Raw genomic sequence first — 112,853 nt, 5'->3', positions numbered from 1 at the left:
ATCTCCGTGTGGTCGGCGATCTCGTTGACCAGCAGCCAGCCGAATCCGCCTGGTACATCAAGGGGTGTTCGCGGCGTGCGAGGAAACGACGAGGATCTGTCGGACACTTCGACCGCCACCCATCCCGCGAGGGGCACGACGCGGAAGTCGCTGACGCCGCCGGCGTGGCGGGCCGCGTTGGAGACCAGTTCGGAAACGACCAGCAGCACGTCGTTCACCAGGTGCTCCCCCACGCCGCTCGCCGCCAGGACATCGCGGGCGATCGACCGGGCGTCCTCACACCTCAGACCGGCCGTGCTGCGTGGCGTATCAGGCATCGACTCTCCCTTCACGGCTCGCTTCTTCCCCCTCTCGTCCACTGAACCCGCCAGGACCCCCCGCCTCGCCGCCCCCGGGCGTGGCTGTGTCGAGCCGACGCCGCAGTCACGGGCTGGGCAACCGCCGTTCTCCACCGGTGTTGATGATCCCGACCGTGAGGGTCGCGCATACCAGTCCTAGACGCGGGCATCCGCACGATGACCAGCCGAGGTGTTCGTGAGGACAAGGAGTGTCTGTGCTGCCCTTCAACGTGACCGAGAGCGGTGTTCTGATCATCCGGCTGCGGGCCGATCTGGATATCGCCGGCCGGGCCGCAGCCGCCTGGGCGATCGACGGATACCTCGCCGCCCACCGGTCCGCACCCGTCATGCTGGAACTCTCGGACGCGCCACTGAGCACCGCTGCGGTAAGCACGATCGTACGGACCCACCGCCTGTGCCGCTCCGCAGGAGCGCCGCTGGCCGTCCTCGCGGCGACCGCCGAAGCACGCCGGGCGCTGGAGGCACAGGCCGGGGCCGAGCGGCTGACCGTCCGACCCACGCGCATCCTGGCCGCCGCCGCACTCTCGGCTGTCTCGCCCCCGGTCGCCACAGCAGCGTAAGCCGCGCCCCGGACCTGCCGGGGCCCGCGCGACCCGGTTGCCCGCGCGCCCGTGGGTAGGCACGGCTTGCGCACTCCCCCGTTGCACGAGGAGATCCCTTCATGAGCACCACCCCGGTCCTGGAAGTAACCCCTCGCCGATCGGTGCACGCAGCCGGCCGTACAGCCGTTGGTCTCCCGCATTCGGCGCTCGACGCGATGCTGGATGCCGCCTACGAGACGCACCGCCGGTTCCGGCACGGCGCGTTCGCCGAGCCGTGCCCGACCTGCCACGTCTCGGCGGGCGAGCTCTGCCTGGCGCGACGCAGTGTGCACGCCGCCCGCCGGCTGGCACACCGCACCCGGGAAACACAGAGCGGCCGCGGCCTCCCTCCTTTCACCGCACGGTGACCCTCTCGACGGACGGATAGCGGCGGCGTCACGTCACGTGCTGACCGAGCTGCCCGGCCTCACACACGCACGGTCCCCGACCAGATCCTTCCGCGCAGCTGGGGATGTCCCCTCAGGGGCGGAGCGTTTGGCCTTCGCCGTCAACGACGTGGCCACCAACGCTGTTCAGCACGGCGGAGGGCGCGGCGAAGTCTCGGTGTGGCGTACCGGGCACAAGGTCGTCTGCGCGATCAGCGACCCGGGCCCCCGCCCGCTCCCCCGCCGATACCTTGGGACCGTGCACCAGTTGTGCGACCTACAGCGAACGTTTCTGTGGGAATCGGGGACCCACGGACCGGCGTTGTCCCACACATGAGCGACGCAACCCGGTACGGCCATGACGAGCTCGACCCGACCACCATCGCGACTGCCCGCGCACGCCTCGCGGCTGACCGCGACGACACGCTCGACCGGGTGGCCGCGCTGGGGCGCGACTTCGACGGGATCGTCGCGGCGAACGCACTGGTCGCGGTCGACGACGAGCACGACCCCGAAGGGGCCAGCACGGCCTTCGAGCGTGCCCACGTGGCCTCCCTGATGGCGCGGGCGCACGACCATTTAGACGAGCTGGACCGGGCGCTGGAACGGCTCGAACGGGGCGACTACGGGCAGTGCGAGGGGTGCGGTGCGACGATTCCGTCCGAGCGCCTGGAGATCCGGCCGGCCGCGACCACCTGCGTGCTCTGTGCCGGGTCCGGCCCTCGCCGTCCCCCGCACCCCGCCTGACGGATGCCGGCGGCCTCTCGTCGGTCGGTTGCCTGGCCGCCACCTCCTGCTGTCGCCATGTCCGCAGGAGACGGCACTCGGCGGTTCCGGTCGGACACTCGGGTTCCTCAGCGAGCCAGGAGCTCGTCGAGAAGCTTGTCGAGGTCGAGGAACTCCTCCCCGGCAGCGACGACTGCGTAGGTCTCGTCCAGGAAACCCCTCAGCACGGGGGCATCCACAAGGACAACGGCCTTGTCCTGCTCCCCGGCGCTCCGGCCGGTCAGTTCGACGCGGAGTTCCTCGCGGCCGGAATCCTTGTCGGGGCGGAACGCGACGTCGCCCTCCCCCACAGGACGGTGGAGCCCCTCGGCCAGCATCTGCCGGTCGAAGTGCCACCGCGCGAGGACCTCGGCGCCGTCCAAGAACTCCGCCTGCACCACGTACGGGTCGTCGCCGTCATACGAGAAGCGGGCAAGGAAATACACGTGGCCCGTCGTCGCCTCGAGGCGCACAACGATCAGAGCAGACACGCAGGACATCGATGGGCCTCCAGAATGGGCTGACAGGTACGCGCGTTTGCCCCGCTCCGCCCCCACCACACTGGACCGGTTGGGGGAACCGCGGGAGTCTGTGAGAGGGACCTCGGCAAGGTCCGGCAGTCTCGACCTCGGTGCCCGGCGGGGCAGGAATCGATGCTCGGGTTACCGGCGCGACGGGCGGGGACGACACGAACAGCTGTCGTCCCCGCCCGTCGTGCCGGTGCCCGTGTGTGTTACGCGCGGTGCGACCCGTCGTAGTAGCCGCCGACCTGGCGGTGGTAGTCCGTATTGCCGAGGTGCTTGTCCTTGTCGAACTCGGGAGCGTTCTTGATCTGCTCCTTCGTACGGTCCACGTAGATCTTCTCGTCGTTCGCGTCGACCCGGCTGATCGTGCCCGCCGGCAGAAGGACTTCCTTGCCGAAGATCCACGGACCGGTGTCGACCACGATGTAGGACGATCCGACCTCGTCTGAATGCTTGTCGACCTTGCCGATGGAACCGTCGCTCGCCTCGACCTTGTACCCCGTCAGGTCAGATCCGGCCAGACGGCCGGACGTCTCACGGTAACCCCAAACGTTCGTAGTCATACGAAGAACAACTCCTCCGGTCAATTCGAGAGTTGAGGAAATTGATTCCTCACCACTCTCCCTTTTCCGTTCTTCCTGTCCGGCGGAACTCACCCTCCGCCATGACATCCGCCTGCCCAGATTTCCCTTCCACATACCCCCTGCCCCAGTCGGACCGGAACGGTCGCCGATCAGAGGAAGCGGCCCACACTAGGAAACGGGGCAGTGGCCGGACGCCCGGGCCAAGGACGTCGGCCCCCGCCACCGCCAAGTCTGAACTGTGCCCTTCTACGCCTTGCCTACCAGCGGTACCACCGGCCGCTGCCACTCTTCGGGCGGGCGACGAATCCGATCAGTCATCACCTTCGGGTGTCTGCCAGGAGTCCTGACGGGCCCGCGCCTCGGGGCTCTGCTGGGCAGGCTGGGCGGGGGCTCTGCGGCGTGCGCTGCGTCGGCTGCCGTACCAGAAGGCTCCGATCAAAAGGAGAGCTACGACCACGCCCACGATGATCAGAAGAAGTGAGCCGCCGGCTTCAGCCGCGAGCATTTCGGTGGCATTCATACGCAGCCCCTACCCCCGTTCAGCAGTTCTACGACGCGAGTACCTCGGATGGCGGCCAAGGGATCGGCATGCCGGGGCCTCTGAAATCCGGGGACGAGCTCGTACGGCTGGCCGATGAACTGGACCTTCATCCCCTGGCCGTCGAAGACGCGATACACGCGCGCCAGCGCCCCAAGTACGAGCGGTTCGGCGACGTCCTGGCGGTCGCGCTGAAGCCCCTCCGGTACGTCGAGGACGACCGAGCGGTGGAGACCGGCGAGATGATGCTGTTCGTGGGGCCCCGCTTCGTCCTCGGCGTGCGGCACGGGCCCGTCGACCCCTGCATCGAGGCCGCCCGACGGCTCGACGCCGACCCGGACATGCTCCGCCTGAGGCCCCGGGCCCGCGCGGCGCCGCCGGCGGGCGGCCCACTGTGCGGCCTCGGGATCCGCGGCTGCCGCCGCGTGAGGTGCGGCCCGATGTGGGTACGCGCACGATGACCGTGATTCACCTTCGACGAAGGGTCGCATCATGCCGCGAGGATCCAGTCCCAAGCGCGAGCGCCAGTACGAGCACATCAAGGAGTCAGGCGAGAAGCGCGGAATGTCGGAGGGCCGGGCGGAGGAAATGGCCGCGCGTACCGTGAACAAGGAACGCGCCCGTTCGGGTGAGAGCAAGACCGCAAGCCGCAGTTCCACCCAAGGGAAGTCCGCCTCGCAGCGTGGCGGCGAGAACTCCCACCGTGGTGGCAGTTCGTCCGGCCGTACCAAGGAAGAGCTGTACCAGGAGGCGAAGAAGCGCGGTATCGAAGGTCGCTCGACCATGAGCAAGCAACAGCTCAAGAACGCCCTCGGTCACTGACCGGGAGCAGCAGGCCACTCCCCCGACCCCCTTCCCGAGCCCTGGCGTGCGCAGTGGAGCGGCGGTGCCGTTCCCGTACGAGGAGGACATCGCATGGCTGTCCGACACCAACTCATCAGGCGCCCTCCTCGCACCGTGTGGGCCGTGCTCGCCGATCCGGGCCTGTACGGGGAGTGGGTGATCGGCCCTTCCGAGTCGACCCCGCTCGACGACACGTGGCCCGCTCCCGGGTCCCGGCTGCGGTACACGCTCCGGCTGGGGCCGTGGTCGGTCGAAGGCACGACGACCGTCCGCCACCAGGAGTCCGGCAGGGAGCTGGAGCTGGAGGCCTCGTTCAAATCGCTCGGTACCGCGCGGATCTTTCTCCAGCTCAGGCCGTGGGGCGAGGAGACACTCGTCGTCTGCGACGAGCATCCCCTGCGCGGCCTGGGCGGAACCCTGCACAATCCGGTGAGCGAAGCGGCCCTTCAGCTCAGGCATCGCGGCATGCTGGCCCGTCTGGCCAGGCTCGTGGAAGAGCAGCCCGCGGAGGCGTTCCGTGCTTGACGCGGTGGTGATCGGCGCCGGGCCCACCGGACCGGCTGCCGCGAACCTGCTGGCCGACGCCGGATGGGCCGTAGAGGTCCTTGAAGCCCAGGACGAGCCCGGCGGAGCCGTACGCAGCGACCGCGGGGTGCATCCTGACTACGTCTCGGATCCCTTCAGCGCCTTCCACCCGTTCGCCGCCGCCTCCCCGGTCCTGGCCCGTCTCGACCTCGCCGCGGAAGGCCGCGCTGGAGCCACGCCCCATCCGTTCTGGCCCACCCCTTGTTGGACGGACGGTGCGCCGTCCTCCAGCGCCGTGTGCAGGACACGCCGGCTGGGCCGGCCGAGTTCACAGGTCCCGACGGGGATTCCTGGCAGGACATGTACCGGACGCGGAACCGGCTCGGTCCGGACCTCATCCAGGCCCTGTTCCTGAACGGTCTTGAAGGGGACCCTCTCCCTCAGCGCCCGCCGCCCTGCCGCCCCGTAGGACGAAGAAGGTTGCGCTTTCCGTCAGGTCGAGCAGGCGCAGCATTTGATGGCTGGGGGCTGCCAGGGTCAGGAGAATCCCGTGGTCAGCAGCTGCTGAACGCGCCCGCAACAGGACGTTGAGGCCGGAGGAATCGCAGAATGAGGAGTCCGTCAGGTCGACGACGAGGTCGCGGCGGCCTTCGGCGTAAGCGGTCTCGATCCCCGTGAGGAGTGCGGCGGTCAGCTCGGACGCGTGGTCCATGTCCATGTCGCCCCGCAGACGCAGTACGTGCGGGCCCGGCTGTGTGGCGGCGGGCTGCGAGGGGGTGCTGTCGGCCGTCATGATCGGCCTCCTTGGTGCCGTTACCTCGATCCGGTTCGAGGCGGGTTGTGAAGTTCGGGCGCGTGCGACGGGGTGCGGCGCCGACACCTGGCGGGGGGGCAAGACGGCCGCCGGCCTGCGGCGCACCCCTCTTCTTCCCGCACCCCACGCACTCATGCCACCTCACATCCCAGCATCCCCACCGGCCACCACAGGTCGGGACACGCTGCCCGTCGGATCACCGGCGTAGGAGCGTCCTTGCCGTGAGGAGGGCGTGGTCAGTGTGGGTGTGGACGGGCAGTGCGGGCTCGTTCGACTGGATCAGGAAGCGGGTCGCGGGGTGGGGAGCGACGGTGGCCATGGGGATGTTGTTGTCGGTGCAGTGGCGGTGGGTGCGCAGGATGACGGAAACGGCGGCCGGGGTGCCCGCGGCAGGGTCGAGGGTGATGACGAGCGCTGCGGGGTGGTGTTCGCCGATGAGGAGGTCGATGGCCTGGGCAAGGGCCGCTCGCTCTTCGGTGGCGACGGGCTCGCGGACGGTGATGATCAGAATGTTGTCGTCCAGCAGCAGCCGGTTGTGCAGGTCCATGCATTCTCCCTGTCGCGGGGAGCCGGCAGAGGCCGGCTTCGGGAGGGAACCTTTTGGGGGACCGGCTGGTCACGATTCGTGAGGACCGGTGTTGACCGGTGACGGGCAGTTGCCTGGTGCCGGGCTGAGGCAGTACAGGCCGGCCAGCGCGCGTACGACGAGGTCCCGGTCCGTGAGGATGACGGCCGGGCTCTGGATTCCGGTCTGGCGAAACCGGAATCGCAAGTCGTATAATTTCGGACATGGAACCGGTGGAGCCTCGGACCGGCTGGACGTTCGTCACGAACCACGCCCGGATCCTGGCCATGATCCTGCGCGATCCGGAGATCCGGCTGAGGGACATGGCCGAGAACTGTCAGCTCACCGAACGCGCAGCCCAAGCCATCGTCAAGGATCTGGAGAACGCCGGATACCTCACGCGGGTACGCCACGGCCGCCGCAACCACTACGCGGTCACGCCCGGCACGGTCTTCCGCCATCCCGCCGAGGGGCAGCACGAGATCACGGACCTCCTGCACCTGCTGGTGGACATGGAATCTCGAGTCCATGCGTCCGGACGTCCTCCGGCGGGCAGTGGTCGTCAGGAGGCCGACCTGCACGGCTGACCTGCGCACAGCAGCCGGACCGGCCCTCACCGTCTCCCGTCCCTGCCGGCCGTGCCACGCGTGCCGGGCTACGAAGGAGTACGGCCATGACCTCTCATCCCGGCCGTCGGCCTGCCACTGCGGCGGAGCCCAGCGGTGACACCGCGCGCCCTCCCGTCGTCGCCGCGTCCTTCGAGGCCGGGGCGGAGCGGGTGCTGGTCCGCGTCCGCGGTGAGATCGATACGGATGACGCCGACGGCCTGCGCGAGAACCTCACCGGGGCTCTCGCTTCCAGCCGCGACGGTCTCGACGTGGACCTGTCCGCGGTCACCTTCTGCGACAGCTCAGGCCTGCATCTCCTCGTCGACCTGAACCGGCTTGCCGCGGCGGCCGAGAAGACCCTGGTACTCACCGCCCTCAGCCACCCGGTCGCTCGCCTGCTGCGCCTCACCGGAACCCAGCACGTGCTCACCGTCCGCGGCTGGCCGGCGGCGGAACCCGCGCAAGTCGACGACCGCGAGTTCCCGGCCCGCGCCGACGCCGATCGGATCGGTCTGGCCGAGGTGCTGGCGGCCGCAGAGGCCGCCGCGCCGGTGGACTCCCTCGATGCGGTGGCATGCAGTCTGCGCGACCGGTTCGGTGCGCGGTTGGTGTCGTTCCTGTTCGTGGACGTCGTCGGCCGGCGCCTGCTGCGGGTCCACGAAACGGATGACGCGGCGGCGACGCACGAGGAGGGGCGCGCCGAGCAGGTGCCCTTGGTCGGCAGCAGCGTCTACGACGAAGTCCTGCGCTCCCAGGAGCTGGGGCTCGCACCGGATGCCGGCCAAGGGCAGCGGGTGCTCGCCCCCGTCAGCAACCGCGGCGACGCCATTGGTGTCCTGGAGCTGTTCCTCACCCGGGTCACTCCGGACGTGCTCGCGCAGGTGCAAGAAGTGGCGCACGCGCTGGCCTACATCATCGTCACCGACCGCCGGTTCACCGATCTCTACCACTGGGGCAACCGCACGACCCCGGTCAGTCTGTCGGCGGAGATCCAGCGTCAGCTACTGCCCTCCGCCTCGACCTGCGAAGCGCCTCAGTTCACCCTTGCCGGGGCTCTGGTTCCGGCCTCCGACATCGCGGGGGACACCTACGACTTCAGCCTCGACAGCAGAACACTGCACCTGTCGATCACCGACGCCATGGGCCACGACGTCGATGCCGCGCTCATGGCCACCCTCCTGGTCAACGCCTCCCGCGGCGCCCGCCGCGCCGGAGAAGACCTGGCCGAGCAGGCCCACCAAGTCCACCAGGCACTCCTCGACCACGGCCACCACACCTTCGCCACCGGCCAGCTCGTGCGCATCGCACTCGACGGAAGCCGTGCTCAGCTCGTCAACGCCGGCCACCCCTGGCCCTTCCTCCTGCGTGACGGCTCCATCACCGAACTGGACCTGGCCGTGAACCTGCCCTTCGGCTGCGTCGATGGTGCGGATCCGGGGTCGTACGCGGTCCAAGACCTCGATCTGCGTCCCGGGGACCGCCTCCTCCTGCACACCGACGGCATGCAGGAACGCGAAGCCCGCACAGTCGACCTGCCTGCCCTCCTGCGCAAGACCGCCACCGAGCACCCGCGCGACGTCGTACGCACCCTCGTCGGCGCGGTCGCCGATGCCTACGACGGGAGGCCGCCGAAGGACGACGCCACCGCCCTGTGCCTCGACTGGCACGGCCCCCGCGCCACAAGCCGCGACACGAGTGACGGACGAAGCAGAGGGCCGGAGGAACGGTGGAGCGGAGGAACGAAGTCTCAAAGGTGGGGCTGAATCGGGTATTCACTCCCGGAAGGGGCAGGCGTTGTTCAGGCCCACCACGTGGAGGGAGGAATCACCGTGGCACCTCCCGTGCCTGTCCTTGACCAGCCGGTGCCGCGCACTGGTCAGCCCACCACATCAGCACGTCAGGCCACTCGCGGCTTCCTCCACGGCGCCGCCCGCATCAGGGCGCCCGCCCTGCCGGAAAGCCCGGACGTGGTGCTGCTGGTCGTCGCCGAACTCGTCTCCAACGCGATCCGTCACACCGACGGCCCCTGCACCCTCCATCTGGAACTGCACGAGGACCACATCGAGATCCGGGTCACCGACAGCGACCCCCACCCGCCCCGGCCCCGCCCACCACACACCGACGGAACCGGTGGCTGGGGATGGCTACTGATCAACCACCTCACCACCCACACCCATACCGAGCCCACTCCTGACGGCGGTAAGACCATCTGCGCGCACACCCCCTGGTAGCGCACGGGAACACCGGACCGGGCCAAAGGACCGCCTGGCGACGGGCGGGATCCACACGGTGGTTGCGGCGCCCGAGCAAGGGTAGGCGCGAGGTGTCGACCAGCCTGGTCTGGTGGGAGACCCCGCACCTGGTGGCCATGATCCTGGGCCCCCGAAGGCACGGGTGGTCTCGCCCGGCTGTGCGCGGCACCAGTCGCGCGCTTGACGGCCACACCCCCACCCCACCCCTTGGGGAGCGACCGTGATGGGCTCCCCATGTGAACGGCGGGTGCGCCGTGGGCCTCAACGACTTCATCGTCGACCTCACCGAGCAGCCGGAGCGGATCGTCGTGTCCGTAAGCGGTGACATCGACTACGGAACCTGCCCACTGCTGAGCCGCGTCCTGGACACCCTCGCCCTGCCCGGCCGGATACTGGTCCTCGACCTCGCCCGGGTCACCTTCATGGGCACAAGCTTCCTCCACGTCCTGCTCGCCCTGCGTGCACGCGCCATCGACGAGGAATGGACCCTCGAACTCGCCGGCACCCCTGACCAGGGCCAAAGCGTCCTGGAACTCACCGCCACCCGCGGCCTCTTCACCCTGCGCCCCGCCCTCGCACCGGCTCCCGCCGTGAACGACGCCGACCACCAGGCCCCGCCCGACACCGCAAGGGGGGCTGCTCACCTGGCGAGGTCGGCGGGTCCGTGCCGGACCCCGTAAACCCAGGGCCGCGAGGTTTGGGCCGCATCGTGCGGGTACCCGCCACATACGCCGAAAGTTGCACCACGAGCGAACGCTGAGGCACTCCGTGACCCATCCCGACGTACGCATCCCAGGGGGAACCCAGCCACCGGAGCGCCTGAGCGGCACCTCACCGGACGACGGCCCGCTGCCCGAGGACCACACCCAGGCCATCTTGGAGACCACCAAGCACGTGGCCGCGTTGCTGAAGGGTTCCGGACTGCCCTTCGCGCTCGCCGGCAGCGTGGCCGCCTTCGCCCACGGGCTCCCCGCCCGCTTCCAGCACGACACGGACTTCTGCGTCCGTCCCGAGGATGCCGACTCGGCGATCGAAGCCTTGGAGGCCGGCGGCATCGCGATGCGCCGCGCTCCCGAGGACTGGCTGGTCAAGGGGCGATCGGGTGGAGAGGAGATCGACCTGATCTTCGAACTGGCCCGGCGTCCCGTGAGCACCGAGCTGCTGGATCGCGCGAGCGTCAAAGCGGTCGACTCGGTCTGGATGCCGGTGCTCGCTCCGACGGACCTCATGGAAAGCCGACTCGACGCGCTCTGCGAGCACTACTGCGACTTCGGCGACCTGCTCCCCATGGCCCGCATGCTGCGCGAGCAGATCGACTGGGAACGCCTGGATCGGGCCCACCGGGCCGCCCCGCTTCCCGACGCCTTCCTCCACCTGCTCGACCGGCTCCGGGTCATCGACCGTGCGGAAGGACGGGAGGACGGGCCGTGAAGTCCGAAGAGAACATCGAGTACCGGATCGAGCACCTGCGGGACCGGCTGGCGCGCGAGGACATCGCCGAGCTCGGCGTACGGATCGACGCGCGCGGCGCCCGGGCCGTCGTCCGGGGTCGCGTCGCCGACGAGGAGTGCCGCGAGGCCGTACTGCGGATCGCCGGGGAGGAGTTGGGGGACATGGACTGGTACGGAGACCTCACGGTCAGCGGTCACGCCGCGCCGGACCGTCCCGAGGTGCTGTCGTGATCCGCGTGGCGGCGGTCGGGGACATCCATCTCGGCCCGGACAGCGCCGGACTGCTGCGACCCGCCTTCGACACGCTCGGCGCCCGAGCGGACCTGCTTCTTCTGGCCGGCGATCTCACGCGGCACGGCACCGCGCAGGAGGCCCGGGTGGTGGCCGGCGAGGTGGCCTCCTTGCCGGTCCCTGTGGTCGCCGTGCTCGGAAACCACGACTACCAGAGCGACCAGCAGGAGGCCGTCGTCCAGGAACTGACCGACGCCGGGGTACACGTCCTGGAGGGCGATGGCGTGGTCCTCGACCTCGGGGGGACGAAGGTCGGAGTCGCGGGCACCAAGGGCTTCGGCGGCGGTTTCGCCGGCCGGAGCGGCAGCGAGTTCGGCGAACCGCAGATGAAGGCGTTCATGCGCTACAGCCGCACCTGCGCCGAATCCCTCGCGAGGGCGCTGTGCGAACTCGACGAAGCAGGCAGCACGCTGCGGATCGCGCTGACGCACTACGCCCCGGTTCCGGACACCCTTGCCGGGGAGCCACCGGAGATCTACCCCTTCCTCGGCAGCTACCACTTGGCGGAGGCGATCGACTCGGCCGGAGCCGATCTCGCCGTGCACGGGCACGCCCACCTCGGCACGGAGCACGGCATGACGGCGGGCGGTGTCCACGTCCGGAACGTGGCCATGGCCGTCATCGACCGGGCCTACGCCATCTACCACCTCACCCCGAACGGATCGGACGCGCACCGGTACGCGCACGCAGCAGGTCCTCCGCCTCCGGCCCCCTGACGGGCGTATGCAGTCCGCTTCGAGCTGCACCCCGCGGCCGTATACGCACCCCGGCGCGGCACGGTGATCTCGTCCTGGCGGTCAGCGAGGCGATGGCCCATTGGCCTCCCGGCCGGCGTCCGGCAGGTCGACCGGTCCTTGACGGGTCGCCCGTCGGCTTCAGTTCGCCACGGGTTCCTCGCGGACTGCGGCGAGGAGGAACGCGTGTCCCGCCGGGTCGCTGAAGCGGCGCAGCGTCGTACGGTTGTCCCGCCGGGTGCCGTCCTCCTCGGCCGACAAAGGGCGTGCCCCGAGAGCCACGGCCTCCCTCTCGGCTTCGTCGAGGGAGTCCGCCGCCACCAGGATCCGCAGATGGGCCTGCTGGGAGTCCTCCGGCGTCGGCCAGCTCGGCGGCACGTGGTTCGGATCGCGGCGGACCCCGAGGACCACGCCGGAGCCGCCGGTGACGAGGAACAGCTCCCCGTCACCCGCGGCCGGGCCCACCTCGGCTCCGAGCAGTTCGGCGTAGAACCGGGCCAGGGACTCGGGTTCGGCGCTGTCCATGACGAGAACGCCCGTCTTGAGTACGGTCATGACCCGCGCATACCCTGAGTCTTCGCTCGTACGCGTACCGTCGTACCCCGAACAGGACTGCCCTCGGCCGGAGTTCTGCTATCGACCGCGCTCAACCGCCGCGCCTTCCGCCCCTGGAACGACGGCAGCCGGGACCGCCTCCACCTGGGGATTCACGCACGCATGCCGGCCTGGGCGACGGAGACGCGTGGCCGGAGATCCGGGCCACGATCCTGGGCTGCGACATCCTGATCCTGTCCACACCGATCTGGCTCGGCCACCCCTCCAGCGTCGCCCAGAAGGTGATGGAACGCCTCAACGCCGAGTTCTCCGAAGCCGACGACGAAGGCCGCATGCTCACGTACGGCAAAGCCGCCGCCGTCTGCGTCGTCGGCAACGAGGAACCGCCGCCACCACCGCCAGTCGGCCCGGGCCGGCTCATGCCCCGCCCGGCTGCGCTCCGTGTCCGACCGGTACGGCCTCCTCGGGAGCCACGGGGCCGGGCGGGGTGCCGTCGCCGAAGGGGCGGCCACCGAGGGACTCCCGGTCGTGGGGTGCGAGCCAGCCCGACAGGTCCGGGCCCTCGGGCACGATTCCCCTCGGGTTGATGTCCTGGTGGACGAGGTGGTAGTGGCGTTTGATGTGGTCGAAGTCGACTGTGTCGCCGAATCCGGGAGTCTGGAACAGGTCCCGCGCGTAGCCCCACAGGACCGGCATCTCGGACAGCTTCTGCCGATTGCACTTGAAGTGGCCGTGGTACACGGCGTCGAAGCGGACGAGCGTCGTGAACAGCCTGATGTCCGCCTCGGTGATGGTCTCCCCGACCAGGTAGCGGGAGGTCGCGAGCCGTTCCGCAAGGCGGTCCAGGCGCGCGAACAGGTGCGTGTACGCGGAGTCGTACGCCTCCTGGGATCCGGCGAACCCCGCCTGGTAGACACCGTTGTTCACGTCGCGGTAGACCGCCTCGTTCACCGCGTCGATCTCGGACCGCAACGCGTCCGGGTAGAGCGCGGGGGCGCCCGGGCGGTGGTGCGCCGTCCATTCCTGCGACATGTCCGTCGTTATCCGCGGGAAGTCGTTGGTCACCACGTGCCCGGTCGGTACGTCGACGACGGCCGGCACCGTGATGCCCCGGTCGTATTCGGGATCACGGGCGAGGTAGGCGTCCCTCAGCAGGGCGATCCCGAGGACGGGGTCGCGGCCACCGGGGTCCAGGTCGAAGCTCCAGCTGCGTTCATCGTGGGTCGGGCCGGCCACGGCCATCGGCAGCGCGGCCTCCAGCCCGAGGAGCCTGCGCACGATGACCGCTCGGCCGGCCCAGGGGCAGGCCCGGGAGACCACCAGACGGTAGCGTCGGGCCTCGACGGGAAATCCGTCGCGCCCGTCGGCGGTGATCCGGGTCGTGATGTACCGCTTGTCCCGTGTGTAGGCCCTGCCCGGGCTCACATGGCTCGCGGTATTCCCCCGGGCTTCATCTGTGGGGTTCATGGTCCGTGCCCTTCTACGGGCTGGATTCACCAGTAGTGGCGACGGCCACCGACCGCGTGTCCGACCGAGCCCAGAATCCACAGCACCGCCCCGATCACGACCAAGATGATTCCGATGGTCCAGAGGATGGATATTCCGGTCACGAAACCGATGAGAAGGAGGATGAGTCCGATGAGAAGCATGACGTTCTCGCTTTCACCTCGCGATTTCGGCGGTGCCGTTCGCCCCGCCGTGGTGAGTCAGATCGCGTGTACCCGAGAATTCCGTTTTTACCTGCGGCTCAGCCCTCGTCTTCACGCGCGCGGGCGGGTCGGTGCGGACCCACAATGAAGCGGCCCGCGCGGCCCGCGCCGCGTCCACACCCGAGGAGTTCTCCCCGTGCCGATCTTCAGCTACCGCCCCCGAGGGCGCGCCGCAGCTGTTCCTTGTTCATCTTCGAGCGGCCCTCGACGTTGCGCTGCTTGGCCTCCTGGTAGAGCTGGTCATACGTGCGCCCCTTGGCACCGCTGTGCGAGCGGTGACCGCCGCGTTCGCCGGAAGACATGTCCTCCAGCGAGAGTCGGCTCGCCGTCTTCGACTCCCCGTGGCGCGCACGTTCCTTGTTTACGGTCCGGGCGGCGATCTCCTCTGCCCGCTTCTCGCTTTCCCCCCGGTCGAGAACGCTCTCCTTGATGTGCTCGTACTGCCGCTCACGCTTGGGGCTGGATCCACGGGGCATGGCGCTGCTCCCTTCGGTTCGGCGCGCGGCTACCCACGGACGCGCGGTCGAACCGCGACCTCGCTCCTCGGTCGAATGCGCCCCGGGCTGCGATCACGCAGGTGGGCGAAGGCCAAGCAGGTCAAGGGCAGGATCAAGGAAACCGTCGTTCATATCGGACCTCCCCGCGAACCACGGTGACCGCGACAAGGGGTCAGCCCACCCCGCAAGGGGTATATACCGTTCGGGAAGACGACGACGGTCCCCCGCTGCGCCTGTCGGCAGCAGCCCCATCCGTCCGAGGTTCCACATGTCACCCCTGACAAGCGTGTCCCGCGACACCGCCGACCCCCTCCATACCGAGCTCCCCTCGGGTGCCCGTGACGGCCCGGAGCGTCCGGTTGGCGACGTGCCTTCCCCTCTCGACATCCCCGAGCGTCCGATGTGCGTGAGTACCGCGGACGCCCGACCCCTGTCCACCACACTCTTCCGGCGCCTGGCCACCTTGGAAGAGGGCACCGCCGAGTTCTCGTACGTGCGCAATACCCTGGTCGAGCTGAACCTCAGCCTGGTGAAGTACGTGGCCCGTCGCTACCGCACGCGCAGGGAACCGCTGGAGGACATCATCCAGGTCGGCACGATCGGCCTGATCAAGGCCATCAACCGGTACGACGTGGAGCGCGGGGTCGAGTTCGCCACGTTCGCGATCCCCACCATCACCGGTGAGATCAAGCGGTTCTTCCGTGACACCAGCTGGTCGGTGAAGGTCCCCAGGCGCCTGCAGGAGCTCAGGCTCGACATCGCCAAGGCCTACGACGCCCTCGAACAGGGGCTGGGCCGCCGGCCGACCGAGTGCGAACTGGCGCAACGACTCGGAATCACCGACCGCGAACTGACCGAGGGACTCCTGGCCACCAACGGCTACACCGCCGGCTCCCTTGAAGCACCCGTCGGCGAGGACACCCAAGTGACTCCGCTGATGGCCTCGCTCGGCACGGAGGAAACGGCGTACGACCGCATCGAGTGCCTCGAAACGCTCAAGCCCCTGCTGACAACGCTCAGCGACCGCGACCGGAAGATCCTGGCCCTGCGCTTCGGCGAGGAACTCACCCAGTCCGAGATCGGCGACCGGCTGGGCCTCTCCCAGATGCACGTCTCCCGGCTGCTGAACCGGATCACGGAGCGGCTGAGGGCGGGCCTGCTGACCGACGACGGAATCGACGCCCCCGTGTAGGTGCTCTGGATCCTCCGGTCCTTCATGCGCGGCGCCATCGCCGACGGAGGGGCAGGTGCGTGGCAGGGGTTCCCGGTCGGTGGAGGTCAAGCGGTGGACGGCAGAGCCGGCCGCTTCTCTTCCTCGGTACGGAGCCGGCGCCTCTCGCGCTCGGTGAGACCGCCCCAGATCCCGAACGGCTCGGCAACTTTCAGCGCGTGCCGCAGGCAGTCGCGCTGCACCGGGCACAGCGCGCATATCTCTTTCGCTGCCTCGTCCCGCCGTTCGCGGTCCGGAGCCTGCTCTCCCCTGGGGTGGAAGAACAAGCGCGAGCCCAGTTCACGGCAAGCGGCCTCCTCCTGCCACAACCAGTGGTGCTCGGCACGACCGGGCAGACGCGACACGTTTCCCACTTCGGAACCTCCGTCGGATGCGCACCGCGTTCGGATGCGCGATCCCTTCCCGTCTGGCCCGTACGACCGAGCTCAAACGGCGAGCCGGAGGTGCGGTACGGCATACGTGGGTGCACGCCCTGCTCACCGGGGCGTGAGCGAGCCGCGGACACTCGGGTGCCGGGCGCCGGCCGGCGGCGCGCCGGGCACGGACCTGTAGGCTCCGCGCCCGTGGACGACATACGGCAGACAACGATCACCTTCAGCGGAATCCTGACGCGGGAGGAGTTCGACGAGGCCCTCGCAGCAACCGGATGGTTCCGACACCTGCGCGCGCTCGTCCTCGTGGCCGCGGCCCTGATGGCGGCGCTGAGCCTGAAGCCGGGTAGCGGCGAATCGATCAACGCGGGTCTGCTGGCGCTCGCCCTCGTCTATGGTGCGCTCGGTCTGTTCCTTCCCCCGATGCTCGCCGGCCGCATGTTCCGTGCCGACCAGGCCACTGGGGAGAAGCAGGCGGTCATCGACCACGCCGGCTGCGTCGTCTCCCGGGGCTCCGAGGAAATCATGCGGGTGCCGTGGCGCACCATGTACCGCTCCTACGAGACGGAGCGGGTCTACGTGGTGACCGGCCGCCTCGGTTGGAAGGTCGGCCTGTTGATCGTGCCCAAGCGGCTGCTCACCAGGACCGGCGAGACCGAACTGATGGGCCTTCTGCTGGAGTCGACGGTTCGCCGCTCCAAGAGCAAGCGGACACACGGCCGTTAGCCATCGGCACGAAGCACCAGGCCGGGCTCCTCATACGGTCCGGATCGATGGCATTCTGCGCACAGGGGGATCCCTCGCGCGGGAGAATTCGATGCACTTTCGCTGCGAGGTGAGGACCTGATCAGGACGGTGCACAAACGACGCGGGAGGCGTGAGGCGGACCGCCGTAGAAGCATGGGGGCCGAATGACCGCACCGAGTCTAGGAGGCACCATGAACACGTACGGTGTCACGCCGGGGGAAACCCCATCAGGTGAGGGCTGCACCGCCGAGGCGCATCAGGAGCGGCCGGACGGTGGCCTGTGGGAGCACCCCTGGCTGTTCCTGGGGTTGATTGCCTTCGGCGCCGTCTTGGTGGCGGGCTTCTTTGCAGCCCGGATCGCGGGGTTGTGATCGCGTGCGGCATCCGACTCGCCGGGCGTGCTCGCGCGACCGGCTGCCCGGTAGCCCGAGGCGCGCAACCGTTCGACAACCGCTCTCCTCATGGACGGTATCGCCCGACGGCGGGCGTCTCGAAGAACGTACGTGTTCCCACCTCACCACGCTGCCCGGACAGCCGGCGTCACCGGTGGGGGTGTGCACCGAGTGCCGCGAACGCGGGTGGACCTGGGCCCGGCTCCGGTGGTGTGCGACGTGCGGGCACGTCGGTTGCTGCGACAGTTCGCGGGGGCGCCACGCGTACGGCCATCATGCGCAGACGGGCCACCCGGTGGTCCTGTCCATGGATCCCGACGAGGCCTGGGCGTGGTGCTTCGTGGACGAAGTCTTTCTCGTTCATGTGCCGTGTCCCTGAGGGATGGGAATGGGGCTCAGGGTGGTGTGTCGCCGGCGGCGCGGTGTGCCCGGGTGACCTGCTCGACGTCGCCGAGACGGTCCAGGCCCTTCACTGCCCGGGCCATGCGGGGATTGCCCTCCAGACGTGCGCGGTGCCGATTCAGGAAGGACCAGTAGCCGACGGTATAGGGGCAGGCCCGTTCGCCGCTGCGCTCCGTGGGCCGGTACCGGCACCCCTCGCACAGGTCGCTCATTCGGTGGATGTAGGCGCCGCCCGAGGTATAGGGCTTGGTGGTCATCAGCCCGCCGTCCGCGTACTGGGACATGCCCACCACGTTGGGCAGCATCACCCAGTCGTAGCCGTCCACGAAGCACCGGTGGAACCAGTCCGTCACCTCCGCCGGATCCCAGCCCCGCTGCAGGGCATGGCTGCCGAGGACCATCAAGCGGGGGATGTGGTGCGTCCACCCCGTGTCCCGTACCTGCGCCAGCACCGTCGACAGGCAGCGGGCCTCCACGGCGTCCGCATCCAGCTCGGCGAACCATGTCGGAACCGGGGTGGTGTGGCGCAGTTCGTTGCGGTGCCGGTAGTCCTCGCCGAGGTGCCAGTAGAGGTTCCACACGTACTCGCGCCAGCCGCATACCTGCCGGATGAAGCCCTCTGCGCTGTTGAGCGGTACCAGCCCGGCCCGGTAGGCCTCCTCGGCCCGGCTCACGCACTCCCAGGGGTCGAGGAGGCCGAGGTTGAGGGAGGAGGACAGCAGGCTGTGGTTCATCACGGGGTCGGCGGCCAGCATGGCGTCCTCGTGGGCGCCGAAGTCAGGGAGCCGGTGGGTGACGAAGTGGTCGAGCGCGGCCAGTGCCTCGCGGCGGCTCGCGGGAAAGAGGCGGGGGCCGTCGCGCCCCACGAAGGCGATGCCCTCCTCGCGCTCCCAGCGGTCCAGGTCCCGCCGGACCCCTTCGTCGATCTCGTCCTCGCGGGGCCTGTACGGGGGCGGCGCGCCGAGCGTGGTTCGGCCGCGGGGCGGTGGCTCGCGGTTGTCGTGGTCCAGGTTCCACCGTCCGCCCGCCGGCCCGTCTCCTTCCATGAGGATGTCGTGGGTGCGTCGGGTGTGCTGGTAGAGGTTCTCCTGCAGGAGCCGTCGGCCCTTCTGCTGCGCGGCCCAGTCGGCGAACTCCCGTTGTCCGACCAGAAAGCCGCGGGCCGGGTGGACGGTGACCTGCGGAAGCGACGTCACCAGGGCGAGGGCGGCGCGGGACGTGGGGTGGTGGACGGAGACGGGTGCGTCACCGACGGCCTGCCTCAGCCCTTCCCGGTAGGTCTCCGCCTTGACGTACTGGGCCCGCTCACCCAGTTCCGCCGCCCGGTGGCGCATGGCGCTGAGCACCAGATGGGCCTTGGCCCGGTGGAACCGGCGCCGCCGCAGAACGGCGAGGGACTCGATCAGCAGCCACCTGACGTTCCGTGGCGTCCCGCCACCGGCGGTGGCGGTGAAGTGCGGGCCGAGCTGGTCTCCGAAGAGCCAGTGCACTGAACTCATGCCCGCATCCAACCAACCGGAACCGGCCCGACCACGAACGACGCGACCGTCCACACGTTCGTACGCTCACGCTCACCATCCTGGATGCCGCCGCGTCGATCGAGTGGCTCCCGCGAAGCGTTGCCCGGCTACGCGTCCAGGGCCCGGCCGGTGAAGAAGGCGGTCAGGACGGGCGCCAGGGCCTGCGGGTCCACGGCGTGGGTCTGGCCGGGGAGGGTGTGCAGGGTGTAGTTGTCGCCGTGGGAGGCGAGTTCCTTCGCCGCATGGGCCATGTACGCGTCGCCCGCGTCGCCGTGGCCGACCAGGACCGGCACGCTCACCGAGGACCACCGGTCGGTGGGCAGGGGCCGGCCGGACATGGTGCCGGCCATCAGCCGGCCGTCGTAGGGAAGGGTCGGGGCGGCGGCCTCCCACGCGGCCCACACCGGGGTGTTCCGCATTCTGGCGATGTCCTCGTCGGGCAGGGCCAGGCCCGTGGTCAGGAAGTGGGTCAGGGCCTCGGTGGCGCTCCCCCGGGCCAGGGCCGCCTCCAGGCGGTCGACGTAGTCGGCGGGCAGCGGCGGGCGGGTGCCGTCGACGACGAACGGCGGCTCATACAGGGCCAGGGCCGAGACGGAGCTGCCCCGGGCCACGGCCTCCAGGGCCAGGACGGCTCCGGAGGACATCCCGAAGAGCAGCACCGGCCCGCCGACGCTCTCGATCAGCGCGTCGAGGTCGTCGATCTCGCGCTGCACCTCGTAGACCGGGTTGTCGCCGCTGTCGCCGCGGCCCCGCCGGTCGTAGTTGACGACGCTGAACTCGCTTGTCAGGACGGCGGCGAGCGGTGCGTGCCGGGCCCGGGTCATCAAGGTGCCCCCGACGAGGACGAGTACCGGGCCCGTGGTGCCGTGGCGCTCGGCAGCGATCGCCGTGCCGTCGGACGAGATCACCGTGAACATGTCGATTCCCCCAGGATGTGGTTGTGCTGTCCTGCCATCCCGCGCCCACGGAGGTCCAAAGCCTATCCCGCGCGGCCGGACCGCGAGCCCCCCACCCCCGTGGGAGGGCATCGCTCCGTCCGTTCCGTGCGGCGACGAACGCCACGCTAAGGCAGGGCAGTTCAGCTCTTCCAGGGCAGCACGCGCCAGCAAGGGGACCGACCGCGCCACGAGGGGTCCCTGCGCGCCGTGTTGGGGACCGTGGGCGCCTAACCCCCTCGATGACCTGGCACTTCAGGCTGGACTATGCTCTGCCGCTGTGGTCTCGCATGCACATCAGGGGACAACCTCCTCCGCACTCGCCCGTCTGAGCGTCGGCGTCGCGCGGCTGGTCGGCATACGTCCGCACGGATACGCCCACCTGCCGGGCATGGCACCCCAGTACCTCAACGACGACCTGTGCCGCACTCCCTCGGCGACGGCCATCCGGATCGCGGAGCTCACCACGGTCCACGCCCCCTGGACCGACATGTCCGTGCTGCTGGCACGGGAGTCGGGCATCGGCACCCTGGGGGTCTGGGACTACCTGATCACCTCCGCACCCACTCCGCTCGAAGGGATCCGGGACGCCGCGGCCTACTTCGCCACCGTCGCGGACCCTCTGACGGACGGCATGCAGATCACCGAGGACGGCGAGCGCGTCACCATCGGCCACGTCAATCGGGCCGACATGGCCCACGAGGCGGCCTGCGGGATCCGTGGCTACGCGCTCGGCCTGTACCGGCGCCGGCTCGGCGAGGCCGCGGGGCGGTCCCTAGTTCCGCTGCACGTGTCCCTCGCCACCCCGGCGCCGCCACGGCACGGGGGCCTGATCGAGCTCTACGGCACCCGGAAGATCGAGTTCGAGGCCCCGACCAGCTCGATCACCTTCCGTGCCTCCGACCTGAAATCCCCTACACCGCACGCCCAGCCCGGGCTGTCGGCCGTGCTCCGCCGGCACGCCGAGCAGAGCCTCGCGAGCGCGATCCCGCTGCACGACTGGCTGGACCTGTTCCGTACCGCGCTCACGTCCGCGCACGACGCGGGTGCGCCGACCCTCTCCTCGGTGGCGCAGCGCATGACCCTCAGCGCGCGGACCCTCCAGCGCCGCCTCGAGGAGCACGGGACGACGTGGAGCGAGGAGGTCGAGACCGTGCGGCGGGACCACATCACCCGGCTGCTCCACGACACCGACCTGAGCGTCGACTCGATCGCCGCCCGGAGCGGTTACGCCGATGCCCGCGCCCTGCGCCGGGCCGTCAAGCGCTGGTACGGGACCACGCCCGCGGCCCTGCGCCGCGCGGGGCACGGTACCGACGTTCAGGCCGGGGTGTAGCCGCGGGCTCGGACGTGCTCGCGGGTGAGCCGGGTGAACGCGCCTGCGGCGGCGCTCCGGTAGGCGTTCTCGCGTCGCAGGAGCGCGACGGTGCGGGTGGGCAGGGCCGGTTCGAGGGCGACCGGAGCCAGATGGGGGTGGTCCTCCGTGACCGCGTCGGGCAGGACGGTCGCGAGGTCGGTGCGCCGCACGATCTCGGTGAGGGTCTGGACGGAATTGGCCTCCACCGCGATGCGCGGCCGTACCCGGTGGCCGGCCAGGTAGGCGTCGATGTGTCCACGGGTGGCGAAATCACCGCTGAGTAGGGCCAGTTGACGATCCGCCAGACCGGTCACGGAGAGGGGTGGGTGCGGGCCCGCGGCGGGGACGGTGGCGGCGGTGACGAGGCTGAGGGTCTCGGCGTACAGCGGGGTCGCGGTGATACCGGGCAGGTGCGGGCCGTCGAAGGCGATCCCCAGGTCGAGTTCGTCGGCGAGCAGGCCGGCTTCGATGCGGTCCTGGGCCATGTCCTTGACGTCCAGGGTGATGCCGGAATGGCGGGCGTGGAGCTCCGCCGCCAGGGGTCCGACGAGGTAGGCGGTGAAGGTCGGGGTCACGGCCAGCCGGAGGTGGCCCCGGGAGAGGTCGGCGACGTCGTGGACGGCACGTTCGGCGGCGGCGAGGTCGCGCAGGGCCCGGCGGGCGTGGAGGACGTAGATCTCGCCGGCGTCGGTGAGGCGGACGCCGCTGCGGCCGGTGCGGTCCAGGAGCTGGACGCCGATGGTGCTTTCGAGCTGCTTGATCTGCTGGGACAGGGTCGGCTGGGAGATCCGCAGCTCTTCGGCGGCGCGGGTGAAGCTCGCATGTTCGGCGACGGCGAGCAGGTAGCGCAGGTGACGGAGTTCCAGGGCAGCCATGACACCGAGTATAGATCGCATCTATAGCAGAGATGGCCATTGCGTCTTGGACGCTATAGGTGCAGGTCGTGCATGGTGGATCTCGTCGGCCCGACGGGTCGGCAGGCAGCGAAGGGAGTCACCATGCACGACCTCATCGAGGGCGTCGCGCAGTTCCGGCGGGAGGTCTACCCGGCCAAGGCGGAGCTCTTCGCCCGGCTGGCGACGACCCACCGGCCGCGCACCCTGTTCATCAGCTGCTCCGATGCCCGTGTGGTGCCGGAGCTGATCACCCAGAGCGAGCCGGGCGAGCTGTTCGTCATCCGGACCGCGGGCAACCTCGTGCCCGCCCACGCCCCCGGCGCGGACGGCGTGGCGGCCAGCATCGAGTACGCCGTGGCCGTCCTGGGGGTGAGCGACATCGTGGTGTGCGGGCACTCCGCCTGCGGGGCCATGACGGCCCTGGCCGAGCGGCACGACCTCAGCGGCGCCCCGGCGGTCGCCGGCTGGCTGCGCCACGCGGACGCCTCGCTCGCCCGTACCGGCGCCGTGCAGGACGGGCGGAGGGTCGATGCCCTGGTACGGGAGAACGTGCTCGCGCAGGTGGCGAACCTGGCCACCCATCCCTCGGTGGCCCGTGCCCTGGCCGCGGGGTCGGTGACCCTGCGCGGCTGGGTCTACGACATCAGGGCCGGGGGCGTCGAGGAACTCGGCACCTCCCGGGCGGCCTCCCCGGCGGGCTGACCGCCGCCACCCTTCGGGTCCCCGACCCGCGTTCCGCCTCCATACTTCCCCGCCCCACCCCACACCATCCGCCGCTCGCCCCTCCCCCGGTGCGCGGCTCGTCCGGAAGGAAGCCCTCTCATGGTGCACGCCCAGTTCGACAACACCGCCCGTCAGGCCCTGGCCGTCAAGGCCGTGGACGCCAAGATCCGCGAGGACCTGACCTGGCAGCGGATCGCGGACGCCGCCGGTCTGTCGGTCGCCTTCGTCACCGCGGCCGTGCTCGGCCAGCACCCGCTGCCCCGGGCCTCGGCCGAGGCCGTGGCCGGCCTCCTGGGCCTGGACGCCGACGACGCGGTGCTGCTGCAGACCATCCCGACCCGCGGCTCGGTCCCCGGCGGCGTCCCCACCGACCCGACGATCTACCGCTTCTACGAGATGCTCCAGGTCTACGGCACCACGCTGAAGGCCCTGGTCCACGAGCAGCTCGGCGACGGGATCGTCTCCGCGATCAACTTCAAGCTCGACGTGAAGAAGGTCGCCGACCCCGAAGGCGGCGAGCGCGCGGTCATCACCCTGGACGGCAAGTACCTGCCGACGAAGCCCTTCTGATCCGCCCCCGCCCGCTCTCGTCCGCCCCGCCCGCCCGGGATCAGCGGTGGAGCCGTCGGCTCCAGTCCTCGGGGAGCCGGTCCGCCGGACCCGGGGCCGGCTGGTCGGACGGGTGGCCGGACGGCGGGGTCAGCTCGGGGCCGGACTCGTACAGCTCGTTCGTCGCGTAGTCCCAGAACCAGTCCTCACCCGGTTCGTAGCTCTGCACCAGGGGATGGCCGGTCGCCTTCCAGTGGGCGGTGGCGTGCTGGGCCGGCGAGGAGTCGCAGCAGCCGATGTGGCCGCATTGGGCGCAGCGCCGCAGGTGGAACCACCAGCCGCCCACGGCATCGCATTCGACGCAGCCGCTGCCGCTGGGCGGGACGCTCGGGTCGACTCCGTCGATGGCGGTCATGCGGGCTCCTCGGAGGGCTCGGGATCGGATGCGGACTCGGACTCGGATGCGGACTCGGATCCGGACTCGGACTCGGATTCCGGTGCGGTCAGCGGGAGCAGCACCTGGAAGCGGGTGTCGCCCGGGACGGACTCGACCTGGAGGCTTCCGTGGTGCTTGTTGACGACGATCCGCCAGGAGATGTCCAGGCCGAGACCGGTGCCCGCGCCGACGGGTTTGGTGGTGAAGAAGGGGTCGAAGATGCGGCTGCGGATCTCGGACGGGATGCCGGGCCCCGTGTCGCGGAACTCCACGAGCAGCCGTTCGCCCTCGCGTGCCGTGCGGACCGTCAGGGTGCCCTCGCGGCCCGTGCTCCCGATGGCGAAGACGGCGTTGTCGATGAGGTTGGTCCACACCTGGTTGAGTTCCGCGGGGTAGGCCGGTACGTCCGGCACCGAGCGGTCGTACTCCTTGACCACCCGGATCCGGGGACCGATCTTGCCGGAGAGCATCAGCAGGGTGCTGTCGAGGAGTTCGTGGACGTCGACCACCCGGTGCGGGGCGCGGTCGAGCTGCGAGTACTGCTTCGCGGCGTCCACGAGGTGGGAGATGCGGGTGGTCGAGTCGTCGATCTCGTCCATCAACAGCTCGGTCTCCACCGTGTAGTTGAGCCAGCCGAGGGCCGCCGGCAGGAGGTCCTCGGCCACACGCGCCGCCACCTGCTCCAGCCAGTCCGTGTCCAGGCCTGCCTGGACGAAGACCGGTGCGATGCGCCAGCCCTCGGGGAAGCCGTGGTCCTCCAGCCAGTCGGCGATCTCGTCCTCCCGGTCGGAAGCCTCCAACGGGCTCAGCACCGGGGCTTTCCCCACTCGTTCGACGGTGCGTTCCTGGATCTCGATGAGCTCGGCGATCGCCTCTCGCGGGTAGTTCCCCTGGGAGATGTGGGCCAGCTTGTGCCGCATCTTGCCGACGCGTTCGCGCAGGGTGGCGGTGGCCCGGACCGCTGCCGCGGCCGGGTTGTTGAGCTCGTGGGTGAGCCCCGCGGACAAGGAGCCCAGGGCGAGGAGCCGTTCGCGCTGGCCGATCACCTGTTGGGTGCTCCGGGCGCCGAAGAAGAGCCCCTCCAGCAGGTGCGCCGCCATCGGGAACCACTCCCGCATGACGTCCGAGAAGGACTCGGCGGGCAGGACGAAGAACCGTGTCGGCTCGGTCACCCGCATCGAGTTGTTGTACGTCTGCGGGACCCGGTCGCCCAGGTAGGCCTGCATCGCACCCGCGTACACCCCGCGCTGGGAGGTCCGGCCGACCTCCACCTCGTCGCCGCCGACCCGGCGGGACAGCACCACGGTGCCCTCGATCATCACGTAGAAGCAGGTGGCGGGGGCGCCCTCGGCGTACACGGGGCCGGTGTCGAACCGCTCGATGCGGCCCTCGGCGCACAGCCGCCCGAGCTGCTCCGGGGTGAGCTTCTCGAACAGGAAGAGCGAGCCGATCTCCTCCGGGGAGCACGGCATCGCACGCCCGCTCACGATTCCTCCAGGTACCGGTGGACGAGCATCACGGCCATGGCTCCTTCTCCGACGGCGGACGCGACCCGCTTCGCCGACCGGGCGCGCGCGTCGCCCGCCACGAACACGCCGGGCACGCTGGTCTCCAGGTGGTAGGGCGGCCGGTCCAGCTCCCACCCGGCCGGGGGCCGCCCGTCCGGGGTGAGGTCCGGGCCGGCCAGGATGAAGCCGTGGTCGTCGCGCAGCACCGTACCGCCCAGCCAGTCGGTGAGCGGGGCCGCGCCGATGAAGACGAACATCCACTGGGTGTCGACGAGTTCGGTCGCTCCGGTGTCCACGTCGCGCAGCGTGAGCTGCTCCAGGTGGCCTTCGCCGTGCGCCGACTCGACGGTGGTGCGGGTGCGCACCGTGATGTTCGGCATCTCTTCGATCTGCTGGATCAGGTAGTACGACATGGACGCGGCCAGGGACTCCCCGCGCACCAGGAGCGTCACCGATTTGGCACCGCGGGCGAGGAACATGGCCGCCTGTCCGGCGGAGTTGGCGCCGCCGACGATGTACACGTCCTGCTCCAGGCAGGAGGAGGCCTCGGTGAGCGAGGAGCCGTAGTACACGCCGCGGCCGGTGAGGCCGTCGCAGCCCGGCGCCCCGAGCTGCCGATAGGAGACTCCGGTGGCCAGGATGATGCTCTGCGCGCCGATCGCCGAGCCGTCGGAGAAGCGGACGACGCGCGCCGCGCCGTTGACCTCCAGCCCGGTGACCTCGCGTGCGGTGAGGATCTCGGCGCCGAACCGGCCGGCCTGGCGGCGGGCCCGTTCCGTGAGCTGGGCGCCGGACACTCCGTCGGGGAAGCCGAGGTAGTTCTCGATGCGGGAGCTCTGCCCGGCCTGTCCGCCGGTCGCCGACCGCTCGACCAGTACGGTGCGCAGCCCCTCGGAGGCCCCGTACAGCGCGGAGCCGAGTCCGGCCGGGCCGCCGCCGATCACGACGAGGTCGTAGAAGTCGGCGGTCGGTGTGGTCGCGAGCCCCACGTGGGCGGCCAGGTCGGGTGCCGCCGGTTCGATCAGCACGGTGCCGCCGGGGGTGACCACCACGGGCAGCCGCTGTCCGTCGGCCCCGGCCGCCCGGAGCAGCCGCTGCCCCTCCGGCTCCTCGCAGGAGTACCAGCGGTACGGGACCTGGTTGCGGGCCAGGAACTCCCGTACGGCCGACGAGGGGGCCGACCAGCGGTGTCCGACCACTTTGGTGGCGGGCACGGGCCGGTGGTCTCCGGTGCGCCAGGCGGTGAGGAGGTCGTCGACGACCGGGTAGAGCTTCTCCTCGGGCGGGTCCCACGGTTTGAGGAGGTAGTGGTCGAGGTCGACGACGTTGATCGCGTCGATCGCGGCGTTGGTGTCGGCGTAGGCGGTCAGCAGGACGCGGCGCGCGCCCGGGTACACGGTGAGGGCCTCTTCGAGGAACTCGATGCCGTTCATCTGCGGCATGCGGTAGTCGGCGAGGATCACGGCCACCAGGTCGCCGCGGAGCTTCAGCTCGCGCAGCGCCTCCAGTGCGGATTCGCCGGATTCGGCGCGCACGATCCGGTAGCCGGAGCCGTAGCGTCGGCGCAGGTCGCGGGCGATGGCCCGGGACACTCCCGGATCGTCGTCCACGGTCAGGATCACGGTCCGCGCCGTGTCGGCGGCCTCTGTCATGGCTCTCCCACCCCGAGCGGCCTGGACTGGCGGCGTCGCGGCGAGCCGCCCGCACCCGGTTCCCGTCCATCCTAGGGTCGATCGTCCGGGTCCGCGCGGACGGGGGGGCGGCCGGGAGGCCGGGGCGAGCGGTACGGGGCCGGCGGGCCCCGGCACGCGGTCCCGGGCGGGCGGTCCCCGTGTGCGGGCGCCCTCACCGGCGGAAATTCCGTACCGCGGCGGCGGGAAGTGGATCAGACTCGCCCCATGGCTGACATGGTGGCGTTCGGGGATGCGGTGACCGCGTGGGCGGCCGGTGACGCCGGTGGACTCGGTGACGTCGGGCACGCCGGGGAGGCGGCGGACGCCGCGCGTGAGCTCGCCGCGCGGCTGCCCGTACGGACCGTCGTGCTGCTCGAAGGCGCGAGCGATGCCGAAGCGGTCGACGCGCTGGCCGTGCGACGCGGCCGGAACCTGGCCGCGGAAGGGGTCTGCGTCCTGCCGATGGGCGGCGCGATGAGCGTCGCGCGCTTCGCCGGCTTCCTCGGACCACGGGGCCTGGGCCTGCGCCTCACCGGCCTGTGCGACGAGGCGGAGCGCGGCTTCTACGAGCGCGGCTGGGAGCGGGCCGGTGCACCGCCGCAGGGCTTCTTCGTCTGCGCGGCGGATCTGGAGGACGAGCTCATCCGCGCGCTGGGCGTGGCCCGGGTGCAGGAGCTGGTCCGGGAGGAGGGCGACGACCGCGCCCTGCAGACCTTCCTGCGCCAGCCCGCGCAGCGGGGCCGCACGGCGCAGCAGCAGGTGCGGCGCTTCCTCGGCACGAAGAAGGGGCGCAAGATCCGCTACGGCCGCGTCCTCGTCGAGGCCCTCGACCCCGGCCGCGTACCGGCGCCCCTCGACGGCCTGTTCGCGAGCCTGTAGCCCGGCGGCCCGCGGGCGGGCGTTCGGGTCAGCCCAGCTGTTCCAGGAAGAAGGCGGCGGCATCCTCGCCGGCCCGGACCCGGGCGGTCGGGTCGGAGGGCTCCGGGGCGAAGAAGTCCTCGTGCCGGACGGCCGGGCCGATCGAGCGGCCGCTCGCGGTGGGGATGTACTCCAGGTAAGGCCGCGTGTCGGACTCGTACGGGGTGATCGTGTCCGCTCCGCCCCAGCGGATGGCGAAGGGTACCCGTACGGCTTCCAGGCTCTCCCGGGTCACCAGGGAGCCGACTCCCGGAGCCATCTGGAAGACCGCCCGCACCCGGGGATCGGAGAGGTCGCCGCCTGCACCGTCCAGCGTGCGCCGCGCGGCCTCCTCCTGCGGGTACTTCGCGCGCAGGGCCTCCAGCACCCCGGGGAACTCGGGGATCTCCGGCAGCGGCACCTCGCCCGTGAGGACGGCCCACAGGATCCCCGGATCGACGCGGGCCCCGGCCAGTGCCGCGGCCGTGTAGCCGCCGATGGAGAAGCCCGCCACGCCCACCGGACCGAGGGGCTGTTCCCGGGCGAGCGCGTCGAGGGCGAAGGTGATGTCCCGGGGCCGTTCCCAGACGTGCAGGAAGCCCTCCGGCTCGTAGCCGTCGACGAAGTTGTTGCCGTGGTGGTCGAGGGCCACCACCCGGAACCCCGCCGCGTGCAACGGGCCCACCAGCCACTCCATCTCGCTGCCCGAACCTCCGGTGCCGTGCGAGACGACGACGAGCGGGGCGGGTGCGCCACCCGAGTCCTCCGTGTCCCCGGCGCCGCTCGGCTCCCACACGTACAGGCGGACCGGCCGCGGACGGGACGGATCACCCAGGTCGGGGCGGGACTCGTCGTACAGGACGCGTATCAGCGGCTCTGGCGCGGAGAGGATCATGGCGGCATCGTAGCGACGCGGCACGCGCGGTGCCTTCCAAGCCCCCGCAGGTCAGCGCATCTTGAGCTCGTGTCCGGGCGCGAGGGCGGCGGAGATGCGTTCGGCTATGGTCTGGGCCGAGTTGCCCGCGGGGCTCTTGGGGCCCTGGGTCACGGTGACGGAGATGGCGAGCTTCTCCGCCGGCAAGTAGGCCTGGATCGCCGCGTAGCCGGAGAAGGACGGGTTCGTCAGGATCCAGTCGTCGACGACGATCACGCCCAGTCCGAAGTGGTGGGCCGCCGTGTTGGTCAGGAGGCAGACGCTGTCCGGGCAGGAGGCCGTCGGGTGGCCGAGGCCGATGGTGCCCGGGTCGAGCTGGGTCTTGAAGGACTTCGCGGACAGCAGCTCGCCGGTCCCGATGCCGCGCGCGGACCGGTCCAGGTCGCAGATGTTCTGGACGAGGACCGCGCCGGGCGTGGTGGTCCAGGAGGGGTTCCAGAAGGTGGACTCCTCGTAGGTGCCGCGCTCGGAGGTGAAGGCGTGCAGGACCGGTTCCGGGATCTGCGGAGTGTACTGGTTGCTGGTCGCGCTCAGCTCGAGCGGTCCGTACACGCGCTCCTTCAGCAGCCGGTCCAGCGGGAGGCCGCTGATCTTCTCCAGCGCCTCGCCGAGCAGTGCGAAGTTGGCGTGCGAATAACTCCAGTTGGTGCCCGGCTCGTAGAGGAGCGGCTTGTCGGTGGCGATGCCGATGACCTCGGCCGCCGTCCACTTGCGGAACGGTTTGGCCTCCAACTCGGCGACGAAGGCCGGGTCGGTGACGTAGTCGTGCAGGCCGGACGTGGAACTGCCCAGCATGCGCAGGGTGATCTCGGATCCGTGCGGCACGTCCGGCAGCCAGCGGGACACGGGGTCGTCGAGCGAGGCCTTGCCCTCCTCGACGAGCTGGAGCAGGACGGCGCCCATGTAGACGATGGCCACGGACCCCGTACGGAACTGCATGGACGGCTCGGCCGGGACGCTCGTCATCGATTCCCCGAGGGCCGTGGTGAGCACCTCGCCCTCTGCGGAGGAGACCCGCAGGACCACCGCGTTCAGGCCGAACTCCTTCTGGGCCTGCTGCGCGATGGTGAGCACCTTGAGCGCGTCGCCCTGGGCGGGGCCGGGAGAGTTCACGCAGGCCCCGGGGGCCGCGGGGGTCGCGGCGGCCGGCTCCAGGCCCGCGGCCGTCCCCGCCGGTAGGGCCGCGCCCATCAGACCGGCGATGCACAGCAAGACCGTACGAGTACGCCTCACGCTCCCCAGTATGGGCGGGCCCGGCACGGCGCGCATGTGGTGTCCCCCGCCGTCGCTCCGACGGTAATCCGGGACGACCCCGGCCGAACCGGACAGGCCTACTGCCGAATCCCGACCTGACGGTCACTCAGGTACCGAGAACTGCTCCGCGGGGACTTCCAGAGCCATGTGATGTGTGCCATGTTACATCGCACACTGCATAGCCGTGTACACGACAGAGTTGAAATCCCCACCAACTCCCGTCGACGACACGGTCCGCACCCCTCGTCCGCCGCGTTGCCAGCGCGGCCGCAGACCGGCTCGGAGGCCCACCCCTCATGCGCAGTTCCCCCACCACGAAGGGCCGTGCCCGGCCCCTGATAGCCGCTCTGGCCTGTTGTCTGGGCCTGACGATGCTCGCCCCCGCCGGCCAGGCCTTCGCGCGCGAACCGAAGCCCGCCACACCCGCTCCGGCCCCGAGGTCCGGCGCGGCCCCGCAGCCCTCCACCCCGGCCGCCGCGGCCGCCGCCCTCAGGGCCGAGCACGCCGCACGCCCGGACGCGAACCTGTCCGAGCGCGCCCCTCTCCGGGCCACCAAGGAAGCCGCACGCACCGAACAGCAGTCCTCCAAAGCGAAGTTGGCTCCCGGCGCCGCCGCCGCGGCCGATGCCCTCGCCGCGGCCTGCAACGTCGCGGACTTCACCTCGAAGACCGGGGCCGCGCTGGTCCAGCAGATCAAGGCCTCCGAGATGGACTGCGTGAACTCGCTGTTCCTGCTCAAGGGCAACGACGCGAAGGCCGCCTTCCGCGAGGCACAGATGGTCTCGGTGGCGGACGCCCTGCGCACCGTCGCCGCCAACTACCCCGGTGACAACAGCACCAAGACCGGGCAGCTCGTGCTCTTCCTACGCGCCGGTTACTACGTGCAGTGGTACAACGAGTCCACCGTCGGCACCTACGGGCCGGCCCTGAAGAGCTCGATTCGGGGCGCCCTGGACACGTTCTTCGCCGCTCCGCGCGCGGCCGACGTGACCGATGCCAACGGCCCGACCCTCGGCGAGTCGGTCATCCTCATCGACAGCGCCCAGGAGAACGCGCGCTACCTCGGCGTGGTCAAGCGGCTGCTGACCGGCTACAACTCCTCGTACGACAGCTCCCCGTCGATGGTCGCGGCCGTCAACAACGCCTACACGGTGCTGTTCCGCGGCCACCAGACCGCCGAGTTCCTGCCCGCCGTACAGGCCGACCCCGGCATCCTCACGGTGCTGCGCGACTTCGCCGTGGCCCACGACAACCTCCTGGGCACGGACAAGAGCTACCTGACGGCCAACGCCGGCCGGGAACTGGGCCGTTTCCTCCAGCACTCGACGCTCCAGGCGACCGTGCGGCCGCTCGTCAAGCAGCTGCTGGACCGCACCTCCATCACCGGACGGACCGCCTCCCTCTGGGTGCCGCTCGCCGAGATGACCACCTCCTACGACGCCGCCAACTGCTCCTACTACGGGACCTGCGACCTGCCGGCGCGGGTGCGTGCCGCCGTCCTGACGGTCAACCACACCTGTAGCCCCAGCCTGCGGATCGTCGCGCAGCAGATGACCGCCGCCGAGCTCGGCGCGAGCTGCACCAGCCTGGCCAACCAGGACGCGTTCTTCCACAACGTGGCCAAGGACGGCGGCCCGGTCGCCAACGACAAGAACACCGCGCTCGAGGTGGTGGCCTTCGACTCCAGCGCCGACTACCAGACCTACGCCGGCGTCATCTTCGGGATCAGCACCAACAATGGCGGCATGTACCTGGAGGGCGACCCCTCGGCCACCGGGAACCAGCCGCGCTTCATCGCCTACGAGGCGGAGTGGGTCCGGCCGGAGTTCCAGATCTGGAACCTCAACCACGAGTACACCCACTACCTCGACGGCCGCTTCGACATGTACGGCGACTTCGACGCCGGCATGACCACCCCGACCGTGATGTGGGTCGAGGGCTTCGCCGAGTACATCTCCTACTCGTACCGGGGCGTCACCTACGACCGCGCCGTCACCGAGGCGGGCAAGAACACCTACAAGCTCAGCACGCTGTTCGACACCACCTACGACAACTCCGACTCCACCCGTGTGTACCAGTGGGGCTACCTGGCGGTGCGCTACCTGATCCAGTCGCACCCGCAGGACGTGGCCGCGCTGCTCGGCCACTACCGCACCGGCAACTGGGCGGCCGCCCGCACCCTGCTCACCTCCACCATCGGCACCCGCTACGACGCGGACTTCGCCGCCTGGCTGGTCAAGTGCGCGGCTGGAGACTGCGGCGGCGGCACCACCCCGCCGGTCAACCAGGCCCCGGTGGCCGGGTTCACCGCCGCCGTGAACGCCCTGGCGGTCACCTTCACCGACACCTCCACGGACGCGGACGGCACCATCGCCTCCCGCGCCTGGACTTTCGGTGACGGCACCACTTCCACCTCCGCCAACCCGGCCAAGACCTACGCCGCGGCCGGTACGTACACCGTCAAGCTCACCGTCACCGACAACAAGGGCGCCACCGCCACCACCAGCAAGGCCGTCACGGTCGGTACCGCCGGGCCCGGCGAATGCACCAGCCCCGACGTGCGGGTGCTGGGTGACAACTGCCGCCGCTCCAACGTCTCCGCCACGACCGGCAACTACGGCTACTTCTACCTGGACGTCCCGGCCGGCACCGGCTCCCTGAAGGTGTCCGTCTCGGGCGGCACCGGCAACGCCGACCTCTATTACAGCCCCACCGGCTGGGCCACGACCAGCAACTACACCGCCCGCTCGGCGCAGAGCGGCAACAGCGAGTCGCTGACCATCAACAACCCGGCGGCCGGACGCGTCTACATCAGCCTGCACGCCGTCCAGGGCTTCGCGGGCGTCACCGTCTCGACCCGGTTCGGGACGGCCCAGGTGGAGTGCGCGGACGCCGACATCCGGGTCCTGGGCGCCGACTGCAGCCGCTCCAACGTCTCCGCCACCGCCGGCAACTACCGCTACTTCTACGTGAACGTCCCGGCCGGCACCGCCTCCCTCAAGATCACCGTCTCGGGCGGCACCGGCAACGCCGACCTCTACTACAGCCCCACCACCTGGGCCACCACGAGCAACTACACCGCCCGCTCGGCCCAGACCGGCAACACCGAAACCCTCACGATCAACAACCCCCCGGCCGGCTACCTCTACGTCAGCCTGCACGCCGCACAGGACTTCGCCGGAGCCACCGTCTCCAGCCGCTTCTGAGCCCTGACGGCACACCGGCCCCCGTCCCTCCTCGGAGGGACGGGGGCCGCTTCCGTGTGCCGTGTGCCGTGTGCCGTGTGCCGTGTGCCGTGTGCCGTGTGCCGTGTGCCGTGTGCCGTCAGGAGTAGGCCTCGACCTCCCACAGCGAGTAGCCGTAGCCGGTGGCCCGCTGGGTGCCGGTCACCCGGAGGTGGCGTCCGCTGCCGTTCAGCCCGGTCAGTTCGTCCGTACCGCCGTCGCCCGTGGTGGTGGAGTACACGTCCCTCCAGGTGGTCCCGTCGTCCGACAACTGCACCTTGTAGGCGCGGCCGTAGGCGACCTCCCAGGTGAGGACGACCCGGTTCACGCTCTTCACGGATCCCAGGTCGACCTGGATCCACTGCGGGTCGGCGAAGGCCGAGGACCAGCGGCTGGTGGCGCTGCCGTCGGTGGCGGCCGTCGCCGGGTAGTCCGCCGACTGGACCGAGGAGGCCGTGGTCGGCTTGTTCAGGGCCAGGTTGGGCGAGGTCGTGGACCCGAGGTCGTCCACCGTGAGGTCGTCGACGACCAGGTCCCGGTCGGCGTTGGAGGTCTCCGCCGTGAGTTTGCGCATGCCGATCCAGGCGTCCACCCCGGCCGTGAAGGTCTTGGTGAAGGTGTTCGTGGTCCGGGCCTGCGGCAGCGTGTCGGAGGAGACCTGGGCCGTGCCGGCGCCCAGGGTGAAGGCGTAGTCCCCGGCCACGGACTGCTGGTACGCGAAGGTCACCTTGTACTGGTGGCCGGGTTCGAAGCGCAGGGTCTGCGGGATGGTCTGGTACAGCAGCCCCGGCCGTTCCTCGTGGGATTTGAGGGAGTTTCCGCCGGAGAGCACGTCGTCGATCAGCTTGCCGTTCCAGCCGGCCTGCGTGTACGGGGCGTTGAGCTGGGCGATGTGCGTGCGCGGGTCGGCCGTACTACCGCCCGCCGGACCGACGACGAAGGGGTACCAGCCGGAGTCGACGTTCTCGAAGTCCTCCGCGAAGGTGTGGCCGCCCTGCGGGCTGCGGGCCGTGCGCACCACCCGCACGTCGTCGAAGCCGGCCGTTCCCGCCGCGCCGTCGGCGCGCAGGGCCAGCGTGGCGGTGGACTGTCCCGACGGGACGTCGAACAGCACCCGCATCCGCTGCATGGTGCTGCCGTTCTTCTCGTCAGCCCCGACGTTGTTCTTGTACGGGGAGCTCGTGGCGTAGGCGCTCTGCTCGGTGCCGCCCGCCGGGGTCACGGCCAGGGTGGCCTTGCGTCCGGTGGCGGTGGAGACGTACACGCTCGCCGCGTAGGTCCCCGGCGTCAGGCCCGTGAGCTGCTGCGAGACGGAGGTGGCGCCCTGTCCGACGGTCAGCTGTGACTGGCCCACCGCGTTGCGGGTGACGGACGCGGACCCGCTGACCGTCCACTTCGACAGGTCGCCGGAGGTGAAGCCGGGGTCCCGGACGGGGCCGCCCTCGCCGAAGCCGGCGTCCGCCTGCGCGGGGGCCGCGGACGGGTAGACGACGTACGGGGTCTTCGCGGTGGCGGTGACGGTGACCTTGCCGCCGGTCACGGGGAGGTCCGAGACCGGGACCCGGCCCTGGTCGGTGAGCCTGTACAGCTTGACCGTGCCGTTCTGGGCCCAGGAGGCGGGCACGTTCCAGGTGGAGGTGCCGCCCGCGCCGCTCCAGTGGTAGAGCTTCGATTCGCCGCTCTGGTTCCAGGGCAGCAGGTAGCTGTCACCGATCAGGACGGGGTGGCCGTCCTTGCTGATGGTGCGGGTGGTTCCGTTCAGGGTGGCGCTGACTCCGCCGTCGAAGTCGATGCGGTTCGCCGCCCACTTGCGGATGGTGAAGCCCTGAAGGTACTTGGTGGGCAGGTTGGTGGTGAAGGTGGTGGTGAGGAAGTTCGCGAAGTCCTTGCTGCCCTGCCAGCCCTCGTAGGCGGTCAGGGTGCCGCCGCCGAGCAGCGGGTCTCCGGCGATCCAGTCGTCGCGCTGCTGGTTGCGGATGAAGCGCACCACTTGGGAGTTGACCCCCTTGTAGTTGCTGCCGCCGTAGTTGAGGTCGTTGGCCCAGTGCGACCAGAGGGACTGGTCCTCGAACTTGTCGGGGAACTCCGTGGTGAGCTGGTAGCCGAGGCCGTTGATCTCGCGGGCCAGGGCCTGGGAGGTGTAGCCGTCTCCGTACCAGGTGTCCACGTAGAGGAACTTCAGGTCCGGGGCGACCGCCTTGAGCTCCTGGAGGCGGGCCAGGCGCTTGCCGCTGGTGCCGTCCAGCCGGTAGTTCAGGTGGTAGGACTGGTCGAGGTAGTCCCAGCCCTTGTCGGCCCCGCCGTTGTTGAGGAGCGCCGGGTCGAAGGTGCGGGCGACCGGGTAGGCCTCGGTGTCGTTGATGTGCACGCCGATGTCGGCGTTGTAGCCGGCGCCCGCCGCGACGAGGGTATTGAGGTCGGCGGCGCCGCCCTGCCGGGTGCCGACCAACCCGTAGTCGGGGTGGGCCGAGTCGTGGCCCTCCGAACCGTAGCCCTTGAGCAGGACGAACTGGCCCAGCCCGTCCGTGGCCCGGGCCACGCGCTTGGTCTCGTCCAGGGTCTGGAGGAAGGGGTGCGTGGCCTGGGAGGCGAAGTTGTACGGGATGCGCTGCACCACGCGGCGGGCGGTGTCCTGCCAGCCCTGGGGGCTGCTCATGATCGAGCGGAAGGCGATGGCCCCGTCCTGCCAGTCCACGGTGGAGTCGGCGTTGCGGTCGCCGCTCACCACCACCTTGGCGTACGGCAGCGGTTCGGTGCCCGGTGCGCCGGCGGCCCGGTGCAGCCAGTCGCCGCTCCACAGACCGGCCCGCCGGTAGCCGGACTTGGCCACCGTCTGCTTCTGGATCCGGCCGCTGTCCGCCGCGTTCTGGCCGGACGGGCTGTCGTAGTACGAGTTCGTGGCGATCGAGGCGGCGAGGGAACCGGTGTTGAGGATCGCGTACATGGCGCCCTGCGGGGCGGCGTCCGCGGTCGTGCCGGCGGTGAGCGCGGTGAAGGTGTCCCCGGTGCCGGTGGTGTTGGTGTTCATCCGGGTGGTCTCGACGGCGGCTCCGGGCTGGACGCTGCGCACCGAGACCAGGTTGTGCTGCGGGATCGACAGCGAGGTCACGGGTACGGCGCCGTCGGCGATCGAGGTGACGGCGAAGGTGAGGGCGCTGCCGCTGACGGACAGGGTGGCCTTGACCGTGTCTCCGTTGGCGAAGGCCATCGTGTAGTCGACGTGGTCGGCGGCGACGCTGCTGGTCACGGTCGGGGTTTGCGCGGAGCCGTTGAGGTTCACCTGGGTGAGGGTGTCCTCGTTGCCGTAGAGGACCGCGCCGGTGGCCTGGTCGGTGTACTGGACGACCCGGGGGAAGGCGGTGTCGACCTGGACCGCGAGGGCGGGTGAGGCGATGGTGACGGTCCCGGCCGCGGTGGCGGTGGCCGGCGCGGTACCGGCCATCAGCGTGCTGCCGAGGCCCAGGACGGCGGCGCAGAGGAGGGACGCGGGGCGGAGCGGTCTCATGGGACTCCCTGGTGGTGGGTCCGGTACGGGGTCCTTGCGGTGCGGGCGGTACGGGGCCTTGCAGGGCGGTACGAGGCCTTGCGCGGGCCTGACGGTGGGCTTGCCTCGGGGCCGGGGCCGGGCCAGGACCGGCCCGGTGGTGGGTCACCAGCGCAGGACGGCCCAGGCGCGGTGCGGGAGTTCGGAGTCCAGGCGCAGGGTGTGTCCCCGCCGGCCCGTGTCCGCGGGGCGGGGCTCCGCCAGGGGCGCCAGGACGGTGGCCGCGACCGCGACCGCGTCCGGGAGCGCGGGCAGGTCCACCACGGGCCGGGCGGGGTCCTGGCAGCCGTTGGCCACGGTCAGGGTGGTGACACCGTCGGCGTGTGAGAGGTGCGGGATCAGGTACGGGCCGCCGCTGACCAGGGGCAGGCGGGCTGCGTCCCCCTCCAGGAAGCGGACCGTGCGGTGCAGCAGCCGCTGCGCCTGGTCGTCGGCGGGCAGTGTGTGGGGCTCGGTCGCGGCGAGTACGGCGACGCGTCCGCCGAGGGTGTTGGTGAAGACTGTGCGGCCCGCCCCCCAGGCGCGGCCGTCCGGGGTGCGGACCTCGCTCCAGCGCTGTGCCCCGGGTGCCTCCCGGAGCCGGGCGAGGGCGGGTTGGGTGTTGACGCTGAGGAGGAGGCCCGCGAGGTCCTCGCCCGCTGCGGCGCACAGGTGCTCGGTGGCGTACGGGCCCGGCCCGCCGGGGGTGGCCGGGGCCTCCCGGTCCACCGGTTCGGCGTCGGTCAGCCCGATGAGGGGTCCGAAGCCGCGCCGGTGCAGGATCGCCGCGGCAGTCCCGTCGAGCAGCAGGCCTCCGGCCAGCAGGGCCCGTACCGCCTGATCGTCGAAGGCCCAGGCCGACGGGCCGAACAGGGCCTGTACCGGGGCGGGTTCGGCCGTCACGGGTACTCCGTACCGGAGCAGGAACTCGGCCGCCGGGCCCGGGTCGACGGCCAGCTCGGCGAGGTCTCCGCCGTGGGCCCGCACGTGGGCCGCGGCGTCCTGGGCGAAGGGCAGGCCGACGCCGAGGGTGCGCTGCCCGCGCGGGTGCTGCCGGTGGACGAGGTCGAGCGCGGGGCGGGCGCGGCGGAGCAGTTCGGCGATCCCGGGGTGGCTGCCGGGGCGGGCGCCGTGCATGGGATGGAGGTTGAGCAGGAGGGCGTCCGCTCCGGAGAGCTGGGCGGCGACCATCTCCGACCAGGTCTGGACATCGGATTTGGACCAGGCGGTGTGCGGCCAGTTCTCGATCTCCGGCTCGCTGTCCACGGACTGCGGCCGCAGGGAGCGCTGCAGTTCCGACATCCACAGCTGCCGGGCGAGCTCTCGTCCGGGGGCGTCCGCGTACGGGGCGAAGTGCGGGCGGTGCACGGCGCGGCCTCCGGGGGCCGCCAGGACTCCGAAGAGCGCTCCCCAGTCCCGGCCCTCCACGGACGCGGCGTCCAGGCCCGAGCTCATCAGCCCGGTGCGGGAGCGGCCGGCCGAACGCTGGTGCACCTCGGCGGCCACCTGTGCGGCCACCTCCAGCTGCGCGGTCCGCCAGACCTGCTGCCACAGGGCGCGCAGCGGGTGCGGGGAGCCGGGGGCGGTGAGTGCGGCGACGAGTTCCGGTCGTGGGACCGGGCGTCCGGCCAGGGCGGCCAGCCGGTCCAGCATGAGGGGTTCGAAGCCGCCGCCCCAGTCCAGCGGGGCGTGGTTGTGGAAGCGGAAGTCGTCCTCCAGCCACAGCACGCGGAAGCCCAGTTCGGCGAAGCGTCCGTAGTGCCCGGTCAGCCAGGCGCGCCAGCGCGGGCAGGCGAAGGAGGCCTGGGCCGCGGAGACCTTCCCGGTCGGGGACACCATCGGTGCGAAGCCGTGGGTGTCGGTGCGGCCCCGGTCGGCGTGGCCGGTGGTCACCCAGGGGTTGAGGCTCACGTCGAGGCCGGCGCCGAGGAGGACCTCCTGCGCGAGGGCCGTCGCTTCGTACCAGAGGTCTTCCTCGGGTCCGGAGAGGTGGCCGGTGAAATGCTCCTCGGCCCCCAGGAGCAGCACCACCTCCGCCACGCCCGCGTCGGTGCAGGTCTTGGCGAGTTCGGCCGCCGTGGCCGCGACGGCGGCCGTGCCTTCGTACGGATGGATCTGGAACCGCAGGTGGTACCGGGCACTCACGCCGTCGGCCTCCTCGCCGTCAGCTCGCGGCCGGATGCACCGTCGAGCAATTAGTTTGGTTAGGATCTGAATTAATGAGGGTCCCGTCAACCCCGGCGGACCGCATTCACCTCCGCATCCGCTCCCCTACGCGGAGGCGGGGCCGGGGCCCGTGGGTGGCAGACTCTCGGGGACGGCAGTGAGGAGCACCGGTGAGGACTGATCCGCGCAGCACGCAGCGCAGCGGCGACGAGGGCGGGCGGGGTGACGCCGGCATCGGACCCGTCGTGATCAACGGCCCGGCGCGGCCCGCCGGGAGGGCGTCCATCCGCCGGGCCAACCTCGGTCTCGTGCTGCGCCTCCTGCGCGACGCCGGACCGCGCTCGCGCGCGCGGATCGCCGATGACGCGGGGCTGCCGCGCCCCACGGTCACCGGCCTGGTCACCGAGCTCATCGAACTCGGCCTGCTCCGCGAGGGGGACGCCGAGCGGGACGGCTCGGTCGGCCGTCCCGGCCAGAGCGTACGGATCGACGGCCGCGCGCTGTGCGGGATCGGCCTGGAGATCAACGTCGACTACCTGGCCGCCGTCGCCCTGACCCTGGGCGGGGACACCGTCTTCGAGCGGCGGGTCGCCATGGACGTCCGCGGCGCCGAGCCCGAGGCCGTTCTGGACTGCGCCGCCGAGCTGGTCCGCGAGGCCCTCGCCACCCTCGACGCCGCCGGGATCGCCACGGCCGGGGTCACGGTAGCCGCCCCGGGAGTCGTCGACATCACCGCGGGCACCGTCGTCTACGCCGCGAACATCGGCTGGCACGGCGTCGAAGCGGTCAGCGGGATCCGCGCCCGCCTGGGGCGCGGGGCGCCCCCGCTGCAGCTGGAGAACGACGCCAAACTCGGCGCGGTGGCCGAGTACGTGGAGGCCTCCGCGGCCGGCATCCACGACCTCATCTACGTCACCGGCGAGACGGGCGTGGGCGGCGGCATCATCAGCAGCGGCCGGCTCCACCGCGGAGCCGCCGGGTTCGCCGGCGAGATCGGCCACATGCCGCTCGATCCGGGCGGCGCGCTCTGCGCCTGCGGGCGCCGGGGCTGCTGGGAGACCATGGTCGGGCTCACGGCCCTGCTGCGGCACGCCGCCGCCCCCGAGGATCCCGTGCACGACCCCTCCCTCGACCTGGAGGCCCGGCTGACGGATCTCCAGGGGCGGGCGGCCGCCGGGGACGCCCGCACGCTGGAAGCCCTGGACCGGATCGCCGACGGTCTCGGCCTCGGGCTGGCGCTGCTGGCGGACGTCCTGAACCCGCGCGCGGTGGTGCTCGGCGGTTACTTCACCTACTTCGGCGACCGGCTGGCCCCGCGCGTGGAGCGGCTGATGGCCGAACGGGTGATGGCCCCGGACACGGGCGGCTGCCGTCTGCTCCTGTCCACCCTCGGCTTCACCGCTCCGGCCCGCGGCGGCGCCCTCCTGGCCCTCGACCCGGTGTACGAGGACCCGGCCCGGACGGTGGCGACGGCGACGGGCGCCTGAGGCCCCCGGGCCCCACCCGCGTCACGGGCTGCGCCTCACACCCCTGAATTCCAGAACGGCCGGGCCCGGAAGGCCGCGGCGCGCACCGCGGTCCCGTCCAGGACCCAGGTGGCGTCCCGCAGTCCGGCCTCGTCGTCCTGCACCACGAGCCCGTCCGCCGGGCCGTGCAAGTCTTCGGTGTCTGTTCACTCCCCCGTGACCTGCACCTTCCCGGCGGGAGGCGGTGCGGCCGGTCGAATGGCCGGAGCAAAGGTCTGGACCACCTGAGATGCGCCAATCCCGTGGCCGATTGCACGTGTTGGTCGTGCGGAAACAAATGGTCTATACCTCTGGCGCTATGGTGGCCATCTGAAACGGGCGCATAAACAGCCGTGGGGGGCTTTATGACCTTTCATCATCTTCCGCAACCTCCTTCCGACGAGGAGCTCTACTGGTACTTCGGCCCGCAACGACGCTGGGTCCTCATCAGCACGAGCCTCGCCTTCGTCTTCACCGCGGCGACCATGTTCACCTTCGCGCTGCGCACTCCGGCCCTGTGGGCCTTCCTCGCCGTCCTCGGGCTCAACCTCGTGGCGCTCGCCCTCTCCTCGGTGAACAGCCTGCGCCAGCGCAGGCTGACCCGGCCCTCGCACGAGGTGCTCGTCCGCGCCTGGCAGCCCGCCCGACTGCCCACCGTGGACCTGTACTTGCCGACCTGTGGCGAACCGCTGCCCGTCCTGGACAACGCCTACCGCGCGGTGTCGGCCGTCGACTGGCCCGGCGCGCTGACCACATGGGTCCTGGACGACGCCGACCGTCCCGAAGTCGCCGCGCTGGCGGCCTCGTACGGGTACGAGTACGTCGTCCGGCCGGACCGGGGCCACCTGAAGAAGGCGGGGAACCTCAACCACGCCCTGACGTTGAGCAGCGCCGAGTTCATCGCCATCCTCGACGCCGACTTCGCGCCCCGGCCGGACTTCCTGCGCCATCTCGTGCCCTATCTGGCCGACCCGGCCGTCGGGATCGTGCAGAGCCCGCAGTGCTTCGACACCGACGGGACCATGGGCTGGATCCAGCGGGCCGCGGGCTCCGCCCAGGAGTGGTTCTTCCGCTGGATCCAGCCCTCCCGGGACGCGAGCGACGCCGCCATCTGCTGCGGCAGCAACGCCGTCTACCGGCGCGCCGCCATCGACCTGGCCGGCGGCTTCGCCCGCCTCGACCACAGCGAGGACCTGTACACGGGCCTCGCCCTGCACGCGCAGGGGTTCCGCACCCTGTACGTACCGGTGCTGGTCGCCAAGGGCACCTCGCCCGACGAGGTCACCTCCTTCGTCAACCAGCAGTACCGGTGGGCGATGGGCAACCTCCACCTGCTCACCTCGCCCGTCCTGCGGACGATGGGCGCGCCCTGGCGGATGCGGCTGTGCTTCTACGAGGGCGTGGTCGGCTACCTGGCCGCCGCCGTGAACACCTTCGCCGCGCCGCTGCCGCCGCTGGTGATGATGTTCTGGTACCCGGACGACATCCGGCCCTGGCACGTCCTGCCGCTGCTCGCCCCGCTGTGGCTCTGGCACGTTCTCCTCCCGCGGATCAGCAGGACCCGCTGGCGGGTGGAGGTGATCCGGGCGAACGTCCTGACGAGCGTCGCCGCCGCCACCGCCTTCCTGCACACGCTGCGCGGCCGCAGCGCCGACTGGGTGCCCACCGGGACCCGGGGGCCCGCCCGTTCCGGCGGCATGGCCCGCCGGGTGGTGGGCGTCTCCCTGGTCTGGCTGGTCCTCTCCAACGGCGCGGCCGCGGCGGGTCTGGCGCTGGCCGTGGCCCGCAACGGCTGGGAGCCCACCTGGGGTCTACTCCTCTACTTCCTCGTGCAGTGCCAGATCAACGGCCCGCTGGTCCGGGACCTGATCTCCGAGCTGCGGCCGACAGCGGCCTCCGCGACCTCCTCCGGGAAGGCCTCGGCCGGGGCCGCACCGGCCGCGGCCGGCGGCCGCCCGCGCAGCCTCGTACGGGCCTTCGCCGGCCGCGCCTCCACCGGCGTGCTGCCGCGCCGCTGGCCCGAGACCCTCGCCGCCTCGGCGGTGCTCCTGCTCACCGGCCTGCTGGCATCCGGGTGGGTCAACCCCATGCTTCCCTGGCTGAGTTGAAAGGCTCGACAACCACCATGCACTCCCCCGTCCCCGTCCCCTCCTCCCTGACCTCCCCCGCCCCACCTCCCGAACCGTCCTCCCCGGCGCGCTCCGGCGGCGAGTCCGGGCCCAGCCCGCACCGGTCCGCGTTCCGGCCCGACATCGAGGGGCTGCGCGCCGTCGCCGTCGTCGCGGTCCTCGCCTTCCACGCCGGGGTTCCGGGGCTCGCGGGCGGTTTCGTCGGCGTGGACGTCTTCTTCGTCGTCTCCGGCTACCTCATCACCGGGCTGCTCGTCCGCGAGGCCGTCACCACCGGCCGGATCCGGCTCCTGGACTTCTTCTCCCGGCGGGCCCGCCGGCTCCTGCCGTCCGCCGCGGTCGTCCTCGGCGCGGTGGCCCTGGCCGGGGCCTGGCTGACCGTACCGCTGCGCCGCGCGGACCTGGAGCAGGACGTGGTCGCGGCGGCGCTCTCCGCCGCCAACTGGCGGTTCGTCGCCCAGCGGACCGACTACCTGGCCGCCGGGCACGAGCAGAGCCCCCTCCTGCACTTCTGGTCCCTCGCCGTCGAGGAGCAGTTCTACCTCCTCTGGGCTCCCCTGCTCGCCCTGATCGTGCTCGGCGCGGCCCGGGCCGTACGCCGTGGCCGCGCCGTGCGGGCCGCCGTGGCACTGGCCGCCGTACCGGTGGTCCTCGCCTCGTTCGCGCTGTCCCTGCGCTGGACGGACCACTCCGCCTCGCTCGCGTACCTCGCCACGCCCTCCCGGGTCTGGCAGTTCGGCGTCGGCGCGCTGGTGGCGCTGTTGCCCTGGCACCTCATGCGCGGCCCGCGCCCGCTGCGGCTGCTGTGCGGCTGGGCCGGGATCACGGCGATCGTCTGGAGCAGCTTCGCGTACGACGCGGCCACGCCCTACCCCGGCCACGCGGCCCTGGTACCGACCCTGGGGGCGGCGGCCGTCATCCTCGCCGCGATCCCCGGCCGGGGCGAGCGCAGCACGCCGGGCGGCTACGGGATCGGCCGGCTGCTCGCGGGGCGGGCTCCCCGCGCGGTGGGTCGGCTCTCCTACACCTTGTACCTGTGGCACTGGCCGGTGCTCGTCCTCGCCGAGGCCCGCTTCGGCCCCCAGGAGTGGCCGGTGAAGGCCGCGCTCACCCTGGCGGCCGCACTGCCCGCCTACGCCACCATGCGCTGGGTCGAGCAGCCGCTGCGCCGCAGCCGCACCGTCTCCGAATTCCCGCGCCGCGGGCTGTCGGTGGGCATCACGGCCGTGGTCCTGCCGGTGGTGCTCGCGCTGGTGGTGGGCACCACGACGCTGAACCTGCTGGGTCCGGCAACGCCGGTCCAGCTCGGCGGGCTGCCCCCCGGCGCCGCCTCCGGACCGAACCTGCTCGCCCGTACGGGCTCCGCGCCGCTGGGCGCCGGCCCGGTCGTGCCCGGCCCCGCACAGGCGCGCAAGGACTTCCCGCCGGACGGGGCCTGCGAGGTGGCCCCGTCCGTGACCCGCAGCCCGGACTGCCTGTTCGGCGCGGTGGACAGCCCGGACCGGATCGTGCTGCTCGGCGATTCGCACGCGGGCCAGTGGTTCTCCGCGATGCTGGCCATGGCCGCGCAACGGGGCTGGGCCCTCCAGGAGCTGGTGAAGCAGGGCTGCCCCCTGCCGCAGCTCGCGGTGGACAGTCCGCAGCTCGGCCGCGCCTACCGGGAGTGCGACACGTGGCGCGCCGACGCCCTGGAGCGGCTGCGGCAGCAGCCGAAGCCGCGGCTCATCGTGATCTCCTCGCTCAACCGGTACACGGCCGATTCCGGACTCCTCGCCGAGGCCTGGGAGAAGACCCTCGCACCCCTGCGGGCGATCGGTGCGCCGATCGTCTACGTCGAGGACACCCCCGTACCGGGTACGGACGTCCCCGCGTGCGTCTCCGGCAGCCCCGAGGAGCCCGCGGCCTGCGCGTTCAGCCGAACCAACGCCCAGCAGCCCGATCCGCTGGCCAAGCGGATCGCCGCCGGCGCCCTGCCCGGCGTAAGCGCCGTGAGCGTGAACCCGGTCCTCTGCCCGGGCGAGGGGCCGACCTGCCCGGCCGTGCTGGACCGCATCCTCCTCTACCGGGACGACGCCCACCTGACCAACGTGGCGGTCGTCGTCCTGACCCCCCGGCTGGAACGGCTGCTCACGGATGCGGGTTTGCTGCCCGCCGTGGGCGGGGCGGGGGCCGCGTCCGGGGCGGCGGGGCCCGCGGGCTGGACCGAGGTGTTCCGGGAGGAGTTCGACGGTCCCGCGGGCAGCCCGCCGTCATCGGCCGACTGGCTGCACGACACCGGCACGTGCTATCCGGGATGCCCCGCCGCCCAGTGGGGCACGGGAGAGATCGAGACGATGACCGACTCGACGGACAACGTCCGCCTCGACGGCAAGGGCGCACTGGAGATCGTCCCCACCCGCGCGGACGGCGCGTGGCGCTCGGGCCGCATCGAGACCCGGCGCTCCGACTTCGCCGCCCCGGCCGGCGGGATCCTGCGGATCGAGGCCGCGATCGCCCTGCCGGAGGTGACCGGCGCCAAGGCGGCCGGCTACTGGCCGGCGTTCTGGACCCTCGGGGCGCCGCTGCGCGACGGGTACACGGGCTGGCCCGGCATCGGGGAGCTCGACATCATGGAATCGGTCAACGGCCGGGACAGCGTCTTCGCGACCATGCACTGCGGGACCCTCGAAGGCGGCCCGTGCCGGGAGCCGGCGGGCCTGAGCTCGGGGCCGCAGGCGTGCGGGGACTGCCGTACGGGGTTCCACACGTACGCCGTCGAGGTCGACCGCTCCCCCGGCGCCGAGGAAGTGCGCTGGTACCGGGACGGCCGGGTGCACCACCGGGTGGCCGCCTCCGGGATGGACCCGGACACGTGGAAGCGGGCGGTGGACCACGGTCTGTTCCTGATCCTCAACGTGGCCATCGGCGGCGGCCTCCCGCTGGCCGACGGCGCAACCCCGGGCCCGGACACCGAACCGGGCCACCCGATGCGGGTCGACCGGGTGACCGTCTCCACCCGGGCCCGGGCCGCCTGAGCCCGCTCCGGACGGCGAGCCGTCAGTGCGGGCCGAAGCCGCGGAAGGTCCCTGATCCGTCGGCGGCTTCGGCGAACTCCTCGAAGTACATGTTCGCGAGGCCGAGGTTGGCCGACACGTCGAAGAACCACCGGGACGGGACCCTGAACGTCCGCCCTGGCTCGACCCAGAGGTCCACGGCCAGAAGCGGGTGGACGGGATCCGCCATCGCGGCCGCGTCCGCGATGAACAGGTGATTGAACCACTCGCGTTCCTCGGCGGCCGCCGCCGCGTCCGCCAGGGCTTGGACATCCGCCTCGGCGAAGCGGCGGTCGCTGACGAACGTGGCACCGTCGATCGCGCTCCGCAGTGCGTCCCACGCCGCCTCCTCGCCGAAGTGGGTGCGCAGCACCAGAGAGGTCAGGTTGTCAGGCTGAGGCAGGGGCAAGGGCATCGACATGGGCGCGATCCTCCCACCCGGCACTGACATCGGCCCGGGCGCGCCGTCCCCGTGCGGCGCGCTCGGGCCCTCCGACCCGGGAAGGGTGGGACAGTGGAGGCATGTGTGGTCGATACGCCTCCTCCCGCGCCCCCGAGGACCTCGCCGGGCTCTTCGATGCCCGGCTCGATCCCGGCCGGGAGCTCGGGCCCTCGTGGAACGTCGCGCCCACCGACGAGGTGTGGGCCGTGCTGGAGCGCGCCGACCGGGACACCGGCGAGCTCGGGCGGCAGCTGCGCCCGGTGCGGTGGGGGCTGGTGCCGTCCTGGGCCAAGGACCCCGGCGTGGGATCACGGATGATCAACGCGCGGGTGGAGACCGTCCACGAGAAGCCCGCGTTCCGGCGGGCCCTGGCCAAACGCCGCTGCCTGCTCCCCGCGGACGGCTTCTACGAGTGGGTGGCCGTACCCGCCGCAGGTACGGCCAAGGCCTACAAGCAGCCCTACTTCATCCGGCCCGAGACCGGCTCGGTCATGGCCATGGCCGGGCTGTACGAGTTCTGGCGCGACCCGGCCGTCGCCGACCGGGACGACCCGGACGCCTGGCTCACCACGGCCACGATCATCACCACCGAGGCCACGGACGCGGCCGGCCGCATCCATCCCCGGATGCCGCTCGCCCTCGACCCCGGCGACTACGAGGCCTGGCTCGACCCCTCGCACGAGGACACGACGGATCTCCGCGCCCTGCTCCACACCCCCGCCGGCGGCCGCCTCGCGGTGACCGCGGTCTCGACCGCCGTCAACAGCGTCCGCAACAACGGCCCCCAGCTCCTCGACCCCGCCACTTCGTAACCTCGCAACCTCGTATCTTCTCGGAAATTCGTACGAGTCCGGTGGTCGATTTCGGGGTTTCCAACGGTTTGGCGGGACGATCCGGCATTTGGCGCCCGCCGCGCCCCCGCCGCTGCGATGCTTCCGCCGGTATCACCGGGCCGCGGTCCTTCCAACCGGCCCCGGAATACCGGCGAACGGGCGGCACCGCCGGAGGAAGCTGCCCTCCGGTCCGTCGTACGGAAGCGTCCGGCCGCGGCTTCCCGGGAGTATGCGACTCCGGCCGCTGCCGGACGGAGGCGAGAGGGGGAGACTCGATGTCTTCGACTGCTGTGTTACATGGTCCGCGCGCCCGGTGGCGGCGCCGGCTGCTGGCGGTGGCCGCGTCCTCGGCGCTGGCCGCGGGCGGCCTGACGGTTCTGGCGCCCCCGGCGTCGGCGGAGGGGGTGTGCGCCGCCCCTGTCCTGGTGGGTGCCACGACCACGATCACCTGCTCGGCGGGGGGTTCCGGAAGCGTCACGGTGCCCGACGGCGTCTCCGTCGGTGCGGTGACCCTGGACGGCGCCGGGGGCGGGAACGCCGCCGACGGCACCGCCGGGGGCAAGGGCGCGCACCTCGTCGCGACCGTCCCGGCCACGCCCGGGCAGACCTTCAACGTGACCGTCGGCCGGCGCGGCGCCAACGGCACGGCGAGCGCACAGTTCGGCGTGCCGGGTTCCGGCGGCGCTCTGGTCGCGGTGACCACCGCCGCCAACGCGCCTCTACTGACGGCCGGTTCGGGCGGCGGGGCGGGCGGAGCGGGCATCGGCTCCCCCGCCTACCGGGGAGCGGCCGGCGGTGACAGCGGCAGCGCGGGCGCTGACGGCAACGGCCTGGTCCCCGATGCGCAGGGCGGTACGGGCGGCGGCCCGGGCACCGACACGGCCGGCGGGGCTGCCGGAATCGGGGGTGCCGGAGCGGACAACGAGGGCCCGAACGGTTCCCCGGGCGCCTTCCCGAACGGCTCCGGCGGCTCCGCCGGCCAGGGCGTGTTCAGCCCGACGGGCGCCGGCGGCCGCGGCGGAGCCGGGTACGGCGGCGGAGGCCGGGGCGGAGCCGGTGGCAGATACGGCAGCACCGGTGGTGGCGGAGGAGGGGGCGGCGGAGGGTCCAGCCTGGTCTCCGGGACGGTTGCGGGCTCGTCCGTAACCCTCACCGAGGGGGCCAACGCCGGTGACGGGCGGATCGTGTTCGCCTTCACCCTGCCGCCCACGGTCACCTCCGTCGGCCCGGCCGCCGGACCCACGGGCGGCGGTACGGCCGTGACGGTCACGGGCACGAACCTGTCGGGCGCCGTCCTCACCTTCGGCGCGGACAACCCCGCCACCGACGTCGCGTGCACGGCGACCTCGTGCACCGCCACCGCTCCGGCAGGCACCGGCACCGTGGACGTCCGGGCCACCACTCCCGGCGGCACCAGCGCCCCGTCCCCCGCGGGCCGCTACACCTACGTCCCCGTCCCCGTGGTGACCTCGCTCAGCCCCGCCGTCGGCACGACGGCCGGCGGTACGGTCGTCACGGTCGGCGGCACCGGCCTGGACGGCGCCACCGCGATCGTCTTCGGCCCCGGCAACCCGGGCACCGGCCTCTCCTGCACCCCCACGTCCTGCACCGCGACCGCGCCCGCCCACGCCGCGGGCCCCGTGGACGTCCAGGTCACCACGGCCGGCGGCACCAGCGCGGTGACCGGCGCGGGCCGGTACACGTACCAGCTCCCGCCCGCCGACATCGACGTGGACCTGACCGCACAGCCCGGCCTCAGCCTGCTGGTCCCCTACCTCACCTACACCCTGACCGCCCGCAACACCGGTCCCGGTACGGTCACTTCGGCCACGCTCACCGCAACCCTGCCGTCGGGCGCCTCCGCCAACACCCTGTCCCCGGGTTGCACGGCCGCCGGATCCACGGTGACCTGCGCCTACGGGACCATCGCCAACGGCGCCACCGCCACCAAGACCTTCCGGGTACCGCTGGGCCTGCTCTCACTGGGGCGCGTCACGGTCTCCGCCACCCGTACGGCGTCCGCGCCGACCGACCCCAACCCGCTCAACGACGGCGCGACCGCCAGCTGCACGGTGGTCTCCGTCCTCCTGGCCACCTGCCCCTGACCCGCCAACGGCGTCGCCGCCAACGGGACGCCCTGCACGCATGATGGCCGCCGGCCCGCCTCGTCACGAGGCGGGCCGGCGGCGCGTCCGGGCCTCGGTGCCGCGGTCAGGCCGGGCCGGCCTCCTCGTGCCCGGTCAGCTCGTGACCCGTGACGGCCCGCGCGTAGGAGCGCAGGGCGGCGATCACCTCGGTGCGCGTGCGCCGTCCGGCGAGCACCTCCATCTGGTAACCGTCCTCCATGGCGACGAAGTTCGCGGCGAGCAGGCGCGGCGGATCCTGGAGCAGGAAGTGTCCCTGCGCCTGGCCGAGGACCAGGATGCCGGAGTACACCGCGATCTGGCGTTCCGTCAGGGCGCTGTCGAGCGCCGCCGCCCGGGCGTCGCGCAGGCAGCGCGGCCAGTACTCGAAGAGCAGCCGGGTCAGCGCGTCGTCGGGGCCGCCGGCGACTCCGTGGTCGATGCAGGCCCGCAGTTTGTCTCGGGCGTCGTCGAAGCGGTCCGCGGCCTCCTCGCGCTCCTTGCTGTAGCGCTCGATGGCCTCCTGGTAGGTGGAGTGGACGAGGGCGTCCAGATCGCCGTAGTAGAGCACCGCGGCGGGGGTGACCCCCGCCTGGTCGGCGACATCGCGCAGCCGCAGGCCCTCCAGTCCGCGTACCAGTACGGCGCGCTCCACCGCCTTGCCCAGCTCGGTCCGGCGGTTCTCCTTGCCGGTCCCCTTCCTGGCTGCCACGCCATGCCCTCCAGACATCGATCATCTAAATCTGGGTTTAACAATATCGCCCAGACCATTGACGGTCCAGGAAGTCGAGCATTAAATCTGCGTTTAACGCGGCGCCTCACGCTCTGCGCACCACACCTGCGGCCTCCAGGAGGCACCATGACCAACCCGACCGACACCGGGGCCAGAACCGGGCCGGCGCCCGCCCCCGTCGGCAAGGGGCTGCGCGGCGGCTCCGTGGGCCTGCTCGCCTCCGTCACCCTCGGGCTGTCGTCGGTGGCACCGGCGTACAGCATCGCCGTCACCCTCGGCTTCGTGACGCTCGCCGTGGGAGACCTGGCTCCGGCCGCCCTGCTCCTGGGATTCGTACCGATCCTGCTCACCGCCTTCGCCTTCCGCGAGCTGAACCGCGAGATGCCGGACTGCGGCACCAACTTCGTGTGGACCACCCGAGCCTTCGGGCCGGTGGCCGGCTGGTTCACCGGGGGCTGGGTCGTGATCGTCGCCACCCTCATCGCGATGACCGCCCTGTCCCAGGTCGGCGCCGTGTACCTGTTGAACCTGCTCGGTCTGCATTCCCTCGCCGAGGACGACGTCGTCGTCACGGCGACCGCCCTCCTCCTGCTGGCCGCGTGCACCCTGGTCTCCGTCCGGGGACTGCACCTGGCCGCCTCCGTGCAGTACGTGCTCCTCGGCCTGCAACTGGCGGCCCTGCTCGGCTTCGGCGCGGCCGCCTTCGCCCGCGACGGGGCCGTCACCCCTTCCCCGGCATGGCTCGACCCCAGCGCCTTCGACGGATTCGGGCCCTTCGCCGAAGCCGTCCTGCTCTGCCTGTTCATCTACTGGGGGTGGGACTCGCTGCTCGCCGCGAACGAGGAGACCCGCGACGGCGAACGCGTGGCCGGGCAGGCCGCCGTCATCTCGACGCTCCTGCTCCTGGGCACCTACCTGTTCACCGCGTTCGCGGCGATCAGCTTCGCCGGTACCGGAACCACGGGCCTGGGCCTCGGCAACCCGGAGAACGCCGCCGACGTCCTCACGACCCTCGCGCCTCCCGTACTCGGCGGCGCACTCGCCAAGGTGATGGAGCTCGCCGTCTGCGTCTCGGCGGTCTCGGCCCTGCTCACCTGCCTCGTCGGCAATTCCCGCGGCACCTTGTCCATGGCCGCCCACGGCGCCCTGCCGCGCGCCTTCACCCGGATCCACCCCCGGCACCGCACGCCCGCCTTCGGGACGCTGGCCTGCGGAACGGCGGCGGCCGGCACGCTGATCCTGCTCCGGCTCGTCTCCGCGGACTTCCTCGGCGACGCCGTCCTCTGTGTCGGGCTGCTCATCGCCTGCTACTACGGCACCACCGCCCTGAGCTGCGTCTGGTACTTCCGGCGGAGCCTGCGCGATTCCCCGCGCGACCTCCTGCTGCGCGGCGTCCTGCCCCTGCTGGGCGGCCTGCTGATGCTGGCGGCCTTCGCCCGCAGCGCCTACGACATGTACGACCCCGCTTACGGCAGCACCTCCTTCCACGGCGTCGGCGGAGTCTTCCTCCTCGGCGCCGGATCCCTCGCCGCGGGCGCCCTGGCCCTGCTGATCGCCCGCACCCGTTTCCGCCGCTTCTTCCGCGAAGGCCGCACGTCGGTCGCCGCGCTCACCATCACCGAGGACTGACCACACCCATGCGCACTCTCGCCATCGCCGCACTCCAGACCACGCCCGTGGCCCACGACCTCGAAGCGAGCTGGCAGCGTTTCAGCGACCAGGTCCGCGCCACGCACGAGCTCTTCCCCCACGTCCAGCTCGTCGTCGCCCCCGAGCTCCTGCTCGCCGCCGAGGGCCCGCTGCTGCGCCCCGCCCCCGACGACTGGATGGAGCGGGCCGCCGTCACGATCCCCGGACCGCTCACCGACCGGATCTGCGCCCTTGCCAGGGAGACCGAGCTGTGGCTGGTCCCGGGCAGCCTCTACGAGCGTGCGGAGGACGGCCACGTCTACAACACGGCCATAGCGGTCTCGCCCGAGGGCGAGATCGTCGCCCGCTACCGCAAGGTCTTCCCCTGGCAGCCGTACGAAAGGGCCCGGCCCGGGAACGAGTTCACCGTGTTCGACCTCCCCGGCATCGGGCGGGCGGGCCTGGCCATCTGCTACGACGGCTCCTTCCCCGAGACGGTCCGCCAACTCGCCTGGCTGGGAGCGGAGATCGTCATCCAGCCCACCCTGACACCCACCCGGGACCGGGAGATGGAACTGGTCTGCGCCCGCGCCAACGCCTGGACCAACCAGGTCTACGTGGTCAACGTCAACGCCGCCGACCCCGCGGGGGTCGGCGCCAGCACGATCGTCGACCCCGAGGGCACCGTCCGACAGCAGGCCGGCCCCGGCGAGGAGGTGCTCATCGACGTACTGGACCTCGACACCGTCACCCGGGTGCGCCGCTACGGCTCCACCGGCCTCAACCGGCCCTGGAACCAGCTCGCCCGGTACGGGGAATCGATCGCCCTCCCGATGTACGGCGGCGCGGCCTTCCGCACACCGCACTGGCTGGAGGAGAAGGAGGAGGAGGAGAAGGAGGCGGCGGCGGCGGCGGCGAACCCCACCGCATAGCCGCCCGGGGCCGGAAACCGGTCGACAGGCGGGCCCCGGCGCGGTGGGATGACTCCGAACGCCCGCCGTCCGGAGCGGGCCGGGCACGGGAGCGCTTCTTGACGAGCGAGACGACGGCGGAAGCCACCGCGGGCACCGCCACCCCGGCGGCGTCTGCGGCCACCGCGGCCCTGCCGGACGAGGAGGCCCGTCCCCTCATCGACGCGGCGCTGGTCAGGCGCCTGGTCGACGCGCAGTTCCCGCAGTGGGCGGGGCTTCCCCTCCGTCTCCTCGATCCGGCCGGATCCGACCACGTGATCTACCGGCTGGGCCGGGAGCTGTCCGTCCGGCTCCCCCGCGGGCCCGGGGTGGCCGGGCAGGCCGCCAAGGAAGCCGAGTGGCTGCCCCGGCTCGCCCCGCACCTGCCGCTGGCCGTCCCGGTCCCGGTGGCCGTGGGCAGACCCGGCTTCGGCTATCCGTGGCCGTGGTCGGTGTCCCGCTGGCTGGAGGGGGAAGTGGCGACCGCTTCCGCGCTGGCCGACTCCCCGACGGCCGCCGGGACACTGGCCCGGTTCCTGACCGCCCTGCAGCGGTTCACCTCCCCCGACCTCCGCACCGGATCCGCCCCCGCGGACCTGACCGGCTCTCCGCTGGCCGACCGGGACCGCGCGACGCGGGCCGCCATCGAGGCGGTCTCCGGCGTGTTCGACGCGGCGGCCATGACCGGCCTGTGGGAGGCGGCACTGGACGCGCCCGGCTGGGACCGGCCTCCGGTCTGGTTCCACGGGGACTTCCACACCGGCAACCTGCTGACCGTCGACGGCCGCCTCAGCGCGGTCATCGACTTCGGCGGGCTGGGCGTCGGCGACCCGGCTCGCGATCTGACCATTGCCTTCACCCTGATGTCGGCCCCGAGCCGGGCCGTCTTCCGCGACGGCCTCGGCGTGGACGAGGCCACCTGGCTGCGCGGCCGCGGCTGGGCCCTGGCGACCGGCCTGAACGCCTACACCTTCCATGCCGCGACCGACCCCCGCGTCGCGGCGCAGACCACCCGGCAGATCACCGAGGCGCTCATCGGCTGATCCCTAGGGGGTGTCTTGCCGATCAGGCCGGGCCCGACCGACAAGACACCCCCTAGGTCCCTCACCACACCTTGGCGAGGAAGCCGCGGGTGCGGGGGTGCCGCGGGTCGTCCAGGACGGCCCCGGGCGGTCCCTGCTCCACGACGGCACCCTCGTCCATGAACACGACGGTGTCGGCGACCTCCCGGGCGAAGCCGAGCTCGTGGGTGACGACGAGCATGGTGGTGCCGGTGCGGGCCAGGTCCTTGATGACGTCCAGAACCTCGCCGACCAGTTCCGGGTCGAGCGCCGAGGTCGGCTCGTCGAAGAGCAGCACCTTCGGTTGGAGCGCGAGCGCCCGGGCGATGGCCACCCGCTGCTGCTGCCCTCCGGACAGCTGCCGCGGGTAGGCGTCCGCCTTGTCGCTCAGGCCCACGCGCTCCAGCAGCCTGCGGGCCGTCGCCCCGGCCGCCTCCCGCGGCCGGCGCAGCACGGAGACCGGGGCCTCGACGAGGTTCTCCAGCACGGTGAGGTGCGTGAACAGGTTGAAGTCCTGGAAGACGAACCCGATGTGCGTGCGCTGTCTCAGCACCTCCTTCTCCTTGAGCTCGTACAGCTTCCCGCGGTGACCCCGGTAGCCGATGAGCTCGCCGTCGACGCTGATCCAGCCGCGGTCGACCTTCTCCAAGTGGTTGATGGTGCGCAGGAGGGTGGACTTCCCCGAGCCGGAGGGCCCCAGGATCACCGTGACCTCCCCGGCGCGGACCGTCAGATCGACCCCGCGCAGCACCTCCAGGGGTCCGAAGCTCTTGTGGACTCCGCGGACCTCGACCATGACGGGTCCGAGCGCGGGCTCGCTCACGCGTGCTCGGCCGGGTTGATCTGCGAGGTGTCGATCGCGGAGGGCGTGGTGCCCCACTTCTTCAGGATCCGCGCGTACGTGCCGTCCTTGATCAGCTCGTTGACGGCGGCCTGGAAGGCCGGGGTCAGCGGGGATCCCTTCTTGAAGGCGAAGCCGACGTCGAGGCGGTGGTATTCGCCGAGGAACGTGGTCTGCGCGGCGGGTTGTGCGGCCTGATGGCGCAGGCCGTTGATCGTCGACATGACGACGTCGATCCGGCCCTGCTGGAGGGCCGTGGTGACGGCCCCGGGCTCGGAGAAGACCTTGACCTCGTACGGCTTCTTCCCGGCGGCCGCGCAGACCTCCTTCTTCGCGGTGAGCGTCTTCTCGAAGGTCGTGCCGGCGCCGGTGCCGATGGTCAGTCCGCACAGCTGGGTGAGGTCGGAGACCTGCCCGGTCAGTGTGGTGTTGCCCGTCTTGACGCCGAATCCCTGGCCGTCGTTGATGTAGGTGACGAAGTCGACGGACTTCAGGCGTTCGGTGGTGACGCCGAAGTTGCCCGTGCCGACGTCGTACTTGCCGCTGCCGAGGGCGGGGAGGATCGTCTCGAAGGAGGCGTCCTGGCGCTCCAGCTTCAGGCCGAGGACCTTGGCCACCGCGGCGGCGATGTCGATGTCCTGGCCGGCGGGCGGCTTGTCCTGTCCGTTGGGGTAGTACGCCGACGGCGGGGATCCGACCGAGCCGCCGAGCCGCACGCTGCCCGCCTTGCGGACCTCGGCGGGAAGCAGGGCCGCGATCGACTCCACGGCCCGTACGCCGGCGACCGGATCGTCGGCCGGCGCGGGTGAGGCGAGGGCGCCGGCCACCGGCGGGGATCCCTCGCCGGAGCCGCAGGCCGTCAGCGCGGTCAGGAGGGGCAGGAGCACGAGGGCGGTGCGCAGGCGCCCGCGGAGCCCGCTCGCGTGGAGGCTCATCCGCGCACCGCCGTCAGGGTCTGGCGGGGGGTGCCGGTCCCGGGGCCGGCACCGCGTACGGCGTCCGGGCCGGCGCCTTCCCGAGCGGCGGCTTCCCGAGCGCCCTGCCGGGCGGCGTCCCGCTTCGCGACCTCCTCGCGGACGAGGGGGATCACGTACCGGCCGAAGTCGATGGCGTCGTCGAGCAGGTCGTAGCCGCGGGCCGACAGGATGTCCACGCCGAGGTCGTAGTAGTCCAGCAGCGCCTGGGCCACCGTCTCCGGGGTGCCGACCAGGGCGTTGGAGTTGCCCGCGCCCCCGGTGGCGGCGGCGGTCGGGGTCCACAGGGCCCGGTCGTAGCGCTCCCCCGCCTCCGCGATGGCGATCAGGCGCTGCGATCCGGTGTTCTGCGGCGCCGCGGCCTCCGTCACTCCGTTGCCGCGGTGGCGCTGCACCGCCCCGGCCCGCCTGCGCTCGCGGATGGCGCCCACCGTACGGTGGGCCTTCTCCCAGGCCAGTTCCTCGGTCGGGGCGATGATCGGGCGGAACGCCACCTGGATCCGGGGCGGTTCCGTACGGCCGGCGGCCCGCGCGGCTTCCCGTACCGCCTCGATCTGCTGGGCCGTCTGTTCCAGGGGCTCGCCCCACAGGCAGTAGATGTCCGCCTCCGCGCCGCCGGCCGCGTAGGCGGCGGGCGAGGAACCGCCGAACGAGACGTTCGGGCGCGGCTGCTGGACGGGGAAGACGTCGCTGACGAAGTCGTGGAAGCGGTAGTGCTCCCCCTCGTGGTCGAAGGCCTCGTGGGTGGTCCAGATCTTCTTGACGATGCGGATGTACTCGCGGGTGCGGGCGTAGCGCTCGTCCTTGCCGAGGACGTCGCCCTCCCGGCCCTGCTCGTGGTCGTTGCCGCCGGTGATGAAGTGCACGGCCAGCCGGCCGCCGCTGATCTGGTCGAGGGTGGCGAAGGTCTTGGCCGCGAAGGTGGGGTACGAGACGTTGGGCCGGTGGGCCAGCAGGATCTGCAGCCGGTCCAGCTTGGCCGCGATGTACGCGGCGGCCGGTGCGGGGTCCGGCGTACCGGAGCCGTAGGCGAACAGCACCCGGTCCCAGCCGTGCTCCTCGTGCGCCCGGGCGAGCCGGAGCGTGTACTCCTTGTCGAAGGAGGCGCCGGATCGGGCGGTGGTTTCGGAGCCGTCGTTGGTGGCGGCTATGCCGAGGAACTCCACGGGCATGGGTGTGGCCTTTCGGAAGGTGCGGCGGATCGCCTCGCGGCAGGGTGAACCGGCCTCGGTGCGGAGGTACATGAGGCTCCGTCAGCCGCGGAAGGTGCGCGGGTGCGGAGGAGAGCGCGTGAGGTGCAGGCGTGGCGTGCGAGCGTGACGACGCGGGGCGTCGGGGTTGTGCGGTGCGGCGGCAGCGCGCGTCCGGGTGCGCGGCGGCGTGAAGCCTTGCGGCGGTCACGGACGGCACGGCGGTGGCGCGGAGGGAGAGCTCGGCCCACGACGGGGTCACCGAGGGAGGGAAGGGCCGTTCAGGCAGCCCGCTGCCGCGTCAGGCGCAACAAGCCGCGGACCACACCCGACCGAAGTCGATGTAGTCGCGCGAGACCAGGCGCTGATGGGCATTCATGCGACTACTTGAACAGTACGAACTGCTCTTCGTCAAGCAACGGCCCGAATGCCGGACGGTCCCGGCCCCGCCGGACCGGGCACCGTTGACATGGCCGTGCCGTCGCCGCATACGATCGACGGCGGACCGGATGCGCCGTGCACGGAGCCGGTCCGGCCGTGTTGAGGGACACGGCGAGCGTGACGACCGCACCCCTGTCCGGCGGCCCGGGCGTGTTGCCCGCCCCACCGCCGCCGGGCAGTCGTTGCCGCCCGCGATCCCTCCCATCCCCGGAGCACCTCCATGAGCACCGCTTCCGATCTCTCCCGCCCGCCCCGCACCCTCGAGGCGCTCGACGCGGCGCCCCCCGGCAAGGAGCCGCCGCCGATCGTGCCCCGGCGGCGCGTCGGTCGTCAGGTGTCCGCTGCCGCCGCGCTGCTGGTCTTCGCGATGGTGCTGGCCTCTGTCGTCCGCAACGATGCGTTCCAATGGGGCCTGGTGGGGCGGTACTTCACCACCTCCGCCGTGCTCGACGGGCTGGTGCTGACGCTCTGGCTGACCGGCGTGGTGATGGTGCTGGGGTTCCTGTTCGGCACCGTCCTCGCCGTGATGCGGCTGTCGGCCAACCCGGTGCTGCGCACCCTGAGCTGGGGCTACGTGTGGATCTTCCGGTCCACACCGCTGCTGGTCCAGCTGCTGTTCTGGTTCAACATCGGCGCCCTGTACCCGACGCTCGGCCTGGGCATCCCCTACGGCCCCCAGCTCTTCACCGTCTCCACGGTGAACCTGCTCGGCCCGACCCTCACCGCCGTCATCGGCCTGACCCTGCACGAGACCGCGTACGCCGCCGAGGTGGTGCGCGGCGGCATCCTCTCCGTGGACCCCGGCCAGACCGAGGCCGCGCAGGCGCTCGGGCTGAGCAGGCGCCGCACGCTGTACCGGATCGTGGTTCCGCAGGCGATGCGCTCGATCGTGCCGACCGCCGGGAACATGCTCATCGGCACGCTCAAGGGCACCAGCATCGTCAGCGTGCTGGCCGTGCACGACCTGCTGTACTCCGTGCAGTTGGTCTACAACCAGACCTACCAGGTCATCCCCCTGCTGATGGTGGCCACCCTCTGGTACGTCGCCGTCACCACCGTGCTGAGCGCGGGCCAGTACTACGTCGAGCGGCACTACGCGCGCGGCAGCTCGCGGGGCCTTCCGCCCACACCGCTGCGGCTGCTGCGCGTCCGGCTGGCCGGCCTCCGCGGCCGCCTGAACTCGGTGACCGCGCCCGGCGACCGCTGAGTTTCATTTCACGAACAGGCGTTGTGTGTACGGCGGATGAAATCGGAACACGATTTCGCGCATTCCGATATCCAGGCCGTTGACACCCCTTCTCCGGGCTGCCTAGCTTACGCCGCAGATAAAGAGATATCGGCGGCCTCTCCTGTACTGCTTGACGGCTGCTTTTCGATTCTGCGCCTATTTCGAAGCCGTGGAGTGTCCTTGACCGAATCACTGCTCCTCTCCGCGCCCGCCGGCCCTTCCGGGCCACCCGGGCCCCCCGGTCCGGCCGAGCGGGTCCTGCCGCTGCGCCGGCCCGGGCGGTGGGTCGCCGGCATCGTCGTCCTGGTGCTGGTCTCGCAGGCCGCCCACGGTCTGATCACCAACCCCTTCTACCAGTGGGACCGGTTCGCGTACTGGTTCGCCCGCCCGGTGATCCTGGACGGGCTGCTCATCACCCTCCAGGTGGCCGCGTACAGCGCGGTCCTCGGCCTGGCCGGCGGCATCCTGCTGGCCCTCGGACGGCTCTCGGGCAGCCCGGTGCTGCGGTCGGTGAGCTGGACCTACATCTGGCTCCTGCGTTCCGTGCCGCTGATCGTCGTCCTGCTCTTCCTCTACAACCTCAGCGCCCTGTACCCCACCCTCAGCATCGGCATCCCGTTCGGCCCGGCCTTCCTGACCTTCGACGAGTCGCGGCTCGCCACCGACATGGCGGTCGCGGTGGTCGGTCTGAGCCTGAGCGAGGCCGCGTACGCCGCCGAGATCGTCCGGGCGGGCGTGCTCTCCGTCGACCAGGGCCAGCACGAGGCGGCCGCGGCCCTGGGACTGCCCAAGCGCTACCAGTTCGCCAGGATCGTCTTCCCGCAGGCGCTCCGCTCCATCGTGCCGTCCTACGTCAACCAGCTGATCGGCCTGCTCAAGGCCACCTCACTGGTCTTCTACGTATCGCTGCTCGACCTGTTCGGCTCGGTGCAGAGCCTGGCCAGCACCTATCCCGGCGACGTGGTGCCGCTGCTGCTGGTGGCGACGGTCTGGTACGTGATCCTCACCAGTCTGGTCTCCGTCGTGCAGTACTACGTCGAGCGGTACTACGCCCGCGGAGCGCTGCGCACCCCGGCGCCCACTCCCCTCCAGCGGGCCCGGGCGGGCCTGCGCGACCTGCGGATCCGCTACCGGAAGGAGACGGCCCGATGACCGGGAACGCGAGTACCGTCACCGCCACCACTTCCACCAGTGCCTCCACCGCGCGGCCGGCCGCCATCGAGGTGCACGACGTGCACAAGTGGTTCGGCGGCCGGCGGGTCCTCGACGGGGTGAGCCTGACCGTCGCGCCCGGCACGGTCACCGTGATCCTGGGGCGCTCCGGATCCGGCAAGTCGACGCTGTTGCGGGTCCTCAACCACTTGGAGAAGCCCGAGGCCGGTCACGTCAGCATCGGCGGCGAGCTGATCGGAGTCCAGCGGCACGGAGGCCGGCTCAAGGAGCTGAGGGAACGGGCGATCCTCGCCCAGCGCGGCCGGATCGGCTTCGTCTTCCAGAACTTCAACCTCTTCCCGCACCTCACCGTGCTGGACAACGTCGCCGCCGCCCCGGTGGCCACCGGCAGGCTGTCCCGGCCGCAGGCCCAGGCCCTGGCGCAGGACCTGCTGCGCCGCGTCGGGCTCGGGGACCGCGGCGGCGCCTATCCTCGGCAGCTGTCCGGCGGGCAGCAGCAGCGGGTGGCCATCGCCCGGGCGCTCGCCCTGCGGCCGGGGGTCATCCTCTTCGACGAGCCCACCTCGGCACTCGACCCCGAGCTGGTCGGCGAGGTGCTCTCCGTGATCAAGGACCTGGCCACCGGGGGCACCACCCTCGTGATCGTGACCCACGAGATCGGCTTCGCCCGCGAGGTCGCCGACGAGGTCGTCTTCCTCCACGAAGGCCGCATCGTCGAACAGGGCCCGCCCGCACAGGTGCTGGACCACCCCGCGCACCCGCGCACCCGGGAGTTCCTCAGCAAGGTGCTCTGACGAGCCCGCCAGGCCCTCCGCCGCTTCACGCCGCCCGGCCTCGACTTCCCTTTGCTCCGGCTTCTCCTGCTCCGGCTTCCCTTCCCCCACCCTCCGTTCCGCGGCCTTCCCCGAATCGCCGCACACCCGAAAGGCAACGCCATGCACCGCCCGTCCCTCCTGCGCAACAGACTCGTCCGCGGCCTCGGCGCCACGACCGCCGCCGTCGCCCTCGCCGCCGGACTCACCGCGTGCGGCGGTGACGCGAAGGCCACCGGCACCGCGCCGAGCTCGGACAAGGTGACCATCGGCGCCGTCTCCAACGGGGCAGCCCGGCAGGCCGAGCTGTCCGTCCCGGTCGTCGAGTCCCTGCGCGCACAGCTCCCGAAGGAGGTGCGCGACCGCGGTGAGCTGGTCATCGGGGTCGGCGCCCTGCCCGCCGGCTTCCCGCCCCTCGCCTTCGTCGGCACCGACCAGAAGACGCTCACCGGCTCGGAGCCCGACCTCGGCCGCCTCGTCGCCGCGACCCTGGGCCTGAAGCCCGTGGTGAAGAACTCCACGTGGGAGAACCTCTTCGTCGGCATCGACAGCGGCAAGGTCGACGTGGCCTTCTCCAACGTCACGGTCACCGAGGAGCGCAAGAAGAAGTACGACTTCGCGTCCTACCGGCAGGACAACCTGGCCTTCGAAGCCCTGAAGGAGAACACCTGGGAGTTCGGCGGCGACTACCGCAACCTGGCGGGCAAGACGGTGTCGGTCAGCAGTGGAACCAACCAGGAGAAGATCCTCCTGGAGTGGCAGAAGAAGCTCCAGTCCGAGGGCAAGGACATCACGGTCAAGTACTTCCCCGACGCCAACAGCGTCTACCTGGCGCTGAGCGGCAAGAAGATCGACCTCAACTTCGGACCGAACCCCTCGATCGCCTACCACATCACCCAGACCGCGAGCAGCAACGCCCCGACGCGAAACGCCGGTTCGTTCTCCGGTGCCGGTGAGACCCTCCAGGGGCTGATCGCCGCGACCACGAAGAAGGGCAGCGGACTGGCCGAGCCCGTGGCCCAGGCCATCAACCACCTGGCCGGGAGCGGCGGGTACGCGCAGCTCCTCACCGCGTGGAACCTCTCCAACGAGGCCGTGACCACCTCGCAGGTGAACCCGCCCGGGCTGCCCACGACCAACTCCTGATCCCGCGGCCGTCCCCGGCCACGGAAGGCGTCCCACGGAAGGCATCCCACGGAAGGAGGGCTCCACCCCCATGCCCACCACCAGCCCCGGTCCTGCTCGCAGCCACGTGACCCCGGCGACCCCGGCGGTCACGGCGACCCCGGCGGTCACGGCGACCCCGCACCTCCTCGACAACCCGGCCTGGGCCTCGCTGTCCGGCCCGCACGCGGCCTTCGCCGTGCGGGCCGGCGCCCACGCCGCCCGCTACGACCCGGACGTCGCCGTCTTCTCCGCGATCGCGGATCCGGCCGACGCCCGCTCCTGGGACGGGCTGCACAGCCTGGCCGGCCCCGGCGGGATCGTCTCGCTCTCCGGCGTGCTGACCCCGCCCCCCGGCTGGGACACCGTCTGGTCGGCGCAGGGGGTCCAGCTGGTCGACACCTCGCTGCGCGCCGAGCCCGCCCCCGAGGCGGTGCGGCTCGGGACGGCGGACGTGCCCGAGGTCCTGGAGCTCATCGAGCTGACGAAGCCGGGGCCCTTCCTGCCCCGCACCATCGAACTGGGCACGTACCTGGGCATCCGCCATCGGGGCCGGCTGGTGGCCATGGCCGGGGAGCGGCTGCGCCCGCCCGGCTGGACGGAGATCAGCGCGGTCTGCACCCATCCCGACTTCCGCGGCAGGGGCCTGGCCACGCGCCTGGTCCGCGCCGTCGCGGCGGGTATCCGGGACCGGGGGGACGTGCCGTTCCTCCACACGGCCGCCGAGAACACCCGGGCGGTCCGCCTCTACGAGTCGATCGGTTTCACCGTGCGCCACAGGCCCTTCTTCCTGGCCTTCCGAGCGCCGGGCGGCGCGGATGACGAATCCGCCACACAGATTTAATTCTGCCGAATCGATATTCACACGCGCGCCATTTCACGCCCCTGATTCAGGGCCCACTCCATTCGATAGGAGATAGGTTGAAGTTCCTCGCCATCACCCTGATCACGGACGGGACGGACCCCGCGACGGGCGCCCCGACCCCCACGCGCGAGCGCTTCCGGCAGGTGGTCTCCGCCGCCCTGCAGGCGGAGGAGCTGGGCTTCGACGGGTTCGGGGTCGGCGAGCGCCACGAGCGGCCCTTCCTGTCGTCCTCGCCGCCCGTGGTGCTCTCCCACATCGCGGCCCTGACCCGGAACATCCGGCTGTACACCGCCGTGACCACCCTGAGCCTGCTGGACCCGGTGCGGGCGTACGAGGACTACGCGACGCTCGACCATCTCAGCGACGGCCGGCTCGAGTTGATGATCGGCAAGGGCAACGGCACCGCGCAGCGCGAGCTGTTCGACGTCACCCCCGAGGACCAGTGGGAGCGCAACTCCGAGGGCTACGAGCTGTTCCGGCGGATCTGGAACGAGGACAAGGTGACGGCCGGTCCGCGTTTCCGGCCCGCACTGACCGCCGCCGAGGTACTGCCCCGGCCGTACCAGAAGACGCTGCGCGTGTGGCACGGCAGCGCCACCAGCCGGGAGTCCGTGGATCTCGCGGCGCGCTACGGCGATCCGCTCTTCTCCGCCAACGTCACCCACCCGATCGGCCCGTACGCCGCACTGATCCGCCACTACCGCGAGCGCTGGGAGCACTACGGACACGATCCGGCCCGCGCGGTCGTGGGCGCGGGCACGGCGGGCTTCCACACGGCGCCCACCTCGCAGGGCGCGGTGGCCGCGTACCGGCCGGCGTTCGCACGGTACCTCGCCGCCCACGCGGCGCAGGGCGTGGATCCGGTGTTCGCGACCCTGGAGGACTTCGTCGAGCGCAGTTCGGCCCTGATCGGCAGCCCCGGGCAGGTGATCGAGAAGGTGCACCGCTACCACGAGGAGTTCGGCCACACGGTCCTGCACCTCCAGGCCGAGCCGGGCGGCCTGACCGAAGCCCAGCACCGCGACTCCCTCGCCCTGTTCCAGTCGGAGATCGCCCCGGTGCTGCGCCGCTCGATCCCGGATCCCGCGTTCGCCTGAGGCGGCGAAGGACCGCCAAGACCGGCTAGGGCCTTCTGACCAAGGGCAGTTGACAGAGGCACCCCCTTGCACCACCCTTTCACTACTTGCCTAGTGAAAGGGTGGTGTTGTCGTGCTCGAGTACCGCATCGACCGGCGCAGCGGCATCGCCACGTACCTGCAGATCGTCCAGCAGACCAAACAGGCCTTGCGCCTGGGCCTGTTGGAGCCGGGCGACAAGTTGCCGACCGCGCGGGAGGTCGTCGAGGCGACCGCCATCAACCCGAACACCGTCCTCAAGGCCTACCGCGAGCTGGAGCGCGAGGGGCTCGTCGAGGCGAAGCGGGGACTGGGCACCTTCATCCGCAAGTCCCTGGGCGGCGCCCCGGCGGAATCCCCGCTGCGCGCCGAACTCGCGGACTGGGCGCGGCGGGCCCGGGAGTCCGGGATGGAGCGGGACGACGCGGCCGCGCTCTTCTCGGCCGTACTGGAAGAGCACTTCAAGGGGGACGAAGACGTATGACGCACACCGTGATCGAGGCGGATGGCCTCGGCCTGCGGTACGGACGCCGGGGCAGATGGGCGCTGCGCTCGTGCTCCTTCCGGCTGCCCAAGGGCCGGGTCTGTGCACTGGTAGGACCCAACGGGGCAGGTAAGTCGAGCCTGTTGGCCGTCGCGGCCGGCCTCGTGTCCGCGACGGAGGGTTACCTCCGCTCGGTGCGGCGCGAGGAGCTGGCGTTCGTGGCCCAGGACAAGCCGCTCTACCCGCAGCTCACCGTCGGCGAGACCCTGCGCATGGGCCGCGAGCTCAACCCCGGCCGCTGGGACGCGAGTACGGCGGAGCGGATCGTCGAGGCGGGGGACCTCGACCCGCGCGCGAAGGTCCGTACGCTCTCCGGCGGACAGCGCACCCGGGTCGCGCTCGCCCTGGCCCTGGGCAAACGCCCGAGCCTGCTCCTGCTCGACGAGCCGATGGCCGATCTGGACCCGCTCGCCCGGCACCGGCTCATGGGCATGCTGATGGCCGACGCCGCCGAGAACGGCACCTCCGTGGTGATGTCCTCGCACATCCTCACCGAGCTGGAGGGCGCCTGCGACCACCTGCTGCTCGTCGACGGCGGCCGGATCCGCCTCTCCGGCCCCATCGACGAGGTCGGTGCGGCGCACGTGCTGCTCACCGGCCCCGCCGCCGCCCGCGAGGAACTCTCCGCGCACACCATCGTCGAGGCCCGCACGACGGGCCGGCAGCTCACGGCGCTCGTGCGGCCGCGGGGCCCCGTCGACAGCGGCACCTGGCAGACGACCCACCCGTCCCTGGAGGAACTCTTGCTCGCCCATCTGCGCACGCCCGAAGCCCCGGCGTTCGCCGTCGAGGCCGGCACCGGCACCGACGCCACCACCGAGGGGGTGCAGGCATGAGCGCGCTGACGCTGAAGGGCCCCCACTGGGTCGTGGTGCGCCAGCACCGGCGCGTGCTGTGGGCGGTGCCCGCGCTGGTGGGCGCGAGCCTTGCGGCGGTGATCGTGCTGCGCGTGTGGCTCCGCGATCCGGGCTCCGACCAGATGCTCCGGACGAACGACTTCTACGCGCAGGGACTGCTCCGGCTCTGCATGGAGTACGCCGGAGACGCCCTCCTCTTCCTCCCCCTGCTGGTGGGAGCCTTCGTCGCCGGCCCGATGGTCGCCCGCGAGCTGGAGAGCGGAACCTGGCGGCTCGCCCTCACCCAGTCGACGACGGCGAAGGCCTGGCTCGGCTCGAAGGTCCTGGTGGCGGCCGCGGTCTCCGTGGCCGGTTCGGCCGCCCTGATCGGCGTCTACCGTCTCGGCTGGGCGCCGGTGGACGGGAGCTGGCAGCTCAGCTGGGCCGACCGGGGACCGTACGAGGCCACCGGCCCCGTGCTCATCGGGTACTGCCTGCTCGCTGTGGCCATCGGGGCTCTCGTCGGCCAGCTCGTGCGGCGCACCCTGGTCGCCATGGCGGTCACCGGCTTCGTCACGGGCCTGGTGCTGCTGGTCCTGGGGGCGCTGCGCTGGTCCTTCCTGCCCGTGGTGACGAACACCGCGCCGTTCCCCTATGACAGGCCGCTGTTGCCGCCGGACGCCTTGATGATGGACACCGGGTTCCTGACCGCCACCGGCGAGCGCCTCTCGGAGAACATCTGTTTCGAGCGGACGCAGCGGCTGAACAGTTGCCCCGCCGACCTGAAGATCACCGCCGAGTACGCGGACTTCCACCCGGTCTCGCACCACTGGCCGACCCAGCTCATCGAGACCTCCCTCCTCCTCGCCCTGGCCGCCGCCGTCCTCTACGCCGCCTTCCGCCTGGTGCACGCGCGACACCCCTGAGGCGCCCGCGCGGGCCGAACGACCCGGCCGGTTCCGGGGCCGAAGGCCCTGGCCGGCCGGGACATCCGAGTCTCCGGTCAAGACCATCGCCGCTGGCGAGTGCCGCACCCCGGACCGTGCAATGGAAGGAGGTCCACGAGGCAGGAGAACGCCGTGTCCGAAGAGAAGAGGGGTTTCTGCACCCTCTGCAAGTCGCGCTGCGGCGCGATCTTCACCATCGAGGACGGCCGGCTGACCGGCGTGCGGCCGGATCCCGACCATCCGACCGGCACGGCGATGTGCCCCAAGGGCCGCTCCGCCCCCGAGATCGCGCACAGCACCCGGCGGCTGACCACCCCGCTGCGCCGGACCAACCCCAAGTCCGACCCGGACCCGGGCTGGGTGCCCGTCTCCTGGGACGAGGCGATGGCGGAGATAGCCGGGAAGATCGGGACGATCGCCGCCGAGACCGGCCCCGAATCGGTGGCCTTCGCCGTGGCCACGCCCTCGGGGACCATGGTCTCGGACGCCACCGAGTGGATCGAGCGCTTCGTACGCCGCTTCGGTAGCCCGAACACCGTGTACAGCGCGGAGATCTGCAACTGGCACAAGGACTTCGCCCACGCCTTCACCTTCGGCTCGCCGATCCCGCCGCCCGACTATGCGCACGCCGACCTCGCCCTGCTGTGGGGCTTCAACCCGGCCAAGACCTGGCTCGCCCAGTCCGCCGCCCTCTCCGCCGCGCAGGCGACCGGCACCAAGCTCGCCGTGGTGGACCCGCGCCGCTCCACCAGCGCCCTGCGGGCCGACCACTGGCTGCGGGTCCGGCCCGGCACCGACGCCGCGCTCGCCCTGGGCCTGGCCCACCTGCTCATCGCCGACGAGGGCTACGACGCGGCCTTCGTCCGCGCCTGGACCAACGCTCCCCTCCTGGTCCGCGCCGACACCGGACGGTTCCTGCGCGCGGACGAGCTCCCCGGCACACCCGAGGAGGGCACGGGCTTCGCCGTCTTCGACGAGGAGACCGGCCGCGCCGAGGCGTACGACACCGCGCGCGCCGCCGACCGCCCGGAGCGCTTCGCGCTGCGCGGCACCCGCCCGATCGCGCTGCGCGACGGCTCGGTCGTCGACTGCGCGCCCGCCTTCGAGCGGTACGCGGACGCCTGCGCGGCCTGGCCGCCGGCCCGGGTCGCGGCCACCACGTGGATCCCCGAGCGGGAGATCCGCGCCCTCGCCGCGGAGATCGCCGCCGCCCCGTCGGTCACCTACTACGGGTGGACCGGAGTGGGGCAGAGCGCGAACGCCGCGCAGACCGAGCGGGCTCTGGCCACCCTCTACGCGCTGACGGGCTGCTACGACACCCGCGGCGGCAACCACGTCGCCCCCGCCCCGCCCTACAACCCGGCCACCTCGGTGGCCCAGTTCGCTCCCGAGCAGCGTGCCAAGGCCCTCGGCCTCGACAAGCACCCGCTGGGCCCGCCCGCCTCCGGCTACGTCAACTCCGGCGACCTGTGCACGGCCATCGAGACGGGCCGCCCCTACCCGGTCCGCGCGCTCATCGGCTTCGGATCCAACCTCGTCGTCTCCCAGCCCGACTCCGACCGCACCGCGCGGGCACTGGGCGCACTCGACTTCCAGGTCCACCTGGACCTCTTCCACAACCCGACCAGCACGAGCGCCGACATCGTCCTGCCGGTCAACAGCTCCTACGAGCACGAGGCCCTGCGCTTCGGCTTCGAAGTCAGCCACCGGGCCCAGGAACAGGTCCAGCTGCGCCCCCGGATGGTCGAGCCGCAGGGCGAGTCCCGCAGCGACACCGAGTTCGTCTTCGATCTCGCCTGCCGCCTGGGCATGGGAGCGGAGTTCTTCGACGGGGACATCGAGGCCGCCTGGAACTGGCAGCTCGAACCCCTCGGCCTGACCGTCGAGGAACTGCGCCGGCGGCCGGGCGGCGTCCGGGTGCCCCGCGAGGAGTCCTACCGCAAGTACGCCGCCCCCGTAGCGGGCGACGGGGACGGCCGCAGGGACGCGGTGACCGGCTTCGCCACGCCCACCCGGCGCGTCGAGCTGTACTCCGAGCGGCTGCTGGAGCACGGATACCCGGCGGTGCCCGAGCACCACGACCCCGCTCCCACGGACGCCGCGTACCCCCTCGTGCTGACCTGCGCCAAGCACGGGTACTTCGTCCACAGCCAGCAGCGGTCCCTGACCTCGCTGCGCCGCCGGGCCACCGACCCCTCGGTGGACCTGCACCCCCGGACCGCCGCCGCCCACGGCATCGGCGAGGGCCAGTGGCTGGAGCTCGCCACCCGCCGCGGCTCCATCCGGCTGCGCGCCCGCTTCGACGACTCCCTGCACCCCTCCGTCGTCGTCGGCGAGTACGGCTGGTGGCAGGACGCCACCGACCTCGCCCTCCCCGGCGCCGACCCGACCTCGTCCACGGGCAGCAACTTCAACCGGCTCGTCGACCACGCCGAGACCGACCCGCTCAGCGGTTCCGCACCGATGCGGGCGGCCGCCTGCCGGATCAGCCCGGTCCCCGGCGACGGCGCCTGGCTCGGGACCCGCCCCTTCACCGTCACGGCCCTCACCGAGGTGAGCCCCGGCATCCGCGGCCTGCGGCTGACCCCCGAGGACGGCGGAGCCCTCCCCGACTACCGGCCCGGCCAGCACTTGACCGTGCGCGCCGAGCACCCGGACGGCACCCTCCAGGAGCCCTCGGACGGCCGCAGCTACTCCCTCACCGGACCCGCCCTCGCGAGCGGCCGCACCGACTACGGACTGGCCGTACGCCACATCCCCGGCGGAGCCTTCTCCACCCGGGTCCACGAGGAACTCCGGGTCGGCGACCGGCTCCACCTGGCGAGCCCCGGAGGCGTCTTCGCCCTACCGACGCACACCGACAACCCGGTCGTGCTGCTGGCCGGCGGCATCGGGATCACCCCGTTCCTCAGCTACCTCGAAACCCTCGCGGCCACCGGCGGCACGGTCCCCGAGGTCGTCCTGCACTACGGCACCACCAACGCGGCGGACCATCCCTTCCGGGACCGGCTGCGCGCGCTGGCCTCCCGCATACCGGCGCTCACGGTCGTCGACCACTACGCCGCTCCCGGTCCGCAGGACGTCCTCGGCCGCGACCACGACCGCACCGGGTTCATCACCGTCGACGACATCGACCCCGGTCTCATCGAACGGCGGGCCCGCTTCTACCTGTGCGGGCCGCAGCCGATGCTCGACGCCCTCACCGGCGCACTGATCGCGCGCGGTGTCCCGCGCTTCGAGGTGTTCAGCGAGAAGTTCCGCCCGGCCCGGCGGGAGGTGACCGTTCCCGACGACGCCGAGTACACCGTCACCTTCGCCCGGTCCGGACGCAGCGCCGTCTGGCGCAAGAACGACGGCCCGCTCCTCGCCCTCGGTGAGGCGGCCGGGGTGGCCATGCCGAGCGGCTGCCGGGTCGGGCAGTGCGAGAGCTGTGCCTGCAGCGTGCTCAAGGGCACGGCGGCGCACCTGGTGACCCCCTCGGAGGACCTGCCCGACACCGACGTCCTGACCTGCCAGTCCCTGCCGACCTCGGACCTGGTGCTCGACGTCTGAGCACCCTCGGTCAGGAGGCGCTCTTCTGCCTCTACTCCGTCTTCTCCGTCCCTTCCTTCTCCTCCAGCCCCTCCAGGCTGTCCATGAAGGAGGAGACGGAGAACACCGCGCGCCCGGGGCCGGCCGGGCCGTAGCCGGGCGGGGAGCTCAGGCCGAACTCCTCCAGGGTCGCCCGGTAGGTCTCCAGCAGGCGGACGTGGTACTCCAGGGGCGCGCCCAGCGGGTTGGCCTTGCCCAGCGGGGTCGTCGGCTCCGGGCACCAGGTGGTGAAGCGCGGGACGACACCGTGCGACATGAAGTACCGAAGGCCCTCCTGGGTCGACGCGATCGCCTCGCTGACCTTGGTGAAACCGAAGGGCTCGGCCATCTCGATGCCCGCCACGAAGTTCGGGATCACGTTGCGCGGGCCGAACACCTCCGTGGAGTCCAGGATCCTGCGGTGCCATTCGTCGCGGCCGACGTAGCGCTCCTTGCCCGGGCAGTGGAGCTTGAACAGGTACTCGTCCCACACCTCGAAGTTCGGGTGGTAGATCTTGACGCCGTGGTCGTGGAAGCGCTGCACGGCGTCGCGGGGCAGGGCCTGTGCGACGACCTTGCCGGTCCAACGGCCGGGGAAGCGCTCCTCGATGGCCTTGGCGTACTGACCGTAGAAGTCCGCCTCGTCGCGGCCGCCGACCTGGGAGGTGATCGAGCCGCCCGTGAGGGTGTAGGCCCGGGAGATGCCCGCGGTGTCGTACCGGTCGATGATCTCCAGCGCCTCCAGTACCTCCTCGACCGGCTTCACCCCGGTGTAGGGGCGGCCGGCCGCCTTGTGCTGGCGCCAGTTGTGGTTGATGTCGCAGAACTGGCACTCCTCCTTGGCGCCGAAGTACTGGCACACCCGGAAGACCGTCAGGTAGATGAGGTAGCCCCACTGGATGGTCGGTGCGACCTCCATCACGGACTTGCCGTTCGACAGCTTGTGCTTGTAGTACTCCGGCATCGGCGGCAGGCCGACGTCCGCGATCCGTACGCCGTCCAGGTACAGGCCGAGCGCACCGTCGTCCCCGCCGCGCACCACGTACGGGGAGTCCGGGTTGACCCGTACGGAGACCACGGTGCGGCGCAGCTCGTAGGGGCCGCCCGTGAGCACGATCTCCTCCGGGGGCCGGTTCAGCGCTGCGGCGCCGAGCTCCGGGAGGGTGCGGTGGTCGAAGGAGAAGATGAAGTACGACTTCGGCTTGACGTCGCCCGAAGCCCCGTCGGCGCCTCCGCTGAGCGCGGACTCGTCGAAGGCCATGCCGCCCCGCAGGAGGTCTTCCTTGATCACGGCTTCCCGGGGCACGTGCGGGAAGCGCCCCATCAGGTCCTCGATCAGCGCGGTACGGCTGGGACTCTCCATCTGCGGCTCCATTCCAGGCTCGTGCCGGTCCGCGGCGGTCCGCCCCCTCGGCGTTCCGCGCGGCGCGGCGGTGATCCCACTCTATTGACATCCTCCACGCCCCGAAGAAGGAGGGCTCCCACGGCTCGCGCCCCGAGGCCTTCTGCTGCGCCGCCGGCCGCCCGCCCGGATGGCTCCGCCGAGGTCGTGCACCAGCTCCTCGGACGGACGTTCCCCGCACTGCGGAGACGGTTGTCCGCTGAGCGTCCGTGCAGGTCAACGGAGTTGGTCGACCTGCCGATGATGATGTTGAGTGGTCATGTCAACTCAGGTCGTCGGCGAGGTGCGGGCGACCGGTCGTGAAGGGAAGTTCATGTGAAGGCTGTCGTACGGGGGGCTGCTGTGGCGGCGGCGCTGGTGCTCGCACTGACCGGATGCGAGGAGGGCGGAAGCCCGGCGGCGTCGGGTGAGCTGGCACCGTCCTTTCCCGGGGGGACCCAGCAGGGGTCGTCGTCCAAGACGGTCCGGCTGGACCCGACCGGGGTGATGAACGCGCTTCCGAGCGAACCGAGCGTGAGCGACGTGATGGTCGGGGGCGACCCCTTCATGGTCCAGGGGGCCGAGGCCGTCAAGCACTGTGCCAAGGAGACGGGGGCCTCCTGCGCCGGGCTGGTCGCCGTCGGGGGCAAGGACATGGAGGTCCGAGGCAACTCGTCGGAGGACCGCGTGGAGTTCAGGCTCTACTCCTTCGAGACGGACAAGCAGGCGGCCTCCGTCATGAAGAGTCTGGCCGAAACGGAGCGGAAATCCTCCGCCGAATACGGAGAACCGTCCAAGCCGGTGACCGTGGCTTCCGGGGCCGACGAGATCGAAGCGTTCCAGGACGACGCCACCGCGGTGGCGGTCATGCGCATCGGGACGGTCGTCGCGCACGTCTACACGACCGAGATCAAGCCCTCCGACCTGGAACACGTTGCGACGGTCCAGGTCCAGCGGGTCAGGACCGTTGCCGCGGGCAAGAACCCGGGGTACTGACCCGCCGGACGCCCCTGGATCACGGCCCTCCGGTCTTCCCGGCTCCGTGGGTGTGGGTGTGGGCGGGGGCCGAGTCCAGGGTGCCGCCGAGGCGGGCCCGGGCCGGGGCCAGAGCGTCCGCCGAGGGCGCCGTGATGATCCAGCGCTCTCCGACGAGGTACGTGCCGCCGTACTGCCGTGACTCCGACAGCCATGCGGCACGGCCCTCCTCCGTACCGAAGGTGGCCAGCCGGAAGGCCTGCGCGCCCACCGCGCAGGCACCCTCGCGCACCTCCTGCGCATCGACGGTCACCTCGGGAGTGCAGCCCAGGGCGGCCGCGATCCGGTCCAGCGGCTCGGGGGCGGGGGGCGTGGATGCCGCTCGCTCCCCTCCCCCGGCGCCCGGAGCGCCCGCGCAGCCCGCGCAGAGGAGGGCGGCGAGCAGGGCGATCGCGCGCGGGGCCCGGGGTGTCCGGGGCGCCCTGTCTCCCGTGTCGGGCGGCACGGCCGGTCAGCCCTTCGCCGGGATCTTCTTGCCCGCGTCGTTCACCGCGAACCAGAGGCCCTGTACGCCGTGTCCGTTGGTCTGGCCCGGTGCGGTGTCTCCGGTGAAGGTGTAGACCGGCCAGCAGTCGATCGTCAACTGACGGGTTCCATCGGGACGTTCCGAGGATCCGACCAGCCCGGCGGGAATTCCGACGGCCTTTTCCGCTTCCACGGGCGCTGCGGGTTTCCATGTGTTCAAGCAGGCGTCGAGGCATCCGAATTTCATCGGCCAGGCGCTGTCCTTTCCGAACCGGTAGAGGGTGCGTCCCTGGCCGTCCACCAAGAGCTTTCCGAGTTTCGCGTCGTCCACGGCGGAGAGCGGCGCGGATTCCTTTCCGGTGTCCGCCGCTTTGCCGCCGTCCGCCGCCTTGCCGCCGTCCACGGCTTTGCCGCCGTCCGCCGCCAGCGCGTGCCAGGTCCCGCCGACGCCCTCGCCCTTCGCCTCGCCCGGGAGGGTGTCCTTCGCGTACCGGTACACGGGCCACCCCGCGAGCGTGAGCTGGCGGGTGCCGTCGGGCCGCTCGACCGAGCCGAGCAGCCCGGCGTCCACGCCGGCCGGGGCCTGGGCCCCGTCCGCCGGCACCGCGGGCCAGAGCGTCGCGCAGGTGTCCACGCAGTTCGAACGGGGCGGCTGGGCGGTGTCCTTGTCGAACCGGTAGAGCGTGGCTCCCGCCCCGTCCGTGACCACGTTGCCGACCTTGGGGATGTCCCGGACCGACAGCTTGCCGGCCGGGCTCGGGTTCTCCTCGGCATCGGCATCGGCATCGGCGTCCGCCCCCGCTTCCGCCCCGGCGCCGTACCCCTCGCCGTAGTCCTCGCCGTCCCCGGCGCCGTGGCCCACCGCCCGTTCCGCTCCCGCCGCCCGGACGGTCACCGTGCGGGCGTCGTCACCACCGCTGCCGCATCCCGACGCGAGCAGAATTGCCGTCAGCACCGATCCGGCGGCGGCCGTGGTCGCCCGGTTCCTGTTGCCCATGGTTCTCTCCTTCGATTTCCATCCGGCGTGCTTCCGTCTGGATATTCATAAGGTCTGCGAGGGCCCCCGCATTCGATGGCGCGGGAATTTGTCAGATCACGCCAAAGCGTGAACTCATTCCTGGATGCGGAGCGCGAGTGCCGGGCAACGGCGCACCGCGCGCAGTGCTTTGGGCCTCAAGGGACCGGGGACCGGCATGACGCCGCGCGCCGGATAGCCGTCCTCGTCGAGCCGCACCACATCGGGGAGCAGGTCCACGCACAGCCCGTGGCCCTTGCACAACGTCCAGTCCACGACGAGCCGTTCGGGGCTCTCGTCCGCGGGCAGCGGCAGGGCACCCAGGACGCGGCGTCCGCAGCCGCTGCCGAGCGCGTGGTCGCGGAACTCGTCGGGGAAGACGGCGAGCGCGGAGGCCACGAACGAGGAGGTGCCGTCCGGGTGGGAGCAGGCTCCCCGGCCGCGCACCCCCCGCATCCGGGCCTGCACCGCATCGAGGGCCGCCCCGCCGCCGCCGGCCACCATCCGTTCGACGGCGTCCGCCAGCGAGGGCAGTCCCCGTACGCACGGACCGCACTGGCCCGCCGACTCCCGTGCCATCCAGCGTGCGACCCGGGCCACCTCGCCCGCCGGGCAGGTGTCCTCGGGCAGCGGGAGCACCGCACCGGCGCCCAGGACCGCGTCGTACGCCGCCAGGGACTTCCGGGAGATCAGCGCCTCGCGCGCCGCCCCCGGGTCCAGCCAGCGGCCGTGGAAGCCGCCGACCAGCACGCCCTGTCCGGGCACCGTGCCGCACAGGTCCAGTACGTAGGCCAGGGACGTGCCCAGGGGCACCTCTACGACGGTCGTGCCGGCGACGGTCAGCAGGGTCGTGCCGGGTTCGTCGGGCAGGCCGGCCGTCCCGTACTCGGGCGCGCCGAGCCGGGCGGCGACGGCGAGCTGTGCGTACGTCTCCGCGTTGGACAGCAGGGTGGGCAGGCCGCCGAGACCCCGTTCGCTGGTCCGCGTCCGGTGCCCGGAGGGCAGGGCGGGCCCGCCGTCCAGGCCGTTCACGAGGGCGCTGCCCTCGCCCGTGACGAAGCGTTCGGGGAGCCGGACGACGCGCACGCGCCGCCCGGCCGGGCCCCGTTCGGCGACTGCCTCGGTCAGCGAGCGCTCCACGTCCGGGCGGGTGACGCCGACGACCACGTCCTCGGCGCCGAGCGCGGAGGCGGCCACCAGCGCGCCGTCGAGCACGAGGTGGGGCACGTAGAGGAGCAGGGCGGCGTCCTTCAGGCAACTCGGTTCGCCTTCGGTCCCGTTGACGACCACGGCGGTGCGTCCGTCCTGGCCCCGGGCGGACCGGATGACGGCCCGGAGTTTGCGGGCGAAGGGGAAGCCCGCTCCCCCGCGCCCGCCGAGGGCGATGCCCTCGGCGAGTTCGACGAGCCCTTCGGAGGGGTAGCGGGGCAGCGCGCCGTGCACGCCCAGGTGGCCGGTCCGGTCGAGGCGCTCGGAGGCGTCGAGCCCGGCCAGCAGGCGCGGTGCGCCGACGCAGCCGAGGGCGGGCCTCGTCCCGGAGCCGCTCACCGTCCGCTCCGTACGCCGTCGAGCGGCTCGGCGGAGGGCCCTGCGGACGGATCCGCGGCCCGTCCGGGGCGGCCGGGGAACACCGTGGTGCCCGGCTGCCGGGTGAGGCGTGCCGTCAGCAGCTCCGCCGCCCACTCCGCCGGCCTGCGCACGAAGGGCGCCGGCCGGTGCGGCGGCGCCTGCCCGGGCGGCCGGGAGGGTACGGCCGGTGCGTGCGGCGGTGACTGCACCGGCGGCGCGGCCGGTGCTGCCGGTGCGCCGGACGGCCGCGGGGCCTGCGCACGCGGGGGCGCACCGGGCTTCGTGCGGGGTGCTGCGACGGCGAGCGTACGGAGCTTCGCGCGCAGCCGCAGCGCCAGCAGACCGGCGACGGCGAGCAGGCACAGGGCGTACCCGGTCGTCACCCAACCGCTGGCGGCGCGGCCGGACTTGAGCCCGTGCACCAGCGAGGCCCCCCAGGCCGGGTAGGCACCCATGTGCAGGGCCCGCCACCACAGGGACCGCCCCCGGGCGGCGAAGGTGCCGCGGACGGCGCCGGAGACGGCCACGGCCACGAACCCGTAGCCGGCCAGGCTGCCGAGGCCGATGAGCAGCGGCCGCTGGCCGTCCGCGAAGGGCAGGACCACGGCGGCGGCGTCGGTCCGGGACCGCCCGACCTTGATCCACACGTGCAGGAGGAGGAAGCCGAGTCCGGCGACGGCGAGGCCGCGGTGCACGGCCTGGGCGACGAGCCGGTGCCCGGAGGCGAGCAGTCTGCGGTCGGTGGCCGCCAGGCCCCACAGGACGGCCCCGGTGAGGGAGACCAGCGAGAGCACGCCGGCCGCGTAGTCGAGGAAATCCCACAGGCGGGTCAGCGCACCGGCGCGGACCGCCACGAGCAGGGCGGCCCCGGCGGCGAGGGCCGCCGCGGCCAGGGCGGCGGGGTGCGGCCCTCCGGCGGCGGACAGCAATGGCGGGCGCCGCATCGCCCGCCGTCCGGAGGCGCTCGGCGCAGCCGGGGTGGCCGGCGTCGACGCCGTCGGGGACACCGCCGCGGAGGCCGGGCCGGGCACCGGGCCGGATCGCGCTCCGGAGGGAACTCCGGCATGGCGCCGGGTGCGGCCTCTCGTACGGCGGGCCCGGTGCGAACGGCCGGGCGGGCGGGGCTGGAGCAGGGGCATGTGGTCTCCCATACGTCCGGACCCGAGCACTTCCACCTCGCGCTCGGCGCCCGGGGGTCGACGTCGTAACCGCTCCTCGGCGGGCGGGAGATGGGCGCCTGGCCCACCGGGCCGGCCGGGAGCGGGGGCCGGAGTGCAGAAGCATCGTGGAGGTATGCAAGCCCTCCACAGGATTTATCGAAACGTGATAATTTCTGGCCCTCGCACAGCCATCGCATCGAACATCCCCGGAAGATTCCCTTCCAGTGGTGCGGTTGCGACGGGGTTGACGCCTGATCCGCCGCCGCACCTCCCCGACGGCGATCGAGCCGATGCCGCGGGACTGCGGGCTTGCCACCGTCCCACGGGGCAGGCCATACCCCGGCTTGAACGAGGTAACAATGTGCGAACTTCTGAACCGCATCTGGTCCCGACCCCGGGGCGAGTGGACCCGGGTCCTGCGCAAGGAACTGCCCACGGTGGCGGCGGGGATGGTGGAGGAACTACGGGAGACCGTGCCCGGATTCTCGGAACTCGTCGAGGACATCGGCGAGGAGGTGGTCAGACGGAAGGTGGAAGGGGCCCTGCTGACCGTCCTCGGCTACCGCGAGGGCGCCGGCGGCGCCGGATGCACGGGGACCGGCGGGGCCGACGGGACCGACAGGACCGACGCTGACGACACAGCCCACGCGCAGGAACCTGCGGACCGGCACGCGTCGCCCCGGTCCGGCCCCGGACCCACCACCGCGGCAGCCGACTTCGAAGCCGAGCACGCCCGGCCCCACCCGCACGCACACACGCACCCCCACGCACACCCGCACACGGCCTTCCGGGGCGGGGAGTCGCCGCCCCTGCAAGCCGTGCCCTTACAACGGTTCGGCTCGGTGCGCGAGCACGCCCGGCGCGAGCTGTTCACCCTGCTCACGGGTGACGCCCCGCACCGCGAACCGGCCCTCGCCGAGCTGGCCGGCCCGGCCGGTTGGCCCCTCCCGGTCGCCGTACGGGCGGTCGCCCTGGCCTCGCCGGGCGAGACCCAGCAGCTCGCGGCGCTCCTCGACGACTGTCTCGGCGGGATGGTCGCGGGCCAGCCCTGCCTGCTCGTGCCCACCGCCGACCCGGAGGCCCGTACCGCCCTGGAGGGCGCGCTGCGCGGCCGTCTCGCCGTGGTCGGCCACCCGGTGGCTCCCGGCGACACCCCTTCTTCCCTGCGCTGGGCGGTACGCCTCCTCGCGCTGGTCCCGCCTCAGGCCCGGTCCGGCCCGGACGCCCGGACGGTGTTCGTGGACGACCACCTCTCGACGCTGCTGCTGCTCCAGGACGAGCCGCTGGCCCATGCCCTCGCCGCACGCTGGCTGCGGCCGCTGGCGGACCTCACCCCGCGCCAGAGCGAACGGCTCGAAGTGACCCTGCTGGCCTGGCTGGAGGGCGGCGGAGCACCCGAGGCGGCCAAGGCGCTGAGCGTGCACCCACAGACGGTCCGCTACCGGATGCGCCAGCTGGAGAAGCTCTTCGGGCCCGGCCTGCGGGACCCGCGCACCCGCTTCGAACTGGAACTGGCCCTGCGCAGCCGTCGGTTGATGGCTCAAGTCCGGCTGCGGCCGGTCCGGGGCGGCCGCCGGGCGCGTGTGGTGAGCGCCGATTTCCGCCCGTCTCCGGGCGACGGCCGCATCGCCCGCGTCAACGGCCTCTAAAGAGCGGACACATGGCGGTGCCGACCCGGAGCGTGCTCCGGGCCGGCACCGCCTCTCTGCATCCGGTCAGCGGCAGCTGCGTCCGCCGTTGACGCACCGCACCGCCCGGGCCATCAGCTCGTCCGGCATGACGTTGATGAAGTCGCCGTGGTCGGTCACCGGCTTGTGGAGCTGCTCGGGGAAGCTGTCCACCGCGAAGCGTGCTCCGGGGGGCGTCGCGTAGACGATCCGCTGGACCAGTTGCGGCACGGCCTTGAAGCCCGCCGGGCAGGAGCCGTCGCGGCCGGCGAAGGCCACGTGGGTGCGGTGGTTGGCGCTGTCGGTGTTCTTGCCGTCCCAGCAGCTCTGGAAGGAGAACGTCCGGACCACGTCCGTCCCCTTGGGGCAGATCGGGTACTTGTCCTTCAGCTGCCGGTTCTCGAAGCCGGTGCAGCTCCACGAGGCGTTGGCGTTGGCCGGGCCGTTGGTGAAGGCCTTCGCGTCGCCCGTGATGATCCGCAGGAAGCGGGGCATGGCGGTGACGCGGGAGACGGGGCTCCCCTTGAACTCGATGGTCACCTGCTTCGGCCGCAGGATCGTGCCCACGTTGGCGTCCTGGCCGCCGCCCGGGGCTCCCGCGTCCTGCTCCGCCTTGCCGTCGCGCAGCCTCAGGACCGGCCAGTAGTAGGTGGACAGGTCGCCGTTCGTGCAGGTGGTCCCGGAGGCGGCGAGGCTGTTGTTGGTGGAGAAGGCGTCCGTGGTCCTGTTGCCGACGTAGTCGTGCATGTGGTGGGCGCCGTTGCTCACCCCGGGGGCGACGATCACGTTGTCGGGGTTGAGGTGGCGCTCTTCGTTGCGGCCGCATTCCACGGCGAAGGAGCCCTTGGATGCACCGGACTTGGGGGCCGGGCGCCGTACGTTCGGCTTCACCGAGCCGATGCGGACGAAGTCGGAGCGGGCCGGGCCCCCCTTCGAGGCGACGCCGGCCGTGGCGCCCCGGGCGGCCTCCTCCTCGGCGGCCGGTGCCTCGCGCATCGCGCAGGCGCTCAGCTCCGCCAGCCCGTCCGGGCGGGCCGTGGTGCGTCCGATCGCCTCGGAGACCCGGTTGATCGACGCGTCGCGCCGGTCCTTCAGCTCCCCGAGCAGCGTGTCCGCCGGCGCCCGGCCGGTGGCGAGCCGCTGGTAGGCCTCGGCGATCTGGGTGTCGAGACCGGCGAGTTCCCGGTCCACTTCGCCGCGCGCCTGATCGGGAACCTCCCGCAGCCGCTCTCCCACGTCGGGGCAGTCGATGGTGGCCGTCACCGGCGCCGGGCGCGCCGGGTCCTGGCCCGCGGAGGCCACCTGGCCCGCGATCACGACCGCGCCGCCGCCCAGGATCAGTGCGGACGCGGCGGCGAGTGCCTTGTACAGGGGTCGCCTCCTGCGTTTGTGCCCTGCCCCGTCCTGGCGCGCCGGGCTGTGCGGGGAGTCGTTGTCGCGCATGTGATCACTTCACTTCCTCGGTCGGGTGGCGGAGGGAGAGGGCTCCGCCGGTCGGGCGGCCGTGGGAGGGGCGGCCGCGGGAGGGCTGTCCGCCAGGCCTTCGAAATCGACCAGGCCGCTGGCTTCCAGGACCGCGATGTGGTCCAGGACCGTGGTGTTGGCGTCCGTGGCCAGCTCGCGGACCACGGAGTTGCGGGTTTGCGCCCGCACTTGGGCGACGAGCGTGAACACCTTGCCGTGCGCCCGCCGCAGCAGTTGTACGAAGAGCCGCTCGTAGGAGGCCCCTTGGGCCCGGTCGAGCTGGTCGAGCCAGGCCTGCTGCTGGCCGGACGGCCGGTCCGGCAGTTCGACGCCGAGCGCCTCGCCCACTTCCAGGACCCTCCGGTCCAGTTCGGTGTGCCCTTCCACGAGGTGCTCGCCGGCCGTCCTCACCGACTTGCGGGTGCCCCGTTCCTGGGCCTGCTTGCCCGCGGGCAGTTCCCACAGGCCGGCGAGGCGGACCTTGCGCACGAACTCGCGGTCCTGCGGGGTCAGCGGCCCGAAGGCCGTGTTCATCACTCCGGCGCCGTCGTCATCGGCGGAGGCGGAGCCCGGGGCGGGCGAGCCGGCGTCGGCGGGCGAGGGGGCCGGGGCCGCCGCGGCGGTTCGGCCGCCGAAGCTCCGCACCGGTATCAGCAGCGCGATCAGCGTGAGGGCGAGGGCTCCGATGACGATGCCCGTGCCCATGACGTGCCGCGAAGCGACCGACATGCCGCCGAGGTTCGTCCGACGGATTGACAGCACTGTGCCTCCTTGGGTCCCGGGACGCCCGGGTGCCGCCGCACGGAGCGCGCCGCTCCCGCGGGTCCCCGGGTGCCAAGGGACGCTAGCGCCGGCTCCGGCCCCTCCGCCGAAGGCCCATCCGGACTGGACAAACATCCGGGCGGCCCCCCGAAAGACTGCTACGGTGCCGCGCGCCCGGCCGCCCCGAGGCCCGCGCCGCGGAATCCGATGTGCGGACAAAAACCCCGGCGCGTCGGCCAGTTGTCCGGATTTCCAGTCATTCGCGAGGAGTAGAGGGCCCCGCCCCTCAGGTGGATTCGCCCGGCCCGCGGGGTGACCCAGGGTGGGGTGCGAACCACCGCCCACCCGAAGGGAACGCCCCGTGCGCAAAAAACGACTGGCATCCTTACTGGCCGCCGCCGGACTCCTCGCGAGTACCGTGCCGGTGCTCGCGGCCGCCCAGGCCTCCGCCCTGCCCGCCGACGGCGTCCGGGCCGACAGCGTCCAGGCGGACGACGATCGGACCGGCGGTGTCCCGGCCGACGCCGCGTACCTGCGGCAGAAGCCCGCCTGGCACCGGTGCTCCGCCGATCAGCCGGCCGCGTACGAGTGCGCCACCATCAAGGTGCCGCTCGACTACCGGCGGCCGTCGGGACGGACCCTCGACCTGGCGATATCCCGGGTGAAGAGCACGAACCCCGCGAAACGGCACGGGGTCCTCCTGATGAATCCGGGCGGGCCGGGCGGCAGCGGGCTGGATCTGCCGCTGGCCCTCGGCGAGGTGGCTCCCCCGGAGGTGGCCGCTCAGTACGACCTCATCGGCTTCGATCCGCGCGGGGTCGGCGCCAGCAGTCCCATCAGCTGCGGGCTGACCGAAGCCGAGCAGGGCATCGACCGGCCGTACCGGCCCGGATCCTTCCCCTCCGACGTGGCCTGGGCGCGGAACATCGCCGAGAAGTGCCGGGAGAAGGCCGGCTCGGTCCTCCCGTACATCACGACCCGCAACACCGCCCGCGACATGGACACGATCCGTGCCGTCCTGGGCGAGCGGAAGCTCTCGTACCTGGGCTACTCCTACGGGACGTACCTCGGCGCGGTGTACACGCAGATGTTCCCCGGCCGGACCGACCGCTTCGTGCTCGACAGCGGCGTCGACCCGGACCTGGTCTGGCGGAACATGTTCCGGAGCTGGGCCACGGAGGCCGAGCCGGCCTTCGCCCGGTGGACGCGGTGGGCGGCGGAACGCTCGGGCGAGTACCACCTGGGCGAGAGCCCCTCGGCCGTGTCGAAGACCTTCTGGGACCTGGTGGCGCGCGCCGACCGGGATCCGATCGACTTCCAGGGGGAGAAGATCAACGGCGACGACATCCGGGGCGCCCGCGCGCTGTTCTTCTATCCCGCGCAGGTCACCCCGCTGGTGGTGGCGCTGAAGGACGCGGCCGACGGAAAGCCCGCAGTGACTCCCGGCGCCTCCGGGCCCGACTTCAGCATGAAGCGGGCGCTCGCCGGCGAGTCCGGGCCGGCCCCGGCCGAGCCGGCCTCCGACAACGCCGTCGCCGTCCTCTGGAGCGTGATCTGCGGGGACACGGACTCCTGGCCGCGCGATCCCGGGCAGTACCGTCGCGACGCGGTCCGGGACAAGGCCGCGTACCCGCTCTACGGGGACTTCGCCTCCAACATCAAGCCCTGCGCCTTCTGGCCGCGGCCGCTCGAGGCGCAGACCCCGATGAAGGCGCGGGCCGGAGTGCTGACCGTGCAGAACGAGTGGGACTCGCAGACCCCGCTGGCCAGCGGCCAGGGCCTGCACCGCGCGCTGAAGGGCTCGCGGATGGTGACGGCCCTGGGCGCCGAGGGCCACGGGGTGTACCTGGCCGATCCTTCCTCCTGCGCCGCGGCCCCGGTCACCGCGTACCTGACCACCGGGCGGCTGCCCGCCGAGGACATCGCCTGCCGTACGCCGGCACCCGGCGGGGAGAGGCAGGTGGCGCCGGTGAAGCCGCTGCCGATTCCGTCCGGGCCCGGGCGCTTCTGATCCGGTGAGCTGATGACCCGGTGACCCGGTGATCCGGTGACCCCGGCCACCCGGCCCGGGCCTCAGTCCGGCCGTGGGGACGCCTCCGCCGCCGCCTTGATCCGGCGGCCGAAGTCGGGGGCGTCCTTGCGCGCCGCGCTCAGGGCGAGGCCCACCAGGAGGCGGCCGAAGCCGTGCCCGGTCAGGGTGTTGAAGACGCGCAACCGCGTCCGGCCTCCGGGGAGTTCGGCCAGGTCGTAGCCGCCTTCGGCGGTCACCAGATTGTGGCTCAGCTCCGTCCAGCGGATCCGCCCCGGCGCGTCCAGTTCGGTGATCCGGAACTCCCGGGCGGTCTTCATCCCGGCGTCCTTCACCGTGCTGCGGAAGACCGTCCCGACGGCGGTCGGGGCCTCCGGGCTCCGGGTGATCCGCTGGACGCGCGGGCTGAACTCCGGGTCGTTGCGCCCGTCCGCGAGATACGCGAACACCTCGGCTACGGGCCGGTCGATCTCGACGCTCGCCTCGAACAGTCCGGACATGTCCGCTCCTCACCACGCGCCCCGCCGGCGGAGCCGGTACCCCTCCTCCCACGATGGCAGAGCCCCGCTCCGGGCGCACCGCCGCGCGCTCAGGCCCCACCGGAGGGCCCGGCACCGGCCCCCCGGTCGAACAGCGCCACGTCGGCGGTCAGCGAGTCCAGCCAGGCCATCGCGGTGTAGAACACCGGCGGCGCAGCCTCGGGTCCCGCCCGGCGGGGGGCGGGACCGGGGGGACCGGGGTCCGGGGGCCCCGCGGCGCGTCCGGGGTCCGCGGCCGCCGCCGCGCGGTGCAGCCCGGCCGCCACCCAGGCCCCGTACTCCCGGACCATCGCCCCCTCGCGCGGGCCGGGCGGGGTGCCAAGGGGTCTGCGGCCGCCCCAGAGGACGTGGTGGCCGGTCATCATCGCCGCCTGCCAGTCCTCGCCCGCGGCGGCGGCCGGACGCTGCCGTTCCGTCTGGTACTGGGCGTACGCGCTCTCCGCCAGGGCCAGCGCGCGCCGCACCCGCTGGTCGGGCTCCGCCTCGCGGGCCCGGCCGAAGGCGGCCGTGGCCGCCTGGACGTCGTCGGCCGCGGCGTGCAGCAGCTCGGCCACGGCGCGCCCCAGCTCGTCGTGGGCACCGCGCGGCCAGGCCAGCAGTCCGCACACCATCCCGATCGCGCTGCCGACCAGTACGTCCAGGAACCGGACCTCGGCCAACTGCCACGTCACGGGGGCGAGCTGGGCGAAGGCCATGGCCACCACCAGGGTGAACATGGCCTGCGCCCAGCCGACGCCGCGCACGGGCCCGACGCAGAACGCGATCAGCATCAGCGGCGGCAGCACGATCGCGTACACCGTGCTCGCTTCCCCGGCCAGCGCGAGGACCCCGCCTGCGGCGACCGCGCCCACCAGGGTGCCGATCAGGGCGAGCCGGACGGTGGCCCGGGTCTGCACGGCGTTGGTGCGGGTCAGGCTGATGACGGCGAGCATCGCCCAGAATCCGTGCGGCAGGGAGTCCAGTCCGGCGACGGCCCGGGCGACGGCGAGGGCCACGCCGAGCCGGACGGCGTTCTGGAAGTGCACGGACCGGGGCCCGGTGTTCCCGGCCAGCCGGTACCACCAGAGCCGCACCGGCCCCTCCTCGGCGTACCAGAACCGGTCGGACGGCCCGGCGGCCGGTCCCACCCCCGGCCCCGCCGCGTCCGCGGCCCCCGCACGCCCCCGTACGGCTATCCCGGCGGCGCCGCGCAGCACGAGCGCGGCCTCCGCCAGCTCCACCAGGGCGGCGTTGCGGAACCCGGGCCCGGGGCCCGTCACGGGGGTCCGGGCGAGGGAGACCTGCAGGTCCCGCAGCCGCGTCGAGTCCGTCGGGGGCGGGCTCCCCGTTCCGAGCAGCGCGGCCGTCCCGGCGGCCGACTCGCGCACGGCCGCCACGAGCTCCGGCCCGGCCGTCCCGGTGGCCGGTCCGGGTTCCGGCGGGGGCAGGGACCGGACGCGGGCCAGCAGGGTGCGGGCCGCCAGCCCGGTGTGGGCCAGCGCGCGTTCCCGTACGCCGGGCCCCGCGGGCCGCTGCGCCTCCCCGACCCGGGAGGACCTCAGGGCCTGCTCCCGCTCCGCGGCGCGGGCGGTCTGCGCCGCGGAGAGGGTGTGGGGCGGCCGCTCCAGCACGGCGGCGCACCTGGCCGCCTCGGCCGCGGCTGCGGCGGCCAGGTCCCGGTAGCCCGGGACGGCAGGGTCGGGCAGCACGGTGGCTTCGGCGAGGATCAGCAGCAGGACCCCGACGACGGTGCCGGTCAGCCGCTGGCCGAGGGTGTCGGGGGCGTACGGCGGGAAGCTGGGCAGGATGTACAGCAGTTGGAGCCCGGGCGCGGCGCCCGCGAGACGGGGTCCCGCCGCCGAGGAGAAGGCCACGCAGAAGCCGATGACCAGCATGCCCGCCACGGCGGCCCAGGTCCGCACCGCAAGCAAGGTACCCAGTACCACCAGGGCGCAGGCGGCGGGGAGCACGCGGGCGACGACGAGGGCCCGCAGGCGTCCGCTGCCCGGGATGCGGGAGAGACCGGCCAGCGCGACGGCGGCGAAGAGCGCGTACGTGGCCTCGACGGGCCGGTCCAGTCCGTACAGGAAGGCGTAGAAGCCGAGGCCGGCGGCGAGGGTGACCCGGACGGCCCGTCGTGCGGCCGCCGGCACGGGGCCGGTGCCGGTACGGAGCTCACTCAGGGCGGCACGCACCCTTTCAGCGTCCCACCGGGCGCCCGTGCGGTCCTGCGGTACCGCTTGACACTTCGTCAGGGAGGGCGCAACTTATATCGGCAGCCCGATATAAGTAGGCACCCGATACAGGTCGGCCCCCGATGGGACCCGGCTTCCGACGCGGCTCGGCCCGGTACCCGACGCGGGCCCCCGGCGCGCGTCGCCATCCCCTACGACCAGCACCCCGGAGGCCCGGTGGAGCCGTCCCGCACGCGAGAACAGCCCCGGCGCCGCACCCCGCAGGCGCAGCGCACCCCGCAGGCGCAGCGCAAGTCCGAGAGCCGTGCCCGCCTCATCGACGCGGCGGCCGACCTCTTCGCCCGCAAGGGGTTCCACGCCGTCTCCGCCGAAGCCGTCGCCGAGGCGGCCGGACGCACCACGGGCGCGCTGTACAGCCACTTCGGCGGCAAGGAGGGCCTGCTGCTGGCGCTCCTGGAGGTCTGGAAGGAGCGCACGAGCGAGGAGCTGGCCGCCGAGATCGCGGCCGGGGACCCGGCCGACCCGGGCGTGCACTTCTCCGCGATGTGGGGCAGCCTCACCCGCCCGCACCCCGAGCACGGCGACTCCTGGCTGCTCCTGGAGACGGAGCTGTGGCTGCACGCCGCCCGCGGCCCCCTCATCGGCGACCGGCTCGCCCAGCGCTACACCGAGATCCGCGCCCGGCTCGGCGAAGGGCTGGCCGACTGGGCCGAGGCCACCGGCACCCCCCTGACCCGTACGCCCCAGGAGACCGGCGCCCTCGTGCTCGGCATCCTCCTCGGACTCTCCATGCAGCACCGCCTCGAACCGCGTGCCGTCCCCGACGGGCTCGTCGTCGAGGCCCTCGGCACCGTCCTGGGACTCGGCAGGGACGGCTGACGTACGGCCCCCGTACGGCCACCCCCTCCGGCTCCGGCACGCACCCGATCCGTACGACTGACCTCCGGCCACACCGCCCGCCACACCGTCCGCCACGACTCCGATCCGTCCGACGAAGGGAACCGCTCCGTGCTGCCCACCGGCGAGATAGACCTCCTTGAGGACACCTGGGCCCGCGAGGTCCCGCACGCCCAGTTCACCCGGCTGCGCCGCGAGGACCCGGTCCACTGGCACGAGGTGCCGGGCCGGCACGCCGGCTTCTACGCCGTCACCCGCCACGCCGACGTCAAGGCCGTCAGCCGCGATCCCGAGCTGTGGTCCACCGAACTCGGCTCGTTCATGATCCGCGACCAGAACCCCGAGTCCCTGGAGACCCTGCGCCTGGTCCTGCTGGGCATGGACGCCCCGCGCCACTCCCGGTACCGCTCGCTGGTCAGCGCGGGTTTCACGCCCCGGGTCGTCCGCAGGCTCGCGGCCCGGATCCAGGAGCGGGCGGTGACCCTGGTGGAGCGCGCGGTCACCCCGGGCCGGGACATGGACTTCGTCGCGGAGGTCGCCGCATGGCTGCCGATCCAGACGATCTGCGAGATGGTCGGCGTGCCCGAGGGGGACGAGCGGCTGATCTTCGACTGGAGCAACCGGATGGCCGGCTCCCAGGACCCCGAGCTCTCGGCGGGCAAGCACGACAGCGATCTGGCGGCCGCCGAGATCTACGCCTATTGCGACGCGCTGGCCGAGGAGCGGCGGGCCCGCCCCCGGGAGGACATCCTCTCGACGCTGGTGCACGCCGAGGTCGACGGGGACCGGCTGTCGCCGGACGAGATCAACATGTTCTTCGTCCTGCTCTGCGTCGCCGGCAACGAGACCACCCGCAATCTCCTCTCCGGCGCCCTGATCGCCCTGATCGACCACCCTTCGGCGCGCGCCGAACTGGCCGCGGCCCCCGAGGACGAGGCCCTGTGGACCACGGCGACGGAGGAGTTCCTGCGCTGGGGCGGCTCGATCCACAACTTCCGGCGCACCGCCACCCGTGACACCGTCCTGCGCGGGCAGCCCGTCGCCGAGGGGCAGAAGGTGGTCACCTACTACACCTCCGCCAACCGCGACGAGGAGGTCTTCGCCGACCCCTTCGCCTTCGACATCCGGCGCACCCCGAACGAACACCTCACCTTCGGGGGCGGCGGCCCCCACTTCTGCCTGGGGGCCGGGCTCGCCCGCACCCAGATCAAGGCCCTGCTCCGGGAGCTCCTGCGGAGGCATCCGGAGGTGTCCCTCGCGGGGGAGGTACGCCGCCTGCGCTCGGACTTCATCAACGGGGTCAAGTACCTCCCGGTGCGCTTCGGCTAGCCGCCCCGGGACTTCCGGCCCTGCCGGGGCACTCCGCGTCGCTGTTAGAGTGGTGGGCAGCGAAGGGGAGTAGTCCCGAAAACCGCTGGTCGACATACTGGACGCCGCTACGGGTCCCGGCCACCGGGCCACCGCGCTTCACGCGCGGGGCGGACGAGACCTTCGGCCAAGGCATGACCCGTCCCACATCACCGTGTGGGACGCTTCGTCGTGCCGGGCCGAGTGGTTCTTCCCGTCGCCTCCCCGCTGGGTGCCGATCCGAGCCATCAGAGCCCGGCTCCAGCAGAAAGCAGCACCCGGAATGGCTCTCGACCCCGTGGCGATCTTCACCGCCTTCGGTCTGATCTTCCTCGCCGAGCTCCCCGACAAGACCATGTTCGCCTCGCTGGCCATGGGCACCCGGATGCGGCCGCTGTACGTGTGGTTCGGCACCTCCACCGCGTTCATCGTCCACGTGGCCATCGCGGTGGGCGCCGGAAGCCTGATCGGCATGCTGCCGAACATGGCCGTCAAGCTCACCTCCGCCGCCCTGTTCGCCTTCGGCGCCATCGTCATGATGCGCTCCGGCGCCGACGACGACGAGGCGGACTCCGCGGCCAAGGCCGTCACCGGCTTCTGGCCCGTCTTCACCACGGCGTTCATGGCCGTCTTCATCGGCGAATGGGGCGACCTGACGCAGATCACGACCGCCAACCTCGCCGCCACCAACGGCTGGCTGCCCACCGCCATCGGCTCGGCGGCAGCACTCATGTCGGTGTCCGCCCTGGCCCTGATCGTGGGCCGGTTCATCGCCAAGCGGGTCCCCCTCAAGACCGTTCAGCGCTTCGGCGCCCTGTGCATGGCCGCGCTGGCCGTCTGGACGCTCGTCGAAGCCTTCACCGGCTGATCATCCCGCTGGTCCCACTGGTCCGGCCGGTCCGGCCGGTCCTTCGGGTCACTCGCCCCGCGGCGCGGCCTTGAGCAGGGCGAAGACCGCCCCGCTCGGGTCCGCCAGCCAGGCGATCCGCCCGACGTCGGGCACGTCCGCGCCCGGCATCAGCACCGTGCCGCCGCCGGTGCGCGCGGTGCTCACCACGGCGTCCACGTCCGCGACCGCGAAGTACGGCACCCAGCGGGCGTCCTGCTCCCCCTCCATCAGCGGGGCCACCCCTCCGAAGGAGCGGTCCTCCTGGTCCCCGTCGGCGGTGCTGAGCACCTGGTAGGTCATGCCGGGCGCCTCCATCGGCTGTGAGCGCATCCCGAAGAGGGCCCCGTAGAAGCCCAGCGCCGCCGTCGGGTCCGGTACGTGCAGTTCGACCCAGCAGAGCGCGTTGTCGGCGGAGGTCAGCTCCAGACCCGGGGTCCGGCCCGGCTGCCAGACGGCGAAGTCGGCGCCCTGCTGGTCGGTGTACTGCGCGAGCCGACCCTCCCCCATGACGTCCATCGGCTCGACGCGTACGGCGCCCCCGCCGTCGCGCACACCACGGGTGGTGGCCTCCGCGTCGTCGGTCCGGAAGTACACGGTCCACGCGGAGGCCGCCCCCGGGTCGAGCTGCCCGACCGCGGCGACGTTCTTCCCGTCCACCTGGAAGAACCCGTACCCGCCGGTCTCGGGCCCGAGCAGGTGGAACTCCCAGCCGAAGACGGCCCGGTAGAAGGCGGCGGCCCGGGGGATGTCGGGGCTTCCGAGGTCGATCCAGTTGGGCGAGCCGGTGCGGTAGTCGGTACCGAGCATGGTGTCCTCCTGCGATGGGGTTTCGGATGCGAGGTACCCGCAGAGTGGCCCCTCACCCCGGCATCCCCTCCCAGCGCCACACGTACGGGTCCCCCCGGCACACCGCATTCGGCCGGTGCGCGCCCCCGCGGCCCGCCCACCGGCCCGCCCACCGGTCCTAGTAGGGACCGCCGCGGAACAGCACGCTGCCCTGGTGGCGCGGGCGGTCGCCCCGCTCGTGGGCCGCGTCGGAGCGGTCGGCCGGGGCCGAGAGCCCGGCGAGGGTCCGCAAGGTCTCCAGCCCGGCCAGTACCTCGTCACGGCGCGCCGCCGACTTCATCCAGGCCGGCAGCCGGGCGAACATCGACAGTGTCGGGGAGGTGTGCCGCTCGCGCAGCCGGGCGCCCACGTAGGCGGCGAGGGCTTCGACGTGCTCCTCGTCGTAGGCCCACAGGATCCGTCCCGCACACCGGGTCTGCAGCCAGAGCGGACGCCGGAAGAAGGGGTCCTCGGTGCCGCCGACCGAGACCCCGACCAGGGCGGTGCCGCGCTCCCGTGCCGACCAGTCGGCGAGGGCCCCGCAGGCTGCGCAGGCGAGTCGGCGGGGCTGGAAGAGCAGGGCGCTGAAGTACTTCGGCTCCGGGAGGCCGGGCCGCGGAAAGGCGAGCGCTCGGCCGCCGCACCGCGGACAGACCACGAGCACCCGGCCGGTGAACCGGACCAGCCACGTGCCGTGGTCCTGATGGCGGACCGGTCCTGCGGGTGCGGGCTCGTGTTCCATGGAAGGGGAGGGCATGGGCGCCATGCTGCCAGCCCCTCCCCCGCCGGGCACGTGCCACCCGGGGCTCACCGCAGGGCGGGCGTGGTCTCGGTGTCGACGTGGGACGTGCTTGCGGGACCGTTGGGCGGTCTGCCACGTCCGGCGTGGTGAGCAGCGGTTCCGGCAGCCGCTGGCCGACGTAGGCCTCCTTGCGGCGGCTCATGGTGCGCTCGGAATTCGCCGTCGCCCCGACGGCACGGGCCGCAGCGGTCAGCCGGCATTCCCGGGAGCGGCGGCCGTGGCCCGCAGCAGGTCCCTCAGGAGTGCGAAGTCGATCTTCTCCGGCTTGCGGAAGCGCAGGCAGGCCTTGCCCATGTCGTGGTCCGCGAGCCGCTCCGCGAAGGCCTCGCGGACCTCGTCGTGCATCAGATAGAAGGAGACGTACTGCTTCTGGCTCGCGAAGGCGATCTCCCCGACGCCTCCCCGTTCGTACACGGGCATCCCGTACGCCATCGCTTCGGTGAATCCGCGCAGTTCGGTACGGCACAGCTCACGCAGCCGGGTCAGCGCCTGCCTGCGCTCCTCGGGGACCTCGGCGAGGTATGCGTCCACGTTCTCCGCCCGGCTCTGCACCATGCATCCGAGCCTAGAGGAACCCGCACGGCCCGTCCTCGCGCAACCCCACGGTTGCGGGATATGAAGCGACGTGCAACCCTGGAGTTGCACCGAATCATTCGATGGCTTGCGACGAAGGAGTCCCTGATGAACGCGGACCGGATCGAACGCGACACCCTGATCGAGGCCTCCCTGGACCGGGTCTGGTCCCTGGTGGCCGAGCCCGGCTTCTGGGTGGCGGACGAGGGGAGCCTGGCCGGCACGGTGGCCCGGGAAGGGGAGTCGATCGTGGCGAAGAACAGCGAGTACGGCGAGTTCCCGGTACGGGTGGAGAAGGTCGACCCTCCGACCTACCTGGCGTACCGGTGGGCCAGCGCCTTCCCCGGGCAGGAGCTGCGCGAGGACAACAGCACCCTGGTGGAGTTCACGCTGAGCCGCGAGGGCGACAAGACGCGGCTCCGCGTCGTGGAGAGCGGGTTCGCGGCCCTGGCCGGGTCCGAGGAGCTGCGCGACAAGGCGCTGAAGGACAACACCGGCGGCTGGCCGCAGGTGCTCGACGCCTTCAAGAAGCGCGCCGAACAACCGGCCGCGTGAGCGAGGAACCCCCCGGCGCCGACGAGGCCGTCGACCACGTCCTCGCCGCACTGGCCGACCCGACCCGGCGCAAGCTGCTCGGCCTGCTCGCCGCCCGCGGCGAGGTCACCGCGACCACCCTTGCCGAGGGGCTGCCCGTCTCCCGGCAGGCGGTGGTCAAGCACCTCTCCGTCCTGGACGCCGCCGGGCTGGTCTCGGGCAGCCGGGTCGGACGCGAGGTCCGGTACACCGTGCGTCCCGCGGCCCTGGACGCGACGGCCAGGTGGATGGCCACCCTCGCCGCCGACTGGGACCGGCGGCTCGCGGCCGTCAAACGGATCGCCGAGGCGGCGGAACGGGATGCGGGCCAAGGCTCCACGGCCCGATAGTGGAACCGTGAGCGACTGGCCAGAGGGAAGCGGACGAGACGCACGAGCCGGAACGGGCGGCACGGACCACGGCGGCGGGCAGGAGCCCGTCGCCTGGTCCGGGCCGGAGGGCGCGCAGGCCTTCGCCGCCGTGGAGGCGGCCACGGACTGGCTGCTCGGGTATCCCTTCGTCTTCCGGAGCCTGGCCCGGTGGGTCGGCAGCGGCTCCGTCCTGGTGGACTACGGGTGCGGGCCGGGCAAGGTCGCCGACCGCGCGGCCCGCCGGCTCGGAGCGAAGGTGCTGGGTGTGGACACCTCCCCCGAGATGCTCGCGCTGGCCCGCGGCTCGGGGACGGCGGTCGCCGAGTACCACCTGGTCACGGACGGGCGGACGGCCTGCCTGGCCGACGGCAGCGCCGACGCCGTGATGTGCAACCACGTCCTGGCCTCGCTGCCCACCGAGGAAGCGGTGCTCGCGGTGTTCCGGGAGATCCGCCGGATCCTGCGGCCCGGCGGCCCGTTCGTCCTGCTGGCCACCGATCCCGGGTGCAGCGGGAGGGAGTACGCCTCCCTGAGCATCGGTGACCCGGGCGGCGCGTACGGCCCGGGCGACGAACTGCCCGTACGGCTCCGGCGCACGGACGGCAGCTGGCAGACGATGCCCAACCACGCCTGGCCCGTGGACTTCTACCCGGCCCTCCTGGAGCGGGCCGGCTTCGCAGACCTCGTCCAGCACCGCCCGACGGTGGACGAGGCCCTCGGCCTCCCCGGTCTCGTCGACCCGGACCTCTCCGCCGGCCGCACCTGGGCGGCGGAGCGGGCCGCGCCCCCGCTGGTGATCACCACGGCGCTGGCGGTCTGAGGGCGCGGGACCGCCGGGTCTCACCGCAGCCGGAGCACGCTTCGAACACCGGCGTGGTCGGAGGGCCACAGACCTGACGGGGTGCGGTCGGCCCGGGCGTGGCCCACCCGGTGGGCCGTCAGGGCCTTGACCTTGCCGCGGAAGAGCACGTAGTCGATGCGCTGGGTGAGCGTGGAGGTGGCGTTGCGCAGGTCGGGGGCCTGGCAGCAGGTGAAGCCGGGGTCGCGGGGGCGGGTGGCGGTCCAGGCGTCGGTGAATCCGGCGGCGAGCAGGCGGTTGTGGCTCTGCGTGTTGGTGCCCGGTGTCGCACCGACTCCGCCGGCGGCCGAGTTGAGGTCGCCCAGCAGCACGGTGGGGAGCGTGGTGTTCAGCGGACCGGCGAGCAGTTCGTCGGCCTGCGCTTCCTGGACGGCGGGGGCGGCGGGCTCGAGATGGGTGGTCACCACGCGGGCGGTGCGGCCGCCCAGCGTGGCGTCCGCTGCGACCCAGCCGCGTTCGATGCGCAGCGGGGCATTGGGCGGGCAGCCCAGCACGGGGCGGCAGATGGGCAGGTGGCTCTGGAACAGGGCGGACTGCGGGTTGGCCACGGAGAACTTGTGTGCGGGCAGGTCGGTGCGGGCCAGGAGTACGTCGCGGTCGGTGAGGCGGATGTCCTGCAGACCGCCGGGCGTGGAGCGCGGGGCCTCGAAGTCGCTGCCGACGGTGACGCTCGCCACGGCCGCGTAGTGCTTGCCCCGGGCGGCGAGCTCGTCGAGGAGGATCTGCAGGAAGTCGTACTCGACGTGGGTGGCGCTGCCCGGCCCGGCAGGCGTCTGGCTGCGCCACAGCACGGCTTCCTGGACGCCGACGAGATGGGGATCGCCGTCGGCGATCTCGTCGGCCAGCGCTTCGGCCCGCTCGGGGAAGTTCGTCGCCTGGACGTTGGCCCATACCGCGGTCACCGCGGCGACGAGCCCCTGCGGGCTGGTGGCGGCGAGAACGGGTCCGAGGTCGGCACCGAGGTAGAGGTTGCGGGTCATGACCCGCAAGGAAGTGCGGCCGCCTTCGGCTTCGGCGGCCGAGGCCGCGCCGATCGACCCGGGTGCGAGGAGTGCGAGTGCGCACAGAGAGGATGTGATCCAACGGCGAGCCATGCGGGCAGCCCTTCCGGTCGAGGCGGGCGAATGCCCGCATACTCGCCGAAATCTAGATCGCCTGAAGGCAGCTGACGATCCGGGTGTGAGCTGGACGGCCTACGGTGCGCCTCGCGTCCTCCTCGCGGAACAGCGGCGCCACCGTCTCCTCAGCAGGCGCAGGAGATGCCCGAGCGCGGGGCGGTCAGGTCGTCGATGGCGCGCTGGTCGGTGCCCTGGGCGGTCTCGAAGGCGAAGCCCTCGCGGACCCAGTACTCGAACCCGCCGAGCATCTCCTTCACCTGGTAGCCCAGGCGGGCGAAGGCCAGCGCAGCGCGCGTGGCGCCGTTGCAGCCGGGGCCCCAGCAGTAGGTGACCACCGTCAGCGCCGGGTCGATCAGCGTCGGCGCCAGCTCCGCGATCCGCGCGGTCGGAAGGTGCAGCGCGCCCGGGATGTGGCCCTGGTCCCAGGCGGCCTCGCTGCGGGAGTCGACGACCACCAGACCGGGGACACCGGAGAGCAGGTCGGCCCGTACGTCCGAGACGTCCGCCTCGAAGGCGAGGCGCGCGGCGTAGTGGGCCGCCGCGACGCCCGGGGCCGCGGCGGGGACGGAGAGGACGGCGCTGGTGGGCTCGGCGGTCACGGTGGACGGGGCGGTCAGGGTGGTCGGGGCGGTGACGATGGCAGAGGCGGTCACGGACATCGGGGAACTCCTTGTACGGGGCGGAGGGCGGGGGGCTCGCCGGCCGGGTGGACTCCCTTGCGGGTGGGCTCCCTTGCGGCGATGACTCCATCCTCTGTCCCTGCCACCCCCGCGACGAGTGGCGTAAACGCCGCCACTCGTCAAGATCCCGCCAGGGGTGCGGTGACCCTGACGAACGCCTTCCGGTAGGCCGTCGGTGTCGTCCGCATCTGCCGGGTGAAGTGGTGGCGGTACGTCGCGGTGGAGTCGAAGCCGACCGCCGCGGCGATCTCGTCCACCGCGCCCTCGCCCGACTCCAGCAACGGCAGGCTCGCCGCGATCCGCTGGGAGACCACCCAGCGGATCGGGCTCACACCGTTGCGGCGGGCGAAGTGGCGGAGGAAGGAGCGCTCGGACATGTTCGCCGCGCGCGCCAGGGCCGGGACCGAGAGCGGGCCGTACAGCCGCTGGAGGGCCCAGGCCATGCTCCGGGAGATCCCGTCGTCGGCGCCGTCGGGCCCCATCTCCCCCACGGCCGCCTCGATGAACTGGGCCTGCCCGCCCTCGCGATGGGGTGGTACGACGAAGCGGCGGGCCACGGTGTTGGCGACGGCGGCGCCGTGGTCGGCGCGGACCAGGTAGAGGCAGAGGTCGATGCCGGCGGCGCTGCCCGCGCTGGTCAGGACGTCGCCGTTGTCTACGTAGAGGACGTCCGCGTCGACCTCGACCGCGGGATGGCGCTCGGCGAGGGTGCGGGCGTAGCGCCAGTGGGTGGTGGCCCGGCGGCCGTCGAGGAGACCGGTCGCGGCGAGCGCGAAGGCGCCCGAGCAGATGGAGACCAGGCGGGCACCCCGGGCGTGGGCCTTGAGCAGGGCGTCGACCAGCGAGGGCGCGATGGTGCCGCCCGCCGGGGAGACTCCGGGGATGATCACGGTGTCCGCGGCGGCGAGGGCGTCGAGCCCGTGCTCGGCGCGGAGGGTGAACCCGCCCACCACGCGCAGGTCCCGGCCGGGTTCCGCCGAGCAGACCCGCAGCTCGTACCAGGGCAGGTCCCCCAGCTCGGGGCGGGCGAGGCCGAACACCTCCACCACCACGCCCAGTTCGAAGGGCGCCATGCCGTCGAAGGCGAGTACGGCCACCACATGGGCCGGGGCCGGCTTCGCGAGGTGAAGGGGTACGGCCTGGGAAGTCATGGCCGTACTGTAGCCAGCCGTCCTCACCAGGCCTCATCGGGCGGGTGGAGGAGGGGGCGCGGAGTGCGTGGAGAGCGGCGAGGAGGAATACGCACTCCTTGCCATGTACAACATATAGCGCACTGGGGGGCTTGCGGCAAGGCCCCCGGCCTGGGGCAAAATCGCGGACCTAGGCCAGAACTTGCCGAAAAATGGGAGATTCACTCAGTGCGTTCCGATATGTCAGCTCTTGGATCACACGGTTCCGTCGAGGCGGTGGCGACCACCACCAGTGCGTTCGAACTTCCCGACCACCTTTCCCCCAAGGCCGACCCGGCGCTGATCGCCGGCGACGAACGGCATTTCGCGGCCGTCTCGCACTGCCTGGAGCAGACGATCGCCGAACTGTCCGACCGCCTGGAGATCACGCGCAAGGCGCCCGGCGGCATCGGCCGGGAGGCGATGGACCGCGATGCGGAGATCCACCGGCTGACCAGCCGGCTGCGCGCCCTGCGCCGCTTCGGGCTGGACCTGTGCCTGGGGCACATCGTCCCCGCCGACGGCTCCGAGCCCGTGTACATCGGCCGCCTCGGCCTCACCGACAGTGCGGGCAACCGGCTGCTGCTGGACTGGCGCTCCCCCGCGGCCGAGCCCTTCTTCGCGGCGACGCACGCCTCCCCGATGGGTCTGGCGAGCCGTCGCAGGTACCGCTGGACCCGCGGGCGGATCGGCGACTACTGGGACGAGGTGTTCTCCGCGGACGGGCTCGAAGGGCGTGCCGCGCTCGACGACCAGTCCGCGTTCATCGCGAGCCTGGGCGGCAACCGGTCGGCCCGGATGCGCGACGTGCTCGCCACCATCCAGACCGACCAGGACGCCATCATCCGGGCCGGATCCCGGGGCGCCCTCGTCGTCGACGGCGGTCCGGGCACGGGCAAGACCGTCGTCGCCCTGCACCGCACCGCCCACCTGCTCTACTCCGACCCCCGGCTGGGTCACCGCCGCGGCGGCGTGCTGTTCGTCGGCCCGAGCCGGCCCTACCTGGCCTACGTCTCGGACGTGCTGCCCAGCCTCGGCGAGGAGGGCGTGCAGACCTGCACCCTGCGCGACCTCGTCACCGAGGGGGCCACAGCGGTGGTCGAGGCCGATCCGCGCGTGGCCCTCCTCAAATCCTCCGCCGACCTGGTGAAGGCGGTCGAGGCCGCGGTGCGCATCTACGAGGAGCCGCCCACCGAGGGGACGACCGTCTCCAGCCACTGGTCGGACCTCTGGCTCGGCCCCGACGACTGGGCGGCCGCGTTCGGGGCGGTGGAACCGGGCACCCCGCACAACGAGGCGCGCGACCAGATCCTGGAGGAGCTGCTCACGATCCTGATGGACCAGGACGACAGCGACGTCCCGCCCCAGCTGCTCCGCCGTTCGCTGCTCCAGGACCGGGAGTTCATCACCACCCTCAACCGCGCCTGGCCGATGCTCGACGCGGGCGAGCTCGTCGGAGACCTCTGGTCGGTGCCCGCCTACCTGCGCAAGTGCGCTCCGTGGCTCGGGCCCGACGACGTGTCCCTCCTTCAGCGCGCCGACGCCCAGGCCTGGACGGTGTCGGACCTGCCGATCCTGGACGCGGCCCGGCAGCGGCTCGGCGACGCCGAAGCCTCCGTGCGCAAGCGCCGGCACGAGGCAGCCGTCGCCGCCGAGCGTGCGCGCAGGTCCGAGGTCATCGACCGGCTGCTCCAGGACACCGAGATCGACGAGAGCCAGGGCGCGGTGGGGATGCTGCGGGGACACGATCTGCAGGACGCCCTGATCGACGGGGACGCACTGCCCGGCGCCGAACCCGACCTGCTCGCAGGCCCGTTCGCCCACATCGTCGTGGACGAGGCGCAGGAACTGACCGATGCCGAATGGCAGATGCTGCTGGCCCGTTGCCCGTCGCGGAGCTTCACGATCGTCGGGGACCGCGCGCAGGCCCGGCACGGGTTCACGGAGTCGTGGCGGGAGCGGCTCGAGCGGGCCGGGGTCGACCGGATCACCCTGGCCTCCCTGAGCGTCAACTACCGCACCCCGGAAGAGGTCATGGCCGAGGCGGAGCCGGCCATCCGCGCCGCACTTCCCGATGCGAACGTACCGACCTCCGTCCGCAGCAGCGGCATCCCCGTCACGCACGGCAGCACCGCGGACCTGGCCGCGGTCCTCGGCGACTGGCTCGACGCCCACACCGACGGGGTCGCCTGCGTCATCGCCGCCTCCGGCATCGACGACGGCACCTTCCCGGCGAGCTCCCGCGTCCGCGTGCTGACGCCGGCCCTGTCGAAGGGACTCGAATTCGACCTGGTCGTCCTCATCGACCCGGACACCTTCGGCGAGGGCATCGAAGGCGCCGTCGACCGCTACGTCGCGATGACCCGCGCAACCCAGCGCCTGGTCGTGCTGACTCCCCCCGCATGACGAACCGGCCCCTTCGGAGCCGGTCGTACGTGGGACGAGGCCCTGCCGCGTCTGGCCGTCACGTTCCTGGCTACGGGCGCCTTCACCGCGGCGGGCCTTGCGCCGGCACGGATGACGGACGGCTGGTGGTGGACCGGCCCGATAGCGGCCGCCTTCGCCACCGCGTTCGCCGCCGTGGGTACCTCCGCGCGGGCCTCCGGCGTCCGGACGGCAGGGCCCGGCGCCCCGGTTGAGCGCGCTCGGCCCTGCTTGCCACCGCGCGGCGAGGTGCCGTGCCGGACGCCGCGAGGCAGGCCGGACCGTGACGACAGGCCTAGCGCAGGGCTCCGAAGGCCTTGGTGAAGGCCAGGGGCTGCTGGAGGATCGAGCTGCACGTCGCGTCCGCGTAGTTCACGACTCCGGCCGGGCACTGCCGGTCGCGGGTCGCGGACCACATCGCCAGCCTGCCGATGCCCTTCTCGCTCGCGAATTCCACGAGCTGGGTGGCGTCGGCGACGGTGAAGACCTCGGTCGTGACGTCGTTGACGCCGATCATCGGCGTGACGGCGACGGCCTTCCAGGCCGCCGCGTCCGTAAGGCCCAGGACGCCCTTGATCTGGGCCTGCGTGGCCGTGGCGGCCTGGATCGCGTACCGGCCCATGTCACCGCTGTAGGCGGGCCCGTAGTCCATGGCCATGATGTTGACGCCGTGGATGCGCACGCCGGCCTTCTTCGCGTCCGCCAACAGGGCCACGCCCGGCTGGGTGAGCCCCTCGGGCATCACGGGCAGGGTGAAGGCCACGTCGAGTCCCGGGTGGGAGGCCTGCAGCAGGGCGATGGCCTGCGCGCGGCGGGTGTTGGCGGCGGTGTCGGGCAGGGCCGCGCCCTCGATGTCGAAGTCGACCTTGGTCAGCCGGTACTGGTCGACGACCTTGCCGTAGGCGGCGGCGAGTTCCTGCGCGGAGCCGCAGTTCAGGGCCAGTTCGTGGCCGGCGGCTCCGCCGAAGGAGACGCGCACGTCGCCGCCCTTGGCCCGCAGGGCGCCGATCTGCGCGGCGACCTTGTCGTCCCCGAGCCCGGTGACCCCGCCCCACAGCGGGGCGCAGGCGCCGCCGGAGGTGATGAAGGCGAGGTGGAACTCCTTGACTCCGGTCTTGGCCGCCGTGTCGACCAGGTCGTAGGCCGGGTACAGGGAGGTGTCCACGTACGGCGCGAAGCGCGCGCCGCCGGCCGGGCTCCCGGTCGGGGGCGGGGTCGTGGCGGTGGCCGTCGCGGTGGGCGGGGCGGGCTTGGTCGGCTGCCCGGTGGGGGTCGCGGGAGCGCTGGTACCGGCCGTCGGCGCCGGCGTCGGCGCGGCGGTCGGGGCGCCCGTGGGGGCGGTGGTGGGACGGCCGCCCGGCGGGGGCGTCGGGCCCTGGTCCGCCGAGCACTTGGCCCCGTTGATCCGGCAGGCCGTCGGGTTGCCCGGGTTTCCGCTCGCGCTCGTGACGAAGCCGATCGTGACGGAGTCTCCCGGGGCCAGCTCCTTGTTCCATGCCGCCGGCTTCACGGTGACGTGGCGGCCGCTGACCGTGTGCGAGCCGTTCCAGAGGGAGGCGATCGTCGTGCCGGCGGGCAGGTCGAACTCCAGGGTCCAACCGGTCTGTGCCCGGGTCGTGTTGTTGGTGATCACGTACGTTCCGGTGTAACCGCCGCTCCAGGAGCTCGACTTCGTGTACACCGCGCCGACCGAGGCGGCCTGGGCCGTACCCGTGAAGGCGAAGGCGGCGGCTGCGATCAGCACCGCCACCGCCGTACCGCCTGCGGCCTTGGCCTTCTTGCCCGTCCTGCGCCGGTGACCGGTCGTGCTGCCCATCGCGTGCCTGCCTCTGAATTGCTGGGGAGTTCGGGGTGCGGCAGCACGCTAGCCGCCCCGAAACGGACATTTGATCGATTCGGGGCGGCGATGGCGAACCTTAGGTTCCACTTAAGGAAGCGATCGGGCGACCTTAAGGCAGCGGGCGCCGCTGCGGCCGAGGTGCGGCCAAGTCCACTCCGTGAACAGTCGGTTGATCTTCGGGACGCGCGCAGCCGATGCCGCATATGCTCCCTCCGTACCTCAAAGCGACGTACCTCGATGCGACGCACGTCCCTGTGACGTACATCCGTGCGACCTACGTCCGAACACCTCGCGAGCCATAAGGGGACCGCCCCGTGAGTGTCCGAATTCAACCCTCCTCCCAGGTCGACGAGACGGCCGAACTCGGCGAGGGGACCACGATCTGGGATCTGGCGCAGGTGCGGGAAGAGGCCACGCTCGGCCGCGACTGCATCGTGGGACGCGGGGCGTACGTCGGCCCGGGCGTACGGATCGGGGACAACGTCAAACTGCAGAACTACGCCCTCGTATACGAGCCCGCCGAACTCGGCGACGGGGTCTTCATCGGCCCGGCCGCGGTGCTCACCAACGACTTCTACCCGCGGGCCGTCGACCCCGACGGCCGGCAGAAGCGCGGCGGCGACTGGGAGGCGGCCGGGGTCGTCGTGGCCGAGGGAGCCTCCCTGGGGGCCCGTTCGGTGTGCGTCGCGGGGGTCCGGATCGGGCGGTGGGCACTGGTCGCGGCCGGTGCGGTCGTGTCCCGGGACGTACCGGACTTCGCGCTCGTGGCCGGCGTGCCGGCCCGGCGCATCGGCTGGGTGGGCCGGGCCGGGGTCCGCCTGCTGGAACGCGACGGCGAGCCGGGCGTATGGGAGTGCCCGCGCACGGGCGCCCTGCACGACGAGACCGACGGAACCCTGGCCGAGCGCACCTGACGCAACGTCGGCAATTTGGGTCAATGGCATTTCCTCAAAACCACAATCAATGAACATCCTTGGGCATACCTTGTCCCTGTACACGGGATCTGAGCAGGCAACAGGCTGTGTTCAGTGGGGGGTTGTACACGACGAGGGCAATCGCGGACAAGGTGACGGCCGGCGCAGTTCCACGCGCCCGCCCGCCACCGTCCGCGCGCGCCCGCATCCGGGACTTCGCTGGAGGGGGATCCAGCGGACCCGGACCGCTCGTGCCATCGGGGGGATCACACCGTTGGCACGCGCAGCGTCATGCGCAGTCCCCTCCGCTGGACGACGGCCGCCGGGTCTGTCCTAGGAACGATTTTCAGAGGGGGTAGGTGTGTTGGAGCAGTACGGCTACAGCTCGGACATACAAAGCCAGCAGGGTGCGCGGGAAACCGAGGTGGGGACCCGGTGACCGCCAGACGATTAGCAGCACTGGCCCAGGAGGACCCGTCGCTGCACGCCCTCGCCGAGCGGCTGCTCGCACTGGCCGAGGCGGGGCTGCCCGAGATGTACCTGCCGGGCGCGGAGACCTTCGTCTTCACGCGGGTGGGGACCGTCTCCCCCGACGGCGCGAGGCGCATGGAACGGCGCGGTACGAGCACCCGGTACGCGGCCATCACCGCGCTGGGAGCGCGCTTCCTCCCCGAGGAACGCCAGCGAGCGCTCTTCGACGGCCACAGCGCCGCGGAGTTCACGTCCCTGCTGGTGGAACGGCTGCCCGCGGTGACGAACCTCGGCGACGCCGCGCTCATCACCTGGGCCGCGGCCGAGACCGGCCATCCCAAGCTCGCGGACGCCGTGGCGCGGGTGGCCGAACTGGACGTCCCCGGACGTCCGCAGTACACCGTGGAAGCCGCCTGGGTGCTGTCCGCCCTCACCGCGGCCCGTACCTCGGTGGACGTCGAGTACCGGCTGGCGGCCGCCCGCGACCGCCTGCTGGCGGCCCGGATCGGGGACGGCCCGCTGTTCCCGCACGCCACCGCGCCCGGGCTGGTCCCCGGGTACCGCTCCCACGTGGCCTGCTTCGCCGACCAGACCTATCCGCTCCAGGCACTGGCCCGGCTGCACGCCAGCGCCCCCGACCCGAAGGCCCTCGCGGCCGCCGACGCCTGCGCCGCCCGGATCTGCGCCCTGCAGGGGGACGGCGGACAGTGGTGGTGGCACTACGACGCCCGCACGGGCGGCGTGGTGGAGGGCTACCCCGTCTACAGCGTGCACCAGCACGCCATGGCACCGACGGCCCTCTTCGACCTGGCCGAGGCGGGCGGCACCGACTTCGGCGCCGAGATCCGCCGGGGTCTGCGCTGGATGACGGAGGTGCCCGAGATCAGCGGGCCCGACGGCGTGCCGCGCGAGCCCATGATCCGCGAGGAGTTCGGGGTCACCTGGCGCAAGGTCTACCGCGGCGACCCCGCCAAGGCCGTGCGCGCCGCCCGCGGACTCACCACCCGGGTCGCCCCGCGCGCCCGGCTGGCCCCGCTCGACCGGATCTTCCGCCCCTTGGCGGTGGACCGCGAGTGCAGGCCCTACGAGTTCGGCTGGCTGCTCCACGCCTGGCTCGGGGGGCTCGGGAGATGAACCACAGACAGTCCCTCTTCGGAGTGGCGCTCGACCCCCTGACCATGGACCAGACGGTCCAGCGCTGCCTCGACGCCGTCCGGCGCGGTGAGCAGATCGAGATCGGCATGGTCAACGCGGCCAAGCTGGTCAACATGCGCCGCGACCCCCGCCTGGCCGCGGCGGTCGCGGGCTGCGACCTCGTCCTGGCCGACGGCCAGGCCGTGGTCTGGGCCGGTCGCGTCCTGGGGGTCCGGCTGCCCGAACGGGTCGCGGGAATCGACCTGTTCATGCGGCTGCTGGCCGCGGCGGAGACCGCCGGGATCCCCGTCTACCTGCTCGGCGCACGGCAGGACGTACTGGACCTCATGCTCGGCCGGATCTCCGAGCGGTTCCCCGCCCTGCGCGTGGCGGGGAGCCGCAACGGCTACTTCGAGGACTCCGAACAGGGCGAGGTCGCCGACGCCGTGGCCGCGAGCGGGGCCCGGATGCTGTTCCTCGGCATGACCTCGCCCAAGAAGGAGATCTTCACCGCCGGCTACGGCAAGCGCACCGGCACCGACGTGGTGCACGGCGTGGGCGGCTCCTTCGACATCCTGGCCGGCATCACCAAGCGCGCCCCCCTGCTCTGGCAGCGGATGGGGCTCGAATGGTTCTACCGGACCCTCCAGGAACCGCGCCGCCTGGGCAAGCGCTACCTCACCACCAATGCCGCCTTCCTCCTCATGACGGTCCGCGAGCTCATCCGCCGCACACCGTCCAGGCCGTTCACACCGCCTTCCGGTTCCGCGAACAGGAGTCACTGATGCGCGTCGTCGTCGTGGGACAGGGATACGTCGGCCTTCCGCTGGCCATCAGGGCCGCCGAGGTCGGGCACCAGGTGGTCGGTTACGACGTGGACGCCCGGCGGGTCAAGAGCCTCGCCGCCGGCGAGTCGTACGTGGAGGACGTCTCCTCCGCGCGGCTGGCCAAGGCGCTGGAACTGGGTACGTACCAGGCCAGTGACCAGGCCCGGGACTGCGGCGGCTTCGACGTCGCGGTCGTCACCGTCCCGACCCCCTTGCAGGACGGTGCCCCCGACCTGCGCTACATCGAGGAGTCCGCGCACACCCTGGCGCGCTTCCTGCGGCCGGGAGCCACCGTCGTACTGGAGTCGACCACCTACCCGGGCACCACCGAGGAGCTGTTCGGGCCGATCCTGGAGGACGGTTCGGGCCTCACGGCCGGCGTGGACTTCCACCTCGGATACAGCCCGGAACGCATCGACCCCGGCAACAAGGTGTGGGGCTTCCAGCAGACGCCGAAGGTGGTCTCCGGCGTCAACGCCCTGTCGCTCAAGGCCGTGGAGACCTTCTACGCGGGCCTCGTCGACACCACGGTGCCGGTGCGCTCCCCCAAGGAGGCCGAGCTGGCGAAGCTGCTGGAGAACACCTTCCGGCACGTGAACATCGCCCTGGTCAACGAGATAGCCATGTTCGCCCGCCACCTCGACATCGACGTGTGGCAGACCATCGAGGCCGCTTCCAGCAAGCCGTTCGGCTTCATGAAGTTCACGCCGGGCCCCGGCGTCGGCGGTCACTGCCTGCCGATCGACCCCTCGTACCTGTCGTGGCGGGTCCAGCGCGAGCTGGGCCAGAACTTCCGCTTCGTGGAGCTGGCCAACGACATCAACAGCCACATGCCCGAGTACGTGACGCGCCGGGTCATGGACGCCCTCAACGCCAAGCGCCGCTCGGTCAACGGCTCCCGGATCCTGCTCCTGGGCCTGGCGTACAAGAAGAACACCGGCGACGCCCGGGAGTCTCCCGCGGTGCGCGTCGCCCAGCTGCTCCTGGACATGGGCGCCAAGGTGCGCGCGGCCGACCCCCACGTGGTGGAGAGCATCAAGGTCGACGCCCGCCTCTCGCGGGTGGAGCCGACCAAGAAGGAGCTGGCCGCCGCCGACGTGGTCGTCCTGCTCACGGACCACGACTCCTTCGACTACGCGATGATCACCGAGCACGCCTCGCTGATCCTCGACTGCCGCAACCGGCTGTCGGGACCCACGGTGGAGGTGCTCTGACTCCATGACCAGGATCGTCTGCGTGGCCGGGGCCCGGCCCAACTACATGAAGATCAAACCGGTGATGGACGCGCTGGAGCGCCGCGGCGCCGAGGTCGTCCTCGTCCACACCGGCCAGCACTACGACGAGTCCATGAACGACGTCTTCTTCCGCGACCTCGGCATCCGCTCCCCCGACCGCTATCTGGGAGCCGGGTCCGGCACCCACGCCGAGCAGACCGGCCGGGTGATGGAGGCCTTCGAGCCGCTGCTCGAGGAGCTGGTCCCGGACGCGGTCGTGGTGGTCGGGGACATCAACTCCACCCTGGCCTGCGCCCTGGTCACCGCGAAGGCCGGGCCGCTGCTGGCCCACGTGGAGGCGGGGCTGCGCAGCCGGGACTGGAGCATGCCCGAGGAGGTCAACCGGGTCGCCACCGACCGGATCAGCGACTACCTGCTGGCCCCCTCCCCCGACGCCGCCGCGAACCTGCGGTCGGAGGGGTACCGGGAGGACCAGATCCACGTCGTGGGCAACGTCATGATCGACACCCTGTTCTCCAACCTGGACCGGGCCCGGCGCTCCGACGTCCTCGACCGCTACGGGCTCACCCGCGGCGGGTACGGCCTGGTCACCCTGCACCGGCCGGCCAACGTGGACGATCCGGACGCCCTGCGCGGTCTGCTGAAGGCGCTGGGCGAGATCGCGGGCCGCCTCCCGCTGCTGCTGCCCGTGCACCCCCGGGCGGCCGAACGGCTGGCCGAGATCGGCGTCCCCGGCGGCATCCGGCTGGTGCCGGCCGCCGGATACCTCGATTTCATCGCCCTGCAGGACTCCGCCCGTGTGGTGCTCACCGACTCCGGGGGCATCCAGGAGGAGACCACGGCGCTCGGCGTGCCCTGTGTGACCCTCCGGGAGAACACCGAGCGCCCGATCACCGTCGAGCAGGGCACCAACGTCCTGGCGGGCACCGACCCGGACCGCATCACGGCCACGGTGCACCGGGTGCTCGACGATCCGCCCGCGCCCCGCTGCCCCGAGCTGTGGGACGGCCGCGCGAGCGAGCGCATCGCGCAGGTGCTCCTGGAGGGCGGGAGCGCGGCGACCCGGCCGCGGCCCACCGACCTGGTCCCGGGCACCGCGCCCGTCGTCTAGCGCCGTGGCCGGAAGGGTTCGCCGTGGTACGGCGGACCCTTCCGGCCACGGCACCGTTTCCACCTCTGTTCCACCTGGATCGAAAGAAGGCTGATGGACCTCGCGGAGATCTGGCGGGTCATGCGCAGGCGCTGGTACGTGCTGCTGCCCGGGCTGCTGCTCACGGCCGCGCTCATCACCGGCGTGTACCTGCTGGTCCCCGTGGAGTACCGGTCGCAGAGCACCGTGACCCTCCTGAACTCGAAGAAGGCCACGGTCGCCTTCGACGGCAACCCCTTCCTGAGCACCCAGGCCTCGCTCACCGGCATGGCCGACGGGCTGGCCCGCAACCTGAACTCCGACGATTCCAAGGCCGACCTCAAGGCCCAGGGACTCACCGGCGTGTACGAGGCGAAGATCGCCGACAACGCCCAGGGGCCCTTCATGTGGCTGAGCGTCACCGGCACCGACCCGGCCGCCGTCCTGCAGTCCGACAAGCTCTTCACCGCGTACGCCGAGAAGCGGCTCCTGGAGTTCCAGGCGCAGCAGTCGGTGACCCCCGAGGCGATGATCCGGATGGCGACGATCGTGCCGCCGCAGAAGCCCGAGGCGCAGACGAAGACCCGGCTCCAGTACCTGGTCATGGCGGCGGCGCTGGGCTTCGTCCTCAGCCTGGTGGCCACCTTCTTCGTCGAGGCCCGGCGCCGCAAGGCCGACAAGCCCGGCCGGCGCAAGCCTTTGCCGTCCGAGCCCGGTCCACCCGAGAACCCCGGTCCGGCTCCCGACGATCACACGGACCCGGTGGACCCCACGGCCACCATGGCGCTCAAGGTCCTGCCCCCATCCGCCTTCCGCTCCAAGGCATCGAAGTGACCACTCCCGCCACGGACACCAGCACCGGCACCGGCACCGGCACCGAGGAATCGCCCGAAGCGCACTCCCTGGGCCGCAAGGTGGGGTCCGCCGCCCGGTGGAGCCTGGTCAACACCGTGGTGATGCGCCTGGGCAACTTCGCCATGGGCATCGTCCTCGCCCGCTTCTTCCTCGGTCCCGAGGCCTGGGGCGTCTACGGGATCGCCCAGACGGTCCTGCTGGTCCTGCTCTCCGCGAACGAGCTGGGGGTCTCCCTGGCCATCGTGCGCTGGGAGGGCGACCCCCGCCGCTTCGCCCCGACCGTCCTGAGCCTGAGCGCCGCCTCCAGCTGCCTGCTCTACGCGGTGCTGTTCGCGCTCGCCCCGGCGGTGGCCGGTGTGCTGGGCTCGCCCGAGGCCTCCGGCGTCCTGCGGGTGATGTGCCTGGTCGTGGTCCTCGACGGCCTGTCGCAGGTACCCGCGGGCTTCCTCACCCGTGCGTTCGCGCAAGGCCGGCGGATGGCCGTCGACGCGGTCAACTTCGTGCTCAGCACCACGGTGACCCTGCTCCTGGCGATGCAGGGCTGGGGTGCGATGAGCTTCGCCTGGGGCGCCGTCGTCGGCAGCGCGGGCGCGCTCGTCGGCTGCTGCCTCGCGGCCCCGGGCACCCTGCGGTTCGGCTGGGACCGGGAGCAGGCACGGGCCCTGCTCCGGTTCGGGCTGCCGCTCGCCGGAGCAAGCCTGCTCGCCCTGGGCGTCGCGAACGTGCCGCCGATGGTGGTGGGTTCGACCCTGGACCAACTGGCCCTCGGCTTCTACGTCCTCGCGTTCAACATCTCCGGCTGGCCCGTACGGATCGTCTCCGAGGCGGCCCGCCGGGTCTCCTTCGCCGGATTCTCCCGGCTGGCCGAGTCCCCCAAGGCCCTGGCCGACGGATTCGGCCGGGCCCTCGGCGTCCTGGTGACGGTCACCGTCCCGCTCTGCGTGCTGCTGGCCGGCCTCGCCGGACCGATCGTGGTGCTCGTCTACGGGGAACGCTGGGAGCCCGCCGCCCGTGCACTGCCCTGGCTGATGGCTCTCGGCCTGATCCGGATCGGCTGCGAACTCGCCTACGACTGTCTGGTGGCCATCGGGCGACGCCGCTCGCTGATCGCCGTACAGGCCCTGTGGCTCCTCCTCCTGGTCCCGGTCCTCGTGGCCGGCGCCCGCACCGGCGGGATCGCCGGGGTGGCCCAGGGACAGGTCCTGGTTGCCGGGGCCGTCGTGGTGCCGGTGTACCTCGTCGCGCTGCACCGCGGCGGTGTCCGGCTGGGCATCGTGGCGCGCGCCTGCGCCTGGCCCCTCCTCGGCGGGGCCGTGATGGCGGGTGCGGTTCTCGGCCTGGAACGGGTCCTGGGCGACGGCGTCCTCGCGCTCCTGGCGACCACGGCCGCCGCCACCCTGTGCTATGCCGTGTGCGTCCTGCCCAGCTTCGGGTTCCTCCGCGGCACCGCACCGGCCGCCACGTCCACGACGATCAAGGAATGACACCATGGCACGCCTTCGCAGACGACTGTGGGCCTGGCTGCTGGCCGGGTTCTTACTGGTCGCCGCCCTGACCCTCTACCAGGCCGAGCGGACGGGCCGCAGCGAGTCGGCGGCCGATTCCTGCCCGGAAGCCGCCCTGGAGTGCCCCGGCGAGGAGAAGCCCCTCCCCCTGCCGGTGCCCACCACCACGGAGCCCTCCGCCTCGCCGTCCGCATCGGGCAGCCCGAGCCCCTCCGCGGCCTCCGCCTCCCCGTCACCCACTCCCCCGCCGGGCAGCAGTGCGCCGCCCGCACCGGGCCCCGCCTGCAACGCCACTTCACCCGGCGCCTGCGGCTTCCCCGACGCGCGCTCCACCGGCCCGCGGATCGCGCTGGAGCGGCACGACACCGGGAACATGTCGATCAAGACCGACGGCACGGTCATCAAGGGCTGGGACATCCGCGGTTCGCTGGACGTCTACGCCGACAACGTCACGATCATCGACAGCCGGATCACCTCGACCAACTGGTGGGGCGTCAACCTCCGTCCGGGCTTCAAGGGCCTGCGGGTCCTGCACACCACGATCACCGCCGTACCGGGCAAGGGCCCCGACAACGGCGGCGTCAACTACGCGGTGTCCAACATGGGTGACAGTTCCGTCGAGGTCGGCTGGTGCGACGTCTCGGTGTTCGGCAACGCCCTGTCCATGGGCCAGGGCGATCTGCACGACAACTACGTCCACGACATCGTCGCCTTCCGCAACCTGGGCGGGGAGTGGCAGCACACCGACGCCGTGATCAGCGGCGGTGGCAACAAGGGCCGGCTGACGGTCCGCCACAACACCCTGCTGAACTCCGTCCCGGTCGACAAGGGCGCCAGCGCGGCGCTCGGTCTCTTCGCCGACACCGGCGTGGTCTCCAACGTGATCATCGACAACAACTGGCTGGCCGGAGGGGCGTACGCGCTCTACGGCGGCGGCCCGGGGGCCACCGGCATCCAGGTCACGGACAACGTGTTCTCCACCCAGTACCACCCCAAGAGCGGGCTCTACGGGGCGGTCGCCGCGTGGAACGCGGGCGGCGCGGGGAACGTGTGGCGCGGCAACCGGATGTCGGACGGGCGTCCCGTCGTACCCGAACCCTCCCCCTGACCACCGAGAGGACATGACATGCGCCGCATCGCCCGGGCCCCCTGGGAGCTGCTCAAGCGGGCCTTCGGCTGGCTGGTGCTCTTCGAGACCAGGAACAAGCTCCTGCTGGCCCCCTCCGCCCTGCGGCTGCGCCGTTTCGAGAACGCGGAGACCGGCCGGCTGGGCTCGCTCCTGGAGCGGCCGCCGTCCGCCCTGGTGGCCACCGTGATCGCCACCCACCGCCGTCCCGAGGCCCTGCGCGCGGCCGTGCGCTCGGCCCTGGCGCAGACCGTGGCCGACCAGGTGGTCATCGTCGTGGACGACGGCGCGGGGCTGCCCGAACTCCCTCCGGACCCGCGGCTCTTCGCGGTGTCGCTGGCGCGGAACACGGCCACGGCCGGAGTCGTGCGCAATGTGGGGATCCGGCTCAGCCGCTCGCGGTACGTGGCCTTCCTGGACGACGACAACCTGTGGGAGCCGGACCACCTGGAGCAGGCCCTGACGGCCCTGGAGTCCCCGGGCGGACCGGACGCGGTGTACACGGCGCTGCGCCGGATGCTCCCCGACGGCACCCAGCGGGACGTGCTGTCGGTGCCCTTCGACCGCCGCCGCAGCGCGCACGAGGCCTTCCTCGACACCAATGCCTTCGTGGCGCGCCGCACCCCGGCCCTCCACTTCAGCCGGCTGCGGCGCACCCCCGAGGTGCTGCCCCGTGAGGACTGGGAGCTGGTGCGCCGCTACAGCAGGCGCCACGAGGTGCGCCACCTGCCCCGGCCCACCGTCCGGTACCTGGTCAACCCGGAGAGCTTCTACACCGCCTGGGACGGGCCGGCGCCCGTCGCCTAGATCCGCCGGCTCAGGGCCCCGGGGTGGCGCGCAGGGCGGTCCGGCTGGCCAGGGCGCGGGCCGCGGCCCGGTTCGCCGGGCGGCCGAGCGCCGCCCGGGAGGTCTCCCGTAGCAGCACGGCCGCACGGAAGGCCGCGGTGGCGGGCGCCGAGTGGCGGCGGCCGTAGAGGCGTACGCGGTTGAGGGTCAGCAGGGTCCACAGCCGCGGGGAGACCTGCGAGTCCCCGCCGAGGTGGACGGCCGAGGCGGCGGGTTCGAGCCGGGTGGCGAAGCCCCGGTCGCCGGCCCGCAGGCAGTACTCGGTCTCCTCCGAGTAGAGGAAGAACGATTCGTCCCAGGTGCCGCAGGCCTCCAGGCACTCCCGGGAGAGCGCCATCAGGGCGCCGGTGGCCCAGTCGGCGACCGTCCTGCGCCCGTACGCCGACGGATCGGTGACCAGCTCGCTCCAGCGCGGGAAGCGCCCCGCGCGGCGGTTGCCGATCACGGCCTCGCCCAGGGCGCGGGTCACCCGGGACTCCCGGCGCAGCGAGTAGTGGAGCGTCCCGTCCTCCTCGTACAGCAGCGGGACGCTGATCCCCACCCGGCCCCCGCCCTCCACCGGATCGCCGAGCTCGCCCACGAGGAGCTCCGCACAGCCCCGCCGCATCCGGATGTCCGGATTGCACACCAGGGCGGCGCGGAAGCCGCCGTCCCATCCGGCGGCGGCCGCCAGGGCGGCGTTCACCCCGGCCGCGTAGCCCGCGTTGCGGCCGGTCTCGACGACCGTGGCCTCGGGAGCCAGCGACCGGACGAGGTCCACGGTCCCGTCGGCGGAGTCGTTGTCGGCGACGACCAGCCGCCAGTCGACGCCGGCCATGCCCTCCGGCAGGGAGGCGAGGAACTCGGGTATCACCCGGGCGCTGTTCCAGGTGACGACGAGGACGGCTACGGGGCCGGTTGAAGCGGTGCCGCTCGAAGCGGTGCCGTCGGAAGCGGTGCTGTCGGAAGACACGGGGACTCCACGTTTCGGGGCTCGGGCGCGGCGCGCCGGATGAAGCCGAGGTAGCTGCCTCCGGCGGCGATCGTCAGGAAGAACATCCCGGCGAACATCGGGAAGCTGAGGGCGTCGAAGGTGGCCGCGCTGACCAGGGCGACGAGAGCCGAGGCGAAGAAGGCCTGGCCGAGCTCCCGGTCGGACTCGTTCGCGGCGAGACGGCGGATGGCGCCGCCCTGGTGGATTCCGGTGAGGAACAGCGCCAGGAGCGCGAGCAGACCCAGCAGGCCCATCTCCGCCAGGGTCAGCATGTACTGGTTGTCCGTGAAGAAGTAGAGGTCCGGGGTGAAGGTGCCCAGGCCCCGGCCGAACAGCGGGTGTTCCTCCAGGTAGGGCACGATCGCGCTGTACTTCACCGTGCGGGCCTGGGTGCTGCTGTCGGAGTTCGACACGAAGGACGCGAAGAGCGTGGTGATCGTGCCGATCAGGCCGGGGATCATGACCTTGAAGACGGCCACCGAGCCGAGCAGCAGGCCGAGAGCGGTCCAGCGGCGCTGCGGCTTCCAGCGCGGCACCATCACCAGCACCACGATCAGGGCCCCGATGATGGAGGTCCGCGACACCGTCAGCGGCAGGGCGCCGCCCATCAGCGCCACCGGAACCCAGCGGCGCCAGCGGCTGAGCTGGGCCCGGGCCGGATCGAAGGCCTGCTGGATCGCGAAGGGCAGCAGCAGGGCGAGCATGCCGCCGAACTCCAGCGGCTGCGCGGTCGTCGACCGCGGCCTGGTGAACGCACCCCGGTCCAGGGTGGTGATCTGCGCGACGCTCGACTGGAGCCCCGGGATGCTGATCTTCTCGGCGATGTTCGTCGCGGTGAAGAAGTCGTAGTAGCCGATGGCGGCGACCACCGCCCCCATCACGACGGCCCGCCGCAACAGCACGTCCAGGCGTGCCCGGTCCTGGATCCCGGCGGAGATGAGCACCACCAGCGACACCCAGACCAGCAGCCCGATCAGCCCCCGGTCGGCGCCCAGCACCTCCTTGTGCGAACTGCCCCGGGAGGCGTTCGCGAGGTACGAGGCCAGGACCGAGACGGCCAGCAGCCACATCACGACCCGGGGCAGCCGGGTACCGGGAGCCGGTCTGATCCGGCCGGTCAGCCAGGTCGCCAGGTACCAGAACAGGGCCAGGAGCGCGAAGACGTTGGCCGGGGTGCCCACGCCGCCGAGACCCGGCAGGGTCAGGTTCGAGGGGATGAAGAAGGCCAGCCCCAGATAGCCGGTGAGCAGGGCGGTGGCGTCCAGCTCGCGGTGGCGCGTCCGCCGGCGCACGCGCGGGGCGGCCGTCCCCGCGGCGGCAGCTGCGGCCTCGCGCCGCCGGCGGCGGCCCGCCAGCATGCTCTCCAGGACGAAGGAGGCCGTGAAGCCGGCGACCAGGCCGGCGATGAGCACGGCCAGGACCTGCTGGTAGCGGGTCTTGAGCTGTGGTTTCGGGGTCTGCGGCAGCACCACGGGGGCGGTCTGCACGAAATACGCGGGCTGCACCTTGGCCGCCGCCTGGAGCGCGTTGAGCTGCTCCCCGGCGAAGTCGGTGAGCACGCTGGTCTCCTTGAGCACCTTGGCCCGGTTGGTGCCCGTGACGGTCAGCGTGAGCATCGGGCCCGAGGCGTTCGCAGCGAAGCCGACCGTGTACGGGTCGGTCACCCCGAGCCCGTGCAGGTCCCGGGCCGCATCGGCGCCCGACAGGGTCCTGATGAGCACGTCGGCGGTCACCACCAGCGAACCGCCCGCGTTCGCGATGGGGTTGCCGAAGGCGGGGGCCAGCTGGGCCACGGCCGCGGAGTCCAGCAGCGCCACCGAGCTCTGGGACTGGTAGGACACCGGGACCGACTGGTAGAGCTGCGCTCCCGCGAGGACCCCGCACAGCGTCAGGGGCGCCATGACGTACCAGCGTCGCCGCAGCACCGCTCCTATCTCACCGATGTTCACGAACGCTCCCTCGCAACTGCCCGGGAACCGTTGGCGTCTTGCCCGGCGTCCTGGGAAGATCGAACACGACGGAAGGAATCCTGTGTCGCCTGGTGAGCTGTTCCGCACGTTGCGCCGCCGCTGGTACGTGCTCGTCCTGGCGGCAGTGCTGGCGGCCGCCGGGGCGCTCCAGGTGCTCCGGCCCACCACGACGTACGTGAGCACCGCGATCGTCGTCCTCAAGCCGCCGGTGACCGGCAACCAGCCGAACCAGCTCGCCAATCTGCAGCCGCCGCTGGCCGCCGTCTCGCTGGCCGCCGTACAGCAGTTGGACTCCTCCGACGGGGAGGCCGAACTGCGCGCCGCCGGGGTGCTGGGCACCTACCGGCTGATCCCGCGCAACAGCGGCACGAGCGTCACCCCGCGCTATCTCATCCCCTCCCTCCAGATCCAGGCGCAGCACACGGACCCGGCCACGGCCGACCGTTCGGTCCTGAAGGTCGTCGAGGTCTACGGGAAGCACCTCTCGGACATGCAGGCCGAGCAGCAGATCCCGGCGGCGGGCCGGATGAGCGTCACCCTGCTCGTACCGCCGTCCGCGGTGGCCCAGCTCGGGACCAAGAGCCGCGGACTGGCCGGGACGGCCGTCCTGGCCCTGGTCGCCGGCACGGCATGCGCGCTGTGGACCGATCAGTTGCTGGCGGGCCGCGCCCGGCGCCGGCGCGAACGCGCCGGCTACCGAGAAGGAACGAACAAAAGGGGGAGGGGACTACCTCTCGAGAGGGACGGGGGGGGGGGGGGCGAGGAGGGGGAGCACGGGACGATAA

The 112,853-nt window shown here is 72.1% G+C and carries 106 protein-coding genes and 3 pseudogenes (1 of these 109 only partly in view); 63 read left to right on the top strand and 46 right to left on the bottom strand.

Annotated elements, in window-relative coordinates:
* Positions 1-317, bottom strand: the 5' portion of a protein-coding gene (locus ACFRU2_RS03525) for an ATP-binding protein (protein WP_382967096.1). 157 nt of this gene lie to the left of the window's left edge; only the first 317 of its 474 coding nucleotides appear in the window; the start codon lies at positions 315-317; its stop codon lies beyond the left edge, outside the window.
* Between the two features lie 236 nt (positions 318-553).
* Here ACFRU2_RS03525 and ACFRU2_RS03520 point away from each other — a divergent pair, with 236 nt between their 5' ends.
* The 3 genes from ACFRU2_RS03520 to ACFRU2_RS03510 all read left to right on the top strand — a co-directional run bounded on the left by ACFRU2_RS03520 (position 554) and on the right by ACFRU2_RS03510 (position 2,073).
* On the top strand, positions 554-919 hold the full coding sequence (locus ACFRU2_RS03520; RefSeq protein ID WP_382967094.1) for an STAS domain-containing protein: 366 nt from the start codon (positions 554-556) through the stop codon (positions 917-919).
* A gap of 101 nt (positions 920-1,020) precedes the next feature.
* Positions 1,021-1,308: a hypothetical protein gene (locus ACFRU2_RS03515; protein WP_382967092.1), complete on the top strand. Its 288-nt coding sequence runs from the start codon at positions 1,021-1,023 to the stop codon at positions 1,306-1,308.
* Positions 1,309-1,659: 351 nt separating this feature from the next.
* Complete coding sequence (locus ACFRU2_RS03510; RefSeq protein ID WP_382967090.1) at positions 1,660-2,073, top strand: TraR/DksA family transcriptional regulator; 414 nt, start codon at positions 1,660-1,662, stop codon at positions 2,071-2,073.
* Positions 2,074-2,180: 107 nt separating this feature from the next.
* Here the strand turns inward: ACFRU2_RS03510 and ACFRU2_RS03505 are convergent, their stop codons facing one another.
* The 3 genes from ACFRU2_RS03505 to ACFRU2_RS03495 form a co-directional block, all read right to left on the bottom strand.
* A complete protein-coding gene (locus tag ACFRU2_RS03505) occupies positions 2,181-2,582 on the bottom strand; it encodes an SsgA family sporulation/cell division regulator (protein ID WP_382967088.1) in 402 nt (133 codons plus the stop codon).
* Positions 2,583-2,824: 242 nt separating this feature from the next.
* Positions 2,825-3,178, bottom strand: a complete 354-nt coding sequence (locus ACFRU2_RS03500; RefSeq protein WP_382967086.1) for a PRC-barrel domain-containing protein — start codon at positions 3,176-3,178, stop codon at positions 2,825-2,827.
* Between the two features lie 331 nt (positions 3,179-3,509).
* Positions 3,510-3,719, bottom strand: coding sequence for a DUF6479 family protein (locus ACFRU2_RS03495; protein ID WP_382967084.1), 210 nt, complete (start codon positions 3,717-3,719; stop codon positions 3,510-3,512).
* Between the two features lie 68 nt (positions 3,720-3,787).
* Here ACFRU2_RS03495 and ACFRU2_RS03490 point away from each other — a divergent pair, with 68 nt between their 5' ends.
* The 4 genes and pseudogenes from ACFRU2_RS03490 to ACFRU2_RS03475 form a co-directional block, all read left to right on the top strand.
* Positions 3,788-4,198, top strand: a complete 411-nt coding sequence (locus ACFRU2_RS03490) for a CorA family divalent cation transporter (protein ID WP_382967082.1) — start codon at positions 3,788-3,790, stop codon at positions 4,196-4,198.
* A gap of 31 nt (positions 4,199-4,229) precedes the next feature.
* Entirely contained in the window at positions 4,230-4,559 is a 330-nt protein-coding gene (locus ACFRU2_RS03485) for a plasmid stabilization protein (protein ID WP_382967080.1), read from the top strand.
* 93 nt (positions 4,560-4,652) lie between these two features.
* Positions 4,653-5,105, top strand: a complete 453-nt coding sequence (locus tag ACFRU2_RS03480; protein WP_382967078.1) for an SRPBCC family protein — start codon at positions 4,653-4,655, stop codon at positions 5,103-5,105.
* Positions 5,098-5,516: pseudogene (locus tag ACFRU2_RS03475) on the top strand (FAD-dependent oxidoreductase); the annotation flags it as partial. The gene ACFRU2_RS03480 and the pseudogene ACFRU2_RS03475, both read left to right, overlap by 8 nt.
* On the opposite strand, the gene ACFRU2_RS03470 reads toward ACFRU2_RS03475, so the two are convergent.
* From ACFRU2_RS03470 to ACFRU2_RS03460, 3 genes are all read right to left on the bottom strand, one after another.
* Positions 5,500-5,898, bottom strand: a complete 399-nt coding sequence (locus ACFRU2_RS03470; protein ID WP_382967076.1) for an STAS domain-containing protein — start codon at positions 5,896-5,898, stop codon at positions 5,500-5,502. The pseudogene ACFRU2_RS03475 and the gene ACFRU2_RS03470 sit on opposite strands and share 17 nt — an antisense overlap.
* A gap of 217 nt (positions 5,899-6,115) precedes the next feature.
* Entirely contained in the window at positions 6,116-6,466 is a 351-nt protein-coding gene (locus tag ACFRU2_RS03465; protein ID WP_382967074.1) for a hypothetical protein, read from the bottom strand.
* A gap of 69 nt (positions 6,467-6,535) precedes the next feature.
* The gene (locus ACFRU2_RS03460) at positions 6,536-6,691 is read right to left on the bottom strand and encodes a hypothetical protein (RefSeq protein WP_382967072.1); all 156 of its coding nucleotides are present in this window, start codon (positions 6,689-6,691) and stop codon (positions 6,536-6,538) included.
* A gap of 17 nt (positions 6,692-6,708) precedes the next feature.
* Here ACFRU2_RS03460 and ACFRU2_RS03455 point away from each other — a divergent pair, with 17 nt between their 5' ends.
* The 8 genes and pseudogenes from ACFRU2_RS03455 to ACFRU2_RS03420 all read left to right on the top strand — a co-directional run bounded on the left by ACFRU2_RS03455 (position 6,709) and on the right by ACFRU2_RS03420 (position 11,802).
* Complete coding sequence (locus ACFRU2_RS03455; protein WP_382967071.1) at positions 6,709-7,071, top strand: helix-turn-helix transcriptional regulator; 363 nt, start codon at positions 6,709-6,711, stop codon at positions 7,069-7,071.
* Positions 7,072-7,157: 86 nt separating this feature from the next.
* Positions 7,158-7,511: pseudogene (locus ACFRU2_RS03450) on the top strand (STAS domain-containing protein); the annotation flags it as partial.
* A gap of 87 nt (positions 7,512-7,598) precedes the next feature.
* A complete protein-coding gene (locus ACFRU2_RS03445) occupies positions 7,599-8,855 on the top strand; it encodes a PP2C family protein-serine/threonine phosphatase (protein ID WP_382967834.1) in 1,257 nt (418 codons plus the stop codon).
* 78 nt (positions 8,856-8,933) lie between these two features.
* Positions 8,934-9,323, top strand: coding sequence for an ATP-binding protein (locus ACFRU2_RS03440; protein ID WP_382967069.1), 390 nt, complete (start codon positions 8,934-8,936; stop codon positions 9,321-9,323).
* A gap of 275 nt (positions 9,324-9,598) precedes the next feature.
* Complete coding sequence (locus ACFRU2_RS03435; protein ID WP_382967067.1) at positions 9,599-10,024, top strand: STAS domain-containing protein; 426 nt, start codon at positions 9,599-9,601, stop codon at positions 10,022-10,024.
* 88 nt (positions 10,025-10,112) lie between these two features.
* Complete coding sequence (locus ACFRU2_RS03430) at positions 10,113-10,775, top strand: nucleotidyltransferase family protein (protein ID WP_382967065.1); 663 nt, start codon at positions 10,113-10,115, stop codon at positions 10,773-10,775.
* The gene (locus ACFRU2_RS03425; protein WP_382967063.1) at positions 10,772-11,026 is read left to right on the top strand and encodes a hypothetical protein; all 255 of its coding nucleotides are present in this window, start codon (positions 10,772-10,774) and stop codon (positions 11,024-11,026) included. The genes ACFRU2_RS03430 and ACFRU2_RS03425 overlap by 4 nt, the downstream gene beginning before the upstream one ends.
* Entirely contained in the window at positions 11,023-11,802 is a 780-nt protein-coding gene (locus tag ACFRU2_RS03420) for a metallophosphoesterase (protein ID WP_382967061.1), read from the top strand. Before ACFRU2_RS03425 ends, ACFRU2_RS03420 begins: the two co-directional genes overlap by 4 nt.
* Before the next feature lie 159 nt (positions 11,803-11,961).
* Here the strand turns inward: ACFRU2_RS03420 and ACFRU2_RS03415 are convergent, their stop codons facing one another.
* On the bottom strand, positions 11,962-12,375 hold the full coding sequence (locus ACFRU2_RS03415) for a VOC family protein (protein ID WP_382967060.1): 414 nt from the start codon (positions 12,373-12,375) through the stop codon (positions 11,962-11,964).
* 170 nt (positions 12,376-12,545) lie between these two features.
* On the opposite strand from ACFRU2_RS03415, the pseudogene ACFRU2_RS03410 reads away from it, so the two are divergent.
* Positions 12,546-12,758 (top strand): annotated as a pseudogene (locus tag ACFRU2_RS03410) (NAD(P)H-dependent oxidoreductase); the annotation flags it as partial.
* 34 nt (positions 12,759-12,792) lie between these two features.
* Here ACFRU2_RS03410 and ACFRU2_RS03405 read toward each other — a convergent pair.
* From ACFRU2_RS03405 to ACFRU2_RS03395, 3 genes are all read right to left on the bottom strand, one after another.
* Complete coding sequence (locus ACFRU2_RS03405; RefSeq protein WP_382967058.1) at positions 12,793-13,842, bottom strand: glutathione S-transferase family protein; 1,050 nt, start codon at positions 13,840-13,842, stop codon at positions 12,793-12,795.
* A 26-nt stretch (positions 13,843-13,868) separates the two neighbouring features.
* Positions 13,869-14,024, bottom strand: a complete 156-nt coding sequence (locus tag ACFRU2_RS03400) for a DUF6131 family protein (RefSeq protein WP_382967056.1) — start codon at positions 14,022-14,024, stop codon at positions 13,869-13,871.
* A gap of 206 nt (positions 14,025-14,230) precedes the next feature.
* Complete coding sequence (locus ACFRU2_RS03395; RefSeq protein WP_382967054.1) at positions 14,231-14,560, bottom strand: plasmid stabilization protein; 330 nt, start codon at positions 14,558-14,560, stop codon at positions 14,231-14,233.
* A gap of 289 nt (positions 14,561-14,849) precedes the next feature.
* Between ACFRU2_RS03395 and ACFRU2_RS03390 the strand changes: the two genes are divergently transcribed.
* Positions 14,850-15,773 (top strand): SigB/SigF/SigG family RNA polymerase sigma factor, encoded by a 924-nt coding sequence (locus tag ACFRU2_RS03390; protein WP_382967052.1) that lies wholly within the window; start codon positions 14,850-14,852, stop codon positions 15,771-15,773.
* Positions 15,774-15,859: 86 nt separating this feature from the next.
* Here the strand turns inward: ACFRU2_RS03390 and ACFRU2_RS03385 are convergent, their stop codons facing one another.
* Positions 15,860-16,156 carry a WhiB family transcriptional regulator gene (locus tag ACFRU2_RS03385; protein ID WP_382967050.1) on the bottom strand — a complete coding sequence of 99 codons (297 nt, stop codon included), beginning with the start codon at positions 16,154-16,156 and terminating at the stop codon, positions 15,860-15,862.
* A 219-nt stretch (positions 16,157-16,375) separates the two neighbouring features.
* Here ACFRU2_RS03385 and ACFRU2_RS03380 point away from each other — a divergent pair, with 219 nt between their 5' ends.
* The 3 genes from ACFRU2_RS03380 to ACFRU2_RS03370 all read left to right on the top strand — a co-directional run bounded on the left by ACFRU2_RS03380 (position 16,376) and on the right by ACFRU2_RS03370 (position 17,701).
* Positions 16,376-16,909, top strand: a complete 534-nt coding sequence (locus ACFRU2_RS03380; RefSeq protein ID WP_382967048.1) for a hypothetical protein — start codon at positions 16,376-16,378, stop codon at positions 16,907-16,909.
* A gap of 212 nt (positions 16,910-17,121) precedes the next feature.
* Entirely contained in the window at positions 17,122-17,301 is a 180-nt protein-coding gene (locus ACFRU2_RS03375; RefSeq protein ID WP_382967046.1) for a DUF6480 family protein, read from the top strand.
* 151 nt (positions 17,302-17,452) lie between these two features.
* Complete coding sequence (locus ACFRU2_RS03370) at positions 17,453-17,701, top strand: UBP-type zinc finger domain-containing protein (protein ID WP_382967832.1); 249 nt, start codon at positions 17,453-17,455, stop codon at positions 17,699-17,701.
* A 16-nt stretch (positions 17,702-17,717) separates the two neighbouring features.
* Here the strand turns inward: ACFRU2_RS03370 and ACFRU2_RS03365 are convergent, their stop codons facing one another.
* Together ACFRU2_RS03365 and ACFRU2_RS03360 are read right to left on the bottom strand one after the other, a co-directional pair.
* Positions 17,718-19,223, bottom strand: a complete 1,506-nt coding sequence (locus ACFRU2_RS03365; protein ID WP_382967044.1) for a cryptochrome/photolyase family protein — start codon at positions 19,221-19,223, stop codon at positions 17,718-17,720.
* Positions 19,224-19,351: 128 nt separating this feature from the next.
* Positions 19,352-20,161: an alpha/beta fold hydrolase gene (locus ACFRU2_RS03360; RefSeq protein ID WP_382967042.1), complete on the bottom strand. Its 810-nt coding sequence runs from the start codon at positions 20,159-20,161 to the stop codon at positions 19,352-19,354.
* Between the two features lie 298 nt (positions 20,162-20,459).
* On the opposite strand from ACFRU2_RS03360, the gene ACFRU2_RS03355 reads away from it, so the two are divergent.
* A complete protein-coding gene (locus tag ACFRU2_RS03355; protein WP_382967040.1) occupies positions 20,460-21,515 on the top strand; it encodes a helix-turn-helix domain-containing protein in 1,056 nt (351 codons plus the stop codon).
* Here the strand turns inward: ACFRU2_RS03355 and cynR are convergent.
* The gene (gene cynR / locus ACFRU2_RS03350; protein WP_382967038.1) at positions 21,500-22,411 is read right to left on the bottom strand and encodes a transcriptional regulator CynR; all 912 of its coding nucleotides are present in this window, start codon (positions 22,409-22,411) and stop codon (positions 21,500-21,502) included. The two genes, ACFRU2_RS03355 and cynR, sit on opposite strands and share 16 nt — an antisense overlap.
* 123 nt (positions 22,412-22,534) lie before the next feature.
* Here cynR and ACFRU2_RS03345 point away from each other — a divergent pair, with 123 nt between their 5' ends.
* Positions 22,535-23,134 carry a carbonic anhydrase gene (locus ACFRU2_RS03345; RefSeq protein WP_382967036.1) on the top strand — a complete coding sequence of 200 codons (600 nt, stop codon included), beginning with the start codon at positions 22,535-22,537 and terminating at the stop codon, positions 23,132-23,134.
* Between the two features lie 120 nt (positions 23,135-23,254).
* The gene (cynS, locus tag ACFRU2_RS03340; RefSeq protein WP_382967034.1) at positions 23,255-23,725 is read left to right on the top strand and encodes a cyanase; all 471 of its coding nucleotides are present in this window, start codon (positions 23,255-23,257) and stop codon (positions 23,723-23,725) included.
* 40 nt (positions 23,726-23,765) lie between these two features.
* Here cynS and ACFRU2_RS03335 read toward each other — a convergent pair whose 3' ends face one another.
* Genes ACFRU2_RS03335 through ACFRU2_RS03325 form a run of 3 tightly spaced genes read right to left on the bottom strand, consistent with a single transcriptional unit; the run spans position 23,766 to position 27,300 of the window.
* Positions 23,766-24,119, bottom strand: coding sequence for a UBP-type zinc finger domain-containing protein (locus ACFRU2_RS03335; RefSeq protein ID WP_274551297.1), 354 nt, complete (start codon positions 24,117-24,119; stop codon positions 23,766-23,768).
* Positions 24,116-25,612, bottom strand: a complete 1,497-nt coding sequence (locus ACFRU2_RS03330) for an ATP-binding protein (RefSeq protein ID WP_382967830.1) — start codon at positions 25,610-25,612, stop codon at positions 24,116-24,118. Before ACFRU2_RS03330 ends, ACFRU2_RS03335 begins: the two co-directional genes overlap by 4 nt.
* A gap of 11 nt (positions 25,613-25,623) precedes the next feature.
* Positions 25,624-27,300, bottom strand: a complete 1,677-nt coding sequence (locus tag ACFRU2_RS03325; protein WP_382967031.1) for an FAD-dependent oxidoreductase — start codon at positions 27,298-27,300, stop codon at positions 25,624-25,626.
* Positions 27,301-27,546: 246 nt separating this feature from the next.
* On the opposite strand from ACFRU2_RS03325, the gene ACFRU2_RS03320 reads away from it, so the two are divergent.
* Positions 27,547-28,200 carry a TOPRIM nucleotidyl transferase/hydrolase domain-containing protein gene (locus ACFRU2_RS03320; RefSeq protein ID WP_382967029.1) on the top strand — a complete coding sequence of 218 codons (654 nt, stop codon included), beginning with the start codon at positions 27,547-27,549 and terminating at the stop codon, positions 28,198-28,200.
* A gap of 28 nt (positions 28,201-28,228) precedes the next feature.
* On the opposite strand, the gene ACFRU2_RS03315 is transcribed toward ACFRU2_RS03320, so the two are convergent.
* Positions 28,229-29,113 (bottom strand): alpha/beta hydrolase family protein, encoded by an 885-nt coding sequence (locus ACFRU2_RS03315; RefSeq protein ID WP_382967027.1) that lies wholly within the window; start codon positions 29,111-29,113, stop codon positions 28,229-28,231.
* Between the two features lie 51 nt (positions 29,114-29,164).
* Complete coding sequence (locus ACFRU2_RS03310; protein ID WP_382967025.1) at positions 29,165-30,385, bottom strand: serine hydrolase domain-containing protein; 1,221 nt, start codon at positions 30,383-30,385, stop codon at positions 29,165-29,167.
* A gap of 317 nt (positions 30,386-30,702) precedes the next feature.
* On the opposite strand from ACFRU2_RS03310, the gene ACFRU2_RS03305 reads away from it, so the two are divergent.
* Positions 30,703-33,612 (top strand): collagenase, encoded by a 2,910-nt coding sequence (locus ACFRU2_RS03305; protein ID WP_382967023.1) that lies wholly within the window; start codon positions 30,703-30,705, stop codon positions 33,610-33,612.
* Positions 33,613-33,730: 118 nt separating this feature from the next.
* On the opposite strand, the gene ACFRU2_RS03300 is transcribed toward ACFRU2_RS03305, so the two are convergent.
* Positions 33,731-37,135, bottom strand: coding sequence for an endo-alpha-N-acetylgalactosaminidase family protein (locus ACFRU2_RS03300; RefSeq protein WP_382967021.1), 3,405 nt, complete (start codon positions 37,133-37,135; stop codon positions 33,731-33,733).
* 144 nt (positions 37,136-37,279) lie between these two features.
* Positions 37,280-39,298 (bottom strand): hypothetical protein, encoded by a 2,019-nt coding sequence (locus ACFRU2_RS03295; RefSeq protein ID WP_382967019.1) that lies wholly within the window; start codon positions 39,296-39,298, stop codon positions 37,280-37,282.
* Between the two features lie 191 nt (positions 39,299-39,489).
* On the opposite strand from ACFRU2_RS03295, the gene ACFRU2_RS03290 reads away from it, so the two are divergent.
* Complete coding sequence (locus ACFRU2_RS03290; RefSeq protein ID WP_382967017.1) at positions 39,490-40,806, top strand: ROK family protein; 1,317 nt, start codon at positions 39,490-39,492, stop codon at positions 40,804-40,806.
* A gap of 35 nt (positions 40,807-40,841) precedes the next feature.
* Here the strand turns inward: ACFRU2_RS03290 and ACFRU2_RS03285 are convergent, their stop codons facing one another.
* Positions 40,842-40,976: a hypothetical protein gene (locus tag ACFRU2_RS03285; protein WP_382967015.1), complete on the bottom strand. Its 135-nt coding sequence runs from the start codon at positions 40,974-40,976 to the stop codon at positions 40,842-40,844.
* Positions 40,977-41,189: 213 nt separating this feature from the next.
* Here ACFRU2_RS03285 and ACFRU2_RS03280 point away from each other — a divergent pair, with 213 nt between their 5' ends.
* Together ACFRU2_RS03280 and ACFRU2_RS03275 are read left to right on the top strand one after the other, a co-directional pair.
* Positions 41,190-42,932 carry a glycosyltransferase family 2 protein gene (locus ACFRU2_RS03280; RefSeq protein WP_382967013.1) on the top strand — a complete coding sequence of 581 codons (1,743 nt, stop codon included), beginning with the start codon at positions 41,190-41,192 and terminating at the stop codon, positions 42,930-42,932.
* Between the two features lie 17 nt (positions 42,933-42,949).
* Positions 42,950-45,967 carry an SGNH hydrolase domain-containing protein gene (locus tag ACFRU2_RS03275; RefSeq protein ID WP_382967011.1) on the top strand — a complete coding sequence of 1,006 codons (3,018 nt, stop codon included), beginning with the start codon at positions 42,950-42,952 and terminating at the stop codon, positions 45,965-45,967.
* 22 nt (positions 45,968-45,989) lie between these two features.
* Here ACFRU2_RS03275 and ACFRU2_RS03270 read toward each other — a convergent pair whose 3' ends face one another.
* On the bottom strand, positions 45,990-46,406 hold the full coding sequence (locus ACFRU2_RS03270) for a DUF6924 domain-containing protein (protein WP_382967009.1): 417 nt from the start codon (positions 46,404-46,406) through the stop codon (positions 45,990-45,992).
* A 101-nt stretch (positions 46,407-46,507) separates the two neighbouring features.
* On the opposite strand from ACFRU2_RS03270, the gene ACFRU2_RS03265 reads away from it, so the two are divergent.
* Positions 46,508-47,239, top strand: coding sequence for an SOS response-associated peptidase (locus ACFRU2_RS03265; RefSeq protein WP_382967007.1), 732 nt, complete (start codon positions 46,508-46,510; stop codon positions 47,237-47,239).
* Between the two features lie 311 nt (positions 47,240-47,550).
* Complete coding sequence (locus tag ACFRU2_RS03260) at positions 47,551-49,365, top strand: IPT/TIG domain-containing protein (RefSeq protein ID WP_382967005.1); 1,815 nt, start codon at positions 47,551-47,553, stop codon at positions 49,363-49,365.
* A 106-nt stretch (positions 49,366-49,471) separates the two neighbouring features.
* On the opposite strand, the gene ACFRU2_RS03255 is transcribed toward ACFRU2_RS03260, so the two are convergent.
* Positions 49,472-50,095, bottom strand: a complete 624-nt coding sequence (locus ACFRU2_RS03255) for a TetR/AcrR family transcriptional regulator (RefSeq protein ID WP_382967003.1) — start codon at positions 50,093-50,095, stop codon at positions 49,472-49,474.
* A 147-nt stretch (positions 50,096-50,242) separates the two neighbouring features.
* Between ACFRU2_RS03255 and ACFRU2_RS03250 the strand changes: the two genes are divergently transcribed.
* From ACFRU2_RS03250 to ACFRU2_RS03240, 3 genes are all read left to right on the top strand, one after another.
* Entirely contained in the window at positions 50,243-51,745 is a 1,503-nt protein-coding gene (locus tag ACFRU2_RS03250) for an APC family permease (protein ID WP_382967002.1), read from the top strand.
* Positions 51,746-51,753: 8 nt separating this feature from the next.
* Positions 51,754-52,677, top strand: coding sequence for a carbon-nitrogen hydrolase family protein (locus ACFRU2_RS03245; RefSeq protein ID WP_382967000.1), 924 nt, complete (start codon positions 51,754-51,756; stop codon positions 52,675-52,677).
* Between the two features lie 170 nt (positions 52,678-52,847).
* Positions 52,848-53,738, top strand: coding sequence for an aminoglycoside phosphotransferase family protein (locus ACFRU2_RS03240; RefSeq protein ID WP_382967828.1), 891 nt, complete (start codon positions 52,848-52,850; stop codon positions 53,736-53,738).
* A 61-nt stretch (positions 53,739-53,799) separates the two neighbouring features.
* Here the strand turns inward: ACFRU2_RS03240 and ACFRU2_RS03235 are convergent, their stop codons facing one another.
* Genes ACFRU2_RS03235 through ACFRU2_RS03225 form a run of 3 tightly spaced genes read right to left on the bottom strand, consistent with a single transcriptional unit; the run spans position 53,800 to position 56,743 of the window.
* Entirely contained in the window at positions 53,800-54,552 is a 753-nt protein-coding gene (locus ACFRU2_RS03235; RefSeq protein ID WP_382967826.1) for an amino acid ABC transporter ATP-binding protein, read from the bottom strand.
* Between the two features lie 23 nt (positions 54,553-54,575).
* A complete protein-coding gene (locus ACFRU2_RS03230) occupies positions 54,576-55,532 on the bottom strand; it encodes an ABC transporter substrate-binding protein (RefSeq protein WP_382966998.1) in 957 nt (318 codons plus the stop codon).
* Positions 55,529-56,743: an LLM class flavin-dependent oxidoreductase gene (locus ACFRU2_RS03225; RefSeq protein WP_382967825.1), complete on the bottom strand. Its 1,215-nt coding sequence runs from the start codon at positions 56,741-56,743 to the stop codon at positions 55,529-55,531. Before ACFRU2_RS03225 ends, ACFRU2_RS03230 begins: the two co-directional genes overlap by 4 nt.
* 679 nt (positions 56,744-57,422) lie before the next feature.
* Here ACFRU2_RS03225 and ACFRU2_RS03220 point away from each other — a divergent pair.
* The 10 genes from ACFRU2_RS03220 to ACFRU2_RS03175 all read left to right on the top strand — a co-directional run bounded on the left by ACFRU2_RS03220 (position 57,423) and on the right by ACFRU2_RS03175 (position 69,438).
* Positions 57,423-58,409 carry an amino acid ABC transporter permease gene (locus ACFRU2_RS03220; protein ID WP_382966996.1) on the top strand — a complete coding sequence of 329 codons (987 nt, stop codon included), beginning with the start codon at positions 57,423-57,425 and terminating at the stop codon, positions 58,407-58,409.
* Positions 58,410-58,622: 213 nt separating this feature from the next.
* On the top strand, positions 58,623-59,582 hold the full coding sequence (locus ACFRU2_RS03215; RefSeq protein WP_382967824.1) for an amino acid ABC transporter permease: 960 nt from the start codon (positions 58,623-58,625) through the stop codon (positions 59,580-59,582).
* Positions 59,579-60,397, top strand: coding sequence for an amino acid ABC transporter ATP-binding protein (locus ACFRU2_RS03210; RefSeq protein ID WP_382966994.1), 819 nt, complete (start codon positions 59,579-59,581; stop codon positions 60,395-60,397). Before ACFRU2_RS03215 ends, ACFRU2_RS03210 begins: the two co-directional genes overlap by 4 nt.
* A gap of 141 nt (positions 60,398-60,538) precedes the next feature.
* Entirely contained in the window at positions 60,539-61,561 is a 1,023-nt protein-coding gene (locus ACFRU2_RS03205; RefSeq protein WP_382966992.1) for a transporter substrate-binding domain-containing protein, read from the top strand.
* A gap of 70 nt (positions 61,562-61,631) precedes the next feature.
* Positions 61,632-62,423, top strand: a complete 792-nt coding sequence (locus ACFRU2_RS03200; protein WP_382966990.1) for a GNAT family N-acetyltransferase — start codon at positions 61,632-61,634, stop codon at positions 62,421-62,423.
* Between the two features lie 77 nt (positions 62,424-62,500).
* Positions 62,501-63,541: an LLM class flavin-dependent oxidoreductase gene (locus tag ACFRU2_RS03195; protein WP_382966988.1), complete on the top strand. Its 1,041-nt coding sequence runs from the start codon at positions 62,501-62,503 to the stop codon at positions 63,539-63,541.
* A 112-nt stretch (positions 63,542-63,653) separates the two neighbouring features.
* Positions 63,654-64,043 carry a GntR family transcriptional regulator gene (locus ACFRU2_RS03190; protein ID WP_382966986.1) on the top strand — a complete coding sequence of 130 codons (390 nt, stop codon included), beginning with the start codon at positions 63,654-63,656 and terminating at the stop codon, positions 64,041-64,043.
* Positions 64,040-64,939, top strand: a complete 900-nt coding sequence (locus ACFRU2_RS03185; protein ID WP_382966984.1) for an ABC transporter ATP-binding protein — start codon at positions 64,040-64,042, stop codon at positions 64,937-64,939. Before ACFRU2_RS03190 ends, ACFRU2_RS03185 begins: the two co-directional genes overlap by 4 nt.
* Complete coding sequence (locus tag ACFRU2_RS03180) at positions 64,936-65,865, top strand: ABC transporter permease (protein WP_382966982.1); 930 nt, start codon at positions 64,936-64,938, stop codon at positions 65,863-65,865. Before ACFRU2_RS03185 ends, ACFRU2_RS03180 begins: the two co-directional genes overlap by 4 nt.
* A 153-nt stretch (positions 65,866-66,018) precedes the next feature.
* On the top strand, positions 66,019-69,438 hold the full coding sequence (locus ACFRU2_RS03175; protein ID WP_382966980.1) for a molybdopterin-dependent oxidoreductase: 3,420 nt from the start codon (positions 66,019-66,021) through the stop codon (positions 69,436-69,438).
* 31 nt (positions 69,439-69,469) lie between these two features.
* Here the strand turns inward: ACFRU2_RS03175 and ACFRU2_RS03170 are convergent, their stop codons facing one another.
* Positions 69,470-70,819, bottom strand: a complete 1,350-nt coding sequence (locus ACFRU2_RS03170) for a radical SAM protein (RefSeq protein ID WP_382966978.1) — start codon at positions 70,817-70,819, stop codon at positions 69,470-69,472.
* A 354-nt stretch (positions 70,820-71,173) separates the two neighbouring features.
* Here ACFRU2_RS03170 and ACFRU2_RS03165 point away from each other — a divergent pair, with 354 nt between their 5' ends.
* Entirely contained in the window at positions 71,174-71,833 is a 660-nt protein-coding gene (locus ACFRU2_RS03165; protein ID WP_382966976.1) for a hypothetical protein, read from the top strand.
* Between the two features lie 19 nt (positions 71,834-71,852).
* On the opposite strand, the gene ACFRU2_RS03160 is transcribed toward ACFRU2_RS03165, so the two are convergent.
* The 4 genes from ACFRU2_RS03160 to ACFRU2_RS03145 all read right to left on the bottom strand — a co-directional run bounded on the left by ACFRU2_RS03160 (position 71,853) and on the right by ACFRU2_RS03145 (position 75,865).
* Positions 71,853-72,317, bottom strand: a complete 465-nt coding sequence (locus ACFRU2_RS03160) for a hypothetical protein (RefSeq protein ID WP_382966974.1) — start codon at positions 72,315-72,317, stop codon at positions 71,853-71,855.
* A 6-nt stretch (positions 72,318-72,323) separates the two neighbouring features.
* Positions 72,324-73,334, bottom strand: coding sequence for an SCO0930 family lipoprotein (locus tag ACFRU2_RS03155; RefSeq protein ID WP_382966972.1), 1,011 nt, complete (start codon positions 73,332-73,334; stop codon positions 72,324-72,326).
* A gap of 114 nt (positions 73,335-73,448) precedes the next feature.
* A complete protein-coding gene (locus ACFRU2_RS03150) occupies positions 73,449-74,900 on the bottom strand; it encodes an NADH-ubiquinone oxidoreductase-F iron-sulfur binding region domain-containing protein (protein ID WP_382966971.1) in 1,452 nt (483 codons plus the stop codon).
* Positions 74,897-75,865, bottom strand: coding sequence for a hypothetical protein (locus ACFRU2_RS03145; protein ID WP_382966969.1), 969 nt, complete (start codon positions 75,863-75,865; stop codon positions 74,897-74,899). The genes ACFRU2_RS03150 and ACFRU2_RS03145 overlap by 4 nt, the downstream gene beginning before the upstream one ends.
* A 575-nt stretch (positions 75,866-76,440) precedes the next feature.
* Between ACFRU2_RS03145 and ACFRU2_RS03140 the strand changes: the two genes are divergently transcribed.
* Positions 76,441-77,730 (top strand): PucR family transcriptional regulator, encoded by a 1,290-nt coding sequence (locus tag ACFRU2_RS03140; protein WP_382966967.1) that lies wholly within the window; start codon positions 76,441-76,443, stop codon positions 77,728-77,730.
* Positions 77,731-77,796: 66 nt separating this feature from the next.
* Here ACFRU2_RS03140 and ACFRU2_RS03135 read toward each other — a convergent pair whose 3' ends face one another.
* Positions 77,797-79,191: a DUF1996 domain-containing protein gene (locus ACFRU2_RS03135; protein WP_382966965.1), complete on the bottom strand. Its 1,395-nt coding sequence runs from the start codon at positions 79,189-79,191 to the stop codon at positions 77,797-77,799.
* 9 nt (positions 79,192-79,200) lie between these two features.
* Entirely contained in the window at positions 79,201-79,974 is a 774-nt protein-coding gene (locus tag ACFRU2_RS03130; protein ID WP_382966963.1) for a DUF4142 domain-containing protein, read from the bottom strand.
* A gap of 361 nt (positions 79,975-80,335) precedes the next feature.
* Here ACFRU2_RS03130 and ACFRU2_RS03125 point away from each other — a divergent pair, with 361 nt between their 5' ends.
* Positions 80,336-81,985 carry an alpha/beta hydrolase gene (locus ACFRU2_RS03125; protein ID WP_382966961.1) on the top strand — a complete coding sequence of 550 codons (1,650 nt, stop codon included), beginning with the start codon at positions 80,336-80,338 and terminating at the stop codon, positions 81,983-81,985.
* Positions 81,986-82,047: 62 nt separating this feature from the next.
* Here ACFRU2_RS03125 and ACFRU2_RS03120 read toward each other — a convergent pair whose 3' ends face one another.
* Positions 82,048-82,503, bottom strand: coding sequence for an SRPBCC family protein (locus tag ACFRU2_RS03120; protein ID WP_382966960.1), 456 nt, complete (start codon positions 82,501-82,503; stop codon positions 82,048-82,050).
* Between the two features lie 89 nt (positions 82,504-82,592).
* Positions 82,593-84,716 (bottom strand): FUSC family protein, encoded by a 2,124-nt coding sequence (locus tag ACFRU2_RS03115; protein ID WP_382966958.1) that lies wholly within the window; start codon positions 84,714-84,716, stop codon positions 82,593-82,595.
* 216 nt (positions 84,717-84,932) lie between these two features.
* Between ACFRU2_RS03115 and ACFRU2_RS03110 the strand changes: the two genes are divergently transcribed.
* The 3 genes from ACFRU2_RS03110 (at position 84,933) to ACFRU2_RS03100 (ending at position 87,828) form a co-directional block, all read left to right on the top strand.
* Positions 84,933-85,595, top strand: coding sequence for a TetR/AcrR family transcriptional regulator (locus ACFRU2_RS03110; RefSeq protein ID WP_382966956.1), 663 nt, complete (start codon positions 84,933-84,935; stop codon positions 85,593-85,595).
* Positions 85,596-85,724: 129 nt separating this feature from the next.
* The gene (locus tag ACFRU2_RS03105) at positions 85,725-86,942 is read left to right on the top strand and encodes a cytochrome P450 (protein ID WP_382966954.1); all 1,218 of its coding nucleotides are present in this window, start codon (positions 85,725-85,727) and stop codon (positions 86,940-86,942) included.
* A gap of 301 nt (positions 86,943-87,243) precedes the next feature.
* Positions 87,244-87,828 carry a TMEM165/GDT1 family protein gene (locus ACFRU2_RS03100; RefSeq protein WP_382966952.1) on the top strand — a complete coding sequence of 195 codons (585 nt, stop codon included), beginning with the start codon at positions 87,244-87,246 and terminating at the stop codon, positions 87,826-87,828.
* Between the two features lie 48 nt (positions 87,829-87,876).
* Here ACFRU2_RS03100 and ACFRU2_RS03095 read toward each other — a convergent pair whose 3' ends face one another.
* The 3 genes from ACFRU2_RS03095 to ACFRU2_RS03085 form a co-directional block, all read right to left on the bottom strand.
* Positions 87,877-88,656 carry a VOC family protein gene (locus ACFRU2_RS03095; RefSeq protein WP_382966950.1) on the bottom strand — a complete coding sequence of 260 codons (780 nt, stop codon included), beginning with the start codon at positions 88,654-88,656 and terminating at the stop codon, positions 87,877-87,879.
* Between the two features lie 157 nt (positions 88,657-88,813).
* Positions 88,814-89,431 carry a hypothetical protein gene (locus ACFRU2_RS03090; protein WP_382966948.1) on the bottom strand — a complete coding sequence of 206 codons (618 nt, stop codon included), beginning with the start codon at positions 89,429-89,431 and terminating at the stop codon, positions 88,814-88,816.
* Between the two features lie 234 nt (positions 89,432-89,665).
* Positions 89,666-90,031, bottom strand: a complete 366-nt coding sequence (locus tag ACFRU2_RS03085) for an iron chaperone (RefSeq protein ID WP_382966946.1) — start codon at positions 90,029-90,031, stop codon at positions 89,666-89,668.
* A gap of 126 nt (positions 90,032-90,157) precedes the next feature.
* On the opposite strand from ACFRU2_RS03085, the gene ACFRU2_RS03080 reads away from it, so the two are divergent.
* The 3 genes from ACFRU2_RS03080 to ACFRU2_RS03070 are packed head-to-tail and all read left to right on the top strand — an operon-like array spanning position 90,158 to position 91,813.
* Positions 90,158-90,604 carry an SRPBCC domain-containing protein gene (locus ACFRU2_RS03080; RefSeq protein ID WP_382966944.1) on the top strand — a complete coding sequence of 149 codons (447 nt, stop codon included), beginning with the start codon at positions 90,158-90,160 and terminating at the stop codon, positions 90,602-90,604.
* Positions 90,601-90,972 (top strand): ArsR/SmtB family transcription factor, encoded by a 372-nt coding sequence (locus ACFRU2_RS03075; protein ID WP_382966942.1) that lies wholly within the window; start codon positions 90,601-90,603, stop codon positions 90,970-90,972. Before ACFRU2_RS03080 ends, ACFRU2_RS03075 begins: the two co-directional genes overlap by 4 nt.
* A 7-nt stretch (positions 90,973-90,979) precedes the next feature.
* A complete protein-coding gene (locus tag ACFRU2_RS03070; protein WP_382966940.1) occupies positions 90,980-91,813 on the top strand; it encodes a class I SAM-dependent methyltransferase in 834 nt (277 codons plus the stop codon).
* A gap of 20 nt (positions 91,814-91,833) precedes the next feature.
* Here ACFRU2_RS03070 and ACFRU2_RS03065 read toward each other — a convergent pair whose 3' ends face one another.
* The 3 genes from ACFRU2_RS03065 to ACFRU2_RS03055 all read right to left on the bottom strand — a co-directional run bounded on the left by ACFRU2_RS03065 (position 91,834) and on the right by ACFRU2_RS03055 (position 94,801).
* On the bottom strand, positions 91,834-92,832 hold the full coding sequence (locus tag ACFRU2_RS03065; RefSeq protein WP_382966938.1) for an endonuclease/exonuclease/phosphatase family protein: 999 nt from the start codon (positions 92,830-92,832) through the stop codon (positions 91,834-91,836).
* 263 nt (positions 92,833-93,095) lie between these two features.
* On the bottom strand, positions 93,096-93,629 hold the full coding sequence (locus ACFRU2_RS03060) for a rhodanese-like domain-containing protein (protein ID WP_382966936.1): 534 nt from the start codon (positions 93,627-93,629) through the stop codon (positions 93,096-93,098).
* A gap of 140 nt (positions 93,630-93,769) precedes the next feature.
* On the bottom strand, positions 93,770-94,801 hold the full coding sequence (locus ACFRU2_RS03055) for a helix-turn-helix domain-containing protein (RefSeq protein ID WP_382966934.1): 1,032 nt from the start codon (positions 94,799-94,801) through the stop codon (positions 93,770-93,772).
* Positions 94,802-95,056: 255 nt separating this feature from the next.
* Between ACFRU2_RS03055 and helR the strand changes: the two genes are divergently transcribed.
* Positions 95,057-97,225 (top strand): RNA polymerase recycling motor ATPase HelR, encoded by a 2,169-nt coding sequence (helR, locus tag ACFRU2_RS03050; RefSeq protein ID WP_382966932.1) that lies wholly within the window; start codon positions 95,057-95,059, stop codon positions 97,223-97,225.
* 313 nt (positions 97,226-97,538) lie between these two features.
* Here the strand turns inward: helR and ACFRU2_RS03045 are convergent, their stop codons facing one another.
* Entirely contained in the window at positions 97,539-99,059 is a 1,521-nt protein-coding gene (locus tag ACFRU2_RS03045) for a cellulose binding domain-containing protein (RefSeq protein ID WP_382966930.1), read from the bottom strand.
* Positions 99,060-99,397: 338 nt separating this feature from the next.
* Here ACFRU2_RS03045 and ACFRU2_RS03040 point away from each other — a divergent pair, with 338 nt between their 5' ends.
* From ACFRU2_RS03040 to ACFRU2_RS03000, 9 genes are all read left to right on the top strand, one after another.
* On the top strand, positions 99,398-99,997 hold the full coding sequence (locus tag ACFRU2_RS03040) for an acyltransferase (RefSeq protein WP_382966929.1): 600 nt from the start codon (positions 99,398-99,400) through the stop codon (positions 99,995-99,997).
* 435 nt (positions 99,998-100,432) lie between these two features.
* The gene (locus ACFRU2_RS03035; protein WP_382966927.1) at positions 100,433-101,602 is read left to right on the top strand and encodes a hypothetical protein; all 1,170 of its coding nucleotides are present in this window, start codon (positions 100,433-100,435) and stop codon (positions 101,600-101,602) included.
* Positions 101,599-102,387, top strand: a complete 789-nt coding sequence (locus ACFRU2_RS03030; protein WP_382966925.1) for a WecB/TagA/CpsF family glycosyltransferase — start codon at positions 101,599-101,601, stop codon at positions 102,385-102,387. The genes ACFRU2_RS03035 and ACFRU2_RS03030 overlap by 4 nt, the downstream gene beginning before the upstream one ends.
* On the top strand, positions 102,387-103,643 hold the full coding sequence (locus ACFRU2_RS03025) for a nucleotide sugar dehydrogenase (protein ID WP_382966923.1): 1,257 nt from the start codon (positions 102,387-102,389) through the stop codon (positions 103,641-103,643). The genes ACFRU2_RS03030 and ACFRU2_RS03025 overlap by 1 nt, the downstream gene beginning before the upstream one ends.
* Before the next feature lie 4 nt (positions 103,644-103,647).
* On the top strand, positions 103,648-104,775 hold the full coding sequence (gene wecB, locus ACFRU2_RS03020) for a non-hydrolyzing UDP-N-acetylglucosamine 2-epimerase (protein WP_382966921.1): 1,128 nt from the start codon (positions 103,648-103,650) through the stop codon (positions 104,773-104,775).
* 93 nt (positions 104,776-104,868) lie between these two features.
* On the top strand, positions 104,869-105,627 hold the full coding sequence (locus tag ACFRU2_RS03015; RefSeq protein ID WP_382966919.1) for a chain length determinant protein: 759 nt from the start codon (positions 104,869-104,871) through the stop codon (positions 105,625-105,627).
* Complete coding sequence (locus ACFRU2_RS03010; protein WP_382966917.1) at positions 105,624-107,132, top strand: oligosaccharide flippase family protein; 1,509 nt, start codon at positions 105,624-105,626, stop codon at positions 107,130-107,132. Before ACFRU2_RS03015 ends, ACFRU2_RS03010 begins: the two co-directional genes overlap by 4 nt.
* Positions 107,133-107,136: 4 nt before the next feature.
* A complete protein-coding gene (locus ACFRU2_RS03005) occupies positions 107,137-108,261 on the top strand; it encodes a hypothetical protein (protein WP_382966915.1) in 1,125 nt (374 codons plus the stop codon).
* An 18-nt stretch (positions 108,262-108,279) separates the two neighbouring features.
* Positions 108,280-109,086: a glycosyltransferase family 2 protein gene (locus ACFRU2_RS03000; RefSeq protein WP_382966913.1), complete on the top strand. Its 807-nt coding sequence runs from the start codon at positions 108,280-108,282 to the stop codon at positions 109,084-109,086.
* 10 nt (positions 109,087-109,096) lie between these two features.
* Here ACFRU2_RS03000 and ACFRU2_RS02995 read toward each other — a convergent pair whose 3' ends face one another.
* Together ACFRU2_RS02995 and ACFRU2_RS02990 are read right to left on the bottom strand one after the other, a co-directional pair.
* Positions 109,097-110,077: a glycosyltransferase gene (locus ACFRU2_RS02995; RefSeq protein ID WP_382966911.1), complete on the bottom strand. Its 981-nt coding sequence runs from the start codon at positions 110,075-110,077 to the stop codon at positions 109,097-109,099.
* On the bottom strand, positions 110,011-112,047 hold the full coding sequence (locus tag ACFRU2_RS02990) for an O-antigen ligase family protein (protein WP_382966909.1): 2,037 nt from the start codon (positions 112,045-112,047) through the stop codon (positions 110,011-110,013). Before ACFRU2_RS02990 ends, ACFRU2_RS02995 begins: the two co-directional genes overlap by 67 nt.
* A gap of 82 nt (positions 112,048-112,129) precedes the next feature.
* Here ACFRU2_RS02990 and ACFRU2_RS02985 point away from each other — a divergent pair.
* Positions 112,130-112,853: hypothetical protein (locus ACFRU2_RS02985; protein WP_382966907.1), on the top strand; the 724-nt coding region annotated here is incomplete at its 3' end.

Origin of the sequence: Streptomyces sp. NPDC056883, from assembly GCF_042788835.1 — a bacterium.
Classification (GTDB): domain Bacteria; phylum Actinomycetota; class Actinomycetes; order Streptomycetales; family Streptomycetaceae; genus Streptomyces; species Streptomyces stoeckheimensis.
This window is presented reverse-complemented; position numbering and strand designations above follow the sequence as displayed.

Bases quoted from the DNA above. Each gene is read 5' to 3' on its own strand.
- ACFRU2_RS03135 (WP_382966965.1), bottom strand. From the start codon at position 79,191: ATGCGCGACAACGACTCCCCGCACAGCCCGGCGCGCCAGGACGGGGCA.
- ACFRU2_RS03055 (WP_382966934.1), bottom strand. From the start codon at position 94,801: ATGACTTCCCAGGCCGTACCCCTTCACCTCGCGAAGCCGGCCCCGGCC.
- ACFRU2_RS03080 (WP_382966944.1), top strand. From the start codon at position 90,158: ATGAACGCGGACCGGATCGAACGCGACACCCTGATCGAGGCCTCCCTG.
- ACFRU2_RS03095 (WP_382966950.1), bottom strand. From the start codon at position 88,656: ATGCTCGGTACCGACTACCGCACCGGCTCGCCCAACTGGATCGACCTC.
- ACFRU2_RS03390 (WP_382967052.1), top strand. From the start codon at position 14,850: ATGTCACCCCTGACAAGCGTGTCCCGCGACACCGCCGACCCCCTCCAT.
- ACFRU2_RS03300 (WP_382967021.1), bottom strand. From the start codon at position 37,135: ATGAGACCGCTCCGCCCCGCGTCCCTCCTCTGCGCCGCCGTCCTGGGC.
- ACFRU2_RS03200 (WP_382966990.1), top strand. From the start codon at position 61,632: ATGCCCACCACCAGCCCCGGTCCTGCTCGCAGCCACGTGACCCCGGCG.
- ACFRU2_RS03325 (WP_382967031.1), bottom strand. From the start codon at position 27,300: ATGACAGAGGCCGCCGACACGGCGCGGACCGTGATCCTGACCGTGGAC.
- ACFRU2_RS03495 (WP_382967084.1), bottom strand. From the start codon at position 3,719: ATGAATGCCACCGAAATGCTCGCGGCTGAAGCCGGCGGCTCACTTCTT.
- ACFRU2_RS03335 (WP_274551297.1), bottom strand. From the start codon at position 24,119: ATGACCGCCATCGACGGAGTCGACCCGAGCGTCCCGCCCAGCGGCAGC.
- ACFRU2_RS03230 (WP_382966998.1), bottom strand. From the start codon at position 55,532: ATGAGCCTCCACGCGAGCGGGCTCCGCGGGCGCCTGCGCACCGCCCTC.
- ACFRU2_RS03405 (WP_382967058.1), bottom strand. From the start codon at position 13,842: ATGAACCCCACAGATGAAGCCCGGGGGAATACCGCGAGCCATGTGAGC.
- ACFRU2_RS03360 (WP_382967042.1), bottom strand. From the start codon at position 20,161: ATGTTCACGGTGATCTCGTCCGACGGCACGGCGATCGCTGCCGAGCGC.
- ACFRU2_RS03025 (WP_382966923.1), top strand. From the start codon at position 102,387: ATGCGCGTCGTCGTCGTGGGACAGGGATACGTCGGCCTTCCGCTGGCC.
- ACFRU2_RS03265 (WP_382967007.1), top strand. From the start codon at position 46,508: ATGTGTGGTCGATACGCCTCCTCCCGCGCCCCCGAGGACCTCGCCGGG.
- ACFRU2_RS03250 (WP_382967002.1), top strand. From the start codon at position 50,243: ATGACCAACCCGACCGACACCGGGGCCAGAACCGGGCCGGCGCCCGCC.
- ACFRU2_RS03485 (WP_382967080.1), top strand. From the start codon at position 4,230: ATGCCGCGAGGATCCAGTCCCAAGCGCGAGCGCCAGTACGAGCACATC.
- ACFRU2_RS03120 (WP_382966960.1), bottom strand. From the start codon at position 82,503: ATGTCCGGACTGTTCGAGGCGAGCGTCGAGATCGACCGGCCCGTAGCC.
- ACFRU2_RS03315 (WP_382967027.1), bottom strand. From the start codon at position 29,113: ATGATCCTCTCCGCGCCAGAGCCGCTGATACGCGTCCTGTACGACGAG.
- ACFRU2_RS03500 (WP_382967086.1), bottom strand. From the start codon at position 3,178: ATGACTACGAACGTTTGGGGTTACCGTGAGACGTCCGGCCGTCTGGCC.
- cynR (WP_382967038.1), bottom strand. From the start codon at position 22,411: ATGGCTGCCCTGGAACTCCGTCACCTGCGCTACCTGCTCGCCGTCGCC.
- ACFRU2_RS03015 (WP_382966919.1), top strand. From the start codon at position 104,869: ATGGACCTCGCGGAGATCTGGCGGGTCATGCGCAGGCGCTGGTACGTG.
- ACFRU2_RS03065 (WP_382966938.1), bottom strand. From the start codon at position 92,832: ATGACCCGCAACCTCTACCTCGGTGCCGACCTCGGACCCGTTCTCGCC.
- cynS (WP_382967034.1), top strand. From the start codon at position 23,255: ATGGTGCACGCCCAGTTCGACAACACCGCCCGTCAGGCCCTGGCCGTC.
- ACFRU2_RS03515 (WP_382967092.1), top strand. From the start codon at position 1,021: ATGAGCACCACCCCGGTCCTGGAAGTAACCCCTCGCCGATCGGTGCAC.
- ACFRU2_RS03415 (WP_382967060.1), bottom strand. From the start codon at position 12,375: ATGACCGTACTCAAGACGGGCGTTCTCGTCATGGACAGCGCCGAACCC.
- ACFRU2_RS03205 (WP_382966992.1), top strand. From the start codon at position 60,539: ATGCACCGCCCGTCCCTCCTGCGCAACAGACTCGTCCGCGGCCTCGGC.
- ACFRU2_RS03245 (WP_382967000.1), top strand. From the start codon at position 51,754: ATGCGCACTCTCGCCATCGCCGCACTCCAGACCACGCCCGTGGCCCAC.
- ACFRU2_RS03000 (WP_382966913.1), top strand. From the start codon at position 108,280: ATGCGCCGCATCGCCCGGGCCCCCTGGGAGCTGCTCAAGCGGGCCTTC.
- ACFRU2_RS03345 (WP_382967036.1), top strand. From the start codon at position 22,535: ATGCACGACCTCATCGAGGGCGTCGCGCAGTTCCGGCGGGAGGTCTAC.
- ACFRU2_RS03170 (WP_382966978.1), bottom strand. From the start codon at position 70,819: ATGGAGAGTCCCAGCCGTACCGCGCTGATCGAGGACCTGATGGGGCGC.
- ACFRU2_RS03185 (WP_382966984.1), top strand. From the start codon at position 64,040: ATGACGCACACCGTGATCGAGGCGGATGGCCTCGGCCTGCGGTACGGA.
- ACFRU2_RS03305 (WP_382967023.1), top strand. From the start codon at position 30,703: ATGCGCAGTTCCCCCACCACGAAGGGCCGTGCCCGGCCCCTGATAGCC.
- ACFRU2_RS03320 (WP_382967029.1), top strand. From the start codon at position 27,547: ATGGCTGACATGGTGGCGTTCGGGGATGCGGTGACCGCGTGGGCGGCC.
- ACFRU2_RS03235 (WP_382967826.1), bottom strand. From the start codon at position 54,552: ATGGTCGAGGTCCGCGGAGTCCACAAGAGCTTCGGACCCCTGGAGGTG.
- ACFRU2_RS03225 (WP_382967825.1), bottom strand. From the start codon at position 56,743: ATGCCCGTGGAGTTCCTCGGCATAGCCGCCACCAACGACGGCTCCGAA.
- ACFRU2_RS03060 (WP_382966936.1), bottom strand. From the start codon at position 93,629: ATGTCCGTGACCGCCTCTGCCATCGTCACCGCCCCGACCACCCTGACC.
- ACFRU2_RS03510 (WP_382967090.1), top strand. From the start codon at position 1,660: ATGAGCGACGCAACCCGGTACGGCCATGACGAGCTCGACCCGACCACC.
- ACFRU2_RS03140 (WP_382966967.1), top strand. From the start codon at position 76,441: ATGTGCGAACTTCTGAACCGCATCTGGTCCCGACCCCGGGGCGAGTGG.
- ACFRU2_RS03395 (WP_382967054.1), bottom strand. From the start codon at position 14,560: ATGCCCCGTGGATCCAGCCCCAAGCGTGAGCGGCAGTACGAGCACATC.
- ACFRU2_RS03330 (WP_382967830.1), bottom strand. From the start codon at position 25,612: ATGCCGTGCTCCCCGGAGGAGATCGGCTCGCTCTTCCTGTTCGAGAAG.
- ACFRU2_RS03465 (WP_382967074.1), bottom strand. From the start codon at position 6,466: ATGGACCTGCACAACCGGCTGCTGCTGGACGACAACATTCTGATCATC.
- ACFRU2_RS03030 (WP_382966925.1), top strand. From the start codon at position 101,599: ATGAACCACAGACAGTCCCTCTTCGGAGTGGCGCTCGACCCCCTGACC.
- ACFRU2_RS03155 (WP_382966972.1), bottom strand. From the start codon at position 73,334: ATGGGCAACAGGAACCGGGCGACCACGGCCGCCGCCGGATCGGTGCTG.
- ACFRU2_RS03490 (WP_382967082.1), top strand. From the start codon at position 3,788: ATGCCGGGGCCTCTGAAATCCGGGGACGAGCTCGTACGGCTGGCCGAT.
- ACFRU2_RS03270 (WP_382967009.1), bottom strand. From the start codon at position 46,406: ATGTCGATGCCCTTGCCCCTGCCTCAGCCTGACAACCTGACCTCTCTG.
- ACFRU2_RS03090 (WP_382966948.1), bottom strand. From the start codon at position 89,431: ATGCCCTCCCCTTCCATGGAACACGAGCCCGCACCCGCAGGACCGGTC.
- ACFRU2_RS03280 (WP_382967013.1), top strand. From the start codon at position 41,190: ATGACCTTTCATCATCTTCCGCAACCTCCTTCCGACGAGGAGCTCTAC.
- wecB (WP_382966921.1), top strand. From the start codon at position 103,648: ATGACCAGGATCGTCTGCGTGGCCGGGGCCCGGCCCAACTACATGAAG.
- ACFRU2_RS03180 (WP_382966982.1), top strand. From the start codon at position 64,936: ATGAGCGCGCTGACGCTGAAGGGCCCCCACTGGGTCGTGGTGCGCCAG.
- ACFRU2_RS03005 (WP_382966915.1), top strand. From the start codon at position 107,137: ATGGCACGCCTTCGCAGACGACTGTGGGCCTGGCTGCTGGCCGGGTTC.
- ACFRU2_RS03210 (WP_382966994.1), top strand. From the start codon at position 59,579: ATGACCGGGAACGCGAGTACCGTCACCGCCACCACTTCCACCAGTGCC.
- ACFRU2_RS03455 (WP_382967071.1), top strand. From the start codon at position 6,709: ATGGAACCGGTGGAGCCTCGGACCGGCTGGACGTTCGTCACGAACCAC.
- ACFRU2_RS03085 (WP_382966946.1), bottom strand. From the start codon at position 90,031: ATGGTGCAGAGCCGGGCGGAGAACGTGGACGCATACCTCGCCGAGGTC.
- ACFRU2_RS03145 (WP_382966969.1), bottom strand. From the start codon at position 75,865: ATGCGGCGCCCGCCATTGCTGTCCGCCGCCGGAGGGCCGCACCCCGCC.
- ACFRU2_RS03365 (WP_382967044.1), bottom strand. From the start codon at position 19,223: ATGAGTTCAGTGCACTGGCTCTTCGGAGACCAGCTCGGCCCGCACTTC.
- ACFRU2_RS03100 (WP_382966952.1), top strand. From the start codon at position 87,244: ATGGCTCTCGACCCCGTGGCGATCTTCACCGCCTTCGGTCTGATCTTC.
- ACFRU2_RS03375 (WP_382967046.1), top strand. From the start codon at position 17,122: ATGAACACGTACGGTGTCACGCCGGGGGAAACCCCATCAGGTGAGGGC.
- ACFRU2_RS03470 (WP_382967076.1), bottom strand. From the start codon at position 5,898: ATGACGGCCGACAGCACCCCCTCGCAGCCCGCCGCCACACAGCCGGGC.
- ACFRU2_RS03220 (WP_382966996.1), top strand. From the start codon at position 57,423: ATGAGCACCGCTTCCGATCTCTCCCGCCCGCCCCGCACCCTCGAGGCG.
- ACFRU2_RS03045 (WP_382966930.1), bottom strand. From the start codon at position 99,059: ATGGGCAGCACGACCGGTCACCGGCGCAGGACGGGCAAGAAGGCCAAG.
- ACFRU2_RS03275 (WP_382967011.1), top strand. From the start codon at position 42,950: ATGCACTCCCCCGTCCCCGTCCCCTCCTCCCTGACCTCCCCCGCCCCA.
- ACFRU2_RS03400 (WP_382967056.1), bottom strand. From the start codon at position 14,024: ATGCTTCTCATCGGACTCATCCTCCTTCTCATCGGTTTCGTGACCGGA.
- ACFRU2_RS03480 (WP_382967078.1), top strand. From the start codon at position 4,653: ATGGCTGTCCGACACCAACTCATCAGGCGCCCTCCTCGCACCGTGTGG.